The organism is Sulfitobacter aquimarinus (genome assembly GCF_040149565.1).
Classification (GTDB): Bacteria; Pseudomonadota; Alphaproteobacteria; order Rhodobacterales; family Rhodobacteraceae; genus Sulfitobacter; species Sulfitobacter aquimarinus.
Genome location: NZ_JBEFLO010000001.1, coordinates 441106 through 549309, shown reverse-complemented (window position 1 = coordinate 549309; position 108204 = coordinate 441106). Strand labels below are relative to the sequence as shown.

Below are 108204 nucleotides of genomic sequence, written 5' to 3'. Positions count from 1 at the left end.
TGTTGGTGGACGGGGCGCGGGATGGCCAGGGGATTGCCGTGACCGTGCGGCGGTTCGTCGAGCGTGACATCGAGGCAGGCCGCCTGCGGGTCCTGCACGAGGAGAAGGGCGCGGGCGCGGGCTATCACATCGTGACGCGCAGCGGTGTGATGCGCGCCCCGCTCAAGGCGTTTGTGGCGTGGTTGAAACGTGAGGGGCGGACGCCCTAGCGCGCTTAGCCCGGCCCGATCATAAAGCAGCTGACATTGCGTGCTTTCAGGCGACGACAGGCCAGATCAGCGGTTTCGCGAGTCATCCCGAGGAAGTTCGCGTCAAAGCCCTGCGGCTTGCGAATGACCTTGCGCAACGAACCGTCAAGGGTAGCCATTTCCGCCAATGCAGTCTTGATCAACACCTTTTCGGCGGCATAGCGGCTGCCGAAGCGGCCCACGTTCACGCCCCATTGCCGCCCGCCCGAGGTCGAGACACGGGTGACCACCTCTTGCGGCGCTTTGTTGGCCTTTGGCAGGGGCTTTGCACCGATCACCACAAGGCCCTTGGGCCGTAAGGCGGGCCTGACAGAGGCGGTGGCAGCGGCCAGTACAACATTCGCCGCCTTGGCCACGGGTTTCGACGGGGCAGGGGTGGGGGCTGCTTCGACCTTGATCGCTTCGACCACAGCGTCATTGATGGCCGAGCTTAGAACGTCGCTGATCGCGTCAGTTGCAGGGGCCGCGGCAACCAGTACCGGCGCTTCGGCGCCGGGCCTCAACTTTGGGCGCATAGATGTCCTGACTGCGCGGATCAGACGGATCGTCTTGCCCTTTGCGCCAGGGGCGGGTGTCTTGTTGGCGGCGATGACCTGTGGGGCCGCCTCGGGCTGTGGTTTTGCCTCGGCGATATATTCAGGAGCTTCGGGCTTGCGAAGACGCGCACGCGAGGGCGCACGGCGAAATCCGAGGTCCATCAGCTCGGCCACTTTTGCATTCCGCGAGGTGGTGGATTTACCACCAAACACGGTCACGATGATCCGCTCGTTTCCGCGCTCGGCAGAGGCGGTCAGGTTAAAGCCAGCCGCACGGGTGTAGCCCGTCTTGATCCCGTCTGCGCCCTTGTACGAGTTCAGGAAGCGGCGGTTGGTGTGGTTCACTTTGCGCACGCCCGCATCTGCGGTGATGCGTGAAAACAGGTTATAGTACTGCGGAAAATCATACAGCAGGTGCCGCCCCATAACAGTCATGTCGCGGGCGGTGGACTGGTGCCCCGCCTCGGTCAGGCCGTGGGCGTTTTTGAATGTCGTGCGCGTCATCCCCAGCTGTTTCGCAGTGCGGTTCATACGGCGGGCAAATTTCGCCTCCGAACCCGAGATCGCTTCGCCGATTGCAGTTGCGGCATCGTTGGCGGATTTGATCGCTGCGGCACGGATCAGGTAGCGCAAGGCAATACGCTGGCCTGTCTTCAGCCCCAGTTTGCTGGGCGGCTCTGCTGCTGCACGTTTGGACACGCGCACTTTGGTATCCAGCGAGATCTCGCCGCGCTCGATCGCTTGGAATGCGATGTAGAGGGTCATCATCTTGGTCAGGGAGGCAGGGTGCAGCCGTGTCTCGGCGTTGCGGGCGTGCAGCACTTTGCCGGTGCGCGCATCGACCACATAGGCCGCGTAGGGGGCTGCCATTGCGCTCATCGGGACGAGCACGAGCAACCACAAAGCTGCGAGTAAAAATAGCCCGAAACGGGCCGGCTGCATGCGCCGAACCTTCATGATAATCTGCCTTGATCTGCCTCTGGGGTCCCCGATTTTTCGGGTGACCATCTTTTTGATTGAGTAAAATCTAACACAGAAAACTGTTTCTGATAACCCGTATAATCAAAGGCTTCGGCGGTTTTTGTTGGATGTTGCGTGGCACATATGGGGGTCAGTTTTGGCCTAGCCACCACATTGGGCATTGTGTCAGGAATGTGGCAGCACTTGGGCAGGGTTTGCCCCATTTCAAGCGCACCGGTCTGGCCCCAAATTCTGCCCCCGGATTCAGGCCCGCGTTCGCGAGGCGTAGTGTCGCTCCAGAAAGCCCAGCTCGATCCCGAGAATCGAGGGCACGGGGATCATCGGCTCCAACGCATCCGAAAGTACGGCCAGCAGCCCCTGCATGAATGCATCATCACGGTGCGGCTTCTCCAGCATACGCAGCCGCAGCAACACATGATCATGGTGCGTGACAGCCAGCGGATGCGCACGCCCCTTACACTCGCCAGAGGAGGCGTCATAGGCGGTGACGACCTCCTCCACCTTGGCCAGAACGGCGGCGGCGTCGAATTGCAGAGTGGCTGAATAGCTCAGATCAGCTTGGGGCATGGGGCTCTCCTTTAGGGGGGTGGTCATCCGATTGGACATATTGCGGCGCTGGCTCTTTTCTAAATCATGCTTCGCGTTATATAGAGGCGCAACATCCCGATGACCTCACCCTTACCGCAGGAGCAGCAATGCACCTAGATCCCAGACAAATTGCGCAGGCAGATCAAGTGTATTCCATGTCAGATGATGACAATGGCGACGACACCGACCTGTTGACCAAGGTCAAACCAAAGACCAAGCGCCCGCCGTTGTACAAGGTGATGTTGCTGAACGATGATTTCACGCCGATGGAATTCGTAGTGCATGTTTTGGAACGGTTTTTTGGCCTCAACCATGCGCAGGCGTTCGAGATTATGTTGACGGTCCACAAAAAGGGACTGGCCGTGGTTGGTGTGTTCAGCCACGAGATCGCAGAGACGAAAGTGACGCAAGTCATGGATTTTGCGCGCCGTCACCAGCACCCGCTGCAATGCACTATGGAAAAAGAAGAATAAGCGATGCTCGATTCGCGATTGCCACTGGCGCTGAACGGTGGCGGGTTGGAATGGCCGGAGACTGGCACGATTGGCGTTTTCGCCCCTTCGGATGCGCTTGATCTGGACGGGGTGCCGCAGGACCGTGCGCTGATAATCCACGACTCATACCCTGTGAACGCCAATTGGACGGCGCGCGGCTATCAGGTGGCTGTGGCCAGCGACGACCGCTTTGCCGCCGCTTTGGTCTGTCTGCCCCGCGCCAAGGCCGAAGCCCGCGCCATGATCGCCCAAGCCTGCGCCCAAAGCGATGGCATTGTGGTGATTGACGGACAAAAGACCGACGGCATTGACAGCATCCTGAAGGCGATGAAAGCGCGGGTCGACGTGCATGGCCCCGTGACCAAAGCCCACGGCAAGACGTTCTGGATCAATGCGCCCGCCGCCGACTGCTTTGCCGATTGGGCCGCTGGCCCCTCGCGGGGCGACGGCGGGTTCTGGACCGCGCCGGGAGTATTCTCGGCGGATGGTATTGATCTGGCCTCGGCCCTGTTGGTGGATGCCTTGCCGGACAAGCTGGGCAAGCATGTGTGCGATCTGGGCGCTGGCTGGGGGTTTCTGTCGGCGCATATCCTTACCCGCGAAGGGGTCGAGGCCGTGCATCTGGTTGAGGCTGGGCATATGGCGCTGGAATGTGCGCGGCGCAATGTCACCGACCCGCGGGCGCACTTTCACTGGGCCGATGCGACCGATTGGTCGCCTGATCACAAGATTGATACCGTCGTCATGAACCCGCCCTTCCACGCAGGCCGCGCTGCCGAGCCGCAGATCGGGCAGGCGTTCGTCGCGTCCGCCGCTCGGCTGCTGACGCCCCAAGGGCACCTTTGGATGGTCGCGAATCGCCATCTGCCCTATGAAGCAGAGCTAAAGACCCGTTTCGCACAGGTCGAAGAGCTGGGCGGTGATGCGCGGTTCAAATTGTTCCACGCCTCACGGCCCTTGCGCAAACGCCGCTGAAAAGGACGCGCTATGTCATTCTCGATCTCAGGCAAAACCGTGATTGTCACAGGGGCGGCCAACGGCATCGGCCTCGCGATTGCGCGCAACTTTGCCGACAAGGGCGCCAACGTGATGTGCGCCGATATGGACGAAAAGCGCCTCAAGGAAGAGCTGGGCGAGGCGCGGGATGAGGGCAATATCCGCTTTTTCGCGGGCGATCTGCGCCAGCGTCTGACCATCGCCAATCTGGTGTCGGCCACGATCGATGCCTTTGATAAGGTTGATATTCTGGTCAACGCCTCGCGGCAGGTGATGCCGACGCAGGCGCTGGACGTAGAGGATACCTCGGTCGAGGCGCTGCTGGAACAAAACCTCATGACCGCCCTGCGCCTGACCCAGCAAGTCGCCAAGCGTATGATGAAACAGGCCGAGGATCAGGCCGAGGGGCCTGTCGGCTCTATCATCAACCTCAGTTCGGTCGCGGCGCATCATACCCACCCCGAACTGATGGCCTACTCCATTGCCTCAGCCGCCTTGGACCAGATGACCCGCTCGATGGCGCTGGCGCTGGCACCGCACCGCGTGCGTGTGAATGCCGTGTCGTTTGGCTCTGTTATGTCCGCCTCTCTCAAGGCGTCGGTCGCCGAGAACCGCGAATGGCGTGACGACATCCGCAGCCACACCCCGCTGGGGCGGATTGCCTCTCCGACCGAGCTGGTAGAGGCGGTGCAGTTCCTGGCGGCCGAAAGCTCCAGCTTTATGACGGGGGAGGTCATGGTGGTTGATGGTGGCCGTTCCTTGCTGGACGCGGTGAGCGCACCTGCGCATTAGTCCGCACTGTTCATGGCTGGTTTTCTGTGCTGTAAAGCGCCGGATCAACCTGACAGAGAGCCTGACATGACCACCCCATTTGAAACCGAAAAAGCCCGCGCAGCCGCATGGTTCCGCACGTTGCGTGATGATATTGTCGCTTCTTTCGAGGGGCTTGAGGCCAATCACACAAATGGTCCATTCAGCGACATGAAGCCGGGTCTGTTTGAGGTGAGCGAGACAACCCGCACCTCCGACGATGGCTCGGACGCGGGCGGCGGATTGATGAGCGTGATGCGCGGCGGCCGTGTGTTCGAAAAGGTCGGCGTTAATATTTCAACCGTATACGGCACCTTGGGCGAACGTGCGCAAAAAGCGATGGCCGCACGCGGTGTGCCCGGCATGGCCGATGATCCACGGTTTTGGGCCTCTGGCATCAGCCTTGTTGCGCACATGCAAAACCCGCATTCGCCCGCCGTGCATATGAATACCCGCATGTTCTGGACGCCTGGCGCATGGTGGTTCGGCGGCGGTTCGGATCTGAACCCCTGCATCGAATACGACGAAGACACAGCGCATTTTCACGCAACCCAGCAAAAATACCTCGACCCGCACGGGACCGAGATTTACCCAAATCTCAAGGAGTGGGCGGACGAATATTTCTATATTCCCCACCGCAACCGCGCACGCGGCGTGGGCGGCATCTTTATGGATGATCGCAACACAGGCGATTGGGAGGCGGATTTCGCCCTGACCCAAGACATTGGTCGTGCATTTCTGCCCGCTTTTGTGCCGCTGGTGGAAAAACGCAAACCACAGGCGTGGTCTGACGCGGACAAGGACGCGCAACTGGTGCATCGTGGACTTTATGCCGAATATAATCTGGTCTACGACCGCGGCACAAAGTTCGGTCTTGAGACTGGACATGACGCGAATGCGGTGCTGATGAGCCTGCCTCCGATGGCAAAGTGGGTATAGTCGCAGAATTTGCTACTTTGTGCCTTGACGCAGGCAGGCTGCTCCCATAATCCACCCCGCAGTGGCGTTATAGCTCAGTTGGTTAGAGCGAACGACTCATAATCGTTAGGTCCCTGGTTCAAATCCAGGTAACGCCACCACCTATCTCACATTCTTGCCGTGTCCGAAGGCTGTGCCCTTTCATGCAGTTCGGACAAAAAGTTTGGGCATTTCCTGAAACAAACTACGTTTGAGTCATGGGCCGCGTAAGCAACACCCCGGATACGGACGACCCCCGCCACGCTTTGACAAGCCGGCTGGCGCGGCGCGTACGCGAAGTGCGCAAGCAAAAGGGTTTGCCGCGCCGTGTTGTTTCCGAACTGTCGGGGGTCTCTCATCGGTATCTTGCCCAGCTCGAAGCAGGCGAGGGGAATATTTCGGTTGTTTTGCTTGAACGCGTGGCACGGGCGCTGGGTGTTCCGATAGAGGCGCTGATCGCGCAGAAGATTTCCGTGACGGCCGAATCAAACTCCATTGCGGCGCTGTATGACGTCGCCAGCGACGATGTGAAGGCTCAGGTGCGTGCATTGCTGCGAGCTGACAGGCCGACTGCGCAGGCGCGCCGTATGGGCCGCATTTGTTTGCTGGGGCTGCGGGGCGCGGGAAAGTCGACCCTTGGCAATTTGTTGTCAAAGGCGTTGGGCATTCCGATGATCAAGCTGGACACCCTGATCGAAGGTGAATCTGGTATGCCCCTGCGCGAGGTCCGCACGCATTACGGGGCCGACGGGGTCCGCCGTCTGGAGGCTGAGGCGTTGGATCGCGTCATTGCAATGCCCGAACCTGTTATCATCACGGTGTCTGGCGTGTTGGTTGAACAGGACGCCGCCTATGCCCGCTTGCGCGAAAGGTTTAACACGATCTGGCTACGCACCTCTCTGGCGGAACATGTTGCGCGTACGGGCGTACAGGGCGAACAGGAGCCGCCGCTTTCCATGGCGCAGGTGCAGACGCAGATGGAGGCCCTAGGCCCGCTTTATGCCCTTGCGCAGGCGCAGTTGGATACATCGGGCCAGAATGTGCAAAGCTCTTTGCAGTCGTTGCTGACGCTTATCCGCGAGAACAGATTTATTTCCTGAACGGCCGCCGGGTGGCACGCACGGTTGCAAGACCAATCCCATCAAAAAAAGGGCCGCGCAGATCGCGCGACCCTTCAACGTCACCGAAGGACAGGGTGGGTTATGACCACGCCATCCGTGCGGGGTGGTACTCAAAGCTGATGTGGTGCTCGGCACCTGTCAGACCTTCTTTGGTGTGGTTGTAGAGCGAGCGCCAGTACGGCTGCAATGTCACACCTTCGCTTTGCATCAGGGCCTGACCCTTCGCCATGATGGCGCGACGCTTTTCGACGTCGGCAGTCGCCAGCGCTTCTTTGAGCAGTGTGTCGAACTCTTCGTTTGACCAACCTGCCTCGTTCCACGCCTCGCCCGAGCGGTAGGCAAGCGCCCAGATCTGCACGCCAAGGGGGCGGTGGTTCCAGTTGGTGGAGGAGAACGGGTATTTGACCCAGTCATTCCAGAAGGTCGAGCCGGGCAGGATTGTCCGCTTTACCTTGATGCCTGCGTCGCGCAGTTGTGCGGCCACGGCGTCGGTGGTGTCTTTGCGCCATGCATCGTCGATCGAGAACAGCTCGTGCTCGAAATCGCCCATGCCTGCTTCGTCCATAAGCGCCTTGGCTGCGGCTGGATCAACCTTTTGGGCTGGCAGTTCGGCGTATTCGGGGTGCATGGGGCCAACATGGTGGTTTTCTGCGGGGATACCGCGCCCGCCATAACCCAGCTCTAGCAAGACGTTGTTGTCTACAGCCATCGCAAGGGCGCGGCGCACGCGGGCGTCCTCATACGGCTTTTTGCCGTCGACTTCGGCCAACTGGTTGGGGCGGATCACGATGGTCGCCGCTGTGGCGATCTCGTGCTGGTCCCAGCCGCCGAGGCCGTTCATGATGTCGATGAACTCACCTTCCATCGAGTAGAATGCGTCGACTTCTTCGGCTTCGGCTGCTGCAATCCATGCCGCAGGGTCGGTGCCATAGTCGATGTATTCCAGGCGGTCGATGTAGGGGCCGCCGAACACTTCTGTGCCCCACCACGTGTGGTCTTCGTTCTTGACCAGCACGCCTTTGACGCCCACCTCGAGCGATTCTGGCAGGTAAGGGCCGGTGCCGACCGGGTTTTCCAGCATGTTGTCAGCCGAGAACGTGCTGTGCACGATCGCCGCAGGATAGTCGGCCATGCCGGCAATCAGCGTGATGTCGGAAGCAGGCAGGTTCAGTTTGACAGTGTGGCTGTCCACAACTTCAATCGCGCCTTCGATGGCCTTTTCGGTGCCTGCGTCGATCAGCGTGGCGAAACGGCCCGCCATGGAGTTGCCTTCAAGGGCTTTGTCACACCAGCCGGTGATGTTGCGCGCAACGTCTTCGGCGGTAAAGTCGTCGCCGTTGTTCCACTTGACGCCCTTGCGCACGTTCAGGGTGTAGACAGTCGCGTCGTCGTTGATTTCCCAGTTTTCCAGCAGACCGGGTGAGAACGTGCCGTCGTTTTCATAGATGGCAAGATATTCCAGCCAGCCGCGTGAGAAGTTGGCGATCTGCGACCAGTCATAGGTGCGGGGATCTTTCAGCGCGCGGACTTCCATCTGCATGCGCACGGTGCCGCCCATCTTTTTGTTGCCGTGGCCGTCGGCCATTGCAGGCGCTGCCATACCCAGCATGGAGTATGCGGTGGCCGCAGTTGCGCCAAAGGCGCTGGCCAGTGCCAGAAACTCGCGGCGGTTAACCGGATCGGCTTTTGCCTGTTCTGCGCTGTCCAGAATGGCTTGTGGCAGCGGCGTGCCGGTGCGTGTGGTGAATGTCATGGTCTTCCTCTCTGATGTACGTATGGCCTTTGGCCCGGCGGGCCATGTGCCACATAAGACCCGTTTGAACGGGTTCGGTGATACGGGTTATTCCCGCTTTTGGTACCAGTGCCTGTCGGGTCAACGCGACCTGCGCAGGCGGAACGGTTGGATGATCGGGGTCTGGGCAGCATCCGTCAACCCCGCGATGGATCAATCAGCCATTTCAGCCGCGCGGCGCGCTGTATCAGTAGGGGGCTTTTAGCGAGTGTTGCGCGATTGGTTTCAACGGGCGCAGGGGGCTGCGGCCTGCAACCAGGCTCTCGCAATCAGTCGCGTCGCTGATGCGCAGCAGCGACAGCGGCGTGTCTTCGATATAAAGTGCGGGCAGGCCCATCGCGGTGCGGGCATCGGTGGTGATCATGGGCAACCACTGCGCCATCGGCGGATCTAGATGGGCCGTAAGGGCGCAAAGATGCAGGGCCGCCAGCGGATCAAATTGCCCCAGGGGACAAAAGGCATCTGCGACGTTATCCGAGCCTGTCAGAACGGTGACACCCGCCGCCCGCAATTCGCGCAGCCGCGTTATGCCGCGGCGGTCAGGCGTGCCCCTGCGCCTGTCTTGCAGATACAGGTTGGTCGTGGGCAAGGCGCAGACCGCAATGCCTGCGCGGGCTAACTTGTCCGCGATGCGGGCAAAGGCTTCTGTATCGCGGTCCATCAGACTGACGGCATGGCCGCATAGGACTGGCCCGTCAAATCCGGTTGCAAGGGCCATGTCGGCAATGACCTCAAGCCCGTTCAAATCGCCCAACCCTTCGTCGACGTGAAAATCAAGCGGTAGGCCGTATTGCGCCGCCAAAGCAAAGATCTGCTCGATGCCCTGCTGCATGTTGCCATGCCCCTGAACAAAAGCGCCAAGAGCGCCCCCTGACTGCGCGGCTGCCTGTCCCACGGGCTTGGCCCAGTCTGGGTCTGCCATTAATTCGACCCCTATCAGCGGACAAAGCTGCAAGGTGATGTCCGTGCTTTGCTCTGCGATCTCGCGCAGGACATGCCACGCACGCGGCGGGGTCGGGTTGGTCCCCCAATCGACATGGCTGCGCAGTGCGCCCACGCCAGCGCTGCGGGCCTCTGACAGGCCGCGCGTGGCGCGGGTTCGGATGTCATCATCGGTCCAGCGGGCCTTGTCGCGCGACTGGGCCGCTATGGCAGCCGCAAGGTCCCCCGCCACAGGGCCAAGCCGCCCGATGGTGTGGCATTTATCCAGATGGCAATGCGGATCGGTCGGCGCGGGGATAACCACCTGCGGATGTGCGGTCACCACTGCCGTCTCTAGGCCCACGATTCGGTGGTCTGCGATAACAGGCGCGCCGCGCTGGCAATCCCCAATGCGCTGCCCGCCAAAAGCATCCGCACGACGCAACAGGCTGCGGGGAATGGCGATGTCTTGCATGGCTTGATCCTTCTTCTTGTGCCTTCAGATATCACGCATGTGGCACCTGTCGAGGATATGGCGCTTTACGCCGCCTGCAAAACCCGCCACCCCTACGGGGATGCACCGCATCTTAAAGGCGTATTGATTACCGCGCCCGGCGTTCTGTTCGTCGTGCCAGATAGTTTGTTTGTGCGGCTGATCGAGGCGGACGCGCTGGTCATCGCGTTTTGGCGCATGGTGGCTGCGGGCGTGTTGACCGCTGTCGGGCTGTTTGTGTGGCAAGGTATCGCGCCGTTTCGAGCGGTGTTGAAGACGGGGGCCGCTGGGGTCGTCTATGTGATCTGCACAGGGCTCAGCGGGGTGCTGTTCGTGCTGGCTGTGGCCCATACTTCGGTCGCCAATGTGGTGTTTATCGTTGCCTCGATGCCTGTCTTCGCAATGATCTTTAGCCGTGTGTTTCTGGCAGAGCCGATCACGCGACGCATGTTGATGACCATTCTCGCCGCGGCGGCGGGGCTGGGCATTATCGCCTACGGTTCGGGCGAAACCGAAGGCGCATCGTGGAAAGGGGATCTGACGGCGCTGGTGGTCTCCGCCATGTTCGCTGCGGGTTTGGCGGCGGCCCGTCCGGTGCGCCATGTCTCGATGGTGGCGGCGCTGTGGTGATGGGGGCGTTGTTTGCCTCGAACGTGGTCTTGCTGTTTAGGCGCAGACCACTGACCTAAAAGTCCGCGTCAACACCCGGCAGGTTCAGCGCCTTGATCAGGTCGCGCAGTTCCTGCCGCGCGGCGACATTCGAGATATTGAGCTGTTTGACGCCAATATCCTTGAGGTCCAGCAATGTCAGACCACGGGGGAACAGCTCGCGGAAAATCACACGCTCGTTAAAGCCGGGGGCGATGCGAAAGCCGATGCGCTTGCTCAGGTTCTGGATCGCACGCTCCATCTTTTCTTTGTTGACCATGCGCTGCGCGCCCATGCGGTTGCGCACCACGACCCAGTCGATCGGCGGCAGGCCCGCCTGCGCACGCAACTGCCGCGCATTCCACACCATTTCGGAATAGACGGAAGGGCCGGTGATCTTGTCGCCGGATGCGTCGATATGGGCCAGCAAGTCAAAGTCGATGAAGCTGTCGTTCAGCGGCGTGATCAGCGTGTCTGCCAGACTATGCGCAACCTGACTAAGGCGGGTGTGCGATCCGGGGCAGTCGATCAGGATGAAATCGTTGTTCGGCTCAAGCTCGGCCACAGCGGCGGACAGGCGGTGGTCATAGACGTTCTCGCCGGGTTGCAGATCGCTCGCGTTCACTTCGGGCAGTTCATGGCACCGTGGGCTAGGCAGGTCGATGCCCGCCTCGGCCAAAAAGGATTTGCGATTGTCGGAATAGCGCCCGAACGTCCGCTGGCGCAGGTCCAGATCCAGTGCGCTGACCTTGTGGCCCATCCGCGCCAGTGCTGTGGCGACATGCATGGAAACCGTCGATTTCCCCGCGCCGCCTTTTTCATTTCCGACGACGATAATATGCGCCATGCTGGATGCCCTTTTGGTAGATGCCCCGCAGGTACGAGGCTGATTAAACACCACTATATGTAGGGTGTGACGCTTTGAAAAGCGGTGAACGCGTTGATGCCAACGCACCAAGGATTCCTGTTGCTTTTACAGCCCGAAAACGGATCGGTATGCAGAGGCCGGTTCTCGTCCGCACAGGTGACCACTGCGCCTTTCGCCATGCGGTGTGTCGGACATCGGGGCAATGATGCCAAGCTGCCACAAACGAAAAAGGCGCGGGTCCAACTGGACCCACGCCTTTTATCATTTCTACAAAAGCAAAGCTTACAGCGTAAGACCTGCGTATTTGTTTTTGAACTTGGACACGCGGCCGCCGGTGTCCATCAGACGGCTGGTGCCGCCGGTCCATGCAGGGTGCACGGAGGGGTCGATATCAAGCGACAGCTGGTCGCCTTCCTTGCCCCATGTGGACTTCATCTCGACGATGGTGCCGTCGGTCATTTTCACGTTGATCGTGTGGTATTCGGGATGTGTATCGGTTTTCATCTGATTTACCCCTTCGGTGCTTTGTAGTTTGTATTCTCGACGATACGCGCGGATTTACCACGGCGCGAGCGGAGATAGTACAGTTTGGCGCGACGCACACGGCCACGGCGGACCACGGTGATGCTGTCGATGTTGGTGGAGTGCAGCGGGAAGACACGCTCCACACCTTCGCCGAATGAGATTTTGCGAACTGTGAATGCGCCGGCGATGCCTTTGCCGTGCTTGCGGCTGATGCAAACACCTTCATAGTTCTGCACACGGGTACGTGTACCTTCGGTCACTTTAAAGCCGACGCGGATGGTGTCACCGGCGCGGAAATCAGGGATTTCCTTGGCAAGCTCGGCGATGTGCTCCGCTTCGATTTCTGCAATCAGGTTCATCTGACGCTCCTATGATGCTCGTGGTATGCCACGAAGTTTTTACGGTGATCCCAGAGCTTTGGTCTGTCCTGTCGGGTCTGCGCACAGCCCACCAAAGGTAGCATCGTCTTTGCTTTGATTGTGTCCATAGGACACGCGTCCAGAATCGCATACGCGGGCCAGACCTGTGCCGTATAGGCGCGATTGCAATGGTGGGCAAGGGTTCAGTAGAGCTTCATATCCATCAGCACGATCTCGGAATACATATGATCAATCTCGGATGGCAGCAGGCTGTTGCCTTTGTAGAACCGCGCCACCTCGATCGGGGTCGTTTCGTCCGGTGTGGCACCTGCCGCAAGGCGGGTATCGACGCTGAACACCGAAGGGGTGTCGGGCAAAACCGTATCGGCAACGGCCCGCCCGTGACGCGCCAACAGATCGGGCTGGCCGACATAGACGACTTCGTGTGTGACGTATTCATCAACCTTTTGTTTGACCGACAGCACCAGCGTCAGCAGGCCCTCCGCAGTCTCGATCGCAACAGGTTTCAGGTTCAGATCCGCGTGATCGCGCAGGACCTGCGCATCGACGGCGCTCAACGCGGCCTCGGCCAACGGGTCGCGCGTGTGGCTTAACGCGGTCCCGCTGCTTTTCCGCCAGACGTGGCGCGCATCGTCCAGCACCTTAAATCCGATGCGGTCCACCAACGGCAGCGCCGCCTTGGCGCTGGTCAGGTTGGTCGAGGTCACCTGCGGGTCGGCCATCGCCGTGTGCATCAACTTCTCGCCCAAGCCCATCCCGCGGTGGGTCTTTAGCACGTACCAAGACGTGAGGTTGCGGTAGCGTTGCGGCCCGCGCGGGGTGTGCCGGAGGCTGTCGTTCATGCCCATCACACCGACCAGTGTTTTGCCGTCCCATGCGGTCACCGCAAACTCACCCTGCGCCCCGCCCCAGCGATTGGCCAGCAGGCGGGTCCATCCGTCACGTCCCCATTTGGCGCGGGGGAAGGCGGTGTGCATGAACGCTTCGACCTGCGTGCGCTCGGACGTGGTGGCAAATCTGATCTCGACCATAGCTCAGGCGTCCTTTTGCATTTGCGGCACGTCCAACCACATGCCCTGTGTGCGGGCGAACAGGCGGTCGGTGAAGTGCCATATAGCGGCTTCGGTTTGCAGGTGGTGCGTGACGTATCCGACAGGGCGGTGCGGGCCGCTTGTGCGGCGATCGGCCAGATGCTCTATCAACATCGCCAGCATCTTGTCCTCACCGCGAAAAACGCGGTCGTATTTCCAGCGGATCGGGTCCAGATGCGCGTCGATATGGGTCAGGCCCGCGATGGGGGCAGCGTCGCCGCGCCCTTCGTAAGCGCTCAGGAAGGTGTAGCCCCAATCGGGCAGCTGCCTGCGGATGGCACCGCCGATACGGTTCCACGGCGGCACAAAGCCCGCCAGCAGATGAGGCATATCAACCTCTTGCAGCAGCGCCCAGCCGCGTGCCAGATCGGACCGTGCCAGCGTTAGATCACGGGCATTGCCCACCTCGGAGGCCGGATCGCCCTTGGGCGCGTGGTTCACGTGTCGCAGCCCGTGTTGCAAAACCCATACCGTATCCGTATCGCGCAGGCGTTGGGCAAGGTCGCGTTGCACGCCGTCAGGGATCACCGACAGATGCGCGGGCACGCGGTAGCGGTGTGATAGCTCCAGCAGCGTTTCCAGATCAGGCGTGACCGTTTGCGCGTCATCATCACGCCACCACAGGCGTGGGGTTTGGCCAATGGCCTCCCATGCGGCCAGCTCGGCCTCAAGTGCTGCCCAGCTACTCATCCTTGTTCTCGGGGTGCTTGGCCCACAGATCGGGACGGCGTTCAGCGGTCAGTTTATGCGACATCTCACGCCGCCATTCGGCGATCTTTGCGTGGTTGCCCGACATCAGAACAGGCGGGATTTCACGGCCCATCCATTCGGCGGGCTTTGTGTACTGCGGATGCTCCAACAGGCCAGCCGAGTGGCTCTCCTCGACCGTGCTGTCGGCATTGCCAAGCACACCGGGCAGCAGGCGCACGGTGGCGTCGATCATGGCTTGGGCTGCCAGCTCGCCTCCGGTCATCACAAAATCTCCAAGGGAGACTTCGGTGATGCCGTAATGTTCGATCACCCGCTCGTCCACGCCTTCGAAACGGCCGCACAGCATGGTGACGCCTGCGCAGCGGGACAGATCACGCGCCATTGCCTGATCGAACCTGCGCCCGCGCGGCGACATATACAAGATCGGCCAGCGGCCTTGGGCGCGGGTCTGGACATCCTCGATCGCGGGGCCAAGGACGTCAGCACGCAGCACCATGCCCGCGCCACCGCCCGCAGGTGTGTCATCGACGTTGCGGTGTTTGGTCAGCCCGTGCGCCCGCAGATCATGCGCGTGCAGTTGCCATGCGCCTTCCTTCAGGGCGCGGCCCGTCAGGCTGCCGCCCAAAACGCCGGGGAACATCTCGGGGAAGAGGGTGATGACATGGGCTTGCCAGACGCCTGCATAGTCGGGAGTGTCCTGCATCAGCTCGCGGGGCTTGAACGTGGCGGTGACGCGCTGTTTGCCGTGGCTGCGGGTGGGCGTGGTCATTGCTGGTTTCCTTGCGCCAGACGCGCCGCTTTGGCGGCGTTGCGGGCGTCTGCATCTGAGTGGGCTCTGTTGATCTGTCGCAAATCTTCGAGGGTCTGTGCATCCAGTTGTGCGTTCTGCACAGGCTGCGGCACAAGCGCCGTTCGCAGTGCGTCGGGAATATCGCACAAGTCCAGCACGGGGTCCGCAGGACCCAGCGGCAGGCCCGCGCAGTCTTCCAATGCAAACGAATGCACAGGCGCAGGCACACGGCGCGAAATCTCTTGCACTGTCTGCGCCAGTTCAGCGGCGGCAGGGTAGCTGGCGCAATAGGTGTCGAAATCCTGCGTCATGCCCGAGGACTTCACATGCTCGGCCCAGGAGGAGCGCTGCCATGCCGCAGAGTCGCGGGTGGAAAAGCAAAACACCACAGGCGTTTTGGGGAATGCCCGCTGGGCGCGTTGCCAGTACAGATACATCAGCACGGGTGCGGCTGAATAATCGGCTAGCGCACCGCGCCCCGGCATATGGCCCGAAAGCTCCTCGGCACTAATGAGCAAGGTGCGGCGGGGCATGCCAGGCAGGTCGGCCAGCAGCGCGTCAAAGCGGCGGCTTACCTTGTCCAGCGCATCCGCCGTGCCATAGGTCGAATACCCACGCGTCGCGTGCATCAGCTCTTGCATCTGCCCTTTGAGGCGAATGGCAAGCGCGGGCATCAGCGCCTTGCGGTTGGCGCGCAAAACCGCCTGCACCGTAGAAGTGCCTGTCTTGTGAAATCCTGCGTGCAGAACAATCTTGCGGGGCATCAGCCGGCACCTTGGATCAAGGCACGCTTTGCGCGGCGCAGCTCTGGCGTGCCGAGGTCAGAGCGGTTCAGCGCCAGCAACTCGGCCTTGAGCGTTTCTGACTGGGCAGCATTGCGGGTGTCTGACGGGGTGAGGCCTGCACGGCGGGCCGCTTCAAAGCCCAGGCGGTCCAGCACTGCGCCTGCAAGGCCAAGGGGATCGTCGCTGTAATCCTCAAGCGCTGCGATGGTCAGGGTGTGGCCCGCGATTTCGGGGCGGATCAGGTCAAACACCGCGCCGTGGTCGGCGGACGATCTCATGCGTTTGAGGTAATCCTCTTCGTCCCAGACCATGCGGGACGCCCGCAGATGTTGGGCATAGCAACTGCGCAACCAAGGTTCTGCCGTGCGGGTGGTAAAGAAGAATTCGACCGTATCGTCGGGGGAGGCTGCGTTGAAGGCAACAGACAGCGCCCGCATCAGATCGGGTGCGGCGCCATAGCCGTGCAGCCCGTGACGGCCGGGCATATGCCCGCTCAGGTCCTCACTGCTGAGAATGATCGTGGTGGCCTCTTCGGCATCAAGGTGTTCTATCAGTTGGGCGGTTTCGTATTTCACCAACCCCAGATCGTAATCCTCACGCGATTTGCTATAGGCGCGGGCGCTTTCGCACAGGGCCGTCATGCCGGGGCGCAGGACCAGCCGGATGTCGGGGCGCAATGCGGCGCGATTGGCCCGCAGCGTTTGTTGCAAATGGGTGGTGCCCGTCTTGTGAAAACCCGCATGGATCAGGATCCGCCGCATGGTTAGTCCCGCGTGGCGGTTTTGGGTGTCGGCATGACGCCGTCGGGCGGGTCGGCAACCAGACGCCCCGAAGCCAGATCAACAGTCGGCACTGCGGCCTTTGTAAAGGGCAAGAAGGTCGTGGTCGACGACCCGCTGAGCTGTAGCTCCAGCAGATCATCGGCGCCGTGGTTCTGCACGGTCTTCACACGGCCCAGTAATACGCCGCCCGTGTCATAGACCTGCAAACCGATCAGATCGGCGTGGTAGAATTCATCATCCGGCAGGGACGGCAGTTGATCGCGCTGCGCAAACAGCTGCGTGCCGCGCAGGGCGTCTGCGTCTTCCTTGCTTGAGACTTGGGGCAGGCGTGCAGCAAAGCCGTTCTTGATGGGCCGTAAAATCGCGAGCTGGAATTTCTCGTGGCCGCGGGCGTCCGTCAGCGGGCTGTAGTGTTCAATATCTTCGGGGATGGCGCAGAAACTCTTGATCCGCAGTTCTCCTTGCACGCCATAGGCGCCCGAAATGACGCCAACGCAGATGTGTTCGTTGCTCATTGCGATTGCTCCTGTGCGTAGCAGATCGAGTCGTTCCAGTCGCCGCCCGATGCACTGCATTCTGCCTTGGACAGCATCCCGTGTAGTTGAAAGCCCAGAACCGCGCCAAGGCACAGAACGGTGAGGAATTTGAGTAGTTTGAACATCAGCGGTCCTTGATATGCAGGGCGGCGGCACGCGCCTCCCAGCCTTTGGTTTCAAGCTCTGGTGTCAGGGATACATCTTGCGGCCAGCCAAGGCAAAGATAAGCGACAAGGGACCAGCCTTCGGGCGCATCCAGATCGCGTGACAATTGGTGGGGGTCAAGGATCGACACCCAACCAATGCCAAGCCCAAGCGTGCGGGCGTGCAGCCACATCAACGTAATCGCCCCGACCACGGAATAACGGCGCATCTCTGGCATGGTGCCCGCACCCAACCCCGCGCCCTTGGCCGTGTCGTCATCGCAGAAAATGGCGATATGTTCGGGCGCGTCCTGCATGCCCGACAGTTTGAGGCCTGCATAAAGTTCGGCCTTGTCGCCACTATACCCATCAAGGGCCTGCGCGTTTGCGGATTGGAAGTTTTGCAGCGCATTTGCGCGTGCGGTGTCTGAGCGGACGCGGATCACGCGCCAAGGTTCTGACAGGCCCACAGAGGGGGCGAGGGAGAGCGTAGAGAGACACTCGCTCACGAGCGCCTCGTCCACAGGGTCGGTTTTGAAGTGGCGCACGTCGCGGCGCCACTTCATCAGGTTGCCCAGTTCGGCACGGAATTCATCCGAGAATGCATGCATGCCGAGGCAGTCCTGATTATTCTGCCGCTGCTTCTTCTGCTGCGGGTGCTTCTTCGGCTGGTGCTGCTGCGGCTTCTGCTGCTGCGGCGGCCTTGTCGGCTTTCTCTTGTGCGCGCTCTTGGGCTTTCTTGCCCGGCGTGCCTTTGTTGGGGTTGTTACGCTCTTTCTTGGGGCGTGCGCCTGCGGCTTCCAGCATACGCTGAACACGCTCGGTTGGCTGCGCGCCTTCACCCAGCCAGTACTCGACCCGCTCCATGTTCATTTTGACGCGGTCTTCGCTGTCTTTGGGGAGCAGAGGCGCATATGTGCCCAGCTTTTCGATGTAGCGGCCGTCGCGTGGCATGCGGCTGTCCGCTGCAACGATACGATAGAAGGGGCGCTTTTTGGAGCCGCCGCGGGCGAGGCGAATTTTCATGGCCATGGTATTGATTTCCTTTTGGTTTTATCTTGTCACACCAGAGGTGCGCATTTGGTTAGGATTGATGTTGTTGGTGGTGCTGAATGACTTCAGCGATGATGAAGTTAAGAAACTTCTTGGCGAATTCGGGGTCCAGATCGGCCCGTTTCGCCAAATCTTCGAGCCGCGCAATCTGGCCCGCTTCGCGGGTGGGATCGGACGGGGGAAGGTCGTGTTCGGCTTTGAGTTTCCCCACAGCCTGTGTGTGTTTAAACCGCTCGCCCAGCGTGTAGACAAGGATCGCGTCGAGGCGGTCGATGCTGGCGCGGTGCTCGGAGAGCACTTCGGCAGCGCGTTGAACGGCGTCGGTCATGATGTCTCCTTGGGGTGGCGATAGATATGCGCTTCGTGACCCAAAAGGGTGCCAACGCGTTCCAGTGTTGCACCTAAACGCTCTGCCAAAGCGATAGAGCGCAGGTTGTCGGGAGCAATATAGCTGATCACCCCGTCCAGATTGTAATGTGTCGCGGCATAGCTGCGGGCAGCTTCCGCGGCTTCATAGGCCATGCCTTTGCCCTCGAAACCGTCGAATATATGCCAGCCCAGCTCGGGTTCTTCCCAGCCGTCATTATAGATCATGCCGACACGGCCAGCCGTCGCGCCGGTGGTGCGATCTTCCAGCATCCACATCCCATAGCCGCGCAGGGCCCAATGCCCGAAGGTGGCCAGAAATCCGCCCCAGTTGCGGATGCGCGGATAGGGGCCGCCCACCCATCTGGACCGCTCGGACGCGCCAAACGCCGCGAAAGCTTCGAAGTCGCTTTCGCGCGGGCCGCGCAGGATAAGCCGCTCCGTATTTATGACGGGGATCGTGATCACTTCTTCTTTCCGAAGCCTGACAGGCCCGCAGGCAATCCCATGCCGCCCATGCCGGGCAGTTTGCCGCCCATCTGTTTGGCAGCCGCTTCCAGCGCTTTGGGGTCCATGCCTTGGGCCATTGCAGCAGGGTCCATGCCTGCGCCGCCTTTACCCATCATTTGCTTCATCGCGGCTTTCATCATGCCGCCTTTGCCTTTGCCCATCTTCTTCATCACGTCGGACATCTGGCGCTGCATCTTCATCAGCTTGTTGAGGTCGGACACTTCCATGCCCGCACCTTTGGCGATGCGTTTCTTGCGGCTGGCTTGCAGCAGAGCAGGGTTGGCGCGTTCGCGTTTCGTCATCGAGTTAATGAGCGCGATCTGCTGTTGCAGGACTTTATCGTCAAGGCCTGCGTCCTCGACCTGTTTGGCCATTTTGCCCATGCCGGGCATCATGCCCATCATGCCTTGCATCCCGCCCATCTTGATCATCTGTTCCAGCTGCATTTTGAGGTCGTTCATGTTGAACTGACCCTTCGCCATGCGCTTCATCATCTTTTCGGCTTGCTCGGCCTCGATGGTTTCCTGCGCCTTCTCGACCAACGCAACAATGTCGCCCATGCCAAGAATACGGCCCGCGATCCGCTCAGGCTCGAACGTCTCGAGCGCGTCCATCTTTTCGCCAAGGCCGACATATTTGATCGGCTTGCCCGTCACCGCGCGCATCGACAGCGCCGCACCGCCGCGCCCGTCGCCGTCCATCCGCGTCAGCACAACGCCAGTGATGCCGATGCGCTGGTTGAAGTTGTCGGCGGTTTGCACCGCGTCCTGACCTGTCAGGCCGTCAACAACCAACAGCGTCTCGCGGGGCGTGACGACATCGCGCACGGCTTCGACCTGCGCCATCAGCTCTTCGTCGATGGACAGGCGGCCCGCGGTGTCGAGCATATAGACGTCATAGCCGCCAAGGCTTGCCTGGGTCTTGGTCCGTTTGGCGATCTGGACGGGGTTTTCGCCTTTGACGATCGGCAGCGTGTCGACGCCGATCTGCGTGCCAAGGATCGCCAACTGCTCCATCGCGGCGGGGCGGTTCACGTCGAGTGAGGCCATGAGCACGCGCTTGCCGTCTTTTTCCTTCAGACGTTTTGCCAGCTTGGCGGTGGTTGTCGTCTTACCGCCGCCCTGCAAGCCGACCATAAGAAGCGACGCGGGCGGGTTGTCGATCTTCAGCGCGCCCGGCTCTCCTTCACCGCGCAGCGTGTCGATAAGCGCGTCATGCACGATTTTGACGACCTGCTGACCGGGCGTGATGGATTTGGTGACGGCCTGGCCTGTGGCCTTGTCCTGCACGGCCTTCACAAAATCACGCGCAACCGGCAGCGAAACATCAGCCTCAAGCAGCGCAACGCGCACTTCGCGCAGGGCGGTTTTGACGTCTTCCTCTGACAGGGCGCCCTGTTTGGTCAGGCGGTCAAAGACACCAGAGAGGCGTTCGCTGAGATTTTCAAACATGGGCAGATGCCCCTTTCACGTCGGTTGCGGTGCGCCCAATGTAGGCCCCCCGCGAGAATACATCAAACATCGCCGCCCCTTTTCAAAAAGGCGCAAACCCATACGGTGTTGCCCCAGTGGGCGTAAAACGCTGACTGGGGGCGATCCTGAACAGGTCAGGACCGGAAGGCACTGCTTCCGGAGATTGCGTGGGATTTACGCCTGTCGCGGGCGCGAGTCAACCGTGCAGTGACTAACGGTCAGGGCGAGGTGGATTTGAGCCAGCTGTTAATCGCCTCTGCGGTGTTGGCTGCACTTGGGCCGGAAGAATAGACAGAGGTGACAGGATGCGTGGCTTGCGGGAATACCATCACCGCACGGTGGGTCTTTGCCGCGCCATATCGGCGATTACGGCCAGAGCGGCGGCGTTTGCGCCTGCCCGAGTTGTCCATCGTCTCTACGATCGCATGGTCCAGCCTATCCAGCGGCCAAGTCTGCGCGCTATAGCCCAGAAGCGTGCGTTTGCGCAGCTCGATCCGGTTGTTCGGGCGGTCCAGCACCAGCTGTACGCGGCGCACAAATACGATTGTGAAAACCACGCCAAAGAACAGCCCCGCAAAGATAAACACACTCCCCATCCACGCGCCTGCCGCGACTATCACAACGCCGACACTGACAAAGGTGAGAGCAAAGAGGATCACGATGATCGCAAGGGGGAGGGGGTTATTCTCGATGATCAGATGATCGGGGATATTGCGGGTGATTTTCATCGCAGCATTTTGCGGGACGGTAGCAGCGGTGTCAAAGCAGCGGACAAGCAGCGCCTTGCAATTTTGCACAAAGGGGCGAATACACTTGGTATAATGTTCGCAGATGCACAGGGTACGCATGGAGAATTGGGACGAGGTGCGCACCGCCTATCAGGTAGCGCGGATGGGAACGGTCAGCGGTGCGGCGGAAAAGCTGGGCGTGCATCACGCCACGGTCATCCGTCACGTAGATGCGCTTGAACAACGGTTGGGCATAAAGCTGTTCCAGCGCCATGCCCGCGGCTATACCCCGACCGAAGCAGGGGCCGACCTGTTGCGCGTGGCCCAAGCGACCGAAGACCAGTTGGGGCAGTTATATAGCCGGATCAAGGGGCAGGGCACCGAGGTGTCGGGCGATCTGGTCGTGACGTCCCTTGTCGCATTGGCCCCGCGCATCACGCCTGCGCTTACGGCCTTTCAACAGCAATACCCCGATGTGATTGTCCGCTACCTCACGGGCAACAGGCTGTTCCGTCTGGAATACGGCGAGGCCCATGTGGCCGTGCGCGCAGGATCCGCGCCAGAGCAGCCCGACAATGTCGTCCAATCCCTAACGGATATGGCGGTCGGGCTCTATGCCTCAAAAAGCTATGTTGATCTCTACGGCATTCCCAACAGCATCGAGGATTACGCCGCGCACCGTTTTGTCGGGTATGAGGACGCCGAGACGCGGGCCCCCTTCCACCAATGGCTTGCGAGTAAAGTGCCGCGCGACAATATCGTGTTTCGCAGCAACGATACGACAGCCATGTCGCTGGCGGTGATTGCAGGGGCGGGCATCGGGTTTATGCCCCCGCAAGAGGCGGCGGCCCTGCCTGATCTGGTGCAGATCTCGGCGCCACAGCCGGAATGGTCGGCGCCTTTGTGGTTGGTTACCCATGTAGATTTGCACCGCACCAGCAAAGTGCAGGCCCTGCTGCAATTCCTGAAGGCTCGCGTCAAAGAAGGAATGCTATAGGATGACGCCGCAGGCACAGGGGCATCTTGCGATGCTGGTGTTCTCGGCGCTGGTTGCGGGGTCGTTCTCGCTTGGTGGGATGGTCGCGAATGAAATCGCGCCGCTTGCGCTGAATGCAATCCGGTTTGTGATTGCGGGGGGCGTTGTGGGCGCGTTTGCGATGGCGACCACGGGCATCCCGCGCAGCGCCCTGGCCGCGCCTTGGCGGTACGCTTTGCTGGGTGGCTTGTTTGCGATCTATTTTGTGCTGATGTTCGAGGGGCTAAAGACTTCGCCCCCTGTCAGTTCGGCGGCGGTGTTCACATTGGTGCCCGCGATGTCGGGCGTGTTCGGCTGGTTCTTGCTGCGCCAGCGTATGACGCCGCGCATGGCACTGGCGCTGACGATCGGGGGATTGGGCGCGCTTTGGGTAATCTTTCGCGCCGATATGGCTGCGATCCTTGCGTTTGATGTGGGTCGTGGCGAGGTGATCTTTTTCTTCGGCTGCATTGCCCACGCCCTCTATACGCCGCTGGTGCGCAAGCTGAACCGCGGCGAGACGGCAGTGGTGTTCTCGTTCGGGGTGTTGGTTGCGGGGGCGCTTTGGCTGATAATGGTCGGGGCGGGCGATATTGCCGCAACCGATTGGAGCGGGCTGCGGCCGCTGGTCTGGGTCACGATCCTGTATGTGTCGATCTGCGCCAGCTCGATCACCTTTGTCCTCGTGCAATTTGCCACGCTGCGCCTGCCTTCGGCCAAGGTGATGGCCTACACCTACCTCGTGCCCAGTTGGGTCATCGGTTGGGAGGCGGCGCTGGGCAATCCTCTGCCGCCTGTGATGATTGTCGCGGGGATCGCACTGACAGTGCTGGCGCTTCTCATGCTGTTGCGGGACGAGGGCGGTAAATAATAAGTTACCGAGGGCGGAACTATTTTGCGCGGACCGGCGTTACCTTCCCATATCAAATGTGAAGGAAGCAACATGCGTAACATTATTTATCTCGTCGGCCTTGTGGTCATCGTACTGGCAATCGTTCAGTTCGTTCTGTAACTGCCCACCCGCTTAGTTGCGATCAAAGAGGAGCCTTCACGGGCTCCTCTTTTACGTTTGGGGGTCGGTGGTGTCCGACAGCTCGGCCTTCAAGAACCGCTCGAACGCGTCAAGGTTCACAGGCTCGAACTGCCCGAACCCCTGCATCCAGACAGAGGCGGCCCGCATGGCGTCCGGCTCCAGCTTGCACCATTTCACGCGTCCGCGTTTTTCCTGGGTAATCAGACCTGCTGCGGTCAGCACCGTCAGGTGTTTGGAAATCGCGGCCAGCGACACGTCAAACGGCTCTGCCACATCGGTGACGGCCATATCGTCCTCCAGCAGCATCGCAAGGATCGCACGCCGCGTCGGATCGGCCAGTGCTGCAAAGGTTGTATCAAGGGTGGCTACCATAGCCCGTGCATAGCGCCGATCGGGGCAGGGGGGAAGCGTGCGCGTGCGACAATCAACCGAATGGTTGAATAACGATTGAGGGCTTTGAGGGCCGATTTTGGCGCACCCGCGAATCCTGTTCGTAGAAATTACCACGGAATTTCAAGTAATTAACCAGCGCTCGGATCGCGTTGACTCGGGGTTTACCCCGCATTAAGTATGCCGCAACACATCCCAAGCGGGGGCGCAGAAGTGGACGAGCACGATCGCAAGGCAGAGATGGCCGAGATCAAGGCACGGATTGCAGCTGCAAAGGGTTTGCAAGAACCCAAGCCGCGGGTGGATGAGCATTATTCCCAAGCCCAGATGGCATGGCGGATGGTGATAGAGCTGGTGGCCGGTCTTGGGATCGGTTTCGGCATCGGATACGGGCTGGATCTGTTCTTTGGAACGCTGCCCATATTTATGGTGCTGTTTGTTATGTTGGGCCTCGCGGCCGGAGTGAAAACGATGCTCCGTTCCGCGCAGGAAATGCAGGACAAGAAGCTGGCAGACGAAAACGAGACGCCCCAAGGGGCAGATGACACACAACCCGTTTCTTCGGGTGAGCAAAGCTAAGGGGCCGCATCATGGCATCAGATACAGGCGCAGAGACAGGCGGTTTGGTCTTTCACCCGATGGATCAGTTCATCGTATCGCCCCTGACGGGCGATGGCCCTGTGCAGTGGTTCACTTTCACGAACGCCGCGCTTTGGACGATCTTTGCTGTGATCGCGGTGTTCTTGCTGCTGGTGGTGTCCACCTCCAAGCGCTCTGTAATTCCTGGCCGTATGCAGTCGGTTGCCGAACTGGCCTATGGTTTTGTTTACAAGATGGTCGAAGACATCTGCGGTAAAGAAGGGGTCAAGTACTTCCCCTATATCATGACGCTGTTCATGTTTATCGTTTGCGCCAACTTCCTCGGCCTGATCCCGACAGCCTTCACGCCCACCTCCCACTTTGCCGTGACCGTTGTTTTGGCTTTTGCTGTGTTCATCGTTGTTACCGTTCTGGGTTTTGTGAAAAACGGCGCAGGCTTCCTGAGCTTGTTCTGGGTGGCCTCTGCGCCCCTCGCGCTGCGCCCTGTTCTGGCGGTGATCGAGCTTATCTCGTATTTCGTGCGCCCCGTTAGCCACTCCATTCGTTTGGCAGGCAACGTTATGGCGGGCCACGCCGTTATCAAAGTTTTTGCGGGCTTTGCAGCACTGGTTGCTGTGTCGCCTGTCGCGATCCTCGGGATCACGGCGATGTACGGTCTGGAGGTCCTCGTGTCCTTCATTCAGGCGTATGTCTTCACGATCCTGACGTGTGTGTACCTCAAGGACGCACTTCACCCACACCACTAACGACTGGGTGCAGGCGTCTGCCTGTCCCACCTTATCTAACTTCCAACGCATAGGAGAATATCATGGAAGGCGAACTCGCACACATCGGCGCAGGTCTGGCAGCAATCGGTTCCGGCGCAGCCGCAATCGGGGTTGGTAACGTTGCAGGTAACTACCTCGCAGGCGCATTGCGCAACCCATCCGCAGCTGCGTCGCAGACTGCAACACTCTTCATCGGCATCGCCTTTGCAGAAGCTCTGGGGATCTTCGCATTCCTCGTAGCCCTTCTGCTGATGTTCGCTGTTTAAGAACTGACGACACTTCCTATGCTGGGGGCGGCGTGCATGTCGCGCCGCCCTCAAGGCAAAGGGAATTACCACCTCCCCCTCGTGGGAGCAGATGTTTTGACAGGAGGCCGAAATGGCAACTGAAACTGCAACAGGCGCTGCGGAAGCTTCCAGCGGCGGCATGCCACAGCTGGATTTTTCCACTTGGGGTAACCAGATTTTCTGGCTCGTCCTTGCGCTGATCGCTATCTACCTGATCCTGTCACGCATCGCATTGCCCCGTATCGCGGCCATTCTGGCAGAGCGTCAGGGCACAATCAGCAATGACATTGCTGCTGCCGAAGATCTGCAAGCCAAGGCCGTTGACGCCGAAGCCGCATATGACAAAGCGCTGGTTGACGCCCGCGCCGAGGCACAGCGCATCATCGCCGTTGCAAAGGCCGATATGCAGGCCGATCTGGACGCTGCAATCGCAATGGCCGACACGGAAATCGCAGCCAAGTCTGCGGAATCCGAAGCAGCCATCGCTGAAATCCGCGCCGGTGCCGTTGCCAGCGTGAAAGCAGTGGCAAAAGATACAGTCAAAGAAATCGTTTCAGCGATGGGCGGTAAGGCAGACGCCAAGACCATCACCGCCGCTGTAACCGCACGGATGAAAGGATAACGTCATGCGTATCGCACTCACATCCGTATTCGCCCTGACGGGCGCCACACCTGCGCTGGCCGCTGGTGGTGGTATCAGCCTCGAGAACACAGACTTCGTCGTGTTCCTTGGTCTGGTCGTCTTCATCGGCATCCTGTTCTATTTCAAAGTGCCGTCCCTCTTGGGTGGTATGCTGGACGGCCGCGCCGAAGGCATCAAATCCGAGATCGACGAAGCGCGCAAATTGCGCGAAGACGCGCAGACTTTGCTGGCCTCTTACGAGCGTAAGCAAAAAGAAGTGCAAGAACAGGCCGACCGCATTGTCGCCGCAGCCAAAGAAGAAGCCGCAGCTGCAAGCACCCAAGCCCAGGCGGATCTTGCCAAATCGGTCGAACGTCGCCTTGCCGCTGCACAGGAACAAATCGGTTCCGCCGAAGCTGCCGCAATCAAAGAGGTCCGTGACCAAGCCGTACAAATCGCCGTTGCCGCGTCCCGCGACATCATCGGCGCTCAGATGACCGCGAAGGAAGGCAATAGCCTGATCGACGCCGGCATCGCCCAAGTGGATAGCAAACTCCACTAAGCGGCACACAGGCCAAGTTTTAGAACCCCGTCAGAGATGGCGGGGTTTTTTCGTGTCTGGCCTCTTTGCATTTTCGGCCAGCCCGTGTTTCAAGGCAATATGACCCTTCGCCCTGCAACCCTCGCCGACGCGTCCAGCATTGCGGCCCTGTCATTGGAGGTCTGGGTTGGCACCTATCAGAGGGCGGGGATCAGCGGGTTCTTCGCCGATTATGCGCTGGCGGAATTTACAACGGCCAAAACCGCTCAGCTGTTGATGGACTCCGCGCAAATCATTGTCGTTTCCCAAAACGCCGATGGCATCGACGGCGTGATGCGCCTTACGGTGGATCATGGCGGTACGATCACCGGATGTGACGGCCCCGAAATCGCCACGCTCTATGTCCAGCCACGTCACCACGGCAAGGGGATCGGCCAGCGGTTGCTGCAAGCAGCGTGTGAGGAAAGCCGCCAGCGGGGTGCGACATCACTCTGGCTCACCACCAATGCGCAGAACGATCCCGCGATTGCGTTCTACCTGTCGCAGGGGTTTACCCAGATCGGTGAGACGGATTTCCGTATTGGCGACGCACGGTATCTCAACAACATCTACCGGCTTGCACTGGGCTAGCTCTGGTCGCGCTCATGATCGAGCCGTTGACGTGCCACGGCCTCGTGCCGCTCGGCACGTTGGTGATCCAGCAAGGCGCGTTCGACATAGTCCAGATGCCCCTCGACCGCCGCGCGGGCGCCAGGCGCATCGCGTGCCAAAAGCGCGTCATGGATAGCACGGTGTTGGTCCATCAGATCGGCGCGGTTGGTTTGCTGTTTGAACATGATCTGGCGGTTGTAGAACACACCACTACGCAGCAGCTCGTACATTGACCGCATCATATGCAGCATCACGACATTATGGCTCGCCTCGACGATGGCCATGTGGAACTGCGCATCCAGCGCCGCGTCGTCTTCTGGTGTCTGGTTTGCTTTGCCCTGCTGCATCTTGGCGAAAATCTCGCTGATCACCGCCAGATCGGTATCAGAGCCCAACCGCGCTGCACGCTCGGCTGCCAACCCCTCCATGTCACGACGGAAGGCGATATAGTCGATCGCGGCTTCGTCATGGCGGGCAAACAGGGCCGCCAGCGCGGGGGAGAATGCCGAGCTCAATTCATTGGCCACAAAAATACCCGCGCCTGCTTTGGCGCTGAGCAAGCCTCGCTCCTGAAGTTGCACAATTGCGTCTCGCAGAGACGGGCGCGAGACGCCCAAGCGTTCTGCCAATTCGCGCTCCGACGGCAGGCGACTACCGGGTTGCAAGATTCCTCGCAGGATCAGCTCTTCGACCTGTCGCACAACAGCAGAGGAGAGTTTTTCCGGCGTGATCGGGTGAAAGGGCATGAGGTCTCCAATGATTGGTAAAAATATATGACCAATTCATCGGCTCCGCAAGGCCGCGCCTGTTAACCGAACGTTAACCAAGGTGGCGCCATTGTTTGGGTATGTACATGCAAGTTTTCATTGTTGCCTTTATGTTGGCGGGCTGCGCAGCCGCGGGGCCGCAGTTTCGGGGCCTGCCTGCGACAACCGTGACCGTCGATGGGTCCACCTTTGATGTCCGCGTCAGGGATAACAGGGCAGAGGCGATCCGCACCAATGCTGAATACGCGCCCCGCTTTGGCCCCATCCGCGCCCGTGCGGGCAAGGCGATGGCCTTGGTCAGCGGCTGCGAGGTGAAAGAAGTGCGCGGTGATCAGGCGCAAGCCATCGGAATACTGAAATGCGGTAAGCGATCGCGCCATGTCCCGATGCAGCCCCTCGCGCTTGATTGCGTGCCTGTACGCGGGACAGAGGTGGCGCAACTCGGCGGTAGCCGCATTGAAATCTCGTGTGATCCCGCCCTATAGCCGCAATATCTTGGGGATAACTCGCGCATTGCCGCTGTAGGTTGTGGGGCGCTGTTGACAGGTTGGGGGCTGTACCGTCACTTAACGCAGTGGCACGGAATCACTTTGCAGGCGGTATATGCGCTTTTCGAAACTCAGGCTGACAGGCTTCAAAAGCTTTGTTGACCCCACCGACCTGATCATCGCCGATGGTCTTACAGGCGTTGTGGGGCCAAACGGCTGTGGGAAATCGAATTTGCTGGAAGCGCTGCGTTGGGTGATGGGTGAAAACCGCCCCACCGCGATGCGGGGCGGCGGGATGGAAGATGTGATCTTTGCCGGTGCGGCCACGCGGCCCGCCCGTAATTTCGCCGAGGTGTCGCTCCAGATCGACAATTCAGAGCGGCTGGCCCCTGCGGGGTTCAACGACAGTGACACGCTGGATATTGTGCGGCGCATCACCCGTGATGTAGGCAGCGCGTACAAGGCGGCGGACAAGGACGTGCGGGCGCGGGATGTGCAAATGCTGTTTGCCGATGCGTCTACTGGTGCGCATTCGCCCGCCTTGGTGCGGCAGGGCCAGATCAGTGAGTTGATCAATGCCAAGCCCAAGAACCGCCGCCGTATTCTGGAGGAGGCCGCGGGCATCTCGGGTCTCTATGCCCGCCGTCACGAGGCAGAGCTGAAGCTGAACGGGGCCGAGACGAATCTGGCCCGCGTGGATGATGTGATCGAACAGCTCGCGGCGCAGCTGGCCCAACTGGCACGGCAGGCACGGCAGGCCGCGCGGTATCGCGATATCGGTGATCAGCTACGCCGGTCCGAGGGGATGTTGCTATACCGCCGCTGGCGCGAGGCCGACGATGCACGGGCCACCGCCGAGGAAGAACTGCGGGCCCGTGTTGCCGCCGCAGCGCAGGCCGAAGCGCTTGTGCGGACCAGCGCCAAGGCACGGCAGACGGCAGAGGATGCCTTGCCTGCTCTGCGCGAAGAAGATGCGATTGCGGCGGCGGTTGTGCAGCGGCTGGTGGTGCAACGCGACACGCTGAGCGATCAGGAAAGCCGCGCCACTGCGCTTATTGAAACCCTTCAGGGCCGCATCACGCAACTGACCCGCGATATTGAGCGTGAAGGCGGGCTAAACCGCGATGCGGGCGAGACGATTGCGCGGTTGGAGTGGGAGCAGACCGAGCTTGGCAAAGCGGGCAAAGGTCACGGCCCTGCGCTGGAAGCCGCTGCCCAAGCCGCCCGAGATGCTGCTGCAGTTTTGCAGACCCGTGAACAGGAGCTGGGGGAGCGGACCGAGGATGTGGCCCGCCTTGCCGCGCGCTATGGCTCGGCCGAGCGATTGTTGGACGACAGCCGCAAAACCCAAACGAAATCCGAATCCGATGCCGAGCGCGCTCGCGAGGCCGTCGCGACAAGTGAGGCGGCGCTGGCCAAGGCCGCCAGTGATTTTGACGCAGCGACTGTGGCCGAAAATGCAGCGGTTGCGGCGGCGGCGGCTGCGGATGAGGCGCTGAACAAAGCCGAAGAGGCCCGCGCCCAGACCCAATCGCGCGAGGCAGATGCACGCGGCGAGCGGTCCGAGGCCGAGGGAGAAATGAACGCACTGCGGGCCGAGACAACGGCGCTTGCGAAACTGGTAGAGCGTGACACGGCAGAGGGTGGGCAGATCCTTGACCGTTTGCAGGTTGAGCACGGGTTTGAAAAAGCGCTGGGTGCGGCGTTGGCAGATGACCTGCGCGCACCCGAGGTGGAGGCCGATGGCCCCTCTGGCTGGTCCACGCTGGCCGCTTATGCGCAGGTCCAACAGCTGCCTGACGGGGTCACGGCGCTGACCAATCATGTCTCTTGCCCCGATGTTCTGGGGCGCCGCATGGGGCAGATCGGTCTGGTCGATGCGGATGATGGCCCGCGCTTGCAGGCAGCCCTGCAACCGGGTCAGCGCCTTGTCTCGCTTGAGGGGGATTTGTGGCGCTGGGACGGGTTTCGCGCGTGGGCCGAGGATGCACCATCCGCCGCTGCGCTGCGTCTGCAACAGCTCAACCGTTTGGAAGTCCTGAAGCAATCGCTGGAACAAGCCAGCCAGCGGGCCGAAGGGGCGCGTGCAGCGCATGAGAGCCTGACAGCGCAATTGGCCGCGCAGACCGAAGACGACAAACGCGCCCGCGAGGCGCGCCGTGATGCCGACAGGATGGTCGCCGACGCGGGCCGTGCGCTGAGCCGTGTAGAGGCCGACCGCAATCTCGCCGCAGGGCGTCTGGAAAGCCTTGGCCTTGCCGTGACCCGCCACGAAGAAGAGGCGATGGGCGCACGGGCGCGGGTGCTGGAGGCCGAGCGGGCCTTGGCTGATCTGGGTGATCTGGGTGAGGCGCGTGCCTCGGTTGAGGATGTTCGCATGACCGTCGAAGCGGCCCGCATCACGATGATGTCGCGCCGTTCCCACCATGACGAGCTGCGCCGTGAGGGTGAGGCGCGGCTGAAGCGCTCTCAGGAAGTGACCAAGGAGCTGAGCGGCTGGCGGCACCGGTTGGAGACCGCCGAAAAACGCAGTGCCGAATTGGTGGAGCGCAAGGAAACCTCCGAGGCGGAGCTGAAAGAGGCAAGCGCCGCGCCGCTTGAGATTGCTGCAAAGCGCGATGAATTGGGCTTGGAAATCACAAAGTCCGAGGCACGGCGTGCGGAAGCAACGACCAAGCTGAGCACAGCAGAGGATGTCCTGCGCGACACCACTTTGGCCGAGCGCGAAGCGGAGCGTGCGGCATCAGAGGCGCGTGAGGCGCGGGCTCGCTCTGAGGCGCGTAGCGATGCCGCGAAAGAGACAGTCGCCGCCGCAGCCGAGCGGATTGCCGAAGACCAGCAGCTAACCCCGAACCAGTTGCTGACGCAGTTAGAGGTAAACCCCGATCAGATGCCCGGCGCCGATACGTTAGAGGCGGATGTGAACCGTCTCAAGCGCCAGCGCGATGCCTTGGGTGCCGTGAACCTGCGTGCCGAGGAAGACGCCAAGGAAGTGCAGGAAGAGCACGACAATCTGGTCACCGAGAAGGCCGACCTTGAGGAAGCGATCAAGACGCTGCGCTCGGGCATTGCCAGCCTGAACCGTGAGGGCCGCGAGCGTTTGCTGACCGCGTTCGAGCAGGTGAACTCCAACTTCTCTTTGCTGTTCACCCATCTGTTCGGCGGTGGCGAGGCCAATCTGGTGATGGTCGAATCCGACGATCCGTTGGAAGCGGGCCTTGAGATCATGTGCCAACCGCCCGGCAAGAAGCTTAGCACGCTGAGCCTGTTGTCGGGGGGGGAGCAGACGCTGACCGCGATGGCGCTGATCTTTGCCGTGTTCCTTGCTAACCCTGCGCCGATCTGTGTGCTGGACGAGGTCGACGCGCCGTTGGATGACGCCAACGTCACGCGGTTCTGTGACCTGCTGGACGAGATGTGCCGCCAGACCGATACGCGCTTCCTGATCATCACGCACCATGCCGTCACGATGGCGCGGATGGACCGTTTGTTCGGCGTGACAATGGCGGAGCAGGGCGTAAGCCAGCTTGTCTCGGTTGATCTTAAAAAGGCGGAAACGCTGGTGGCGTGATCAGGTGCGGGCGGCTTGGGCCAGCATGTCTGACGCCGCCTCCAGATCACGGCGCAGCCTGCCGCGCATCGCCTCCGTATCGCCACGCAAAATGGCCGAGGGGTGAACGGTGATAAGAACTGGCAAGCCTTCAAGGCTTTGCTCGATCTGCCCGCAGCGGGGCATTAGCGGCGCGTCATTTCCCGTAAGCGCCCGCGCCGCAGTCGCCCCCAGTGCGATGATCAGGACGGGTTGAACCTGTGTGATTTCGCGGCTGAGCCAAAAGCGGCAGGCGTCAACCTCGGTCTTGTTCGGGCTTTGATGGATGCGCCGTTTGCCGCGTGGCGTGAATTTGAAATGCTTCACGGCGTTGGTGACGTAAGCGGTGTTTCGGTCCAGCCCCGCGTCCGCCGCCACGCGGTCAAACATCTGCCCTGCGGGGCCTTCAAAGGGCCGCCCGCTCAGGTCTTCGGTGTCGCCGGGTTGTTCGCCTACGATCATCAGGCGGGCATCTGTGGGGCCCGCGCCCAACACCGCTTGGGTCGCGGTTTTGGCCAAGGGGCAGCGGGTGCAGCCTTGGATGTCGTCGGGTTCGGCGCGTTCGGGCAGGCGGTTCAGGATACGCTGCGCTTGCGGTGAGGGCAGGGTTGGTGCCTCGCGTTGCATCTGCTCTACACGGGCCTGCGCACCCGCGATCAGGCCGGGGATCAGATCGGCCTCTGGCAGGTTCTTCCAGTATTTCTTGGGCATCTCCGATTGCATCGCCTTGATCTTGAGGCGTGCAGGATTGAAGATATTGGCGTAATAGGTGCGCCACAGCTCCTCTGTCTCGTCGCTGAGGTCCAGCCGGCTGTTGGTGCCGACCTCGTGGGACAGGGTGCCCCCCTCAAACCGCGTTGTCATCTCGGGCGTGACGATGACCCAATCCATATCGCCAAAGCGGCGGTTGAAGAAGCTGGCGATGAGTTCCTCTATGCGGTGATCCGGCTCGAACCAGCTGATGAACTGGCGGCGGTTGGCGCCTTGGGGCGTGACATCGCGGAAGCGGACGAAAGCTTTCATCTTGTGCATGTCGCGGCGAATGTTCTTGGCCCACACCTCCAGCTGTTGGACCTGTGGATCGGCGCGGTTGCTCAGCAGGCGCGGCGTGTCGCGACACCGCAGCAGCACACGATAAAGCAGGTCATGCACCCCCGCCGTGCGGTTGGCGCAAACCAGTTTGGCCAGTTGAGGAAAGGTGGCAGGCACCGTCATTTCGCCCGCAGGGGGCAAGGGGGTGTCCGCGTCAAAGAGGCCCTGCGCCTCCCCCTCCATCCGCCATGTGACGGCATCGGCGGGGACGCCATTGCTACACAGCGCCCGCGCCGCATCGCGCCACGCGGCATAGGTGCCAAGGCGGGGCAGGGTGACGGAGTACACTAAAGCAGGCTCAGCTGTTCGGGCGGCGGCGCAAAACGTGCGCGCAGGTTGGCCGCATCCGTCAGCCCGCCCGGAGACCAGTCACGGGTCGTGATGAAGGGCTTGGCCTTTTGCACCAGCGCGCCGATCCGTTTGAGATCGCCAAACCCCAACGACCCGCTGCGCCGTGCCGACAGGATGCGGGCGACGGATTTGGTGCCGAACCCCGGCACCCGCAACAGCATATCGCGCGACGCGGTATTCACATCCACCGGAAAGACCTGACGGTTGGCCAGCGCCCATGCCAGTTTTGGATCAATCTCAAGGTCCAGCATCCCGTCCGTCGCAGCGGAGGCGATTTCATCGGCTTGGTAGCCGTAAAACCGCAGCAGCCAATCGGCCTGATACAGGCGATGTTCCCGCGCCAGCGGTGGCTTGATCAGGGGCAGGGCGGCCGCGCTGTCGGGGATGGGCGAGAAGGCGGAATAATAGACCCGCTTGAGCTTGTAAGAGCTATAAAGCCGCGTGGAGCTGTCGAGGATCGTCGCGTCATTGGCCCCGTCTGCCCCCACAATCAATTGCGTGCTTTGCCCGGCGGGCGCGAATTTCGCAGCGCGGCGGCCCGTGTGCGTACGTTCCTTGGCCGCTTGTTTGCGCAGCTCGACCCGCCCCATGGCGCGGCGGATTTCCGAGGGGTTCTTTTCGGGCGCGTAGGCTTTGATGCCCTGATCGGTTGGCAGTTCGATGTTCATCGACAGACGGTCCGCCAGCAGGCCCGCCTCTTCGATCAACTCTGGGCTCGCGTCGGGGATGGTTTTTAGGTGGATGTAGCCGCGAAAGTGGTGGTCATTGCGCAGGCTGCGGGCGATGCGGACCATGTCGGCCATCGTGTCGTCAGGGCTTTTGATGATGCCTGACGACAGGAACAACCCTTCGATATAGTTGCGGCGGTAGAACTCCGTTGTCAGATGCACGACCTCTTCCACGCTGAACCGTGCGCGGGGCACCTGAGACGAGACGCGGTTGATGCAATAGGCGCAATCGTAGATGCAGAAATTCGTCATCAGGATTTTCAGCAAGCTGATGCAGCGCCCGTCGGGCGCATAGGCATGGCAGATGCCCGAGCCTTCGGTGCTGCCCAATCCCGTTCCATCCGCGCTGTTGCGTTTGGATGTGCCCGAGGACGCGCAGCTTGCATCATATTTCGCCGCATCGCTAAGCAGGGCGAGTTTTTCTTTAAGAGTCAATTTTGCCATAATGTTCTTGTAACGTTCTCATCGTAATGATGGCAAGGAATTTGGGGGCGGAAAATTTCTTTTCACTGCGACGGAACAGCGCGGGCAGAAGTGTGTTAGAGTTTTATGATGAAACACATACTCACCGCTCTCACCATTGCATTGCCCACAACTGTTGCCGCCGAAGAAGTTGGCAATGTCGACGTGGACTGGCTTGGCAATGACCTGATCATCGAGGCGCTGGCCGACCCTGATGTCGAAGGCGTTACCTGTCACGTCACGTATTTTGAACGCGGCCTTATCGACCGTCTGCAAAAGGGAGATTGGTTCGAGGATCCGTCGAACTCCTCAATCTCGTGCCGTCAGACGGGGCCGATCACGATCGGCGATATTGAGCGGGACGAGGAGGGCGAGGATGTGTTCACGAAAAGCCGTTCGATCATTTTTAAATCCATCAAGATCAAGCGCATATTTGACGAAAAGAACCAGACGTTGATCTATATCAGTCACGCGCGTGATGTGCAGAACGGTTCGGCCAAGATGTCGATGTCGACTGTGCCGCTGTACCAGCCAGAGTAAATCCGCCTGTCCCATCGCACTTTGCGGATCGGATATTGCGACTTTGACCTAATGCGTTAGCATACGAAAAAACCCACAGAATAAACGGGGCAGCAGTATGCAACTTTCACGACGAACTTTTGGTTTGGGCCTTGGCGCTCTGACGCTTTCAGGATGCGGTGGCGGTGCGACGTCTACGCGCAGCGCGGCATCAGCGGGCGGTTTGCCTGCTGATCTGCGGCCCACACCCAACGCAGGCTACGACGCGTGGGTGGCCAGCTTTCGCAGCCGTGCATCGACGCGGGGGATAACGTCCTCTACGCTGAACGCAGCATTCCGCGGAACAGGCTATTTGCCCGGATGTGTCAAACGCGACCGCAACCAGACAGAATTCAAACGCAGCCTCGAAGACTATCTGTCCATAGCCACCTCGGACGAGCGTATATCAAAGGGCCGTGCGGCGTTCTCGCGCCATCGCAGTACGCTTCAAACCCTTGAGGGGCGCTACGGTGTCGACGCCGAGATTATCTGCGCGATCTGGGGTCTTGAGAGCTTTTTCGGAGAGCGGCGCGGCAATGTGCCTGTCATCTCGGCGACTTCGACGCTGGCCTATGACGGACGGCGCGGAGCGTTCTTCGAAAAGCAGCTGATGGCGGCACTGAAGATTGTGCAAAACGGAGATATACCGGCCAGCCGCATGACGGGATCATGGGCGGGTGCGATGGGGCATACGCAATTCATCCCCACCTCTTATCAGGCGTTTGCCGTTGATTTCACCGGCGACGGACGCCGCGACATCTGGTCCGAGGATCCAACAGATTCGTTAGCCTCGACCGCGGCATACCTCAAGCGGAACGGCTGGCAGCGTGGCACCCGCTGGGGCGGCGAAGTCGGCAATGGCGCACCGCAAGGCAGCATTATCCAGCCCCAACGCGGCGGGCCGCGCTTTGCCGTGACACGCAATTTCCGTGCGATCAAACGCTACAACAACTCGGATGCATACGCGATTGGGGTGGGGCATCTGGCCGACCGGATCGGTGGCGCGGGACCGCTGCGCGGCAGTTTCCCGCCTGACGCAAACGGGCTGACGAAGGACGACCGCATCGCGGTGCAAAAACGTCTGACCGCCAAGGGTTTCGATACAGGTGGGGCTGATGGTGTGATCGGGCCGAACAGCGAAAAGGCCATCTCTGCCTATCAGCAGCGTAACGGTCTGTCTGTGACGGGCAAGCCTTCGCAAGCCTTGCTGCGGCACTTGGGCTGATCCAAATTTCCCCAGCGCGGTTGCCTGTCGCGCTGGGGATTGTTTCCGCAATTGGTGCGATGCAGGCCGTTTTGCACTGCGCGGCAAGTTCCCTTATCGCGTGTATGTCCCTAATTTTAATGGTTCTTTCGTCTGCGGCCACAGTTCCGCCCCTTTTCCCGATTATCGCCGATTTGAATACAATGGCGATCGGGCTCGAAATGCGTAAAACTGTTCCTCTTCTTTTGGCGGCCACTTTTCTGACAGTAGCGGCGTGTGGGCACACACCTGCCTCCCACTCCAGCAGGTCGGCAAGCGCGCCTTTGGCTTTTGTCGAAAGTGGTAACCGGATGGACGCACAGGCCCAATCGCTCAGCGATATGTCACGGCGGATCGTTGTGCAGACCACGTTGAAGGGGGCGGGCATTGGCGCTGCCGTGGGCTGCGGTCTTGTTGTTGTCTCGGCGGGGAATGCAAAGAACTGCGTGGCCGCTGCGGCGGCGGGGGCGGCAGGGGGTGCTTTGATCGGTCGTGCGGCCGGCAAGAAAAAGGTCGCACGCGAGATGTCGTCGATCTCTCCCAGTGCGGTTGTGCGGACGCTGCGCAAGACAAACGACCAAATGGCATTGATAGAGACTTCGCTGCCCGCGCGCCTTGCCGCCCAAGACGAGGCCTTGTCCCGACTGGACATGCAACGCGCTACCGGACAGGTAGACAATGCCGCATATGCAAAGGCGCACGCCAGCATCGCAGCAGAGCGCCAAGCGATTGCAAGCGCCCTGATTGAAACGCAACGCCATGCGCAACAGGCTGCCTCAAACCTGCGGGCAGCGAAAAGCAAAGGCCAGTCCGGTCTTGATTGGCACATTGGCGCTTCTGACCGTTTGGCGCGGCAGGCCAGCTCTGCGCGGTCCGGCATTTCGCTTTTGTAGGCGGGGTCGGATAAAAACCGGGCAAAGAGGTGTGGCGGCACGTAAACTAGGGAAATCTGTTTCAATCATGCCTGTGGTGCGGGGCGGCGGTCCGATTTTTTCCTGAAATCGGAACGTATTTCTGAATTTGCAGGCTGAAACGCCTTTTTATACCTTGGCTTGTCGTTGACAATTGGTCTGCCACGCACGACCTCCCCTATAACAGAAAAGGGGACTGCTATGTTGCTCGAACAATTTGACTGGGGCCTTGATGCCCGCGTGCTGCAAATCCTGTTTGCGCTGGGCCTTGGGCTGGTGTTGGGCGTTGCGGCGCAGATCACGCGGTTTTGCTTGCGCCGTGTCGTCAGCCCTGATGCGGCGGACCGTGGTCAGGCGGGCGCTGTCTGGCTGACCGCGCTGGCCGCTGCGATTGCGGGCTTTATGGTGGCGAATGCCACAGGCCTGGTTGCGCTGGAGGGGCACCGCTACCTTAGCTCTTCTGTCCCTGTTGCCGCGATTGTGCTGGGTGGTTTGATGTTCGGGGCGGGCATGATGCTGACACGGGGGTGCGCGTCGCGCCTGACTGTATTGGCGGGTACGGGCAACCTGCGGGCTGTGGCGGTATTGGCCGTGTTTGCCATCGTCGCACATGCCACACTGAAGGGTGTGTTGTCGCCTCTGCGCACCGCAATCGGCGGCCTGACGGTCGAGATGCCGTTTGGCACGCTGTATGATGTCCCCGCAGTTCCTGTTTTGCTGAGCGCGGCTTTGGCGCTGGTTGCGGCCTTTGTCATTATGAGTACGCGCCCCAAGGCGCTGCACGTCGTCTTGGGGGTTGTGATCGGGCTGGTCCCTGTCGTTGGCTGGTCGGTGACCAGTGTGCTGCTGTTTGATGAATTTGACCCGCTGGCCGTGCAGTCGGCAGCCTTCACCCTGCCGTGGTCCGATACGCTGTTCTGGACGATCGCCTCTACGGCGGTTCCCGCGGGCTTTGGGACGGGGTTGATCGGTGGTGTGCTGCTGGGAAGTTTCCTGAGCGCATCTGTCCGTGGCGAGCTGTCGTGGCAAGGCTTTGACGCGCCGTCGCAGATGCTGCGTTATGCGGGTGGTGGTGTGATGATGGGCTTTGGCGGCGTGCTGGCAGGGGGCTGCACAATTGGTGCGGGCCTAAGCGGGACCGCGACCCTGAGCATTGCGGCGTTTCTGGCGCTGGGCAGCATTATCATCGGTGGTGTTGTCGCGGGCCGTTTGCCCGCAGTAAGCGCACGCGGCGTTGCTGCCCGCTAGATGGTTAGCCGCTGATTGGCGGCGAAAAGTCAGGGTGTGCCCTGACTTTTTATGAAAGCAGGAGACTTCGGCGGAGGCGGATCAACTTTCGATTGGGCCGCCTGCTTTTTGCCAGCCGCCAAAGCCTTCTTTGATGTGGGCGGCGTCAAACCCCATGTCCTGCAAGGTTGCTACTGATATGGCGGAGCGCCAGCCTGACGCGCAGTGGAAGACGAACTTTTTATCCTGCGCAAACACGTCTTTGAAATAGGGGCTGTCGGGGTCCACCCAGAACTCCAACATGCCGCGCGGGCAATGAAAGCTGCCTGGGATAAATCCTGTACGCTCGCGCTCTCGCGGGTCGCGCAGGTCGACGATCTGCACGTTCGGATCGTCTACCATGGCGATGGCATCCGCTGTCTCGATCTCTTCGATCCGCGCACGCGCTTGCTCTACCATTTGGGCGGCTGAGATTCTCAGGGTCATGCGTCTACCTCTTTTCGACTTTTGCCAGCAGGTTTGGCGTGGGCCATGCGTCGGCAGGCATGCCAAGGCGGCTTTGCTCTTTTTGCACGGCGACACGGGTGTTGGCCCCCAGAATGCCGTCGACCTTGCCCACGTTATAGCCGCGCTGTTTGAGCGCGCGTTGCAAGCGCTTCATCTGGTTCCCGCTGAGCCCTTTTTGCGGGCGTCCCGCGTTATAGACATCCGAGCCGTTCAGCCGTGTGGCGAAATAGGCGGCGGTCAGGACGTAGGTAAAGCTCTGGTTCCACTCGAAATAGACGTCAAAGTTGGGGTAGGTCAAAAAGGCCGGACCAAACCGCCCTTGCGGCAGGATGAGCGAGGCAGGCAGGTTGTTCGCCAGCCGACCGTCACGCGGGCGCACCCCCATTTTGGCCCATTCGGAGGCCCGCTTTTTGGTGTTCAGACCTGTCAGCGCCCAGTTAAAGTCTTGGGGCACAACAACTTCGTCGATCCACGGCTGCCCTTTGCGCCACCCAAGCGAGGCCAGCATTTTGCCGCCCGACATCAGTGCATCGGCGGCAGAAGTTTTGAGAGACACTTTGCCATCGCCGTCGCCGTCCACACCGTTGCGGATGATGTCTTCGGGCAGCATCTGCACCATGCCGATTTCACCGGCCCATGCACCTGTGGTGCGGGCGGGGTCGAATTGACCGCGGGCATAAAGCTTCATCGCCGCGAAAATCTGCGGGCGGAACAATTGCGGGCGGCGGCAGTCGTGGGCCAGCGTCACCAGCGCGTTGGCGGTGTTGAACTTGCCCTGAATATTGCCGAAATCCGTCTCGAACGCCCAAAAAGCCAGCAGCACGCCGCGGTCCACGCCATACCGCTTTTCGATGGTGTTAAAGACGCGGGCGTATTTCTTGCCATTTGACCGCCCGCGATTGATCCGGTCATTCGAGATCAGCCTGCGCGAGAAATCAACGAAGGGGCGCTGGAACACGCCTTGCGAGCGGTCGGCGCGCAGCACGGCAGGGTCCTGGCGCACGCCTTGCAGGAATTTTTGTGCGGTCGCTTTGTCGACGCGATGTTTGGGGGCTTCGGAAATCAGGCCGTTTTTGAAGTTGGAAAAATTACCACCGCAGGACGCCGCAAAGGCGGACACGGGCGCAAGAGCCAAAAGAGCAGCAAGAATATATGAGCGCATAAAGCACCTTTTAATTTGTCGTTATCAAAACAGACCAAGCACAATGACCAGTCCCACCATCATACCCCACGCGAGCCAAAGCTGGCGTATGGCTGCATCAATCTGGACGGGTCCAATATCACGCGCACCTGCGCCGCCGACCCATGCAAACTCCTGCATTTTTCCATCATAGCTGCGCGGCCCTGCAAGCGCCACACCTATGGCGTGGGCCATCGCCGCTTCGGGCCAGCCTGCGTTGGGGGAGCGGTGCTGCCTCGCGTCGCGTGCGATATCGCGCCAGTTGAACACGCCCGCAGGCACCGCGATCAGGGCGCAGGTGATGCGGGCGGGGATGAAGTTCAGGATGTCATCGGCATAGGCGGTGGCCTTGCCGAAATATTCATATTTCGGCGTGCGGTAGGCGATCATACTGTCCGCAGTGTTGACGACTTTATAAACAAGAAGCGCAGGCAGGCCGCCCACCAGAAACCAGAACACAGGGGCGACAACCCCGTCCGACATGTTCTCGGCGGCACTCTCGATAGACGAGCGGGCAACGCCCGACTGGTCCATCTGCGCGGTGTCGCGGCTGACAATCATGGAAACCGCCCGCCTGCCATCCCCCAGCGAGACACGCAAACCATCCGCCACGGCGGCAACGTGCTGTACAAGCGAGCGTTGTGCCACGAGGATCGCCACGACGATGATCTCTACCACAGGCCCCAACAGGTCCAACCCCCAGCCCATCGCATAGGCACCCGTCATCAATATCGCCAATGCTCCTGCACCTGCCATAATGCCTCCGCCTTGGGAATTCATTGTGCGGTCCAGCCACCCCACGGCGCGGCCCATCAGCACGGCGGGATGCGGTGCACGATCCCACAGCCATTTCGGTTCTCCCATCACCGCGTCGAGCGTCAGGGCGAGGATCAAAACGGCAACCGTGCTCATGCCAGCGCTGCCGTGATGCGGGGCCAGCCGTCGGGCGCAGGCAGACCAAGACGGAGCCATCTTGAATTGTAAGGAAACACGCGGCTCCAGATGTGATGCTGGGCCAAGCGGTGTTGCCATGCGGCGGCGTCATCGACCTCGAACAGGCGAAACAGGGTGGTGCCGCCCAAGGGCGTCGCACCTGCGGTCTCAAGAATGTGATCAAGCCGGTCCGCATCGGCGCGCAGCCGCTCGCGGGTTTGGTCAGCCCACTGCATATCAGTCAACGCACGTGTGCCGATCTCAAGCGCAGGACCAGTCACAGGCCACGGGCCCATCATCTGTTCCAGCGCCGCAACCAGATCAGGATCGCCGATCACGAATCCCAACCGTATCCCCGCCAAGCCCCAGAATTTGCCAAAACTCTTGAGAACAAGCGTGCCGGGTTCAGCCGCCTGCGCGATCAGAGATGCGTCAGGGGACACGTCGCAAAAACTCTCGTCAATGATCCGCAGGGGGGATTGCAAATCATCGGGGGTAAAGAGGCGTCCGTCGGGGTTGTTCGGGTGCACGATGACTTGGGCATCGGTATGTGCGGCGTTGTCTTGGATGCGCCAGCCCGCCGCCTCAAAGGACGAGGCGTGTTCGTTATAGGTCGGTTTCGCAATGTGAGCAGTGCCCGCGGCGCGCAGGCGCGGGATCAGCGCGATGGGGGCGGAGGCGCCATTCGTGGCAAGCACCGCCACCTTTGCAGGAATGTTCCAAAAGCGCCGCGCGGCGTTGATCAGCCCCTCGCCGGCTGCGGTGTCAGGCAGGTCGCACCAGCTGGCCGTTGCGATCTGCCCTGTAGGATAGGGCACCGGATTGATTCCGGTAGACAAATCAACCCAGTCGGAACGCTCACCGCCGTAGCGCAAAACAGCGGCATCAACGCCGCCGCCGTGGTCGTTTTTTGTACGTATTGGAAAAACAGTCATCTTACGCTCGGGTGTCTGGCCGGATTTGGCCTATTTTCCCCGTTCGTCAAAGCGGAGTTTGGCGTAATTTACAAGTCGTGCTTATAGTGCGTTTAATTGAACACTCATTTTGATAAACATTTTTCTTACGACAAACGGCTGGGGAGCCTTTAGATGACAACCACCGCCCGCGCAAAGACACGCGTTCTGATCGTCGAAAGCGTTACGGAACTGGCGCAGCTGTGGCAGCGGCATCTGGAACGGCAAGGGATGGTCGTCAGCCGTGCGGCAGGGCAAATTGGCGCTATTGAGCATCTGTCGTCCATCGATACGGACATTATCATTCAGGATCTTGTGATCGAAGAAGGCTCGGCGCTCGCGATTGCGGATTATGCGAATTACAAACAGCCCGATGCGCGGGTGATTTTTGTGACAAACACGACGTTCTTCTCGGACGGGTCAATCTTTGCCCATTCCGCAAATGCCCGCGCCTTTGTGCAAAGCAACACCCCGCCAGAGGACCTGGCGGCGATGGTTGCGCATTATGGCTCGGAAGAGCGGCCGAACTAGCCGCGGTTATGCGGCGCGTCCCAGTCGATGACAGGATTCACCGGGATGATCCGGTTGGGGTTTATCGTGTCGTGGCTAAAGTGGTAGTGCCGCACGATGTGGTCAAAGTTGACCGTCTGCGCCACGCCGTCGCGTTGGTATAGCTCGCGGGTGTAAGCCCATAGGTTGGGATAATCCACAATCCGCGCACGGTTGCATTTGAAATGTTGGTGATAGACGCAATCGAACCGCACAAGCGTTGTGAACAGCCGCCAGTCGGCCTCGGTCAGGCGGTCGCCTGTCAGGTATCGTTGTGTAGACAGGGTTTGTTCGATCCAGTCGAGGGTTTCGAACAAGGGCATGATCGCCGCGTCGTATGCCTTTTGCGTGGTGGCAAAGCCGGCTTTGTAGACACCGTTGTTGAGCGTGCTGTAAATGCGCGTATTGGCCGCCTCGATTGCGGGGTGCAGATCGGCGGGCCAATAATCATCGGTGTTACCTGTCAGGCCGTCGAAGGCAGAGTTGAACATGCGAATAATCTCGGACGATTCGTTCGAGACAATTGTCCCACGCTCTTTGTCCCACAGGATCGGCACGGTAACGCGGCCCGTGAAATCGGGCACGGCGCGGGTGTAGATGTCACGGGCGAAGGGCAGGCCGAACTGGCGGTCGCCCGTTGCACCAGCAAAGTCTGTCTGGAATGTCCAACCGTCGCCCAACATGTCGGGATGCACAACCGAGACATCGATCACCGATTCCAGCTCTTTTAGAGTCCGAAAGATCATGGCGCGGTGCGCCCAGGGACAGGCGTGACTGATATAGAGGTGATAGCGCCCCGCTTTGGCCTTGAACCCCGCCTCACCGCTGGGGCCTGCGCTGCCGTCGGCGGTGACCCAGTTGCGAAACCCTGCCTCTTGGCGTTTGAACGCGCCGCCGCTTTCTTTGGTGTCGTACCATGTGTCATGCCATTGGCCGTCGATCAGCAATCCCATCGCCCGTCTCCTTTTTTGTGCCTTTAATACAGAGGTAAGCCTTGGCGCTTAGGAAGCGAAGAGCGAGGGGCGCGCAGACTGCGTGCAAAATTGCACAGTGCGAAAGAAAGTTTCAGAAGTTGGTTGATCTGGGAAACTTTTGAAACAACTCTGGTTTGTGACGGGGAGGGGAGAATCATGGATATATTTTTGCCAGAGGGTTTTGAGCCAGGGCGCGCGCGCCAGCCGAAGAAGGGGCCAAACCGCGCTGCAAACCTGTGTGTGGAGGCGGCGGGTGTCTATTACCCCGTGCTGCGCAACTGGACGACAGGCTTTTCTGTTGCTGCCGTAGATGTGCCCAGATTAAGCGGGATCGTGAACCTGTATGACGGGGCACAGCACCTGCACCAGTGTTTGATCACAGACACCAAGGTGGCAAACGACGAGATCGTTTTCGCGGTAAAACGCTCAAGCGCATTTGACTATGCCGCAACGGAAGAAACCGCTGGGGGTGTGCAGGTCAATACCTGACCCGCACGCATCGTTTTTGGTATCAAAGGGCGCTGGGCATCACAGCGCCCTTTTGCGTTATTGCAGGTCTTTGAACGCTTCGGCCAACCTGTCACATGCCTCTTGCACGCGGGCGCGGGGGGTGGCGATGTTAAAGCGTAAAAAGCTGTCACCGCCCGCGCCGAATGTCGGGCCGTGGTTGGCGGCGATGCCTGCGCCTTGCTCGACCCGATTAGTGAATTCCTCACGGCTCATGCCGGTGTCGGTGAAATCAACCCACGCCAGATACGTCGCCTCAAGCGGCATGGACCGCAGGCCGGGGATCGCGTTGACAGCGGCGTCAAACAGCTTTCGGTTGCCATCCAGATAGGTGATCAGGTCATCGACCCACGCGGCCCCTTCGGGCGAGTAGGCCGCCGTGGCCATGAACAAGCCAAAGCTGTTGGGCGACATGCCAAGTGCCGCCATCCGCGCGCCGAATTTTTCGCGCAGCACGGGGGCTGCGATGATCACATTGCCCGAATGGCTGCCCGCGATGTTAAACGTCTTGGTGGTGGCGGTCATCATCACCAGACGGTCTGCGATCCCGTCGATCAGCGCCATTGCGGTGTGCTTCTGGTCGGGCATCACTAGATCGTGGTGGATTTCGTCCGACACCAGCACCAGATCGTGACGCTTTGCAAACTCGGCCGCCTGTTGCAGTTCTTCCACGCTCCAGACACAGCCGCCGGGGTTATGGGGTGAGCACAGGATCACCATCTTTTCGGAACCCGTCATTTGCGCGTCATAAGCGTCGAAATCCATGCGGTAGCGGCCGTTTTCCTGCACCATTTCGCATTCGACCACGTTGCGGCCCGCGGCGTTTATCACCTTTGCAAAGGCGTGGTAGACGGGGGTGAACAGCACCACGCCGTCGCCCGCATCGGTAAAGGCATCGACGCACATGGCGGTGCCGTTGACCAACCCGTGCGTGGTGAAGATATGCGCGGGGTCCAGATCCCAGTTGTGGCGGGTTTTCATCCACCACTGGATCGCTCCGCGGTATTTGCTGTCATCGCCAAAGTAGCCGTAAACGCCGTGATCGACCATCGCTTGCACCGCATCCTGCACCACGGGTGCGGTGGCGAAGTCCATATCGGCCACCCACATGGAAATGCCGGTGTCTGCGGGCACACCGTAAATGCTCTCCATGCCGTCCCATTTCACGCAATGGGTGCCGCGCCGCTCGATCGGGGTGTCAAAGCTCATGTTGTTCTCCTGAATAAGTCGCGCCAAGGGTACCGCGCCTTCGCATATGTGCAAGCCCTGCTTGCGGCAGGCGGGGGCATGCCCTACATCAACTTGCATGAAACGCCCTATTCTTTATCACCCCGATCCGCGTCTGAAAAAGACATGCGCCGAAGTCACCGATTTGACGGATGATTTGCGCGCACTTGCCGACGATATGTTGGCCACCATGTATGACGCCCCCGGTGTGGGGCTGGCTGCGCCGCAGGTCGGTGTGTTGCAGCGCCTTGTTGTGCTGGACTGCGTGAAGGAAGAAGGCGAGAAGCCGCGCCCGCTGATTATGTTCAACCCGCAGGTCGTGGCTGCCTCGGACGAGCTGAACACCTATGAGGAAGGCTGTTTGAGCCTGCCCGAGTTGTTCGCCGATGTCACCCGCCCCGCAGAGGTGGAGGTGACGTGGATCGACCGCGACGGAAACGAGCAGCGCGAGGGGATGGACGGGCTGTGGGCGACCTGCGTGCAGCACGAAATTGACCACCTTGAGGGCAAGCTGTTCATCGACTACCTCAAACCGCTGCGTCGTCAGATGATGACCCGCAAGATGGTGAAATACAAACGCGAGCTGGCCCGAGGATGAGCGCGCGGCCCATCCTGCAATGGCCCGACAAACGCTTGCGCACGCCTTGTGCGGATGTGCCCGAGATCACGGACGAGGTCCGCAAAATCTGGGATGACATGATCGAGACGATGGATGCGATGCCGGGCGTCGGCCTTGGCGCACCGCAGATCGGCGTGATGCAGCGTTTGGCCGTGGTTGACACCTCCGAGGCGCGCAATACGCGGATCAGGCTGGCCAACCCCGAGGTGATTGACGCCTCGGCCATCATGAACGATCACGAGGAAGCCTCGCCCTGTTTGCCGGGTGTATACGCCAAGATCAGCCGCCCCCGCGGTGTGCGCGTGCGGTTTATGGATGAGACCGGCGCGGTGGTCGAGCGTGACTTTGTCGGGCTGGATGCCACATCGGTGCAGCACCAGATCGACCATCTGGCGGGCAAGATGTATTTTGACCGCCTCAGCAAGATGAAGCGCGACATGCTGCTCAAGCGTGCGCGCAAGGTGAGGGACTGACCGATGCGAATTGTGTTCATGGGCACGCCCGATTTTTCGGTGCCGGTGCTGGACGCGCTGGTTGAGGCGGGTCACGAGGTTGTCGCCGTCTATTCGCAACCGCCCCGCCCCGCAGGGCGCGGCAAGAAGGACCGCCCCGGCCCCGTGCATACGCGGGCCGAGGCTTTGGGTCTGGAGGTGCGCACGCCAGTGTCGTTGCGCGATCCCAGCGAGCAGGCGGCATTTGCCGCACTTGGCGCGGATGTGGCAGTGGTTGTGGCCTACGGTTTGATCCTGCCGCAGGAGATTTTGGATGCGCCTGCGCAGGGGTGTTTGAATATCCACGCAAGCCTGTTGCCGCGCTGGCGGGGGGCGGCGCCCATTCACCGCGCGATCATGGCGGGCGATGCGCAGACGGGTGTGTGCATCATGCAGATGGAGGCGGGGCTGGACACTGGCCCTGTGCTGCTGCGCGAAGCGATGCCGATCGGCGCAGAGCAGACCACCGCGCAATTGCATGACGAACTGAGCGCGCTGGGCGCGCGGCTGATCGTGCAGGCGTTGGCGCGATTGGAAGAATTGACGCCGCAGGTCCAGCCCGAGGATGGCGTGACCTATGCCGCCAAGATCGCCAAGGCCGAGGCGCGAATTGATTGGAGCCTTCCCGCAGCGGAGGTGGACCGCCAAATTCGCGGGCTATCGCCGTTCCCGGGGACGTGGTTTGAGTATGAGGGCGTGCGGATCAAGGTTCTTGGCTCACGGTTGGGTGATGGGAGCGGACCTGCGGGTGTTGTTCTGGACCGTGACCTGACTGTGGCTTGTGGCTCGGGGGCTGTGATGCTGACACGCTTGCAAAAGGCGGGTAAGGCGGCACAGGATGTGGATGTGTTCCAGCGCGGTGTGGCTATCGCGGTTGGCGCGGATTTGAGCGAAGGGTAGCGCTATGTTTCCAACAATGATCGGAACGGTTGTGATTGCGGGGATCGTCGGCTATCTGGCCGAGCGGTCCGGCTTTACCCACAACGGGTTTTTGCAGTCGATCATCATCTGTGTGGGCGGGGCGTTTGTGTTCTATTTCGTGCGGTTGATGTTCGGGTTCGGGTTTTCCTCGGCGGGGGTGAATGCAATTGTTTCTTCCATCGGGGCGCTTGTGATTGTGCCGTTTCACTGGCGCAAGTAATGCGCTTTTCGGGGGCCAGCCCCCATTGGCCTGAAGGCCAATCCCCCCGGAGGATTTAGGGCCGGAAAAACTAGTTACTTCGACTTTGGCGGGGTGCTTTTGTAGACGGGCAGATGCCATCCAAACTGGATTGATCCCGCCCGAAGCGTCCACGTGGCGGCCGCGCCGATGAGCAGGCTATACGGGATGTCGGGCATGAACGTGTTAAGTGCTACTGTGGTCGCGGCGCCTGCGAAGGCTGCGGTCACGTAAAGCTCGCCCTGTTTGAGGACGACGGGGACGTCGCCAACGACCACGTCGCGCATAAGCCCGCCCATGCAACTGGTGATGACCCCCATCAGGATGATGATTGCGGGGGATTGGTTCAAGCTGATCGCGACGCCTGCCCCCGCTGCCACGGCGACGGCTAGGGCGATGCTGTCGAGCCAGATGATGGCGCGCAGGCGGCTTTCGAGCAGGTGGGCGGTGAAGAAGATCAGCACGGCGGCGAGGCCTGCCGCGGCGAGATAAGAGGGCTGGGAAATCCAGAAGATCGGGTTTCGGTCCAGCAACAGATCGCGCAGGGTGCCGCCGCCTACTGCTGTCAGGCAAGCAATAAAGGCAAATCCCACCAGATCAAGCTGGGCGCGGCTGGCCACCAGCGCACCTGTCACGGCAAAGACAATGACCGAGGCGTAATCGAGGAAGATGAGCAATGTCATAGGGTTTTGCGGATCCACGCGAGGGCTGCATGGCATACTTCATTTGTGTCATCGGGGAGTGGTGCGTCAAGCGGGTGCCAGTGGAAGCGCAGGAGCTGGCCGCCGTCCTCTTTGCAGAAGTGTTGCCATTTCTCGCGGATGGGCGGGGCGATGCGGCACAGGGTGAAGTGCCACTGGGCCTGCGCCTGAATATCCGCGTTGTCGCCGATGTAGAGGGTGGCGCGAGTCTCTAGCCCGCTTACGTTGTACAGAGCGCGGGCGGCTGCGGCTTCGGGGTGTTCGTCCGGCTTCAGGACGCCGTCGACCAGTTGGTATCCGGCAGTCGGGTGATCAAAAAGCGGTATGCGGGCAGGGGCGCCATCGGGGTGTAGGGCGATGGGGCAGGCGACCTGCTTCATTTTGGTTTGAAGGGGGCCATGCCCGCACGGGCAAGCGCATCTGCACGCTCGTTCTGAGGGTGGCCTGCGTGGCCTTTGACCCATTCCCATGTGACGCGATGACGGGCGTTTGCGGCATCAAGCCGCTGCCAAAGCTCGACATTCTTCACAGGTTTTTTGGCGGCGTTCTTCCAGCCGTTTTTCTTCCAGCCGAATATCCAGCCTGTGATGCCATTTTTGACGTAGTTACTGTCGGTGACGACGGTGATCTCTGTCTCACGCTCCAGCGTTTCCAGCGCGTGGATCGCGGCCAGCAATTCCATACGGTTATTGGTCGTGTTGGCCTCGCCGCCTTTCAGCTCACGTTCCTTCACGACGGTATCTCCGTCCATCGCCTGCATCACGGCACCCCAGCCGCCCGGGCCGGGGTTTCCTGAACAGGCACCATCTGTATATGCATAAAGTCTAGCCATCTGCGCCGAGTGCTATCCAATCCGCATAGGTGCCGTCCAGCCCTTTGTCGCGTCCTGTCTGTTTTTTGGTGACGGTAAACCCTGCCGCGCCGAGAAGGCCGCGCAATTCATCCTCGGTGACATAGGTGTATTTGCGGCCAAGTCTGTCGCGGGCCGAGTCTGTGCCGGTTTTCATTGCGATATGCAGGCGGCCATTGGCGCGCAGCGCGGTGTGCAGCGCGCTGAGTATGTCAGGCAGGTCCGCACGCGCGGCATGGAGGAGGGAGTAGTTGGCCCAGATGCCGTCGTAGATGTCGGTGCCCGTGATCTGATCGAAGGTCGCAAGCTGCGCGGCGACGCCTTTGTGGCGGGCGGCAAGGGCGATCATCTCAGGCACGGCATCAACGGCGTGGACGCGCAGGCCCGCCGCCGCCATGGCGGCCGCGCTGTCGCCGGGGCCGCAGCCAAGGTCAAGGACGTGGGCCTTTGGGGGCAGGGACGCGATGAACGCGGCCAGAATGGGATCGGTCTTGTTGTGATCGCCTGTTATCGCGGCGTATTCCTCCGCCTTTGCGGCATAAACTGCAAGGGTTTCAGGATCGCTCATGCAAGGGCTCCGATGCCGAGGCAGGCCAACACGATCGTGGTGAGTAGGATGCGCAACCTCATCCACCAAACGGGGGTGAGGTTCTGACGGAAAAAGTAATAGTCCAACGCGAGCAGCCCGAGGAATCCGATGATGAGGAACTGCAATGTTTCATGGTCCGATCCGCCGCGCATAAACAGTGTCCATAGTGCGGGCAGGACCGACAGGATATATCCCGTGGTTGCCTGTGCACCCTCTGCTTTGGTCGCAAAGCCCCACAGCACGCCCGACATGAACGATAAGATGATTGTGCCATAAAGGCTAAGTAGGGAGACACCGTCGCGGGGGGCGATCAAGGCAAAGCCGCCGTCTTGGGGGTCACCTTTGTTCGCCCAGAAAAGGCCTGTTGCGATGACGGCCCCTGCGATGAAGGGCAGCAGTCCGGCAAGGCCCAGCAGTAAGGGGGCGCGGGGGATGGTGAACATCAGGCACGCTCCAGCGCGAGGCGGCCCGCAAGGGCGGCAAAGATCGCGGCGAAACTGCGCGAGAGCCGCGCCATGAAAAGCGCGCCTGCACCGGGAATGTAGACAACGACCAAAGCGGTGAAGAGGAGTTGAAGGGTAATCATGGTGTGCGGCCTTTGGGGTTGGACTAGGTGAAGGCTACGACGAGGGGTGGTCCAATGTGAAGTGTGGAAACGGAGGAAGCCGGTGCTGTTGCCCTAGTTGTCGGCTGTGCGGGCTTTCGCAGCGGCTACGTTGATGGCTGCTTTTCAGGCCTCGCAAATGGGTCTGATTTCATGGGGGCGGTCAACGCGAGGGCATTTTTCCTTCGGGCAGCCCGTCCTCATCCGCGAACCTGCAATATTTCCGTAGAAGCACAAAAGGCTATTCGGCCCCCTCGTTCAGCGGACTGGGGTTTTCGGCGGGGGCGACGTCAAGGATGTTCAGCGTATCGAAACCGCCAAGGATAGCGTCGACGGCGATAGTCGCGAGGATGATGCCCATGACCCGTGAAATTACCGACGCGCCGGTATCGCCAATCAGCCGATGGACGAAGGTCGCGGCCAGAAGCAGAGCAAGGGTAAGCGCAAGAACAAGGACCAGCAGCGCCGCTGTGGTTGCTTGCTCGGCCAAAGTGTTCGAGCTGTTTTCGGTCAGTATCACTATGGCTAACATCGCGCCGGGGGATGCAATGGAGGGCATCGCCAGCGGGAAGACTGCGCCAGATAGGTGATCGCGTTCGGCTTCCGAGATTTCGGTTTGAGGCTTTGAGTCGCCGAAGATCATGGAGAGCGCGAACAGAAATAGAATGACCCCTCCGGCAATCTGGAAAGAGCCGAGGCGCAGACCAAGTGTTTCAAGAACCACCTGCCCCCCCACAAGAAAGGCGAGCAGAACCAATGTTGCAATGGCAACCGCACGAAGGGCGAAACGACGATGTAGATGCGCAGGCACGCTTGCGACAGCAAAGAGATAAACCGGAATTGTCCCTACGGGGTCAATTACAACCAAAAGCGTAATGAACTCGCGCAATAGCGGCAACCAGTCGATCGTGAACAGTGTCATGGCAGACTTTCATGGTGTTTAGAATGGCAAGGAAACCGAGTGCTAAAGCGTGCGGAGGGGACGCTTGTGGATTTCAAACCATCACGCGGACTCTACCTTAAGTCGACATTCATTGGCAACGCAGCATCTGTCACTCTGGCACCACGGCTGCTGTGCGCTGCGGATGAAATTCAAGCCGTTTGTCGCAAAACTCTCGGCACTTTGAATTCCACGTTTTCCACGGCTGTTTCCACCAGTTCCTCGGTCACGTCATAGCGTGATTTGAACGCGTCGATGACCTCGTTGATCAGCACCTCTGGCGCGCTTGCGCCTGCGGTGATGCCAATGCTGGTGATGCCGTCCAAGGCGCGCCAGTCGATGTCATCGGCGCGCTGCACCAGTTGCGCATAGGCGCAGCCCGCCCGCGAGCCTACTTCGACCAACCGTTTCGAGTTGGACGAGTTGGGCGCGCCCACGACAAGCATGGCGTCGCATTTGGGGGCCATTGCCTTGACCGCTTCCTGACGGTTTGTGGTGGCATAGCAGATGTCTTCCTTGTGCGGCCCGACAATCTGCGGGAACCGCGCCTGAAGTGCGGCGACGATGTCGGCGGTGTCATCAATGCTCAGCGTGGTTTGTGTGACATAAGCGAGCTTTGTCTCATCGCGCACCTGCACTGTGGCAACGTCTTCGGGGACTTCGACCAAAAGAACCTCGCCCTGCGGCAACTGGCCCATTGTGCCCACAGTTTCGGGATGGCCCTCGTGGCCGATCATGATCATTTGCAGGCCCGCATCGGCGTGGCGCTGGGCCTCGATGTGGACTTTGCTTACAAGGGGGCAGGTGGCGTCAACATAAACCATGTTGCGGGCCTGTGCCGCGTTCGGCACGGATTTTGGCACGCCGTGGGCGGAAAAGATCACGGGGCGGTCATCGGGGCATTCGGACAGTTCTTCCACAAACACAGCGCCCTTGTCGCGCAGGCCATCGACCACGAATTTGTTGTGCACAATTTCGTGACGGACATAGACAGGCGCGCCCCATTTTTCGATCGCCATCTCGACGATCTTGATTGCGCGGTCAACGCCTGCGCAAAACCCGCGCGGCGCGGCCAGATAGAGGGTGAGGGGTGATTTGTTCATCGGCTTCTCCTGCTTGGCCTCAAACTAGGGGTTCGGGCGGCGCAGGTCCAGTTGATGCCCTGCAAAAGCAACGGTTATGTGATGCGTTCAATTTGTGGCGGTCATAAATGCAAAAAGCCGCGCAGGGTGATGCGCGGCTTTTGGTCTGTCGGGAGTGCGTGTCAGTCGTCTTTGGGCTCTGCCCCTGCCATCGCCGGCTCGCGGGGTTCACGCGGCTCACGAGGGGGGCGGCCGATGACATCGCGCAGGTCGTCCAGCTCGATGAAGTTATCGGCCTGACGGCGCAGATCGTCGGAAATCATCGGCGGTTGGCTGCGGATGGTGGATACAACCGACACGCGCACACCTTGGCGCTGCACGCTTTCTACCAATGGGCGAAAGTCGCCATCGCCCGAGAAAATCACGATGTGATCGACGTGTGGCGCCAGCTCCATCGCATTCACGGCCAGTTCGATGTCCATGTTGCCCTTCACCTTACGGCGGCCCATGCTGTCGGTGTACTCCTTCGCGGGCTTCGTCACCATCGAGAAGCCGTTGTAATGCAGCCAATCCACCAGCGGGCGGATCGGCGAATATTCGTCATTCTCCAGAAGCGCGGTATAGTAGAAGGCGCGCAGCAGCTTGCCGCGGCGCATGAATTCTGATCGCAAGAGCTTGTAATCAATGTCAAAGCCGAGGGTCTTTGCCGCGGCATAAAGGTTTGACCCGTCTATGAAGAGGGCCAGCCGTTCATCTTTGTAAAACATTTCATTTCCCCAAATGAATTTCGCTGTTCGCAGCTATTAAAATCAAAGCACCAGACAAAATACTTCTGGACTTAATCCTGTTTGGACGCCGTTGTAACCAATATGTAAAATCAAGCAAGGCACCGTCATGGGGAAAAGTAGCGTGAAGTCGCCCACGATAAAAAAAGTTTGCTATATTTCTTACGGCTCCAACCTTGGATTGGAGCAACTTACGTCAATCCAACTTGTGGTTGAAGCCCTTAATGCGCTGGATGCGCGGGGTCTCGTGATTCGCGCCCGCAGCCGCGCCTATGCCACGCCTGCGTTTCCTGCGGGTGCGGGGCCTGATTTTGTGAATGGCGTAATCTGCGCCGAGACACCCTTTGATCCAGAAGAAACGCTGGCCGTACTACATACTGTAGAGGCGCGTTTTGGTCGTGAGCGGGCGGTCAGGTGGGGCGCCCGCACGCTGGATCTGGATTTGATCGCCATCGGTCAAGAGGTAGCGCCTGATGCGCAAACCCAGCAATACTGGCGCGAATTGCCCCCGCAAGAGCATACAAAAGCGACGCCTGCGCAGTTGATCGTGCCGCACCCGCGCCTGGCCGAGCGTGCCTTTGTGCTGGTTCCTTTGATGGATATTGCACCCGATTGGCGCCATCCGCTGACCGGATTGACCGTCCGCGACATGCACGACGCGCTGCCCGATGCTGCGCGGGCCGAGGTTGTGGCCCTGTAATTGGCGCTTGTAAATCAAGGGAAACGGGCCTAAGTACCCCCTTCTAGCAGATATATTTATTGGAGCGTCCAATGGCCCGCGTCACCGTTGAAGATTGTGTTGATAAAGTCCCGAACCGGTTCGATCTGGTTATGTTGGCCGCGCACCGCGCCCGCGAAATCTCGGCGGGGTCCGCGCCTACAGTGGACCGCGACAACGATAAGAACCCTGTCGTTTCCCTGCGTGAAATCGCGGATGAAACACAGTCGGCGGATGATCTGCGCGAGCGCCTGATCGAAAGCAACCAGCACCAGATCGAGGTGGACGAGCCCGAAGAGGACGCCATGGCGATCCTTATGGGTGCCGAGCAGGACAAGCCCGAAGAGGACAGCATGTCCGAAGAAATGCTTTTGCGTCAGTTGATGGCGGCGCAAGGCCAAGGGTGACACGCGGCGGGACGCATCGTCCTGCCTGAAGGCTGAGGCAGAGAATGACAACGACTGCCGATGACCTCGTCACATTGGTTCGCGGGTTTAACCCCAAAACAAACGAAGAACTGATTCGCGACGCCTTCTCCTATGGCGCGCGGATGCATGAGGGGCAGTTCCGCCACTCGGGTGAGCCGTATTTCACCCACCCCGTCGCCGTTGCCGCCATTCTGGCGGAGCAACAGCTGGACGATAAAAGCATCATCACCGCCCTGCTGCACGACACGATCGAGGACACGCCCGCCTCGTATTCCGAGGTGCAGGAATTGTTCGGTCATGAGGTGGCCGAGCTGGTAGACGGGGTGACCAAGCTCACGAATCTGCAACTCAACTCGACCGAGACAAAACAGGCCGAGAATTTCCGCAAGCTGTTCATGGCGATGTCCAAGGACCTGCGCGTCATTCTGGTAAAGCTATCGGACCGTCTGCACAACATGCGCACGATCAAGGCGATGCGCCCCGAAAAGCAGGCGCAAAAAGCGCGTGAGACGATGGATATTTTTGCGCCGCTTGCGGGCCGCATGGGTATGCAGTGGATGCGCGAAGAGCTTGAGGACTTGGCGTTTCGCGTTCTCAACCCCGACGCGCGGTCCTCCATCATGCGCCGCTTTATCACGTTGCAAAAGGAAGCGGGTGATGTGATCGCACGGATCACCACCGATATGCGGTCCGAACTGGAAGCCGCAGGCGTGCAGGCCGATGTGTTCGGGCGCGCCAAAAAGCCCTATTCGATCTGGCGCAAAATGGAGGAGAAAGAGCAATCCTTCTCACGGCTGTCGGACATCTACGGTTTTCGCATCATCACCCAAAGCGAGGAAGACTGCTATCGTGCGCTGGGCGTGATCCACCGCCGTTGGCGCGCTGTGCCGGGCCGGTTCAAAGATTACATCAGCCAGCCCAAAACCAACGGCTACCGATCGATTCATGCGACTGTATCGGGGCGTGACGGCAAGCGGGTCGAGGTGCAGATACGCACCCAGCAAATGCATGATGTGGCCGAAACAGGCGTCGCCGCGCATTGGTCCTATCGTGACGGGGTGCGCACGCAAAACCCCTTTGCCGTGGATCCGACCAAATGGATCGCGCAGCTGACCGAACAATTCGACGGCGAAGACGATCACGGTGCCTTTCTTGAGGCTGTCAAACTGGAGATGTACGCCGACAAGGTGTTTTGCTTTACCCCCAAGGGGGAGGTCATCAAACTGCCGCGGGGCGCCACGCCGATCGACTTTGCCTATGCGATCCACACGCGCATCGGGTCGGCCTGTGTGGGCGCCAAAGTGGACGGCATTCGCGTGCCTCTGTGGACGCGGATCAAGAACGGCCAATCGGTAGAGGTGATCACTGCCGAAGCGCAAACACCGCAGGTGACGTGGCTGGATATCGCCACGACAGGCAAGGCAAAAACCGCCATCCGCCGTGCCCTGCGCGAAGAAGATCGCGGCCGCTTTATCAAGCTGGGCCAAGAGCTGGCGCGCTCTGCCTTCGAGATGGTGGGCAAGAAGCCGACGGACAAGGCGCTGGCCACGGCGGCGCGTACGCTGCGGCTGAATGATGTGGACGAACTGCTGGAACAATTGGGCAGCGCCGAGCGGACCAGCCGCGAAGTTCTCAACGCGGTCTACCCCGAGCTGGCCGAAATTGACGGCGACGAGGTAGACCGCAAACGCGCTGTTGTGGGCCTGCAACCCGGCCAGTCGTTTGACCGCGCCACCTGCTGTGAGCCGCTTCCCGGAGAGCGGATCGTGGGCATTACCTTCCGCGGCAAGGGCGTGACGCTGCACGCCATCGATTGCGACAGGCTCAGCGTGTATGAGGAGCAGCCCGAGCGTTGGCTTGACCTGCGCTGGCATGATGGCAGCCATCCTGCGGTTTATGGCGCTACGCTTGACCTTACTGTCGCGAACGACCGTGGTGTGCTGGGCCGCATCTGCACCCTGATCGGGGAGGCGGGGGCCAATATTGCGGACTTGAATTTCGTCGACCGCAAACCAGATTTCTTCCGTGTGCTGGTGCGGGCGGAATTCCGTGATCTCGCGCAGATGCATTCTTTGATGTTGACGCTTGAGGCCGAGAGCAACGTGGCCGCGCTCAGCAGGTATCGGGATTCAGGGCGGCAGGCGGATGCCATCGCCGCGGTGGAGCAGACTTTGTGATTTTTAAACGCCGCGATCCAAAGCCGTTTCTGCGCAAGATGGCAGAGCTGCTGTGGCCGCGCGGTGGTTGGACGCGGGCGTTCCATTATGTCAAACACCGGATGCGCCGTTTGCCCGACAGCCCCGAGCGCATCGCCCGTGGCATCTGGGCTGGTGTGTTCATCACCTTCACGCCGCTGTTCGGGATGCATTTCTTCTTTGCGGTGCTGATCTCGAAACTGATGAAGGGCAACATCCTTGCATCGCTTATGGCGACCTTTGTCGGCAACCCGTTCACCTTTGTGTTCATCACGCTGGCCTCTCTCAAAACCGGACACTGGATCACAGGCACCGAGCTGCAAGAGGGCGAGCTGCGCGCGCTGAGCCGCAAGTTCGCGGATGCGGGCAGCGATCTTTGGCACAATTTCATTGCAATCTTCACGCCTGACCGGATGGATTGGTCGGGCCTCGCGATCTTCTCGCGGGAGGTGTTCTACCCCTATTTGATGGGCGGCGTGCTGGCCGGCGTGTTTTTCGCGACTATCTCTTACTATCTGGCGGTGCCGGTGTTGCGGGCGTATCAAAAACGCAGGCGCGGGCTGATCAAGCAAAAGTTCGAAGTGCTGAAGGCCAAGACAGCGGCCAAAGCCGAAGAGAAAAAGCGCGCTTCGGAACAGAAGAAGAAGGAAAAAGCGAATGGCTGAGCAAGGCAAACTGCGTTTGGGTGTGAACATCGACCACGTGGCGACTGTGCGCAATGCACGCGGCGGCGACACGCCCGATCCTTTGCGCGCTGCCCGTATCGCCCAAGAGGCAGGCGCCGATGGCATCACCGCGCATCTGCGCGAAGACCGCCGCCATATCTCTGACGCCGATATCGAAGGGCTGATGGATATGCTGACTGTGCCGCTCAACTTCGAGATGGCAGCCACGGACGAGATGCAGCAGATCGCCCTGCGCCACAAACCCCACGCCGTTTGCATTGTCCCCGAAAAGCGTGAGGAACGGACCACCGAAGGCGGTCTGGAGGTCGCGCGTGAGGAAAACAAGCTGGCGCATTTCATCGCCCCTTTGCGCGAGGCAGGCTGCCGCGTGTCGATCTTTATCGCCGCCGATATGCGTCAGGTCGAAGCCGCGCACCGCATTGGCGCACAAGTGGTCGAGCTGCACTCGGGCGCATATTGCGATGCCTACCACGAAGGGCGGTTTGACGTGGCGGATGCCGAGCTGGCAAAGCTGCGTGAGATGGCCACATACGGCCACAGCCTCGGCCTTGAAATGCACGTGGGCCACGGGCTCACCTATGATACTGTCAGCCCCGTTGCGGCTTTTCCCGAAGTGGTAGAGCTGAACATCGGGCACTTCCTGATCGGCGAGGCGATCTTTCTGGGTCTCGCCCCTGCGATGGCCGAGATGCGCCGCCTGATGGACGCGGCGCGGGCCTGAACGGATGATCCTTGGTATCGGGACCGATCTGGCGAATATCGAGCGTATTCAAGGCACGCTTGACCGTTTTGGCGACAGGTTCCGCAACCGCGTTTTCACCGAGGTTGAGCAGGCCAAGGCCGAGCGCCGCAAAGATGTGGCAGGCACCTATGCCAAACGCTGGGCCGCGAAAGAGGCGTGTTCAAAGGCGTTGGGAACGGGGCTGCGCATGGGGATCAGCTGGCGTGATATGGCGGTCAGCAATTTGCGCACGGGACAGCCCGTGATGGAAGTAACGGGCTGGGCCGCCGAGCGTTTGGCATCCATGACCCCCGCAGGCCACGAGGCGATCATTCATGTTACCCTGACCGATGATCACCCGTGGGCGCAGGCTTTTGTCGTGATTGAGGCACGGCCCGTTGCGGCCACCGCACCTTGACACTGCGCGTTGCCCTGCGCATGTACCCATAGGAAATGTAGATAGGAGCGCCGCATGGCCGAGACCGAAAAGACAGGCAATGCTATTGTCGAAACAATTAAAACGGTCGTCTATGCGCTGCTGATCGCGGGTGTTTTCCGCACGCTGTTTTTCCAACCTTTCTGGATCCCGTCAGGCTCGATGAAGCAGACGTTGCTGATTGGTGATTTTCTGTTCGTGAACAAGTTCGCCTACGGCTATTCCTATGCGTCCTGTCCCAGCATCGTGATCCCGCGTTTTGGCATCAACCTCGATGCGAAAAAGCTGTGCGGCGCGGTTGATGGTGACAACACCCGCCTGTGGGGCAGCGATCCCGAGCGCGGCGATGTGGTTGTCTTCCGTCATCCTGTATCGGGCCGTGACTATATCAAACGTCTGATCGGGATGCCCGGTGACAAGATCCAGATCACGGGCGGCGTTATTCAAATCAACGGGGAGCCTGCGACGCAGGTTGCCGACGGTCAATTCGACGAACTGATGGAACTGCAAGGTCCACAAGGTCTGCGTCCGCGTTGCGCCAATGGTGCGGTGGGACAGGGCGGCGTCTGCTCGAAAGAGCGCGCAATCGAGACGTTGCCAAACGGCGTCAGCTATCCTGTCCTGAACATCGGGCCGCAGGCGTCTGACCGCACGGGCATCTATTCGGTTCCCGAAGGGCATTATTTCTTCATGGGCGACAACCGCGATAACTCTGCCGACAGCCGTTTGGCACAGACGGCGGGCGGCGTGGGGTTTGTTCCTTACGAGAACCTGATTGGCCGCGCAGACCGCATTGTCTTCAGCTCGGCGGGTCGGTCGATGCTGTTCTTCTGGACGTGGCGCGGCGACCGTTTCTTCAAAGGGGTCCAGTGAAGCTGTCGGCGGAACTGAAGGCGTTCCAGCAACGCTTGGGCTATGAATTCCAGACGCCCAAACTGCTGAGCGAGGCGGTGACGCATGCGTCAATGTCCACGCCCAACCGCGATGACAACCAGCGGTTGGAGTTTCTGGGCGACCGTGTGCTGGGGCTGGTGATGGCCGAGGCGCTTTTGAACCTTGATACCCAAGCCTCTGAGGGGCAGTTGGCCCCGCGGTTCAACGCATTGGTCCGCAAGGAAGCTTGTGCGGATGTGGCCCGTGAGATTGATATTGGCGCCGTGCTGCGGCTTGGCCGCTCCGAGATGTTGTCGGGCGGGCGGCGCAAGCAGGCGTTGCTGGGCGATGCGATGGAGGCGGTGATTGCGGCGGTTTACGTTGACGGCGGGTTTGATGCCGCACGGGCGCTGATCCTGCGGCTGTGGGGGGCGCGCACAACCTCTGTGAAGGAAGATGCACGCGACGCCAAGACATCGCTGCAAGAATGGGCGCAGGCACGCGGGCTAGAGCCGCCGGCCTATGTTTTGACGAACCGTAGCGGGCCGGACCATGCGCCGATATTTACCATCGCGGCGAAACTCTCGACCGGTGAAACAGCAAGCGCCACAGCAGGTGCCAAACGCGCCGCAGAACAAGACGCCGCAACCAAGTTGCTGGCGCAATTGGAGCAAGATAAATGAGCGATGATACCAACACAGCCGGCAGACGCGCAGGGTTCGTCGCGCTCATCGGAGAGCCGAACGCGGGCAAGTCCACGTTGTTGAACCGCATGGTCGGGGCCAAAGTCTCGATTGTGACGCATAAGGTGCAGACCACCCGCGCACGTATCCGCGGGGTCGCGATGGAAGGGGGCAGCCAGATCGTGTTTGTCGACACGCCCGGCCTGTTCCAGCCGCGCCGCCGTCTGGACCGCGCCATGGTTGCCGCTGCGTGGGGTGGGGCGTCTGATGCGGATGTCGTCGTGTTGCTGGTCGAAGCGCAGCGCGGTGTGACAGAAGGCGTCGAGCGTATTCTGGAGCGTTTGGGCGAGATCGGTGAAGGCGCCCGCGTGGCGCTGGCTATCAACAAGATTGACCGCGTCGAAGCGCCTGTTCTGCTGGGGCTGAGCGCCAAGCTGAACGAGGCCTATCCGTTTATCGAGACCTTCATGATCTCGGCCGAGAAGGGGCACGGCGTGGGCGTGCTGCGTGAGTGGCTGGCGGGCGAAGTGCCCGAAGGCCCGTGGCTCTATCCCGAAGACCAGATTGCGGATTTGCCCATGCGGATGATCGCCGCCGAAATGACCCGCGAAAAGCTGACGCTGCGTTTGCATCAGGAACTGCCCTATCAGCTGACCGTCGAGACGGAGAATTGGGAAGAGCGCAAGGATGGCTCGGCCAAGATTGACCAGCTGATCTATGTGATGCGCGACGGGCATAAGGGGATCGTGCTGGGCAACAAGGGCGAGACGATCAAAGCCGTGAGTAAAGCGGCCCGCGAAGAGCTGGAAGAGTTCCTTGGGCGGAAGATCCATCTGTTTTTGCAGGTTAAAGTACGGCCTAACTGGTTGGAGGATGCCGAGCGGTATTCTGAAATGGGGCTTGAGTTCAAGGACGGTAACCAGTGACCGGCGGGAACGCTTGGGGCTTTTGCGGAATTGAGTTTAAAGGCAAAATAAAGAAGCCGGGCCTGTGGCACGTCTGACAGCGCGGTTTTGGGTGGATGCGTATTTGGCGCGTTTGCGGGTGTTTGATATTCCTGCCTTTGTTGTTGCGCATGGGGATGACACGGGCGGGGCTGTGCTGGTCAAACTGGCGACGCTGGATGGGCGGGCAGCTTTGTATCAGCGGTCATTTGACATGATGAGCGGGGCGCGGGTTTGGGCTGAATTGGCGGCGGGACCTGAGCGCGAGATGGACGAGGCTGTGGCGCGGCAGCGCGGGTTTGACCCTGATCTTTGGGTGATTGAAGTCGAGGACCGCGCAGGTCGGCATTTGTTGGACCAAGAGGGATTGGCCTGATGGACTGGCGCGATCAGGGGATATTGCTGAGCGCGCGCAGGCATGGTGAGACGTCAGCTATTATTGAAGTGTTTACGCCGTCGCATGGGCGCCATGCAGGGGTTGTGCGTGGCGGGACCAGTCGCAAGATCGCGCCGATTCTGCAACCTGGTGCGCAGCTTGATGTCACTTGGCGGGCGCGTTTGGAAGATCATATCGGTGCATTCACAGTTGAACCTGTGCGCAGCCGTGCCGCCGTGGCGATGGGGGATCGGTTGGCGTTGGCGGGTTTGAACGCTGTGACTGGGCTGGTCAGCTTTTGCCTGCCCGAGCGCGAGGTGCATCTGCCGCTTTATGCCCGCACGGAAAGCCTGTTGGATCTGTTGGGGGAGGCGGATTTGTGGCCGCTTGCCTATCTACGGTGGGAGTTGGCGCTGTTGGAGGAGATGGGCTTTGGCTTGGACCTGAGCAGCTGTGCTGTGACCGGCGCGACCGAGGGGTTGGTCTATGTCTCGCCCAAGTCGGGGCGGGCGGTGTCGCGGGAGGGCGCGGGGGAGTGGGCCGAGCGGTTGTTGCCTTTGCCTGATATTCTGCGCGGTGAAGGCGCGGGGGATGATGCCGAGATCGCGCAAGCTTTCCAGACAACAGGGTATTTCCTGTCCGAGCGCTTAGCGGCGGATTTGGGAAGCAAGCCCTTGCCCGCAGCGCGTGCGCGTTTTGTCGAAGCGTTCAGCCGTCGTTTGTAAATACCATTTCCAACCCGCTGCCATTCGTCAGGGTAAGGGTGTTGTTGGAAACTGTTGCTGTTGTCGCGGATCCGAGCGCGTCCAGATAGGCGTTTTCGGCGCGCATGTTCGGGCAGGCCATTTTTGTGCTGCCGATGGGGCCTGCGTTGAATGCAGGGTAGGTGCCTGTCAGCGCGCCGAAGTAGCGGTTGCATGGCGCGCGTCCGTTGATTTCGCCTGTTTTGGGGATGGTGAGGGTTGCCGTTGCGGGGAATACCTGTCCGTTCAGTGTTTTGAGGGTCCAGATTTGATCGGACCCGCCGAAGACGCTTGCGGGGGTATCACCGCGACACGCGCCAAGGGCCAGCAGGCACGATGCGCAAAGCAAAAGCACTTTCATGCGAGCGCCACAATCGTGTCGACCAGCGCATCAAAGGCGGCGTGGGGGTCTTGGGCCGCTTCGGTCTGGGGCAGGCCAATGAGTACGGAAAGAACCGCCTGAGCGAAGGCGGGATTGCGCAGGCCGAACTGTTTCAACAGGTGGGAGAGGTAGGTGAGCCTCTCGGCATCTACCTCGCGCAGGCTGGCGGCGACGATAGGGTCGCTTTGGGCCCAAAGGCGTAGGGCGGCTTCGACAGGGTTATCCAGAACGGTGCGGCCAAATTTCCGCAGGCGGGTGTCGGTCGGGGTGTCATCAGAAAGTTGCGCCATCACCTGCGACAGCGCCTTTGTATGCCAATCGCGCACCAGTGCGGCATGGTAGGCAGGCACGTCTTTGAAATGCCAGTAGAACGACCCCTTGGTCGTGCCAAGAGAGCGGGCCAGCGGTTCTGCGGCAAGGGACGCAGGGCCGCGTGCAATCAGCGCGGCAAAGCCTGCGTCGATCCATTTTTCGGGCGAAAGGCGTGTTGTGTTCATACACTTCAAGTATGACGCGAAAAGGCGCGCCACAATAGCGCGCCTTTAATTTGGTCGGCGGAGTTTAGCGCAAAGCGCCTAGCCCATGATGCGACGGGCAATGACCTGTGCCTGAATTTCGGCCGCCCCCTCAAAGATGTTGAGGATACGCGCATCACACAGCACGCGGGAGATTTTATACTCTAGCGCGAAGCCGTTGCCGCCGTGGATCTGCAGCCCGTTGTCCGCAGCCGCCCATGCCACACGTGCGCCGAGCAGTTTGGCCATGCCGGCCTCGACGTCACAGCGGCGGCCCTCGTCCTTTTCGAAGGCCGAGAAATACGTCAGCTGACGGGCGACCATGATTTCGACCGCCATCATCGCCAGTTTGGACGACACACGGGGGAAGTTGATCAAGGATTTGCCGAATTGCTTGCGGTCGATCGCGTATTGCATCGAGATGTCGAGCGCGGATTGCGCCACGCCGATGGCGCGGGCGGCGGTCTGTATGCGCGCGCTTTCGAAGGTTTCCATCAGCTGTTTAAAGCCTTTGCCTTCTTCACCGCCCAAAAGATTCTCGCCTTTGACAGCGAAGCCGTCAAACGCCAATTCATATTCTTTCATGCCGCGGTAGCCCAGTACCTCGATCTCGCCACCGGTCATGCCGTCGGTGGGAAAGGGGTCTTCCTCGGTGCCGGGGGTTTTCTCGGCAAGGAACATGGACAGGCCTTTGTAGTTGTCTGTCTCGGGGTCCGTGCGGGCCAGCAAGGTCATCACCTGGGTCCGCGTGGCGTGGGTGATCCACGTCTTGTTGCCGGTGATCGTGTAATTGCCGTCGGCGTCCTTGACCGCACGCGTGCGAAGCGAGCCGAGGTCGGAGCCTGTGTTCGGCTCGGTGAATACTGCTGTCGGCAGCGTCTCGGCCGAGGCGAGTTTTGGCAGCCATTTCTGCTTTTGCTCTTCGGTGCCGCCTGCGATGATCAGTTCTGCCGCGATCTCGGAGCGGGTGCCGAGTGAGCCTACGCCGATGTACCCGCGAGAGAGTTCTTCGGAGACGACGCACATGGATGCTTTTGAGAGGCCGAAGCCGCCGTATTCTTCGGGGATGGTCAGGCCGAAAACGCCCATTTCGGCCAGCTCGTCGATGACCTCCATCGGGATCAGCTCATCCTTGAGGTGCCATTCGTGCGCGAAGGGCTCGACCTTTTCGACGGCATAGCGGCGGAACTGTTCGCGGATCATCTCCAACTCTTCGTCAAGGCCGGATGCACCAACGGTGACATTGGCCGAGTGTTCCTGCATCAGTTCAACCAGTCGGGTACGTGCCGCTTGGGTATTGCCGCCTTGGGTGAGCGTCTGGATCGCTGGCTGCATCAGGCCGCGCTGGTCGTCTTGGGACAGGCCCAGATCCTGAAGGCGCACGATCTCGCCCTGGTTCATCTGGATGCCGCCGTAAATCTGCAAAAGGTATTCGCCAAAGGCGATCTGGTGGATCAGGGCCTCTGTCTCGCCGAATTTACCTTCGGTGCTCATCCGCTCTGCCCAGGATTGCATCTGGCGCAGCGATTGCGCGTAGGTTGCAAGCCACGCAAGGCCGTGGGCCGCCGTCTGGTGCTGTTCGACCAGCGCGTTCGAGACGCGGCCGCCGTCGCTGACCAAATCGCGCACAGTATCTGTTGCCCGTGCCAAGATAGCTTCGACCGGCTCTACCGCCGCTGCGGTGAGTGTCAGCAGATCCTCGAGGAGGATCGGCGCCTCTACATTCAACTGTCCGTCATGTGCCATTGTCATATCCTTTTTCCGCTTAGCGAACGCATAATCTCTTTGCAGGTGCAGCGCAACAAACATACGTTTCGCTGCGGCAATTTGGTCGATAGTTTCGCAGTCAATTCCGGCTCGCCTTGCCACGTTGGTTTGGTATGTAGTGCTATGGAAACGTTTTTCCCACTTATGTCTTTGTCGGAATTAGCGCTGGCTGCGGCTGTCGGCATTCTAGCAGGTTTTATAAAGGGAGTGGTGGGTTTTGGCATGCCGCTTATCTTTATCTCGGGGCTTACGGTTTTTATGCCGCCAGAGCTTGCCTTGGCGGGGTTGATCGTTCCGACGTTGGCCACCAATGCGCAACAAGCGTTGCGGCAGGGGGTGCGTGCCGCGCTCGAATCAGTTCGCGCCTTCAGGGTGTTTTTGATGGTGGGGGGCGTCGCGATGGTCCTGTGCGCGCAGCTGGTGCCGCTGTTGCCCGATCGGCTGATGCTGGCGGTGATTGGCGTGCCGGTGACCTTCTTTGCGGTTCTGCAACTGAGCGGATACAGCTTCCGCCTGAGCCGCCGCACCCCGCGCTCCGAGGCGGCTGCAGGCATTGTCGCAGGAAGTATGGGCGGGCTGTCAGGGAATTGGGGGGCGCCTACGGTGGCCTACCTGACGGCGCTGGACACACAAAAGCACGATCAGATGCGCATTCAGGGCGTGATCTATGGCCTTGGCGCGGTGGTGTTGGTGCTGGCCCACACCACATCGGGGGTGCTGCGGGCCGAGACCATAGGCTTTTCGGTTGCCATGGTGCCCACGGCCTTTATGGGCATGTGGGTGGGCATGGCGGTGATGGACCGCATTGATCAGGCCGCCTTTCGTCGCGCAACACTGTTTGTGTTGATCGCGGTGGGGCTGAACCTGATCAGGCGGGCAGTAGTGGGCTAGGTTACGCCTGCCGCGCCACTGTCATGCCAGAGACGTCTTCGATAAATGTGACAATCCGTGTTTTCAGCGTTTCGTCGCTGATGGACGCCAGCGCGGCAACGATCTCCATCCCTGAGTCGCGCTGCGTTGTTTCCTCTTCGTCGAGACCTTCGAAGAAATACGCGGGCGAAATCTCAAAAATCTTCGCAAGTTCGAACAAACGGCTTGCCGCAATTCTGTTTGAGCCGATCTCGTATTTCTGAATTTGTTGGAACGACAGACCAAGACGTGTGGCGACGTCTGTCTGGGAGAACCGGCGCAAGGTGCGAACCTGTTTAAGTTTGCGTCCTACGTGAATATCAACTGGATGTGCCATTTAGTTAACCTCTGGTTGTGCCTTTCATCGTTTTTCCGAAAATTCCCGAATTTGATCAATTGGATAGATTTAAAAAGTTTCCGATCATTTTTGTGAAGTTTATGTACTTTTTATCACTCCATAATGGGTGATTTATGTTGCATTGATGGGTGATTTGGTTACATACGTTCGCTATGAACGAGAATCGCAAGATCGAAAAAGTAGAGTCTCAGTTGCGCAGCACGCCCGCGCTGTTGCATGAGATGATGCGTTCGTTCACAGCACTTGCGCGCACCCTGAACCTGTCGCAAGCGGTCGAGGAGTTGGGCAGTACACGCCAGACGGTGCGCCGCCACATTACCCAGCTTGAGGACGCGATGGAGGGCAAGCTGTTTGACGTGCAGCAGCGCCGCTATTCGCTGACGGATATGGGCGCACGCGCGGTCGCGCCCGCGCAGCTTTTGCTGGATCAGGGCGGCGTTTGGTATCAGGGAAAATTTCAGGATGTCGGGGGTATGCTGCGGTTTTCTTTTGGCGGAACAGGCGGTTGGACCTATGACCAGCAACAGCAACCGATCAGCGCTATCTGGTCCGGCAAGTCCGATCTGCTGCGTGCTGCGGTAAAGGCGTGGACGATGAGCGAGGGCAAAATTGAAAGCCCCCACATGGCGCAGGTGCGCCCCTATGTGCTGGCATATCGGGAGATCGCTGAAGGCTGGATCTGCGTCGAAGTCGGAGAAAGATCGTTCTACTCGAACTGGTTTGGCTGGGCCGAAGCGCGCAGTAGCGTGGGCCGTAACCTCAACCAGTTTCCCGGTGGCGAGGAGTTTGCCAGCCTTGCAAATGCGCCCTTCACGGATGTGAACAGCGGCCATGGGATGCGGTTGGACCAGATCGTCACCAGAATGCGGTTGTATGGCGACGGCCCGCTGCAACTGATCGCGTTTGATCGCCTCCTTCTCGGGGCGCAGATGCCGGACGGCTCCCACGCGATTGTGTCCGTGGTCGACCGGGCCTGCGAAGTTCGCATTACAGACCTTGAACCGACGTTATTGGAGGATGTGCCGAAGAAGGCGTCAGTAGATTTTATTCCATAAGCGGTAATTGCGGGTGTTCTCGTCAATAGTTCGGTAACCTATGGGTGTACCGAACCAAGAGGCGATTCCAAATGACACTTTTAACGATGCAGACCGGCGACCGATTCGTGGCTAATAGCGCTGAGATTTTTCAGCGGTATGGCGTCACGCTAGAGGTCGGATATGATTTTGAACACTATCGGACGCTCCTGAAAGAAGCCCGTCCAGACCACCAGTTGGGCGCGCCCTATGATCCGCAAGTGCATGATATGTCGCGGAATAACGCATTCTGGATTGTTGGTCGCAACATCGAGGGCGAGATTGTCCACACCCAGGCGGTGCGGCTGTTGGACATGAACGGCATGACAGTCGGCGACTATTTTACCAAGCGGTTCCGCGAATTCCCGCCCTCTATTCCGGGGCTTGATTTGGGCCGCTCGCGATTCCGTGCGGGCCCCAATGCCAAGCGCATGCGCGGATCGGTCGCATACCATGGCGAGTTCTGGATTGCGCCGGGGGCCGACAGTTTGCGAGGCCAAGGCATGTCTTGCGTATTGGGCCGCTACGGCTTTTTTGAAGCGATCCAGCATTGGGATCCCGACCATATGATTGCTTTCATGGCCAAAGGAATTGCCTTTAAAGGCTTGGCCGAGCGGACAGGATGGATGCACACACAACCTGGCGCATTACGCTGGTTTCTCAAGGACGTAGCGGACCCGATCGAGGGCTTCATGGCCTATATGGACCGCGAAGATTTGCACTATGTTCTGGAACTGCCGCTTAACGATCTTGTGGCGATGGCAGCATAAATCGTTAAAATTTTATGAATATTGAATAAAAAAAGGCCGCAGCACGGAATGCTGCGGCCTTTTTGGTACATGTGGCGTGCTCAGCGGATAACGGCCGCTTTCACTTCATCGTCGATGTGCGGCATGTATTGCTCAAAGTTTTCGGCGAACATGGCGACCAGCTTGGTCACCTGACGGTCATAGGCTTCGGCGTTATCCCATGTCCGGCGCGGGTCCAGCAGGATGTCGGCCACACCAGGGACGGATACAGGCACGTCAAAGCCAAAATTCTCGTCCTTGCGGAATTGGCCTGCGACCAATGTGCCGTCGAGTGCCGCCGTCAGCAGCGCACGCGTGGCGCGGATCGGCATCCGTGAACCTGTGCCATAGGCGCCACCGGTCCAGCCGGTGTTGACCAGCCAGCAGGTCGCGCCGTGCTGGGCAATCTTTTCGCGCAGCATGTTGCCATACACTTCGGGGCGGCGCGGCATGAAGGGCGCGCCAAAGCAGGTCGAGAATGTCGGCTCAGGCTCGGTCACGCCGCGCTCTGTGCCAGCGACTTTGGAGGTAAAGCCCGACAGGAAGTGGTACATCGCCTGCGCAGGGGTCAGGCGCGCGATGGGGGGCAGGGTGCCGAAAGCGTCACATGTCAGCATGATGATGTTCTTGGGATGCCCGCCCACGGCCTTCTTCGACGCGTTCGAGATATAGTGCAGCGGGTAGGCGCAGCGCATGTTGGCGGTCAGGCTGTCATCGTCGAAATCAAGGTCTTTGGTTTCGTCGTCATAGACCATGTTCTCGATCACGGTGCCGAATTTCTCGGTCGTGGCGTAAATCTCGGGCTCTGCTTCGGCGCTGAGGTTGATGGTCTTGGCATAGCAGCCACCCTCGAAGTTGAAGGTGCCCGTGTCGGACCAGCCGTGTTCGTCATCACCGATCAGCGTGCGGGCAGGATCAGCTGACAGCGTCGTCTTGCCGGTGCCCGACAGGCCAAAGAAGATCGCTGTATCAACGGGGTTGCCCACCGCGTGGTTGGCCGAGCAGTGCATCGGCATAACACCTTGATCGGGCAGCAGATAGTTGAGCAGCGAGAAAACGGATTTCTTGTTCTCGCCCGCATACTCCGTGCCGCCGATCAGGATCAGCTTGCGGTCAAAGTTCATCGCGATCACCGTCTCGGAGCGGCAGTCGTGTTTGGCAGGGTCCGCAGAGAAGCTGGGGCAGTTCAGGACGGTGAAATCCGCGAGGAAGTCATCCAGCTGGTCGCGGTCGGGGCGACGCATCATGTGACGGATGAACAGGTTGTGCCACGCAAGCTCGGTCACGAAGCGCACGTTGATTGCGTGTTTGGGGTCTGCCCCGCCTACGAGGTCTTGGACGAAGTAATCGCCGCCCTCCATATGGGCCAGCATGTCATTATAAAGCGCGTCAAAACCCGCCTCGGACATCTCGGCGTTGTTCTCCCACCAGATCGTGTCTTTTACGCTGTCGGACATGACCACGTGTTTGTCTTTGGGCGAGCGGCCTGTGAATTTTCCGGTGGTGACCAGAAACGCGCCGCCTTTACCCAATGTGCCCTCGTCGCGCTTGAGAGCGGTTTCGATCAGCGCAGGCTCCATCAGGTTGTAATAGACATTGCCGAGCCCCTTGATCCCTTGATCGTCGAGGCTGAAGTTCGGGTTGACCCGTCCGGTTTGCATGCAATGTCTCCTTTGATCGCCGTGCGTTTTGCGCAGCTTTGAAAAGCATTTGCCCGCAAATGAGGGAGCAGCGGGCAAGGGGTACGCGGGCCTCTTAACACGATGATTTGCGCGTTGAACAGGCGCGTTTCTACAGTTAGCGCCACCACTTAGGCAATTGATCGCAGGCTTGCCCGAATTGCCGCACATCGGGAGGGGAGGGCAGCGATACAGGCCATGAACCCCCGCAAAGTGAGGCAATTTAGCCATTCCTAAACAAATTATGGCTGAAATAAGGCCGTAGCGCCTGCCGATTCGCACTTTGGGATTGATTCGCCAGCAAAAGGAGTGATCAATGTTTGAAAAAATAAGAATATATTGAGCAGCACAAGGAAACAGGCAATGTCAAAAATTGCATTGGTGGACGACGACAGGAATATCCTGACGTCTGTCTCGATGACTCTTGAAGCCGAAGGTTTTGAGGTGGAAACATATAACGATGGTCAGGCCGCATTGGACGCGTTTAACAAACGTATGCCCGATATGGCGGTGCTGGACATCAAGATGCCGCGCATGGACGGCATGGATTTGCTTCAACGGCTGCGCCAGAAAACGGCAATGCCTGTGATCTTCCTCACCTCCAAAGATGACGAGATCGACGAAGTTCTGGGCCTGCGCATGGGCGCCGACGACTATGTGAAAAAACCGTTTTCGCAGCGTCTGTTGGTTGAGCGTATTCGCGCCCTTCTGCGCCGTCAGGACGCGGTTGCCACTGATGAAGTTGGCGATACCGAAGAGACAAAAGTGATGGAGCGTGGCGACCTGCGCATGGATCCGCTGCGCCATGCGGTTGCGTGGAAAGGCAAGGACGTATCGCTGACCGTGACGGAATTCCTGCTGCTGCAAGCCTTGGCCCAACGCCCCGGTTTCGTGAAGTCACGCGATCAGCTGATGGATGTCGCCTATGATGACCAAGTCTACGTTGATGATCGCACAATCGACAGCCACATCAAACGTCTGCGCAAGAAAATGCGCACTGCCGACGGTGAATTCTCGGCGATTGAGACGCTCTATGGTATCGGTTACAGATATAACGAAGAGTAATCTGCCAGTATGGCGATTGTTGAGAGGAACTTCGTGCGCGATCTGACCCCCGCAAAAGGCAACGGTGATGTTGTATTGGGTGACGACTGGGTCACACCAGAAAGTGCTGCTCCGAATGAGTTGAGGGCGCGCCGTGAACGGCGTGGCCTGTTCTCGCTCAGGGCGTCGCCGCTGACGCGGAAGATCATCACCTTCAACCTGATCGCGCTCAACGTGCTGGTTGCGGGTATCTTGTACCTCAATTCATCCCGCGAAAGCCTTGCCGTGCAGCGTGCCGCCTCATTGGTGAGCGAGGCAGAGCTGATCGCCGATGTGATCGAAGCGCAGTTGCCCGAAGGGCAGACGGTCGACCTGTCTGTCGGTGAGGGCGTCGATATCGCCAAAACGCTGTCGGGTCTTGACCTGCGCAGCGGTATTCAGGTCTTAGTCTTCGACCCTGACGGCGCGCTGATTTCCCAGTTTGAAGGGGCCAGTGATGCGCAGGTGCGGGGGCAAGAAAATAAGACAATCCTCACAGACGGGCTGAACTGGTTGTGGACGGCGGTGTCGTCGCCCTTCCGTTCGGACGCCGAGGCTTTGACCATTCAGGAACGTCTAAAGCCCGTGATCGAGGCAACGTTGGCCAACGGCTCCCAGATTAAAGAAGAACGCGACGAGGTCGGTGCGACCCTGCTGGCCGTTGCAACGCCGATCGAACATGTCGGTGCGCCGGTTGGTGCCGTCGCCATCGCCAGCGCCAGTGGTGAGATCGACCGCCTTGTGCGCGGTGAGCGTGAGCGTGTGTTGCAGATGTTTATCATCGCGACGCTTGTTTCTATCGGCCTCAGCCTTGTTCTGGCCTCGACCATTGCCAACCCTCTGGCCGATCTGGCCGCAGCCGCCGAATTGGGCCGCGACAAAGACGCCCGCAAGATGAATCCCGGCCGCATCCGTATCCCTGATCTGACCGCCCGCCCGGACGAGATTGGCCGCTTGTCTGGCGCGTTGCGCGGCATGATTTCAGCGCTTTATAACCGCATTGAAGGGAACGAACAGTTCGCCGCCGATGTGGCGCATGAGATCAAGAACCCGCTCGCCTCCCTCCGCTCGGCCGTGGGCACGCTGCGCATGATCAAGCGTGAGGACCAGCGCAACAAGCTGCTCGACGTGATCGACCATGATGTGCGCCGCCTCGACCGTTTGGTTAGCGACATCTCCAACGCCTCAAGGCTCGATAGTGAGCTGGTGAAGGAAGAAGAAGAGCCGTTCGACCTGATGAAAATGCTGGGCAATCTGGGCCAGTATCTGGGTGAGGATGCAAAGGGCAAGGGCATCGACTTTATCGTCGACCTGCCAAAAGACCCGATTGTGGTGCAGGGGCTTGAGGCCCGATTGGCGCAGGTCTTTGTTAACCTGATTACCAATGGCATTTCCTTCTGCGAAGACGGCGATGCGATCCGCGTCTGGGCGCGAAAACGCGACAACCGCGTGTTGGTCGTGGTTGAAGACACCGGCCCCGGCATTCCGGATCAGGCTTTGGCGAAAATCTTCAAGCGCTTCTATTCTGAACGCCCGCCAGAGCATTTCGGCAATAACTCGGGCCTTGGCCTTGCGATCTCCAAGCAGATCGTCGAAGCGCACGGCGGCGTCATCTGGGCCGAAAACATCCGCCCGACCGAAGCGGATATTACGTCCGAACCATTGGGCGCGCGGTTTGTTGTGGGTCTGCCGATCTAGGGTATGACGTCTGCGTTGATCCTTCACGCGTCTTGTGTTGCGGTGGCGGGCAAGGGCGTGCTGATCACGGGGCCATCGGGCAGCGGAAAGTCCGCGCTGGCGTTGCAGCTTATGGCCTATGGTGCAACGCTGGTGGCCGACGACCGTACCGCGGTGCATTTGCGCCAAGGCCAGATTATCGCTATGCCGCCCGCCACGATTCAGGGCATGATCGAAGCGCGATTTGTCGGCCTGTTGCATGTTCCCAACGCACAAGAGGCGCCCGTGACCCTCGTCGTGGATATGGAACAGGTAGAGACGCAGAGATTACCCGAACCCCATAGCACGACAGTGCTGGACATACCATTGCCGTGCCTTCAAAAGGTTAACGCACCCTATTTCCCTGCTGCGATCCTTGCCTACCTGCAAGGCGACAGAAAAGAGGTCAGATGACATCCGCGCAGACCCCGCAACGGCGTATCGTTTTTGTGACTGGCCCTTCAGGTGCCGGGCGCTCCTCTGCGCTGAATGTGCTTGAGGATGCGGGGTTTGAGGTGATCGACAATCTGCCCATGCGCCTGATGCCGATGCTCTTTGATGAGGCAGAGCAAGCCCGCCCGCTGGCCTTGGGAATTGATGCGCGTAATCGCGATTTCTCGACCAACGGGGTGATCGATCTGCTGGGGCGGCTGGCCACCCGTGCAGGCGTTGTGGCTGAGCTGCTGTTCTTGGATTGCAGCACAGACGTGTTGCTGCGCCGTTTCTCCGAGACACGCCGCCGTCACCCCATGGCGCCCGAAGACCGCCCCGCCGAAGGTATTCAGGCGGAACAGGACCTGCTGGCCCCGCTGCGCGCCCGCGCCGATGTGTTGATCGACACCTCCGACATGAATGTGCACGAACTGCGGGCCGAGGTCGAACACTGGTTTGCACCAGGTGGAAAACGCCACCTCACAGTCACGGTGCAATCCTTCTCGTATAAGCGCGGCCTGCCGCGTTCGGTCGATATGGTCTATGACTGCAGGTTTCTGAAGAACCCGTATTGGGAACCCTCCTTGCGGGCAATGAATGGCACCGACCCAGCGGTGGCGGCCCATGTGGCCACGGACCCACGCTATGATGATTTTGCGCAAAAGGTGCTGGACCTCAGCCTGCTGATCCTGCCAGCCTGCCGCGACGAAGGCAAAAGCCATTTTTCCATCGCGTTTGGTTGTACAGGTGGTCAGCACCGCTCGGTTACGCTGGCGGAAAGCCATGCTTTGCGCCTTGCGCAAGAGGGCTGGCAAGTGTCAATTAGACACCGTGAACTGAATGCGCGGCAGCAACAAGGAACGCAGAAAACGTGATCGGTATTGTGATTGTCGCACATGGTGGATTGGCACGCGAATATCTCGCGGCCATTGAGCATGTAGTCGGGTCGCAAAACGGCATCCGTGCAATCGAAATCCGCGTCAATGACGACCGCACCGCGAAACAATCCGAAATTTGTCAGGCCGCAGATGCCGTAGACAAAGGACAAGGCGTGGTTGTGGTCACCGATCTTTTTGGCGGATCACCGTCGAACCTTAGCCTGATGGCCTGCCAACCTGCAGGCCGCAGGATCTTGTACGGCGCGAACCTGCCGATGCTGATCAAACTGGCCAAAAGCCGCGACAAGCCCGTGCCGGACGCCGTACGCGCCGCACTTGAGGCTGGTAAGAAGTACATCGACGCACAGAACGTCAGCAGCGAATAACAAGGCTATGCCATGACCCAAATCACCCTGGAAATCGTGAACGAAAAAGGTCTGCATGCGCGGGCCTCGGCCAAATTGGTCGAAGTCGTTGAAGGCTTTGATGCCACCGCAGAGGTGCGCAAGGACGGGCTGAGCGCCTCTGGCGACAGTATCATGGGGCTTTTGATGTTGGCAGCGGCCAAGGGAAGCTTTATTGACGTGGAAACGACCGGCCCAGATGAACAGGCGCTTGCGGATGCCCTGACTGCACTGGTCGCCGATATGTTCGGCGAAGGCATGTAAACGCACTGCCGTATGCGAGATTTCAGTGAGGGTGTCCAAGTGACAGATAAAACCCAGTCTATCGGTTCTCACGGCCAGATTGGTGGCGGCGACGAACATATTGATCTGACCAAATATGACCGTAGCAGCCTCTCCTACGCATCGACCTTCGATAACCCGTGGAAGTCGCGTTTTATCTCGCTGATGGAGCTGTTTACCGGCAAGCTGCAAATCCTGCGCATGGTCCGCAAGTTTGAGCGCAGCGGTGCGCCCACTGGGCAGGCGTTCTGGCGTGCTGCTCTTGATACGATGGGCATCGACCTTACCACCCCGCAATCCCAACTTGACCTGATCCCCAAAGAGGGGCCGGTCATCGTTGTTGCGAACCACCCGCACGGCATGGTGGATGGTATGATCTTTGCCGATCTGATTGGCCGCGCACGCCCCGATTACAGGATCCTGACCCGCTCGTTGCTGACGTCAATTGACGAAGTCGCAGGCAGCTTCATGATTCCCGTGCCTTTCCCCCACGACCCCGACGCACAGCGCAAAGGCGTCGAGATGCGGGCAAAAGCCATGCGCCACCTCAAGGAGGGCGGCGTTGTCGCTCTTTTCCCGTCGGGCGCTGTCGCCGCGTCTGAAACATGGTGGGGCCCCGCCGTTGAGGCAGAGTGGAACGTTTTTACCGCTAAAATGATCCGCCGCTCGGGGGCCACGGTCGTTCCTATTAAATTCCCTGGCCAAAACAGCCGCGCCTACCAGATCGCGAATCAAGTGTCGCCCATGCTTCGCCAAGGGCTCTTGCTCCATGAAGTCGTGCACAGCTGCAACAAGCCCCAAGCACCCGTTGTGGGTGCGCCTATTGATCAGGCCGAAATCGATTCACGGGCCGACGATCCACGGGCGTTTATGGCATGGCTGCGGGCACACACGCTGTCGCTCGATAAATAGCGTCTAATCTTTCTGGCCCCAAACCCCGTCACAGCTCAGCGCGTCGGAACAGGGACATCCCCACGGTAGTCATAGAATCCGCGCTGGCTTTTGCGTCCCAACCAACCCGCTTCGACGTATTTTGTAAGCAATGGGCAGGGGCGGTATTTTGTATCCGCCAATCCGTCATGCAATACGTTCATAATGGCCAGACAGGTATCCAGCCCGATGAAATCGGCCAGCTCCAGTGGCCCCATCGGGTGGTTGGCGCCCAACTTCATGGAGCTGTCGATCGACTGCACGTTTCCGACCCCTTCGTACAGGGTATAGACCGCCTCGTTGATCATCGGCATCAGGATGCGGTTCACGATGAAGGCGGGGAAATCCTCCGCCGAGGCAGAGGTCTTGTTCAACCGGTCCACCACTTGTTTACAAGCGGCAAACGTCGGCTCGTCCGTCGCAATCCCGCGGATCAACTCAACCAGTTTCATCACCGGCACGGGGTTCATAAAGTGGAACCCCATGAACTTCTCGGGCCGGTCCGTCCGGCTGGCCAGCCGCGTGATTGAAATCGACGACGTGTTCGAGGTGAGAATGGTGTGCGGCTTGATATGCGGCAGCAGGTCCTCGAAAATCGCCTGCTTCACGGTCTCCCGTTCGGTCGCGGCCTCGATGATAAGGTCCGATGGGCCCAGATCGGTCAGCGCGGTTGTGGTGGTGATCCGCGCAAGGGCTGCCTCCATATCGGCTTCGGCGATCTTGCCGCGCCCGACCTGACGGGCCATGTTGCCCCGCATCACTTCCATCGCGGCCTTCAGCGCCTCGGCGCTGATGTCGTTGAGCATGACATCATATCCCGCAAGGGACATGACATGCGCGATGCCATTGCCCATTTGCCCCGCACCCACGATACCGACTGACTGGATTTCCATAGCGCTGCCTCTTGTTGATTTGGCCGCAGCTTACGGCGGAGCCGTACAGCGCCGCAAGGGCGGGCGACGTGTAAAATCCACCTCAAACTCCGCCTTTAAACGTTTTGCAATATCCGCCGCGCCATACTGCGGTTGGGTGAGTTAAAAAGGTGGGCAATATGACCTATGATATACTGGGGCCGGGGGCCCTTGATTATCTGCCGTGCCAGTATGGCACGTCGCAGTTGACGTTTCGTGGACCAAAGCGCGTGCTGGAGGCACCATATGTGGCCTTCATTGGCGGCACGCAGACCTTTGGAAAATTCATCGAACAGCCCTTTCCCCTGCGGGTAGAGCATTTGACGGGGGTGACGTCGGTGAACTTTGGTCAGGTGGGGGCAGGGCTGGATGTTTTTGCCCGCGACGCTGTGGTGCAGGGGGCCGCCCATGGTGCCCGCGTCACGGTGGTCGAGGTGCTGGGCGCCGCGAATATGAACAATCCACTTTATAAGGTGCATCACCGCCGAAATGATCGCTTTGTCTGGGCGGCCAAGGATTTGCGCGATCTGTATCCGGAAGTGGATTTCGCGCAGTTCAATTTCACGCATCACATGCTACGCGATCTGTTTCGTTTGGACAGTGTGCGGTTCGAGCAGGTTCTCCAGCGGTTGCAGCGGGTGTGGGTGCGCCGGATGAACCGTTTCCTCAGCCATCTGAAATCGCCCGTCGTTCTGGTGTGGTTTAGAGGACCAGAAGAAAACGTCGAACCTGCTGATGAATGGTCTGCAAAGATCGGACGCGGCCCTGCATTTATCACGCAAAGCATGGTGGACGCGCTGGACGAAGGCGTGGGCGGTTTGGTCGAAGTCCTCCCCGAGGTCGAGCGGGGCGAGGCAGGCAGCAAACAGGGGCTCGTCTTTAACCCGCTGGAGGAAGCCGCGGCCAGGGCGGTTGCCAGCCCTGCGCAGCATCAGGCCGCCGCAGATGCCCTGCGGCCAATTCTGGATGCGTTGATGTAGAACGAAAAAGGCCCGCCTGAAACAGCGGGCCTTTGTCTTGTCTTGAAAAGCTGTGAATTACAGCTTTTCGATCATCTCTGGTACGGCTTCGAACAGGTCTGCAACAAGGCCAAAGTCGGCGACCTGAAAGATCGGTGCTTCTTCGTCTTTGTTGATCGCTACGATGATCTTGCTGTCTTTCATACCGGCCAAGTGCTGGATCGCACCCGAGATGCCAACGGCAACATACAGGTCGGGCGCGACAACTTTGCCGGTTTGGCCAACTTGCCAGTCGTTCGGCGCATAGCCGGAATCGACCGCAGCGCGGGAGGCGCCAACAGCGGCACCCAGCTTGTCTGCGAGGGTTTCGATCAGTTTGAAGTCATCTTCGGAGCCGACACCGCGGCCACCCGACACAACCACACCAGCCGAGGTCAGCTCGGGGCGGTCGCTTTCGGCGACTTTGTCTTCTACCCATTCGGACAGACCGGGGTCTGCCGCTGCGGAGGCTGTCTCGACCGAGGCGGAGCCGCCTTCGCCTGCCGCATCGAATGTCGATGTGCGGAAGGTGATGACCTTTTTCGCGTCGGAGGATTTGACCGTCTGCACGGCGTTGCCGGCATAGATCGGGCGCTCGAACGTGTCGGCGTCGATCACGGCTGTCGCGTCAGAGATGATCATCACGTCGAGCAGGGCCGCAACGCGGGGCATGACGTTTTTCGCATCTGTGGTCGAAGGCGCTGCGATGTGATCGTAATCACCCGCAAGCGACACGATCAACGCGGCCGTGGATTCCGCAAGGCGGTGGCCCAGTGATGCGTCTTCGGCAACCAGTACCTTGGACACGCCAGCGATTTTGGCGGCGGCTTCACCAGCTGCGGCGGCGGAACCGCCTGCGGCCAGAATTGTCACATCGCCAAGGGCTTGCGCGGCTGTCACAGCTTTTGCTGTGGCGTCCATCGCCAGTTCGCCGTCGTTAACTTCTGCAAGGAGTAGAACAGCCATTACACAGCCCCCGCTTCTTTGAGTTTCGCTACCAGCTCGTCTACCGAGCCGACCTTGATGCCTGCGGCGCGTGCGGCGGGCTCTTCGGTCTTGATGATTTCCAGACGGTTCGAGATCTCTACGCCGTAGTCGGCAGGGGTCTTTTCATCCAGTGGCTTTTTCTTTGCCTTCATGATGTTGGGCAGGGAAGCATAGCGCGGCTCGTTGAGGCGCAGGTCGACTGTCACAACTGTTGGCATGTTGACCTTGATGGTCTGCAAGCCGCCGTCGACTTCGCGGGTTACAACCGCTTTGTCGCCTTCAATCGCCACTTCTGAGGCGAATGTCGCCTGTGACCAACCCATCAGCGCGCTGAGCATCTGGCCCGTTGCGTTCATGTCGTTGTCAATGGCTTGCTTGCCTGCAAGGACAAGTCCGGGCTGCTCTTCGTCGACGATGCCTTTGAGGATTTTGGCGACGGTCAGCGGCTCGATGTCGTTGTGGACGTCGTCGGTGGCAACAACGAGGATGGCGCGGTCTGCGCCCATGGCCAGTGCCGTGCGCAGGGTTTCTTGCGCTTGCTTGACGCCGATGGAGACGACGACGACTTCGTCGGCTTGGCCTGCCTCTTTTAGGCGGATGGCCTGTTCGACGGAAATCTCGTCGAACGGGTTCATGGACATTTTGACGTTGGCAAGATCGACACCGGAACCGTCCGCTTTGACGCGCACTTTTACGTTATAGTCGATCACGCGTTTGACAGGTACGAGCACCTTCATGAGCGTTTCTCCTTGGTTGCGACTCAGACCCAGAGCGGGCCGGTCAATAAATCTGGCCTATGTCTAACGAAGGGTTTAGCCGCGTTACAGAGTAAAATCGCCGCATGGGGTGCCTTGCACGTCACGTTACAACCGTGTGGTGCGCTCCTCGCTGCCCTTCGGGCGCTCCTCGCTGGGGCTATCGGTTGGCGCCGGGGATCCAGAGCACGTCGTCTTTGCCACCGTTGTTGGCCACGCGGGCTGCGACAAAGAACCAGTCGCTGAGGCGATTGAGGTAGCGCACGGCGGCTTCGTTCACTGTCTCTTGGGTTGCCAGCTCTGTTGCCAGACGTTCGGCGCGGCGCGCCACGGTGCGGCAGACATGCAGATGGGCGGCCAACGCCGAGCCGCCGGGCAAGATAAAGCTGCGCAGCGGCTCAAGGTTGGCGTTCATCACGTCAATCTCGGCCTCAAGCCGGTCGACCTGAGCGGCGGCCATGCGCAGGGGCGGGTATTCGGCCTCTGCATCTTTTTCCATATCGGGACGGCACAGGTCCGCGCCCAGATCGAACAGATCATTCTGGATGCGCGACAGGGCTGCGTCTGTTTCGTCCACAGCGTTCAGGCGCGCCACCCCGACAAAGCAGTTCAGCTCGTCCGAGGTGCCGTAGGCTTCTACCCGCACATCATGCTTGGCCACGCGGGTCCCGTTGCCCAATGCGGTATCGCCTTTGTCACCGGTGCGCGTGTAAATTTTATTGAGTACGACCATCCGGACTATCCTCTGATGAAATAGACGTAGATCACGATCAGCACGACCGCGATGAACTGGGTAATGATACGCCAGCGCATCAGCTTGTTCGAGTTCGCCTTGTTAAACGCGCCGCCGCTGGCGAAACCGCCAAGGCCCATTACAAGCACAACCACCACCGCGACGACCGCGATGACGATAAGAATGAAAAACGGATCTGCCATCTGGATCTCCTCAACCCTTGTCGCTGCGCGATGTAGCGGGCAGCACGCATGAAACAACCCCTAGCGGGCCAGTATCCGGTCCAAAAGCCGTGTGGACAGGATGCGACGCAAGAAACCCGCCAGATATGTTGGCGTTGTGACGTAATACCGCGCCCGCGGTCGGGATGATTCGAGCGCATGAACCAGCTTTTTGACTACAGCCTCGGGCGGGAGTTCGTATTTGTCGGGGCCGCTTTCGCCGTACAGGCGCTGCGCCAACACGGTTTCATAGTCGCCTGCCTGCGCGGCGTTTTCCCAATCAATCCACCGCTCGAAATGCGGGATCGAGTTGGCGCGAATTTTGGAGGTCACGGGACCCGGCTCAATCAGGATGGGTAGGACATCGGTGCCGCGCATCTCGAGCCGCAGGGTATCTGTCAGCCCTTCGAGCGCGAATTTGGTGGCGTTATAGGCGCCGCGCCACGGCTGTGCGACCAACCCCAGAACGGATGAGCATTGCACAATGCGCCCGTGCCCTTGGGCGCGCATCACGGGAATCACCGCGCGGGTGAGCGTGTGCCAACCAAAGAAATTCGCCTCGAAAATCTCGCGCAGGGCTTCGGTGGGCAGGTCCTCGACACGGCCGGGCGTGGCGTGGGCGCCGTTGTTAAATACCGCATCCAACGTGCCGCCGGTATCTTCCAGCACATCGGCAAGTGCTGTGATGATGCTGTCGGGGTCGGTATAATCCAGACGCGGGCTGTCAAAGCCTTCATCGCGCATGCGGGCGCAATCCAGCTCTTGGCGGCAGGAGGCATAGACGTGCCAGCCGCGGGCGCGCAGCCCGTGGGCCGCCGCATATCCGATGCCAGAAGAGCAGCCGGTGATCAGAATGGTTCGTTGTGTCATAAACAAAAGGCCCCGTCGGTGAACGAGGCCTCAAATGCTTTGTTTTTGCGGGGTTTGCAATTGCTGGCAGGGTTATCAGCCCGATGTCAGCAGGAAATCGGCCATCCAGCCGGATTCGCCACCATCGACGGGCTGCATACGCACCCACCCGTTGCCGTTGTCTTCGAGGATGCGCACGGCCGCGCCGCGTGTCAGTTTGTTCACAACGCCAAAGTTGGTCGAGGGGCCGCCGCGTACATTGACTCGGTTGCCCGATACTTTGCGAATGTCGCCGTCTGCTTGCGCAGCTGCGCCAGAGGTTGTGGCGATCAGGCTTGGCAGAATGATCTGTGGCGTTTCGGCGCTGTCGATGATTGTCGCTTGCTGCACTGTCTCGGCTTCTGCGGCGCTGGCCACATCCGTGAGGTTCAAAGACACGCGGGTCACGTCGGGTGTGCTGTCGATTTTGGTGATGGATGCGGTGCTTACTGCGGCGGCGGGTTCGACAACTGCGTCGGCTTGCGGTGCTTGTGCAACCTGTTGCGGGGCCACTTCGGTGGGGGCCTGGCGCGCCATCTTCGCGCTCATGGGTTCAAATTCCGACCCGCCACTCATTTCATAGAATGCAAACCCCAGGAAGCCAAAGGTCAGAAGGATAAAGGTTTTCATTGGGCAGCTCCTTAGGGGGGCAGGACGGCGACCAAACAGCTGGTCAGGTTGGATTGGTACTAACAACAATATCGATTCTATTGGAGGGGAAAAATTAAGAAAACGGGCACGTCACACGTTTGCAACGGTTTGTAATATTGCGGTCGATTCGACGATTGGAGGTGCTTGTGGGCGGTTGGTGACATGGCTACACAACATCTATGTCAGACAATAAAACACCCGCGCCGCCGCGCCATGAGGAAACGTCAGAGCCGCTGCGCCGTGCGCTGGGGGATCGCTATCTTACCTATGCGCTCAGCACGATCATGCACCGTGCTTTGCCCGATGCGCGCGACGGCCTGAAGCCCGTTCACCGCCGCATCCTGTATGCGATGAACCGCTTGCGGTTGGGATCAACGGGCGGGTTCCTGAAATCCGCCAAGATCAGCGGCGACACGATGGGGGATTTCCACCCCCACGGCGATGCCGCGATCTATGACGCGATGGCGCGTTTGGCGCAGGACTTTAACGTGCGCTATCCGCTGGTGGACGGGCAGGGTAACTTTGGCAATATCGACGGCGATAACCCCGCCGCCAGCCGTTATACCGAAGCCCGCATGACCGCCGTCGCCGAGGCGATGCTGGAAGGGCTGTCAGAAAACGTTGTCGACTTCCGCGACAACTATGATGGCCGCCTGACGGAACCATCAGTGCTGCCTGCGCAATTTCCCAACCTGCTGGCCAACGGCAGCAGCGGGATTGCGGTCGGCATGGCCACAAACATCCCGCCGCACAATATATCCGAGCTGTGCGATGCGTGTATCCACCTCATTAAAACGCCCGATGCACGGGATGACACGCTTCTGAACTATGTCCCCGGTCCCGATTTCCCGACAGGCGGCGTCATTGTCGAGCCCCCCGAGAACATCGCGACAGCCTACCGCACCGGCAAGGGCGGGTTCCGCCTGCGTGCGCGTTGGGAGGTCGAGGACCTTGGTCGTGGCCAGTGGCAGATTGTCATCACCGAAATTCCCTATCAGGTGCAAAAGTCCAAGCTGATCGAAAAAATCGCCGAGGCGATCCAGACCAAAAAAATTCCCATCCTTGCGGATGTCCGCGACGAGAGCGCCGAAGACATCCGCATGGTGTTGGAGCCGCGCTCCAAGAACGTCGATCCCGAAGTTCTGATGGGCATGATGTTCCGCTCCTCAGACCTTGAAGTGCGGTTCTCGCTCAACATGAACGTGTTGATTGACGGGGTGACGCCGAAAGTATGTTCCATGAAGGAAGTGCTGCGCGCCTTCCTTGATCACCGCCGCGAAGTGCTGGAGCGCCGCTCGCGTCACCGGATGGAGAAGATCGACCACCGTCTGGAGGTCTTGGAAGGCTTTATCGTCGCCTTCCTGAACCTTGACCGTGTGATCGACATCATCCGCTATGATGATGAGCCGAAGGACGCGTTGATGCGTGAGGACTGGGGGAAGACCCACGTCCGCGCAATGGATGAAAAGGACTACGCCTCGCCCGCCGCGGGTGATGGTGAGCTGTCCGAGGTGCAGGCCGAGGCGATCCTGAACATGCGCCTGCGCAGCTTGCGCCGGCTTGAAGAGCTGGAGTTGCTGCGCGAGCAGTCGGAACTGATGGAAGAGCGTGCGGGTCTTGAGGATCTGCTGGAAAACGAAAACCTGCAATGGGACAGCATCGTCGACCAGTTGCGCGAGACGAAAAAGCAATTCGGCAAAGCCTATGACGGTGGGGCGCGACGCAGCACCTTCGCCGAAGCGGGCGAGATCGAGGACGTGCCGATCGAGGCCATGATCGACCGTGAGCCGATCACGGTTGTCTGCTCGGAAATGGGCTGGATCCGCGCCATGACGGGCCACATTGATCTGGCGCGGGAATTGAAGTTCAAAGACGGGGATGGCCCCCGCTTTACCTTCCACGCCGAGACGACGGACCGTTTGCTGGCCTTCGGCAGCAATGGCCGCTTCTACACGGTATCTGCCGCCAACCTGCCCGGCGGGCGCGGTATGGGGGAGCCGCTGCGCCTGATGGTGGATCTGCCGAACGAGGTGCAGCTGGTAGACCTGTTCATTCACAAACCCGATGGCAAGTTGCTGGTCGCGTCCAGCGCCGGTGACGGGTTTATTGTGCCGGAGGCCGATGTCGTGGCGCAGACCCGTTCGGGCAAACAGGTGCTGAACGTGCGCGGCGATGTGCAGGCGCTGATCTGTAAACCCGTCAGCGGCGACAGCATTGCCACCGTGGGTGAAAACCGCAAAGTGCTGGTGTTCGATCTGGAAGAACTGCCCGAGATGGGCCGCGGCAAAGGCGTGCGCTTGCAAAAATACAAAGACGGCGGCCTGTCCGATGCGACAACCTTTACCCGCGCTGACGGCCTCAGCTGGCTTGACCCTGCGGGCCGCACGCGGACCGAGCCCGAGTTGACCGAATGGACCGGTAAACGCGCAAGCGCGGGCCGCATGGCGCCGCGTGGCTTCCCCCGTGATAACAAGTTCACCTGATCCCGGCGCACCGCCCCCCGTGCCCGTCTACGGGATGGGGGTGGATTTTGCGGGCAACCGCTCGGCTTTGTTCTGGCTCGCGCTCAAGTCGGGGTTCTGGACCGTCCTCACGCTTGGGTTCTACCGCTTCTGGATGAAGACACGGTTGCGGCGCTGGTATTGGTCGTCGATCCGGCCGGGCGGGCATCCGATGGAATATGTGGGCGATCCTTGGGAAAAGCTGCTTGGGTTTTTTATCGCCGTGGTGATCCTCACCTTCTATATCGGGGTCGTTAACCTGGCGCTGATGTTCATCAGCTTTTCGGTCTTCCAAAGCTCGGTCATGGGGTATTCGGCCAGCTTTATCGGCGTGATCCCGATCTGGTTTTATGCGCAATACCGCGCACGGCGTTATGTGCTGGCGCGCACCCGTTGGCGCGGCGTGCGGTTCGGATTGGAGAAAGGCGCGTGGGGATACGCGTGGCGTGCGTTGGTGCATTGGCTGATCACGATCTGCTCGGCAGGATTGCTCTGGCCGCGCATGACCTTCTGGCTCGAGAAGTACAAAACCGATCGCACCTATTTCGGCTCTGCTAAATTGGAGCAGGGTGGGCATTGGTGGATGCTCTACCGTGCGGCGATCCCGTTCGGGGCGGCTGTGGTCGGTTTGGTGCTTTGGGCGATGTGGATCATCGGGATTGATCCGCTGCTGACGGGGATGGAGGGGGTCATTGACGATCTTGTCGAGAACCCAAATGACGACATGCGGTTCGAGCAAGCCTTTTTCAATTTTGCACATCCAGAGCGTTTGCTATTGGTGTTTCCGTTGCTCATGCTGCTGATCTATGGCGCTGTTCACTACCGTTTCGCCAGTAAACGTATTCTGGCGGACCATAAACGCAGTGGCGCGATCCGGATGCGCTCGGGGCTGAACAGTTTGCGCGTCTCGGTGATCTATGTGGTGGGCACGACCATCGCCTATACGCTGTTGTTCGTTGGTCTTCTGGCCATCGTCGGTCTGGCTTTTGGCCTGCTGGATATGGACATGCTCTTTGACATCGGCGCGGGGGAGTTCAACCCGCTGGGTGCTGTGCCGCGCTGGCTTGCGACAGGCCTGTTGGCGATGCTTTATCTCGGCGTGTTTCTGTTCTGGAGCGTGCTGCACCACGTTTTTGTCACCTATCCGCTGATGCGTCATATGGCGATCACGCTTAGCCTTGTGGATGTGGCCGGGTTCAGCACCGTCAGCCAACGCGCACGCGATGAATTTGCCGAGGCCGAAGGCTTTGCAGAGGCGCTGGATCTAGGGGCTGCGATATGACGATGCCACCCCCCGTGCCACCGCAAAACGAGGGCGATACCCGCGAGGATACCGCCTATCAAAGCGTCTATTTTGACGGAGATACTCCGCTGCCCCGTGATGTGACGTTGAACGTGGACCGCGTGCAGGGCGTCTTGGAGATCAGCAGCCCTGCGCTGGGCGTATCACCGCTGCGCTGGCCTTTGGATGAGATCAGGCAGTTGGACGATACCGCTGGTCGATCAAACGTCATTCTGCGCTGGATGCACGACCCGCTGGCGCGGCTGCATCTGGGTGACATGCGCCTGTTGCGCGACATGCCCCGCCTGCAACGCCGCGCGCCGCCCAAGGGGCGCGGACGGTTGGCGGCTTGGGCCGTGACCGCTGTGGCGGCTGTGGCGCTGCAAATCGGCGTCTTGGTTCCGCTGCTGGCAGACAGGCTTGCCACCTTTGTCCCCCCCGCAGGAGAGCGGGCGCTGGGCGAGGCGACTTTCGGGCAGATACGCTCGGCTCTGGCGGGGGCGGGGCTGCCACCGCTGGACACCTGCGATGATCCCGCTGGACTGGCCGCGCTTGAGACGATGTTGGTGGGCTTGGGCGTTGAGCGCGGGACCGAGGATGCGATCAAGGTCTTTGTGCTGGATCACGAGATGGTCAACGCCTTTGCGCTGCCTGGTGGCTATGTTGTGTTCTTTCGCGGCATGATCGACGCGGCGCTTAGCCCGAATGAAATCGCCGCCGTGATGGCCCATGAGGTGGGCCATGTGGTGAACCGCGACCCGACGCGCCACGCGCTACGCTCGGCCGGATCGATTGGTATTCTGGGCCTGCTGTTTGGTGATTTTGCGGGCGGCGCTGCGGTGTTGTTCCTGACCGAAAAACTGATCGCCGCGAATTATGCGCAAGGGGCCGAAAGCGGGGCCGACTTTTATGCCTACGGCGCGTTGGAGGATGCGGGTGTCTCGCCCGCCGCACTGGGCGATATGTTCGAGCGGCTGCGCGACAAGTACGGCGATACCGAAGGTGTTGTCTCTCACTTCGTGAGCCACCCGACGCTGAGCAGTCGGATCGAACGCGCCCGCAGCGCAGCGCGGCCTGACTTTCGCTATCTGGACATTCTGTCAGACAGCGATTGGGCTGATTTGAAAGCGGTCTGCGACTAAACGTGTAGATGGTTCGCGGCCCTGCTCAACGCACAGAAAGGCGCGGTCAAGGTTTCGTCACCTAGTCCGCACATCAACGGACCATGCAGGGGCATAGCCGTTCCTGCGTCAGGCAAATTGCCACAGGTTAGGCACGCGGGTGCCCATCCAAAATGCTGAACATTGCGCCCGCGGGGTGGTTGCGGTATCGCAGCGGGGCAATAAGGGAGAGACGTCTGATGGGTCGGATCAAGATGATGCGCAGTGTTGCTGCGATGCTTTTGGTGGCGGTGGTTGCCGCCTGTAACGGGGCCTCTGATCTGGCAAAGCCTGCCGTGCCGCTGGGCAATTTCAAGCTGAGCCATAATGTCGTCGTCGCGCCCAAGGTCCAGAAAGTGCCGCTCAGCCGTACGCTTGAGACCGAGGTTATGACCAAGATGCTGAAGGACGCCGTGGCCGAGCGATTCGATCGCTACGATGGGGACCGTCTTTATCATTTCGGCATCTCGATCGAGAGCTATTTCCTCGCACCTCCGGGTATTCCTGTAGTCGCCGCACCGAAATCGGCCATGGTGATCCGTCTGACAGTCTGGGATGATGCAAAGCAGGAAAAACTGACTGCCAAAGCGCACCAAATGACCGTGATCGAATCCCTTGATCAAGGGCCGCTTGTCGGGTCGGGCTATACAAAAACCGCCGAAGAACAGTTCAAAAATCTTAGCCAGAATGCCGTCAAGCAGATCCAGAATTATCTGGTGCGCCAGAACAAGGCCGAGGGATGGTTTGCAGGCGATAGCACCGCGGCAGACGCTGCCGCCGATGTCGCCAGTGATGCGGTCGAGGACGAATAGGCTTTGGACACAGTGGCGGTGCGCAGGAAACTGCGCGGGCAGTGCAAGACGTGCTTGATTTTACCGCCCAGACCACATATGTGCCGCGCCATATGCAATTGAGGCCCGATGCGGGCCTTTTGACTTTGGAAGGGCGCCCACCATGGCAAAGGAAAAGTTTGAACGTAACAAGCCGCACGTCAACATCGGCACGATTGGCCACGTTGACCACGGCAAGACGACGCTGACGGCTGCGATCACCAAGTATTTTGGTGACTTCAAAGCGTATGACCAGATTGATGGCGCGCCCGAAGAAAAAGCACGCGGGATCACGATCTCTACCGCGCACGTTGAGTATGAAACCGAAGCGCGCCACTACGCGCACGTCGACTGCCCGGGCCACGCTGACTATGTGAAGAACATGATCACCGGTGCGGCGCAGATGGACGGCGCGATCCTGGTTGTGAACGCGGCCGACGGCCCAATGCCCCAGACGCGTGAGCACATCCTGCTCGGCCGTCAGGTTGGCATCCCGTACATGGTTGTTTACATGAACAAAGTTGACCAGGTAGACGACGAAGAGCTGCTGGAACTGGTTGAAATGGAAATCCGTGAGCTGCTGTCCTCGTACGAGTACCCTGGCGACGATATTCCAATCATCCCCGGCTCCGCGCTGGCGGCGATGGAAGAGCGTGACGACAACATCGGCAAAGACTCGATCGTTAAGCTGATGGAAGCGGTTGACGAATACATCCCGACACCTGCACGCGCTGTTGACCAGCCGTTCCTGATGCCAGTGGAAGACGTGTTCTCGATCTCTGGTCGTGGTACTGTTGTGACAGGCCGTGTCGAGCGTGGCGTGATCAACGTTGGCGACGAGATCGAAATCGTTGGTATCCGCGACACCAAGAAAACGACCTGCACAGGCGTTGAAATGTTCCGCAAGCTGCTGGACCGTGGTGAAGCAGGCGACAACATCGGCGCATTGCTGCGCGGTGTGGACCGTGAAGGTGTTGAGCGTGGGCAGGTTCTTTGTAAGCCAGCGTCCGTGAACCCGCACACAAAGTTCACAGCCGAAGCCTACATCCTGACCAAAGAAGAGGGTGGCCGTCACACGCCGTTCTTCGCGAACTACCGTCCACAGTTCTACTTCCGTACAACGGATGTGACCGGCACCGTTCAGCTGCCCGAAGGTACTGAGATGGTAATGCCAGGTGACAACCTGCAGTTCGACGTAGAGCTGATCGCGCCTATCGCGATGGAAGACGGCCTGCGCTTTGCGATCCGCGAAGGCGGCCGCACTGTTGGCGCGGGTGTTGTGTCCAAGATCACAGCGTGATCGACTGACGCACCTTGTTAGGGGCTGCGCCCGAGATCACGATGTGATCGTCTGGCGCAGCCTCTAACAGATGCGTGAAGGAACACCAGCCAAGCGTAGCGGTCCGCAGGACCGATAGCTGGCATCGAATGTACAAAGGCCGCCCTGAGAGGGGCGGCCTTTGTCGTGGGGGGCAAATCTTCGTAGAAGATTTGGGCACAAAGTATCTGAGATACTTTGCTTGCGAGCCGAACTGACGAAGAAGCCTCAAAAATGTGACCGTCAATTTGTTGCGCCTGACGGCCGCCTTGACGTAATTTAACCGCGCCCAAATTTCCTGTTTTAGGGGTATCTATGTGATTTCACGGCATCGCGGAAATATGGTGCCTTCGTCAGCAAGCTGTAGCGAATATCAAAAGTTTCCGCGCAAACAACCTGATTTCTGCGACATTGGACTAATCTGTCTTGTGCAGGTTCACCATACGGAGCGCACGTCATTCCCGCCAACACACCAAAACGGTTTTTGCCGATGTCGTCGGCGTGGGCGGCGCAGAGAGGGGCGCCCTGTTCGCCGAAGGCTTTGTGCGAAGCCCGATGTTGCCCGCAGTAAAACCGCCGCGGAAGCGCCTATCTGGCACCTGGCGCCAGAATTTCCTCGTCAACGGGTGTGATGCCCCTTGATCAATTCTGAAAACCCGACTACCCAACCGTCAGGCATAGGGGTTTAGCTCAGTTGGTAGAGCATCGGTCTCCAAAACCGAGGGTCGTGGGTTCGAGTCCCTCAGCCCCTGCCAATTTTCCCGCAGCGATATTGTTTCGTCCGCTTGCGCAGTGGCCGCACATGCGCGGATTGCTTGCGTGGTCGGACACATTGCCACAGTCATGCCACATTTGCTCCATCGTCGCGCCGTAAGAAGCTGGTTAACTCGGCCTTCGAACGCATAGTGTGATGGTAGGACAAATGACTTCAGCGCCCAAAACCACTTCTTCCGATGCCGCCGTTGGCGGGCCTGACCTTGACGCCGAATCGCTGAGTGCAATCAGGTCGATTCTGACCGAGCAAGAAGCACCTGCGCCGCGCAAGTCGTTTCGCCGCGCGGCCGATCCTGCGCCAGAGGTGCGGCAGCCGGCCGAAGTACCTGCCCGCAAAGCGCAGGCTCTTCCACGGCTGCGCCCCGCTGATTCTCATACGGCAACACCTGCGCCCAAACCTGCCAAGCGTGGCCTGTCACTGCGCCGGAAAGCGCCAGCCGCCGCGAAACCTGCGCCAGCAGCGCAACCGCGTCCTGTGGCCCAACGCGACGAAGGCAGCCTGATCGGGCGCATACAATCCTATCGCCCAACGCCTGCGCATATTGCGCTCGGAGTTTTTGCCTTGCTGGTCTTGTTACGCCCATGGCTGGTGATTGGGCTTTTGGTTCTGTCCGTGATCATTATGGTCGGTGTCTTCCTGATTGTCGGCTATGACGGCTTTTGGAAAGGCGTGATGAAGCTTGGCCGTTGGTACAGCGCACGCCGTCCCGAACGGGCGGCCATTTTTACCGCACGGCTGGACAGATTCGCGATGAAGTGGGACGCGATCCTTGACCGCTTTCCCGAAGGTTCTGTTGACGGGCTGTATCTGCCTGATTTCGGCGAACTGGCGATGGCAGATACGCGCCACGCAGAGGCGATGGAGCGCCGACTGTCCGACCTTGGCGAAAAGGCGTCTTGAGGCGCTGATTTATTTGCAGTCTTGAATCACTGCGATACAGCCGTTAGATGGCACTAAGACACCAGTTCAGGATGACATTCATGGCCACCACCAATCCGCTTCAGTTTATTCAGCAGGTTCGCGCCGAAGTGGCCAAGGTTGTTTGGCCCACACGTCGCGAAGTAATGCTGACGACTGTTATGGTCTTTATCCTTGCTGCATTGACGGCTGTGTTTTTCGCGCTGGTGGATATCATCATCCGTGGCGGTCTTCAGTACGTACTGAATATGTTTGGCTAAGCGACCGCTTGCGGCGATTGCCACGCAAATTTCTTCGCAAACACTTGAATCCCCACTGCGCGTGGGCTACCCCGCAGACCTGTCTTGCGGACCCCGTGCAATGATTCGACTTGCACGCCGAGGGGATGTTGGACGGGCAGGGCGCAGGCCCTGATGTGATTTAGAAACGGCTGCGCGCTTTGATGCGCTTTTGGAACAAGGACAAAGATCAAATGGCAAAACGGTGGTATTCGGTCAGTGTCCTCTCCAACTTCGAGAAGAAGATCGCCGAACAAATTCGCACAACTGTGGCCGAGCAGGAGCTTGAGGACCAGATCGACGAAGTGATGGTTCCGACCGAGGAAGTCATAGAGATCCGTCGCGGCAAGAAGGTCACGACCGAGCGTCGCTTTATGCCCGGCTATGTGCTGGTCCACATGGAAATGTCCGACCGTGGCTATCACCTGATCAACTCGATCAACCGCGTCACAGGTTTCTTGGGCCCGCAAGGCCGCCCGATGCCGATGCGCGATGCCGAAGTTGTCGCGATCCTTGGCCGTGTGCAAGAGGGTGAAGAAGCGCCTCGCACGCTCATCCACTTCGAGATTGGCGAGAAAGTCAAAGTGGCCGATGGCCCGTTCGAAGATTTCGACGGCATGGTCGAGCAAGTGGACGAAGACAACCAGAAGCTCAAGGTTATGGTGTCGATCTTTGGTCGCGAAACCCCGGTCGAGCTGGACTTTACGCAGGTCAACAAACAGGTCTGAGGGTCACCGCACCTTCCCTGACTGACAAAGCCGCGCCCTTTTCATAGGGCGCGGCTTTTCTTTTTGGTGTGATCGCTTTTAGCGGAAGATCAGCAAATAACGCAGCGACGCGAGGTTCGCACGGTAAGAGGCGATGGCCTGCTCCGAAGGGATGCCCAGTTTCTCCGCCTCTTGCGCCCAGACGGCCAATTTCGCCTGTGCTGCCTCTTCCAACTCCCGCAGCAGCGGCCCGTCGGGGTATGAGACATCCAGCCCGCCATCCAGCATGATCTGGCGGTGCCCGTTATCAAACGCGTCCCACGCGGCCGAGCGTTGCGACAAAGCAAGGCCAGCAAGCGCCGTGATGATCTGTTGATCCGTCGACGAGATCCGCGCCCATGCTTCGTTCGAGATAATGACCGAGAAGGTCGGGGTGTAGATCCCGTTTTCGACCTCGGTCACGCCGCGCTCGGGTGTCCAGATGGCCCCGGCCCGTGCCGCGCCGTGCGCCATCATAAAGGTAAGCTTGCCGTCGACATCTTCATTGTGATTGCCGAATTTCTCTTTGTTGCGGTCTTGCACGCGTTTTGGCCCGATCGTGTCGAGGCCGTCAAAATAGGGCACAGGGTAGTCGTTGCGCGCGATCCTGCCGTCACCTGCGACGATGGGGTCAACCTGACGGTGCCAGATATGCGAGGTCGGCGCGGCGACGAATCCGACCAGATGCGCGTCAGAGAAGTAATCGCTTTTTGACAGGTATCGGTCATGCAGGTTCCAAAGAGACACCGCCGTTTGTTCGGCAGAGCCGCCCATCAGGGGGATCATGGGCAGTTGCAGCAGCGGGTGCGATTCCGTGAGGTATCCGTTAAAGACATAGGCCGCGTCGACTTGACCCGATGTGACCAGATCGAACTGCGCCTGCGGGTCGCGGTTCATCATTGGCGGATCAACAAAGCGCACGCGGCCTTCGGTCGCCATCTCTAGTCGTTGCAAGAACGGTTCAATGATGCCGGTGTTGATGACAAACCGCGGGTCAGAGGCTTTGTTAAAGGTGAGCAATACGGGGCCGTCGTTGGGCGCGGCAACCACTGGTTCCGGAGCCGTAGCGGCGGCCTCAGCCACAACAGGTGCGGCGCCGCGGCAGGGGATCATCAGCTTTTGGCCGACAAACAGAAGGTTAGGATTATCGCCAAGCGCCTTCTTGTTCGCCTCGACCAATACGCCAAAGGCACTTACGCCGTAGGCCCGTGTGCTGATCTTTGTCAGGGTATCGCCCGGGGCAACTGTATAGCTTTGGCCGCAATTAAGGGTGGCCTGTGCAAATGCGACTGCGGGCGACAATGCGAGAGCGGCGGAAAGAAAAGCGCCTTTGAGGGTGAACATGTCCTGTCCCTTTCTCTTGAATTTCTGAATAAATTTCTGATCGCGGTACTCGCTAAACTGCTCACCAAATGACCGAATAAGTTACTGATAAAAAAACTTATAAAAAACCTTTTAAAATTGGATCAGATAGGCCCGCATGGTGGCAATGATTCTTCAGGCCTTGCCTTGGAAAAAACGGCGCTGAAACCGCGACACGTCTCTTGCTAAAACGCGGTTTTGCGTCTATGGGCTGCGCTGTTGCATCTGCAATTTACAACGTGGGAGGCGGCGCGCACGCGTGCGGGCACCGGACCACGAAGCAATCTGACCTTGGGAACGCGTCCCGAGGCGCTTTAAAAGGAGAAGGCCAATGGCCAAGAAACTCGTCGGTACGATGAAGTTGCAAGTTAAAGCGGGTCAAGCAAACCCGTCCCCGCCCGTAGGTCCAGCATTGGGTCAGCGCGGCATCAACATCATGGAGTTCTGTAAGGCGTTCAACGCCAAGACAGCAGACATGGAGCCCGGTGCGCCGTGCCCGACCGTGATCAGCTACTATCAGGACAAGTCCTTTACGATGGACATCAAGACGCCGCCTGCGTCCTACTACCTGAAAAAAGCGGCCAAGGTGAACTCTGGCGCGAAAACGCCCAGCCGTGAAACCGTTGGTACCGTGACCTCCAAGCAGCTGCGCGAAATCGCAGAAGCCAAAATGGCCGATCTGTCCGCAAACGACGTGGAACAGGCAATGAAAATCATTCTGGGCTCAGCAAAGTCCATGGGCATCGAGGTTAAGTAAGATGGCTAAACTTGGAAAACGCACCACCGCCGCCCGCGAAGCATTTGCCGGCAAAGAGAACATGACCGTTGAAGAAGCCGTGGCGCTGATCAAAGGGAACGCAAACGCAAAGTTTGACGAGACCATCGAGATCGCCATGAACCTCGGCATTGACCCGCGCCACGCAGACCAGATGGTCCGCGGTGTGGTTGGCCTGCCAAACGGCACAGGCAAAGACGTGCGCGTCGCTGTCTTCGCCCGTGGCCCCAAAGCCGACGAAGCAACAGCCGCTGGTGCGGACGTTGTCGGTGCCGAAGACCTGATGGAAATCGTGCAAGGCGGCAAGATCGACTTTGATCGCTGCATCGCGACACCTGACATGATGCCCGTCGTTGGTCGTCTGGGTAAAGTGCTTGGCCCCCGTAACCTGATGCCGAACCCCAAAGTCGGTACAGTGACAATGGACGTTGCTGCAGCCGTGAAAGCGGCCAAAGGCGGCGAAGTGCAGTTCAAAGCTGAAAAGGGCGGTGTCGTCCATGCAGGCGTTGGCAAAGCATCCTTTGACGAAGCCAAGCTGGTCGAAAACATCCGTGCCTTTGTCGGTGCCGTTGCAAAAGCCAAACCAGCGGGCGCCAAAGGCGCTTACATGACGAAAATCGCGCTCAGCTCGACCATGGGGCCAGGCGTGACTGTTGCAGTGGACAACGCTGTTACCGAATAATTTTCGGACATTGATTAGAGAAAGGGCGCTCCGTTCGGGGCGCCCTTTTTCGTTTCTATACCGCGATGCGGGTGGCGCGCCTCGCCTGTGGTCAAAAGCGCGCCTTGGCCGTCTTATACTTTCAGCGGGGTGTCGCTGCGTTCCCACTTGAGGGGGTGAAAGACTTCGTCGACAGGTGTCACAGCGACGTGGTTGACGTAGTTGGACATCGTCTTTTGCGCGATCCCCAAAATCACATCCAATACGGCGCGGTGGCTGTAACCTGCGGCAAAGAATGCCTCCAGCTGGGCGTCTGTCGCGTTGCCGCGTTCGCGCACCATCTGGACCGCGAATGTCCGCAGTGCTTCCAGCTTGGGCGTAGGCAGGGGCGTCTCGTTGCGCAGCGCTTCGGTGATCTCGTCCGAGACTTTCATCATTTTGGCGATCCCCGTGTGTGCGGGAACACAGTAGTGGCACGCGTTCTCTACGTTGATGGCCTGCCAAACGACGGTCAGCTCATCCGCGTCAAAATCTGTTTCTGTGAACAGCTTGTGCAGCACTTGATACGCCTCATAGGCCTGCGGGCTTTCCGCCAGAACTTTGTGCAAGCCGGGCAGGCGGCCAAACGCTTTTTGCGAGTTTTCGAGCAAAGGCTTGGAGCCTTCTGGTGCGGAGTCGAGGTCGTGGGATGGGAAAGTCATGTGGTCGTGTCCTTGGAAAGTTGCGATAGATTCACATTTAGGCTTTCTTGAGTGATCGCTCAAGTATATAATTGAGCAATCATTCAACAATTGGTGATCAATGCCCCGCAAGCCGAGTTATGACCGAGACGAGCTGATCGAACGCGCCCGCGATTTGTTCTGGCAGCGCGGCTGGGCGGGGACGTCTTTGAAGGACCTCGAAGCCGTCTTGCAGATGAAGCCCGGCAGCTTTTATGCAGCGTTCGGGTCCAAAGAAGCGCTATTTGCGCTGGCGATGGAAAGATACGCTGCTGACGGGCGCGAGCGTCTAAAGGCATTGGTGCAAGCGCATGGCCCGATCAGAGCGTTGCAGCGGTTTCCCAAGATGGTCGTAGAGAATGATGCAGCCCCGGCCAAGGCCTGCATGTTGTCCAAGACACTTCTGGAACTGCACGCCCACCGCCATCCTTTGGCGCAGGTTGCGAACCAGCATCTGCTGAGCATGGAGGCGCAATTCGCCGAGCTGTTTCAGCAGGCGCAATCCTCAGGCAGTATCGGTGGTGCGCACGATCCGCAGGCGCTTGCGCGGCGGTATCAATCCGACCTGTTGGGGTTGAGGGTCTCGGCCGAGCGTGAGGGCGTCGACGCCGCCGCGATCGCAGATGAAATTGCGGGTGGCCTAAGCGCACTGTGATCTGGTGGGGGGCGCTACGGTGTGCGCCGGTCCAAAACGGCCGGCTCGGGCGGGCCTGTTTTCACCCTTGGCATTTGAGCGCATTCGGATTAGGTCATCCCTTGCATTGCCGCGCACGATTCGTCGTGCGCTTTTTTGCACTTCGTCCGAGATGGTGGGTGAGGGGGTCAAAGCCTTCATAATTCCTGCCTGAGATGGGGAATGACTTTAGAGATTTCGCGGGCCACGCTCTCGGATGATCTTGGGAAGGACCCGTAAGGACCCGATGCCGGACATGTTGTCCGGTTGAATGAGCCTCGGAGGGTCACACCCCTCCGATAATATTGGAGAGAAACTGTGGATAGAGCACAAAAAGAACAGCTCGTCGATGAACTCGGCGAAATCTTTGAAAGCTCTGGCGTTGTAGTGGTAAGCCACTATGTCGGTCTGACAGTTGCTGAAATGCAGGACCTTCGTGCGCGCGCTCGCGCTGCGGGCGGGTCTGTGCGTGTTGCCAAAAACCGGCTCGCCAAGATCGCCCTTGAGGGCAAGCCATGCGCAAGCATTGCTGACCTTCTGACGGGTATGACCGTTCTGACCTATTCTGAGGATCCTGTGGCCGCGGCCAAGGTTGCTCAGGAGTTCGCCAAAGAGAATAGCAAGCTTGTTATCCTCGGTGGTGCCATGGGTGAGAACGCGTTGGACGCCGCCGGTGTCGAAGCCGTGTCCAAAATGCCTTCGCGCGAGGAGCTTATCTCCACAATCGCGGGCATGTTGGGTGCACCAGCATCGAACATCGCGGGGGCCATTGGCGCACCTGCAAGCAACATCGCATCCATCTTGTCTACGATCGAAGACAAGGCTGCGTAAGCAACTACTCATATCGGCGTAGCGGTCCTGTACTGCACGCTAGAAAACACACATCGTTAACGGAAAGAGCTAAAACATGGCTGATCTGAAAAAACTGGCAGAAGACATCGTTGGTCTGACACTGCTTGAAGCACAAGAACTGAAAACAATCCTCAAAGACGAGTACGGCATCGAGCCTGCAGCCGGTGGCGCAGTCATGATGGCGGGCCCAGCGGACGCCGGTGGCGACGCAGCCGAGCAAACTGAATTCGACGTTGTTCTGAAGAACGCCGGCGCATCCAAAATCAACGTGATCAAAGAAGTTCGCGGCATCACAGGCCTGGGCCTGAAAGAAGCCAAAGACCTCGTTGAAGCCGGTGGCAAAATCAAAGAAGGCGTCGACAAAGCCGAAGCCGAAGACATCAAGGGCAAGCTGGAAGCAGCTGGCGCAGAAGTCGAACTGGCGTAAGCTGGTTGGAGGTGGGGTAACTCACTTCTTGGAAATGAGAGCGGCGGTCCTGAGAGGGGCCGCCGTTTTTTTGTGGAGTGTCTGTTGTGCGGGACGAAGTTGCCGTTGATCCATCCTGCGCCAATGACGGCTCCCAGATCGGAGCGGACATTCATGCCAAGAACAGCGTAAGTTGCCCTCTTCTCGCTAAAGGCTGCGCCTATGGCCAGCCATCGACCCAAATATGCTGAGGGGGAATGGTCGCATTGGCAATCATGTCTGGCTGAATAACGACTTGACCGTCACAAATCATAACGGCTGGTCCCACGCAGCGATGCTGAAAACGTGGGGCAATTTCGTCACCCAGAGACATCAGCTTCTTGGATATTTTTTTAGCAGATGTGCTTGGAGGGTGTAGTTTCTGCGCTGAGGGCAGCAGCACAATGTGGTCGTAGATTGCAGCAATCGGAAAATAATCTTGATCAAACCTCATAAGCCCGATGCTCGGCTCTCTGATTTCACGAGCTGGGATTTCAATGAGAAAGTTCCAATCCATAATGTTCTTAGCAGGGTTCAGAATCTGCCTTCTGACAGTGTCCAAGCTTGACTGAAGGACAAAGGAATAACCGAAATTCTTGAACCAAAGACCATAGGCGGCAGTAAGATAGCCCACCCGTAAAGATTCTTCGTTAGAAAGTACTGGCATCGAAAATTCAATCTTGATTTCCGAGGGTTTCGGTTCGCTCCAATGCGCATCGAAATCTACTGGGTTGGAACGTTCTCGGTCCGAGTAAAATTCAAGCGATCCATCCTCACCGAGATGCATTGAACCATTCAATTTGCTGCCGTTGGCACTAATCCTAGCCTTCTGCTTCTTCGGATCTATCGGAAATGGTGCGCCTCCCTCGATTAGCTCAATCCACTCGACGAGCCATTTTGTCTGCTTGTGCCCGAATGTGCTATTGCACTTCTTGCACAAATAGGTGGTTTGTTTTCCCCCGACTGAGGCCGGTATTATGTGCTCTTCGTTGATCGCATTGTCTGCGTCGGGGCTTCCAAAGTTGCCGACCGGCAGGTCTCGAAGACATACTGGACATCTAAACAAACCCAAGAGCTTGGCGTCGAAGCGGGCAAGTTCTTGGGATACCTCGTACAAGAATGTATTTTTTTGCATGGATGTAGCTCGTAGAGTTAGAAACCAACTTCAAGCTCATCGCCTCGTAGATGGAAAGCCCAACATGTTGTGTTGTTTGAAGCGAAGACTTTGCAAAGCTAGCTCCCTGCGCAAAGCCGCCATCGGTTCATCACGCAGCGTCGATCGCATAGGCTCCAGAGCAGACATAGGCGCATCTATTATCGCGCTGTTCACCGCGTATGACCCCACCACCCCCCTTGCCTTCCCCGCGCCATCACCCTATTTGAACCTTTCACACGGGCTTCGATGATTCGAGACCCGTTTTTTCTGTCGCACCATCAGGAGACCTTGCCCCCCTTTGACACAATGACGTCACGCAGGAGGGGAGGGGAGAGATGTTGCGATAAACCTGTCTTAACAGGCGCTTTTCGAACCGAAGCGTCTTTTTGGAGAGGTCCATAGGTCGGAAGGGGTGCGGTGGGACGCGCTCCAGCATAGACCGGACTTAGCCGCTCTTATGGCTGTGCATCACGTCCCCGGTGATGGCGCAGTCGGCAAGAGACACGAAAGGTGACACGACATATGGCACAATCCTTCCTTGGCCAGAAGCGTCTACGTAAATATTATGGCAAAATCCGCGAAGTGCTGGAGATGCCGAACCTCATCGAGGTTCAAAAATCCTCCTATGATCTTTTCCTGAATTCCGGCGATGCCGAGACGCCCACCGATGGTGACGGCATCCAAGGTGTGTTCCAGTCGGTCTTCCCGATCAAGGATTTCAACGAGACTTCGATCCTCGAGTACGTGAAGTACGAGCTGGAAAAGCCGAAGTACGACGTTGAGGAATGCCAGCAGCGCGACATGACCTATGCCGCGCCGCTTAAGGTAACGCTCCGTCTGATCGTGTTTGATATTGATGAGGACACAGGCGCGAAGTCCGTCAAGGACATTAAGGAACAAGACGTGTTCATGGGCGACATGCCCCTGATGACGCCCAACGGTACGTTTGTTGTAAACGGTACCGAGCGTGTGATCGTAAGCCAGATGCACCGCTCACCCGGTGTTTTCTTTGACCACGACAAGGGCAAGACGCACTCCTCGGGCAAGCTTTTGTTCGCCTGCCGCATCATTCCTTACCGTGGCTCGTGGCTCGACTTTGAGTTCGACGCAAAAGACATCGTCTTTGCGCGTATTGACCGCCGTCGTAAGCTGCCTGTTACAACGCTGTTGTACTCTCTCGGCCTTGATCAAGAAGCGATCATGGACGCGTACTACGACACCGTGACCTACAAGCTGGACGCGGGCAAAGGTTGGATTGCACCGTTCTTCCCCGAGCGCGTGCGCGGCACCCGCCCGACCTATGACATCGTAGATGCGGACAGCGGCGAGATTCTGTTTGAAGCAGGCAAGAAAGTCACCCCGCGCGCGGTCAAGAAACTGATCGACGACGGTTCCGTGACATCGCTGCTGCTGCCTTACGACCACATCGCGGGCAAGTTCGTCTCCAAGGACATCATCAACGAAGAAACCGGTGCGATCTACGTCGAAGCCGGTGACGAGATGACGCTGGAGTATGACAAAGACGGCACGCTCATCGGGGGCACCGCCAAAGAGCTGATTGACGCAGGTATCACCGAGATCCCACTCTTGGACATCGATAACGTCAATGTTGGCCCTTACATGCGCAACACGATGGCGGCAGACAAGAACATGAACCGCGACACCGCGCTCATGGATATCTACCGCGTGATGCGCCCTGGCGAGCCGCCCACAGTTGAGGCCGCGAGCAACCTGTTCGACACGCTCTTCTTTGATGGCGAGCGTTATGATCTGTCCGCTGTTGGCCGCGTGAAGATGAACATGCGCCTCGCACTCGACAAAGAAGACACGCAGCGTACGCTGGACCGTGACGATATCGTGCAGTGTATCAAAGCATTGGTCGATCTGCGTGATGGCCGCGGCGACATCGACGACATTGACCACCTCGGCAACCGCCGTGTGCGTTCCGTTGGTGAGCTGATGGAAAACCAGTACCGTGTGGGCCTGCTGCGCATGGAGCGTGCGATCAAAGAGCGTATGTCTTCTGTCGAGATCGACACCGTCATGCCGCAAGACCTGATTAACGCCAAGCCAGCGGCTGCTGCGGTGCGTGAATTCTTTGGTTCCTCGCAGCTGTCGCAGTTCATGGACCAAACCAACCCGCTGTCCGAGGTTACGCACAAGCGTCGCCTCTCCGCGCTTGGGCCAGGTGGTCTGACGCGTGAGCGTGCCGGTTTTGAGGTGCGTGACGTTCACCCGACCCACTATGGTCGGATGTGCCCGATTGAAACGCCTGAAGGTCCGAACATTGGTCTGATCAACAGCTTGGCAACTTTTGCCCGCGTCAACAAATACGGCTTCATCGAAACGCCTTACCGCAAGGTAACAGACGGCGTCGTCTCGGACGAAGTGCAGTATATGTCTGCGACCGAAGAAATGCGTCACACTGTGGCGCAGGCCAACGCGAACCTTGATGAGAACATGAAGTTCGTGAACGAGCTGGTCTCGACCCGTAAATCAGGTGACTACACGCTGTCGCCTTCCACAAACGTGGACCTGATTGACGTGTCGCCCAAACAGTTGGTCTCGGTCGCGGCGTCCTTGATCCCGTTCCTTGAAAATGACGATGCGAACCGCGCCTTGATGGGCTCGAACATGCAACGTCAGGCTGTGCCGCTGCTTCAGGCCGAAGCGCCTTTGGTCGGTACAGGCATCGAAGAAGTTGTGGCACGCGATTCCGGTGCGGCCTACATGGCGAAGCGCGCAGGCGTGATCGACCAAGTGGACGCAACACGAATTGTTATTCGCGCCACCGAAGACCTTGAGCTGGGCGATGCAGGCGTAGACATCTACCGCATGCGCAAGTTCCAGCGCAGCAACCAGAACACTTGCATCAACCAGCGTCCGCTGGTGAAGGTCGGTGACACTGTGACCAAAGGTCAGGTGATTGCGGATGGTCCGTCAACAGACATGGGTGAGCTGGCCCTTGGTAAAAACGTAGTTGTCGCGTTTATGCCTTGGAACGGTTACAACTATGAGGACTCCATCCTGATCTCAGAGCGCGTTTCGCGTGATGACGTCTTTACCTCGATCCACATCGAGGAATTCGAAGTCGCCGCCCGTGACACCAAGCTTGGGCCAGAGGAAATCACACGCGATATTCCAAACGTCGGTGAAGAAGCGCTGCGCAACCTCGATGAGGCGGGCATCGTCTACATCGGTGCAGACGTGGAGCCCGGTGACATTCTGGTCGGCAAGATCACACCAAAAGGCGAAAGCCCGATGACGCCGGAGGAGAAACTCCTGCGCGCCATCTTTGGTGAGAAGGCGTCGGACGTGCGTGATACATCGCTGCGCGTAAAGCCGGGTGATTTCGGGACCGTTGTCGAAGTACGTGTGTTCAACCGCCACGGCGTTGAAAAAGACGAACGTGCCCTTCAGATCGAGCGGGAAGAGGTCGAGCGCCTTGCCCGTGACCGTGACGACGAGATGGCGATCCTTGATCGCAACATCTTTGCCCGTCTGCGTCAGATGATCCTCGGCAAAGTGGCCGTGAAAGGCCCCAAAGGCGTCAAGCCGAACAGCCAGATTACCGAGGAAGTGTTGGACGATGTCCTGACACGCGGTCAGTGGTGGCAGTTGGCCCTCGAAGACGAGGATGACGCCAAGATCGTTGAGGCCCTGAACGAGCAGTACGAGATCCAGAAACGGACCTTGGACGCGCGTTTCGAGGACAAAGTCGAGAAAGTGCGCCGTGGCGATGATCTGCCCCCTGGTGTGATGAAGATGGTCAAAGTATTCGTCGCGGTGAAGCGCAAGCTTCAGCCCGGTGATAAAATGGCCGGTCGTCACGGGAACAAGGGTGTTATCTCCAAAGTGGTCCCGATGGAGGACATGCCGTTCCTCGCAGACGGTACACCGGTTGATTTCTGTCTGAACCCGCTGGGCGTGCCATCGCGTATGAACGTTGGTCAGATCCTTGAGACACACATGGGTTGGGCCGCACGCGGTCTGGGCATCAATGTGGACGAGGCGCTGCAAGAGTATAAGCGTTCCGGCGACATGACCCCTGTGCGCGAAGCGATGAAGCTGGCCTACGGCGATGACGTTTATGACGAAGGTCTGAGCGGCTTGGGTGAGGATGATCTGCTGGAAGCAGCAGGCAACGTCACCCGCGGTGTGCCGATTGCAACGCCCGTCTTTGACGGCGCGAAGGAAGCGGATGTGAACGACAGCCTCGCACGCGCAGGCTTTGACACATCTGGCCAGTCGGTCTTGTTTGATGGTCGCACGGGCGAGCAGTTCAGCCGCAAGGTGACTGTTGGCGTTAAGTACCTGCTGAAACTGCACCACCTCGTGGACGACAAAATCCACGCGCGTTCTACCGGTCCATACTCGCTGGTCACCCAGCAGCCATTGGGCGGTAAAGCACAGTTCGGTGGCCAGCGCTTTGGTGAGATGGAGGTCTGGGCACTCGAAGCCTACGGCGCTGCATACACCTTGCAGGAAATGCTGACCGTGAAATCGGATGACGTTGCAGGCCGTACCAAGGTCTATGAAAGCATCGTCAAAGGCGAGGACAACTTCGAAGCAGGTATTCCTGAATCGTTCAACGTTCTGGTCAAAGAAGTCCGCGGCCTCGGCCTCAACATGGAACTCCTGGATGCGGAGGAAGATGAGTAGGGCGCAATCGGAATTTTTGAAAATTCCGGTCCGATTTTTTCGAAAAAATCGGGTCCCCTCTCCACCGCTTTCGAGAATAAATCTAAGGATTGAAAATGAACCAGGAACTGACAAACAACCCGTTTAATCCGGTTGCACCGATGAAGACCTTTGACGAGATCAAGGTATCTTTGGCCTCGCCAGAGCGTATCCTGTCGTGGTCCTTCGGTGAGATCAAAAAGCCCGAAACCATCAACTACCGCACGTTCAAGCCAGAGCGTGACGGCCTGTTCTGCGCGCGTATCTTTGGCCCGATCAAAGACTACGAATGCCTGTGCGGCAAATACAAGCGCATGAAATACCGCGGCGTTGTCTGCGAAAAATGCGGTGTGGAAGTCACGCTGCAAAAGGTTCGCCGTGAGCGGATGGGTCACATCGAGCTGGCCTCGCCCGTTGCGCACATTTGGTTCCTGAAATCGCTGCCATCGCGCATCGGCCTGATGCTGGACATGACCCTGCGCGATCTGGAACGCGTTCTGTACTTCGAGAACTATGTCGTGATTGAGCCGGGCCTGACGGACCTCACCTACGGTCAGATGATGACCGAAGAAGAGTACATGGACGCGCAAGACGCCTACGGCATGGACGCCTTCACCGCCAACATCGGCGCCGAAGCGATCCGCGAAATGCTGGCTGCGATTGACCTCGAAGCGGAAGCCGACCAGCTGCGCGAAGAGCTGAAAGAAGCCACAGGCGAACTGAAGCCCAAGAAGATTATCAAACGCCTCAAGGTGGTTGAGTCCTTCCTTGAATCCGGCAACCGCCCCGAGTGGATGGTTCTGACCGTGATCCCCGTGATCCCGCCAGAGCTGCGCCCGCTGGTGCCGCTGGACGGTGGCCGCTTTGCGACCTCCGACCTTAACGATCTGTATCGCCGCGTGATCAACCGCAACAACCGTCTGAAGCGTCTGATCGAGCTGCGTGCGCCCGATATCATCGTGCGGAACGAAAAGCGGATGTTGCAGGAATCTGTGGATGCGCTGTTCGACAACGGCCGTCGTGGCCGCGTGATTACAGGCGCCAACAAGCGTCCGTTGAAATCGCTGTCCGACATGCTGAAGGGTAAGCAGGGTCGCTTCCGTCAAAACCTTTTGGGTAAGCGCGTCGACTTCTCCGGCCGTTCGGTCATTGTGACTGGCCCCGAGCTGAAGCTGCACCAGTGTGGCCTGCCCAAGAAGATGGCGCTCGAGCTATTCAAGCCGTTCATCTACTCGCGTCTGGAAGCCAAAGGCCTGTCTTCGACAGTCAAGCAAGCCAAGAAGCTGGTGGAAAAAGAGCGCCCCGAAGTTTGGGACATCTTGGATGAAGTCATCCGCGAACACCCCGTCATGCTGAACCGTGCGCCTACGCTGCACCGTCTTGGCATTCAGGCGTTCGAGCCTGTCCTGATCGAAGGCAAAGCCATCCAGCTGCACCCGCTGGTCTGTTCCGCCTTTAACGCTGACTTTGACGGCGACCAAATGGCTGTTCACGTGCCGCTCTCGCTGGAAGCCCAGCTGGAAGCCCGCGTGTTGATGATGTCCACGAACAACGTTCTGTCGCCTGCAAACGGCGCGCCGATCATTGTTCCTTCGCAGGATATGATCCTTGGCCTCTATTACGTGACGCTTGAGCGGGACGGCATGGTCGGTGAAGGCAAAGTCTTTGGTAACGTAGACGAAGTGCAGCACGCGCTCGACTCCGGTGAAGTGCATCTGCACGCCAAGATCAAAGCGCGGATCAAACAGATTGATGCCGAAGGCAATGAGGTCGACGTTCGTTTCGACACCACGCCGGGTCGTGTTCTGTTGGGCGCTCTGCTGCCGCTGAATGCAAAAGCACCCTTTGATCTGGTCAATCGTCTGCTGCGTAAGAAAGAAGTGCAGCAGGTGATCGATACGGTCTACCGCTACTGTGGCCAGAAAGAATCCGTCATCTTCTGTGACCAGATCATGACCATGGGTTTCCGTCAGGCGTTCAAGGCCGGCATCTCGTTCGGTAAGGACGACATGCTGATCCCTGACAGCAAATGGCCGCTGGTTGAAGAGACCCGCGAGCAGGTGAAAGACTTTGAACAGCAGTACATGGACGGCCTGATCACTCAGGGCGAGAAGTACAACAAAGTTGTCGATGCATGGTCAAAGTGTAACGACAAAGTCACCGATGCGATGATGGGCTCGATTTCCGACACCACCTACGCCGAGAACGGCTCCGAGAACGAGCCGAACTCGGTCTACATGATGGCCCACTCCGGTGCGCGTGGTTCTGTTACGCAGATGAAACAGTTGGGCGGTATGCGCGGCCTGATGGCCAAGCCGAACGGCGACATCATCGAAACGCCGATCATCTCGAACTTTAAGGAAGGTCTGACCGTTCTTGAGTACTTCAACTCCACCCACGGTGCCCGTAAGGGTCTGTCGGATACGGCTTTGAAGACTGCGAACTCCGGCTACCTCACACGTCGTCTGGTGGACGTGGCGCAGGACTGTATCGTGCGTATGCATGATTGCGGGACTGACGTTGCAATCACCGCAACTGCGGCTGTGAACGACGGTGAAGTCGTAAGCTCGTTGGCCGAGCGTTTGCTGGGTCGCGTTGTGGCAGAAGACATCATGCGTCCGGGCACCGATGAAGTGCTGGCAGCCGCCGGTACCATCGTGGACGAGCGCATGTCGGACCTGATCGACGAAGCTGCCGTGCCATCCGCACGCATCCGCTCGCCGCTGACCTGTGACGCGGAAGAGGGCGTATGCGCCATGTGCTACGGTCGTGACCTTGCACGCGGTACGCTGGTGAACCAGGGTGAGGCCGTCGGCATCATCGCGGCGCAATCCATCGGTGAGCCGGGCACACAGTTGACGATGCGGACATTCCACATCGGCGGCGTTGCCCAAGGTGGCCAGCAGTCGTTCCAGGAAGCGGGTCAAGAGGGTAAGATTGCCTTCGAGAACACCAACACCCTGCAAAACGCTGCGGACGAGACGATGGTTATGGGCCGCAACATGAAGATGCTCATCATCGACGAAAACGGTGAAGAGCGCGCGAGCCACAAGGTCGGCTACGGTACCAAGCTATTTGTCAAAGAGGGCCAGACAGTTGCCCGCGGCGACAAGCTGTTTGAATGGGATCCCTACACGCTTCCCATCATCGCCGAGGCGGCTGCTACGGCCAAACACGTCGACTTGATTTCCGGCATCTCGGTAAAAGACGAGACGGACGATGCGACCGGTATGACACAGAAGATCGTGATCGACTGGCGCTCGGCTGCCAAAGGCAACGAGCTGAAGCCAGAGATCATTCTGGTTGGCGCCGACGGGGAGCCTGTGCGCAACGCAGCAGGCAACCCGATCACCTATCCGATGTCTGTGGATGCGGTCATGAGCGTCGAAGACGGCGCGGAAGTGTCCGCTGGTGACGTCATCGCGCGTATCCCGCGTGAAGGCGCCAAGACCAAGGACATTACCGGTGGTCTGCCACGGGTTGCGGAATTGTTCGAAGCACGTCGTCCAAAAGACCACGCAATCATCGCCGAAATCGACGGCTATGTGCGCTACGGCAAGGACTACAAGAACAAGCGCCGCATCGCGATCGAGAGCTCGGAAGATCCGGATCACAAGGTCGAATACATGGTGCCAAAGGGGAAACACATCCCCGTGGCCGAAGGCGACTTTGTCCAGAAGGGCGACTACATCATGGACGGCAACCCTGCGCCGCATGACATCCTTGCCATTATGGGTGTCGAAGCGCTTGCGGATTACATGATCGACGAAGTGCAGGACGTCTATCGCCTGCAAGGTGTGAAGATTAACGACAAACACATCGAAGTCATCGTGCGTCAGATGTTGCAGAAGTGGGAAATCCAGGAAAGCGGCGACACCACGCTGCTGAAAGGTGAACACGTCGACAAGCTCGAGTTCGATACAGCCAACGAAAAGGCGCTGTCCAAAGGCGGTCGTCCCGCCAAGGGCGAGCCGATCTTGCTGGGCATCACCAAGGCGTCGCTGCAAACGCGCAGCTTCATCTCGGCCGCGTCCTTCCAGGAAACAACGCGCGTGCTGACCGAGGCTTCGGTTCAGGGCAAGCGTGACAAGCTGGTCGGTCTCAAAGAAAACGTCATCGTGGGTCGTCTGATCCCGGCGGGCACAGGTGGGGCAACCCAGCAGATGCGCCGTGTGGCCAGCGACCGCGATAACGTGGTGGTCGAAGCACGCCGCCTGGAAGCAGAAGCTGCAGCACGTCTTGCCGCACCCGAAGCACCAGCGGATGACATCGTCGGTGGCGACGTCTTCGACCAAGCGCCAAGCTTTGACGAGGAAAGCCGCGATTAATACCGCAGTTTAACTGAACTGATCTCAAAGCCCCCGTGACCTATTCGGTCGCGGGGGCTTTTTGCTGGGCGCAACCAGACTTTCAAAGAAAGTCTGTGCCCAAGAAATTTCCAATTTCTTGCCCGCGCTTGCGGCATATGCATTGCCTGTCTGCCCGTGGTGGGACAGGGTGCGGCCAAGAATAGGAAACCACATGTCCCCCAACTTCACTGGTGCATTGCTTATGACGGCCTCTATGGCGTCATTTGTGTTCAACGATACATTCCTCAAGCTTACGGGCGGTGTGATCCCCCTGTTCCAGTTGATCTTTGTGCGCGGCATCCTTGCCACTGTTCTGATCGTATTCCTTGCCCGCATGCTGGGCGCGCTGCGGTTCGACCTTTTGCGGCGGGACAAGATTATTATCGCTCTGCGCGGGCTGGCCGAGATCGCGACGTCCTATTTCTTTCTGAATGCCTTGTTCAACATGCCGCTCGGCAACCTGAACGCGATCATGCAGGTGGTTCCATTGACGGTCACCCTCGGTACCGCGCTGATCTTTCGCGAGGCGGTCGGTTGGCGCCGTATGCTGGCGATCCTCATCGGGCTGTTCGGTGTGATGCTGATCATTCGGCCAGGAGCAGAGGGGTTCAACCTGTGGTCCCTGTATGCTTTGGGCGCGGTGTTCTGTGTCACGCTGCGCGATCTGGTCACCCGCCGCCTGTCGCCTGACGTGCCCGGGATGACGGTCACCGCAGGTTCGACCGTGGCGTTGATGGTTGCTGCGGGGCTCGCTTCGACGACCGAAAACTGGGTCGCAATTTCAGCCACAAATGCCACGTATATCTGTGGATCGGCTGTGGTGATCCTGTTTGGGTATTATTTCAGTATTCAGGCGATGCGGGTTGGCGATGTCTCGTTCAACGCGCCGTTCCGGTACACGGGCCTGATTGGCGCGATGATCATCGGGTATCTGGTGTTCGATGAGGTGCCAAGAAGCCTGACGGTGCTGGGGGCTGCCATTGTCGTCGGAACGGGCATCTTCACCCTCTACCGCGAGCGTATGCTGTTACGGGCGTGAGAACACCGCGCGCACGTGGTCATCGTCGATCCCGAAGGTGGTCCGGATATGCGCGGCTTTCCCCGCATCCATCGGTTGATAATCAAAGACGTTCTTTTTGCCCTTCAACCTGCTGTCGTTGAAGTCATTATGCCCGCGCATCATCATATCCTCACCCGTCAGTGTAAGGGTTGGCATCGTCTTCCAGAGGTTCTGATGACCGTGGTTCATGATCGTGTCATCACTGCCCGCCTGTACTATCATCC

121 protein-coding genes and 2 tRNA genes (2 of these 123 cut by a window edge) are annotated in these 108204 nt (G+C 59.3%); 68 read left to right on the top strand and 55 right to left on the bottom strand.

Features of this window, described 5'->3' with window-relative positions:
• On the top strand, positions 1-209 hold the 3' portion of the coding sequence (locus tag ABMC88_RS02915; RefSeq protein ID WP_349575323.1) for a LysR substrate-binding domain-containing protein. It extends 667 nt beyond the left edge of the window; 209 of the gene's 876 nt are visible here — the last part of the coding sequence; its start codon lies off the left edge, out of view; the stop codon is at positions 207-209.
• Positions 210-214: 5 nt separating this feature from the next.
• On the opposite strand, the gene ABMC88_RS02910 is transcribed toward ABMC88_RS02915, so the two are convergent.
• Complete coding sequence (locus ABMC88_RS02910; protein WP_349575322.1) at positions 215-1741, bottom strand: D-alanyl-D-alanine carboxypeptidase family protein; 1527 nt, start codon at positions 1739-1741, stop codon at positions 215-217.
• A gap of 267 nt (positions 1742-2008) precedes the next feature.
• Positions 2009-2332 carry a hypothetical protein gene (locus ABMC88_RS02905; RefSeq protein WP_349575321.1) on the bottom strand — a complete coding sequence of 108 codons (324 nt, stop codon included), beginning with the start codon at positions 2330-2332 and terminating at the stop codon, positions 2009-2011.
• A 176-nt stretch (positions 2333-2508) separates the two neighbouring features.
• Here ABMC88_RS02905 and clpS point away from each other — a divergent pair, with 176 nt between their 5' ends.
• From clpS to ABMC88_RS02875, 6 genes are all read left to right on the top strand, one after another.
• On the top strand, positions 2509-2826 hold the full coding sequence (clpS, locus tag ABMC88_RS02900; RefSeq protein WP_349575320.1) for an ATP-dependent Clp protease adapter ClpS: 318 nt from the start codon (positions 2509-2511) through the stop codon (positions 2824-2826).
• A 3-nt stretch (positions 2827-2829) separates the two neighbouring features.
• Positions 2830-3822 (top strand): class I SAM-dependent methyltransferase, encoded by a 993-nt coding sequence (locus tag ABMC88_RS02895; protein ID WP_349575319.1) that lies wholly within the window; start codon positions 2830-2832, stop codon positions 3820-3822.
• 12 nt (positions 3823-3834) lie between these two features.
• Positions 3835-4635, top strand: coding sequence for an SDR family NAD(P)-dependent oxidoreductase (locus ABMC88_RS02890; protein WP_349575318.1), 801 nt, complete (start codon positions 3835-3837; stop codon positions 4633-4635).
• 66 nt (positions 4636-4701) lie between these two features.
• Positions 4702-5592 (top strand): oxygen-dependent coproporphyrinogen oxidase, encoded by an 891-nt coding sequence (hemF, locus tag ABMC88_RS02885; protein WP_349575317.1) that lies wholly within the window; start codon positions 4702-4704, stop codon positions 5590-5592.
• A 63-nt stretch (positions 5593-5655) separates the two neighbouring features.
• A tRNA-Met gene (locus ABMC88_RS02880) sits at positions 5656-5732 on the top strand.
• Positions 5733-5828: 96 nt separating this feature from the next.
• A complete protein-coding gene (locus tag ABMC88_RS02875) occupies positions 5829-6710 on the top strand; it encodes a shikimate kinase (RefSeq protein WP_349575316.1) in 882 nt (293 codons plus the stop codon).
• Positions 6711-6810: 100 nt separating this feature from the next.
• Here ABMC88_RS02875 and ABMC88_RS02870 read toward each other — a convergent pair whose 3' ends face one another.
• Positions 6811-8484: an ABC transporter substrate-binding protein gene (locus tag ABMC88_RS02870; RefSeq protein WP_349575315.1), complete on the bottom strand. Its 1674-nt coding sequence runs from the start codon at positions 8482-8484 to the stop codon at positions 6811-6813.
• On the opposite strand from ABMC88_RS02870, the gene ABMC88_RS02865 reads away from it, so the two are divergent.
• Positions 8483-8728, top strand: a complete 246-nt coding sequence (locus ABMC88_RS02865) for a hypothetical protein (protein ID WP_349575314.1) — start codon at positions 8483-8485, stop codon at positions 8726-8728. The genes ABMC88_RS02870 and ABMC88_RS02865 overlap by 2 nt on opposite strands.
• Here ABMC88_RS02865 and ABMC88_RS02860 read toward each other — a convergent pair.
• Positions 8711-9919: an amidohydrolase family protein gene (locus ABMC88_RS02860; protein ID WP_349575313.1), complete on the bottom strand. Its 1209-nt coding sequence runs from the start codon at positions 9917-9919 to the stop codon at positions 8711-8713. The genes ABMC88_RS02865 and ABMC88_RS02860 overlap by 18 nt on opposite strands.
• Before the next feature lie 3 nt (positions 9920-9922).
• Here ABMC88_RS02860 and ABMC88_RS02855 point away from each other — a divergent pair, with 3 nt between their 5' ends.
• Entirely contained in the window at positions 9923-10567 is a 645-nt protein-coding gene (locus tag ABMC88_RS02855; RefSeq protein ID WP_349575312.1) for an EamA family transporter, read from the top strand.
• Positions 10568-10622: 55 nt separating this feature from the next.
• Here the strand turns inward: ABMC88_RS02855 and ABMC88_RS02850 are convergent, their stop codons facing one another.
• The 16 genes from ABMC88_RS02850 to ABMC88_RS02775 form a co-directional block, all read right to left on the bottom strand.
• Positions 10623-11432 carry a division plane positioning ATPase MipZ gene (locus ABMC88_RS02850; RefSeq protein ID WP_349575311.1) on the bottom strand — a complete coding sequence of 270 codons (810 nt, stop codon included), beginning with the start codon at positions 11430-11432 and terminating at the stop codon, positions 10623-10625.
• 303 nt (positions 11433-11735) lie between these two features.
• The gene (gene rpmE / locus ABMC88_RS02845) at positions 11736-11957 is read right to left on the bottom strand and encodes a 50S ribosomal protein L31 (protein WP_348418456.1); all 222 of its coding nucleotides are present in this window, start codon (positions 11955-11957) and stop codon (positions 11736-11738) included.
• Between the two features lie 5 nt (positions 11958-11962).
• Entirely contained in the window at positions 11963-12337 is a 375-nt protein-coding gene (rplS, locus tag ABMC88_RS02840; RefSeq protein ID WP_349575310.1) for a 50S ribosomal protein L19, read from the bottom strand.
• A gap of 203 nt (positions 12338-12540) precedes the next feature.
• The gene (locus tag ABMC88_RS02835) at positions 12541-13389 is read right to left on the bottom strand and encodes a GNAT family N-acetyltransferase (RefSeq protein ID WP_349575309.1); all 849 of its coding nucleotides are present in this window, start codon (positions 13387-13389) and stop codon (positions 12541-12543) included.
• Between the two features lie 3 nt (positions 13390-13392).
• Positions 13393-14139 (bottom strand): polysaccharide deacetylase family protein, encoded by a 747-nt coding sequence (locus tag ABMC88_RS02830; protein WP_349575308.1) that lies wholly within the window; start codon positions 14137-14139, stop codon positions 13393-13395.
• Entirely contained in the window at positions 14132-14929 is a 798-nt protein-coding gene (trmD, locus tag ABMC88_RS02825) for a tRNA (guanosine(37)-N1)-methyltransferase TrmD (RefSeq protein ID WP_349575307.1), read from the bottom strand. Before trmD ends, ABMC88_RS02830 begins: the two co-directional genes overlap by 8 nt.
• The gene (locus ABMC88_RS02820; RefSeq protein ID WP_349575306.1) at positions 14926-15714 is read right to left on the bottom strand and encodes a hypothetical protein; all 789 of its coding nucleotides are present in this window, start codon (positions 15712-15714) and stop codon (positions 14926-14928) included. The genes trmD and ABMC88_RS02820 overlap by 4 nt, the downstream gene beginning before the upstream one ends.
• Positions 15714-16496, bottom strand: a complete 783-nt coding sequence (locus ABMC88_RS02815) for a hypothetical protein (protein WP_349575305.1) — start codon at positions 16494-16496, stop codon at positions 15714-15716. The genes ABMC88_RS02820 and ABMC88_RS02815 overlap by 1 nt, the downstream gene beginning before the upstream one ends.
• Before the next feature lie 2 nt (positions 16497-16498).
• Positions 16499-17032 (bottom strand): ribosome maturation factor RimM, encoded by a 534-nt coding sequence (gene rimM, locus ABMC88_RS02810; RefSeq protein ID WP_349575304.1) that lies wholly within the window; start codon positions 17030-17032, stop codon positions 16499-16501.
• A complete protein-coding gene (locus ABMC88_RS02805; protein ID WP_349575303.1) occupies positions 17029-17178 on the bottom strand; it encodes a hypothetical protein in 150 nt (49 codons plus the stop codon). The genes rimM and ABMC88_RS02805 overlap by 4 nt, the downstream gene beginning before the upstream one ends.
• On the bottom strand, positions 17178-17807 hold the full coding sequence (gene bluB, locus ABMC88_RS02800; protein WP_349575302.1) for a 5,6-dimethylbenzimidazole synthase: 630 nt from the start codon (positions 17805-17807) through the stop codon (positions 17178-17180). The genes ABMC88_RS02805 and bluB overlap by 1 nt, the downstream gene beginning before the upstream one ends.
• A gap of 16 nt (positions 17808-17823) precedes the next feature.
• Positions 17824-18228: a 30S ribosomal protein S16 gene (rpsP, locus tag ABMC88_RS02795; RefSeq protein WP_349575301.1), complete on the bottom strand. Its 405-nt coding sequence runs from the start codon at positions 18226-18228 to the stop codon at positions 17824-17826.
• Positions 18229-18280: 52 nt separating this feature from the next.
• Entirely contained in the window at positions 18281-18577 is a 297-nt protein-coding gene (locus ABMC88_RS02790; protein WP_349575300.1) for a chorismate mutase, read from the bottom strand.
• Complete coding sequence (locus ABMC88_RS02785) at positions 18574-19083, bottom strand: GNAT family N-acetyltransferase (RefSeq protein ID WP_349575299.1); 510 nt, start codon at positions 19081-19083, stop codon at positions 18574-18576. Before ABMC88_RS02785 ends, ABMC88_RS02790 begins: the two co-directional genes overlap by 4 nt.
• A complete protein-coding gene (gene ffh / locus ABMC88_RS02780) occupies positions 19080-20576 on the bottom strand; it encodes a signal recognition particle protein (protein WP_349575298.1) in 1497 nt (498 codons plus the stop codon). Before ffh ends, ABMC88_RS02785 begins: the two co-directional genes overlap by 4 nt.
• 239 nt (positions 20577-20815) lie before the next feature.
• Complete coding sequence (locus ABMC88_RS02775; RefSeq protein ID WP_349575297.1) at positions 20816-21325, bottom strand: hypothetical protein; 510 nt, start codon at positions 21323-21325, stop codon at positions 20816-20818.
• Between the two features lie 118 nt (positions 21326-21443).
• Between ABMC88_RS02775 and ABMC88_RS02770 the strand changes: the two genes are divergently transcribed.
• Both ABMC88_RS02770 and ABMC88_RS02765 read left to right on the top strand, forming a co-directional pair.
• Positions 21444-22322 carry a LysR family transcriptional regulator gene (locus ABMC88_RS02770; protein WP_349575561.1) on the top strand — a complete coding sequence of 293 codons (879 nt, stop codon included), beginning with the start codon at positions 21444-21446 and terminating at the stop codon, positions 22320-22322.
• Between the two features lies 1 nt (position 22323).
• Complete coding sequence (locus ABMC88_RS02765) at positions 22324-23211, top strand: DMT family transporter (protein ID WP_349575296.1); 888 nt, start codon at positions 22324-22326, stop codon at positions 23209-23211.
• 192 nt (positions 23212-23403) lie between these two features.
• On the opposite strand, the gene ABMC88_RS02760 is transcribed toward ABMC88_RS02765, so the two are convergent.
• Positions 23404-23745, bottom strand: a complete 342-nt coding sequence (locus ABMC88_RS02760; protein WP_349575295.1) for an ArsR/SmtB family transcription factor — start codon at positions 23743-23745, stop codon at positions 23404-23406.
• Positions 23746-24003: 258 nt separating this feature from the next.
• On the opposite strand from ABMC88_RS02760, the gene ABMC88_RS02755 reads away from it, so the two are divergent.
• The 6 genes from ABMC88_RS02755 to ABMC88_RS02730 all read left to right on the top strand — a co-directional run bounded on the left by ABMC88_RS02755 (position 24004) and on the right by ABMC88_RS02730 (position 27210).
• On the top strand, positions 24004-24342 hold the full coding sequence (locus ABMC88_RS02755; protein ID WP_439655568.1) for an AtpZ/AtpI family protein: 339 nt from the start codon (positions 24004-24006) through the stop codon (positions 24340-24342).
• Between the two features lie 11 nt (positions 24343-24353).
• Positions 24354-25109 (top strand): F0F1 ATP synthase subunit A, encoded by a 756-nt coding sequence (locus tag ABMC88_RS02750; RefSeq protein WP_349575293.1) that lies wholly within the window; start codon positions 24354-24356, stop codon positions 25107-25109.
• Positions 25110-25171: 62 nt separating this feature from the next.
• The gene (locus ABMC88_RS02745; RefSeq protein ID WP_011567586.1) at positions 25172-25396 is read left to right on the top strand and encodes a F0F1 ATP synthase subunit C; all 225 of its coding nucleotides are present in this window, start codon (positions 25172-25174) and stop codon (positions 25394-25396) included.
• 112 nt (positions 25397-25508) lie between these two features.
• Positions 25509-26039: a F0F1 ATP synthase subunit B' gene (locus tag ABMC88_RS02740; protein ID WP_349575292.1), complete on the top strand. Its 531-nt coding sequence runs from the start codon at positions 25509-25511 to the stop codon at positions 26037-26039.
• Positions 26040-26043: 4 nt separating this feature from the next.
• Complete coding sequence (locus ABMC88_RS02735) at positions 26044-26601, top strand: F0F1 ATP synthase subunit B (protein WP_349575291.1); 558 nt, start codon at positions 26044-26046, stop codon at positions 26599-26601.
• Positions 26602-26700: 99 nt separating this feature from the next.
• On the top strand, positions 26701-27210 hold the full coding sequence (locus tag ABMC88_RS02730) for a GNAT family N-acetyltransferase (RefSeq protein WP_349575290.1): 510 nt from the start codon (positions 26701-26703) through the stop codon (positions 27208-27210).
• On the opposite strand, the gene ABMC88_RS02725 is transcribed toward ABMC88_RS02730, so the two are convergent.
• On the bottom strand, positions 27207-27977 hold the full coding sequence (locus ABMC88_RS02725) for a FadR/GntR family transcriptional regulator (RefSeq protein WP_349575289.1): 771 nt from the start codon (positions 27975-27977) through the stop codon (positions 27207-27209). The genes ABMC88_RS02730 and ABMC88_RS02725 overlap by 4 nt on opposite strands.
• 107 nt (positions 27978-28084) lie before the next feature.
• Here ABMC88_RS02725 and ABMC88_RS02720 point away from each other — a divergent pair, with 107 nt between their 5' ends.
• The gene (locus tag ABMC88_RS02720; RefSeq protein ID WP_349575288.1) at positions 28085-28483 is read left to right on the top strand and encodes a hypothetical protein; all 399 of its coding nucleotides are present in this window, start codon (positions 28085-28087) and stop codon (positions 28481-28483) included.
• Positions 28484-28601: 118 nt separating this feature from the next.
• Positions 28602-32057 (top strand): chromosome segregation protein SMC, encoded by a 3456-nt coding sequence (gene smc / locus ABMC88_RS02715; RefSeq protein ID WP_349575287.1) that lies wholly within the window; start codon positions 28602-28604, stop codon positions 32055-32057.
• On the opposite strand, the gene ABMC88_RS02710 is transcribed toward smc, so the two are convergent.
• Together ABMC88_RS02710 and ABMC88_RS02705 are read right to left on the bottom strand one after the other, a co-directional pair.
• A complete protein-coding gene (locus ABMC88_RS02710; protein ID WP_349575286.1) occupies positions 32058-33455 on the bottom strand; it encodes a UdgX family uracil-DNA binding protein in 1398 nt (465 codons plus the stop codon).
• Complete coding sequence (locus ABMC88_RS02705; protein WP_349575285.1) at positions 33455-34690, bottom strand: putative DNA modification/repair radical SAM protein; 1236 nt, start codon at positions 34688-34690, stop codon at positions 33455-33457. The genes ABMC88_RS02710 and ABMC88_RS02705 overlap by 1 nt, the downstream gene beginning before the upstream one ends.
• A gap of 108 nt (positions 34691-34798) precedes the next feature.
• Between ABMC88_RS02705 and ABMC88_RS02700 the strand changes: the two genes are divergently transcribed.
• From ABMC88_RS02700 to ABMC88_RS02685, 4 genes are all read left to right on the top strand, one after another.
• Positions 34799-35248 (top strand): CreA family protein, encoded by a 450-nt coding sequence (locus ABMC88_RS02700; protein WP_439655561.1) that lies wholly within the window; start codon positions 34799-34801, stop codon positions 35246-35248.
• Between the two features lie 97 nt (positions 35249-35345).
• Positions 35346-36491: a lytic murein transglycosylase gene (locus ABMC88_RS02695; RefSeq protein ID WP_349575283.1), complete on the top strand. Its 1146-nt coding sequence runs from the start codon at positions 35346-35348 to the stop codon at positions 36489-36491.
• Positions 36492-36820: 329 nt separating this feature from the next.
• Complete coding sequence (locus ABMC88_RS02690; RefSeq protein ID WP_349575282.1) at positions 36821-37402, top strand: hypothetical protein; 582 nt, start codon at positions 36821-36823, stop codon at positions 37400-37402.
• Between the two features lie 219 nt (positions 37403-37621).
• Positions 37622-38668 carry a YeeE/YedE family protein gene (locus ABMC88_RS02685; protein WP_349575281.1) on the top strand — a complete coding sequence of 349 codons (1047 nt, stop codon included), beginning with the start codon at positions 37622-37624 and terminating at the stop codon, positions 38666-38668.
• 81 nt (positions 38669-38749) lie between these two features.
• Here ABMC88_RS02685 and ABMC88_RS02680 read toward each other — a convergent pair whose 3' ends face one another.
• Genes ABMC88_RS02680 through cobD form a run of 4 tightly spaced genes read right to left on the bottom strand, consistent with a single transcriptional unit; the run spans position 38750 to position 42202 of the window.
• Positions 38750-39133, bottom strand: coding sequence for a rhodanese-like domain-containing protein (locus ABMC88_RS02680; protein ID WP_349575280.1), 384 nt, complete (start codon positions 39131-39133; stop codon positions 38750-38752).
• Positions 39134-39137: 4 nt separating this feature from the next.
• Positions 39138-40316, bottom strand: a complete 1179-nt coding sequence (locus tag ABMC88_RS02675) for a lytic murein transglycosylase (protein ID WP_349575279.1) — start codon at positions 40314-40316, stop codon at positions 39138-39140.
• A 24-nt stretch (positions 40317-40340) separates the two neighbouring features.
• On the bottom strand, positions 40341-41246 hold the full coding sequence (gene cbiB, locus ABMC88_RS02670; RefSeq protein ID WP_349575278.1) for an adenosylcobinamide-phosphate synthase CbiB: 906 nt from the start codon (positions 41244-41246) through the stop codon (positions 40341-40343).
• A complete protein-coding gene (gene cobD, locus ABMC88_RS02665; protein ID WP_349575277.1) occupies positions 41243-42202 on the bottom strand; it encodes a threonine-phosphate decarboxylase CobD in 960 nt (319 codons plus the stop codon). Before cobD ends, cbiB begins: the two co-directional genes overlap by 4 nt.
• A gap of 153 nt (positions 42203-42355) precedes the next feature.
• Here cobD and ABMC88_RS02660 point away from each other — a divergent pair, with 153 nt between their 5' ends.
• Positions 42356-42751 carry a response regulator gene (locus ABMC88_RS02660; RefSeq protein WP_349575276.1) on the top strand — a complete coding sequence of 132 codons (396 nt, stop codon included), beginning with the start codon at positions 42356-42358 and terminating at the stop codon, positions 42749-42751.
• Here ABMC88_RS02660 and ABMC88_RS02655 read toward each other — a convergent pair.
• On the bottom strand, positions 42748-43722 hold the full coding sequence (locus tag ABMC88_RS02655) for a glutathione S-transferase family protein (RefSeq protein WP_349575275.1): 975 nt from the start codon (positions 43720-43722) through the stop codon (positions 42748-42750). The genes ABMC88_RS02660 and ABMC88_RS02655 overlap by 4 nt on opposite strands.
• 177 nt (positions 43723-43899) lie before the next feature.
• On the opposite strand from ABMC88_RS02655, the gene ABMC88_RS02650 reads away from it, so the two are divergent.
• Positions 43900-44232 (top strand): hypothetical protein, encoded by a 333-nt coding sequence (locus ABMC88_RS02650; RefSeq protein WP_349575274.1) that lies wholly within the window; start codon positions 43900-43902, stop codon positions 44230-44232.
• A 57-nt stretch (positions 44233-44289) separates the two neighbouring features.
• Here ABMC88_RS02650 and ABMC88_RS02645 read toward each other — a convergent pair whose 3' ends face one another.
• On the bottom strand, positions 44290-45459 hold the full coding sequence (locus ABMC88_RS02645) for a MalY/PatB family protein (protein WP_349575273.1): 1170 nt from the start codon (positions 45457-45459) through the stop codon (positions 44290-44292).
• A 97-nt stretch (positions 45460-45556) separates the two neighbouring features.
• Between ABMC88_RS02645 and def (ABMC88_RS02640) the strand changes: the two genes are divergently transcribed.
• The 4 genes from def (ABMC88_RS02640) to ABMC88_RS02625 are packed head-to-tail and all read left to right on the top strand — an operon-like array spanning position 45557 to position 47728.
• Positions 45557-46075: a peptide deformylase gene (def, locus tag ABMC88_RS02640; RefSeq protein WP_349575272.1), complete on the top strand. Its 519-nt coding sequence runs from the start codon at positions 45557-45559 to the stop codon at positions 46073-46075.
• Positions 46072-46569, top strand: a complete 498-nt coding sequence (gene def, locus ABMC88_RS02635; RefSeq protein ID WP_349575271.1) for a peptide deformylase — start codon at positions 46072-46074, stop codon at positions 46567-46569. The genes def (ABMC88_RS02640) and def (ABMC88_RS02635) overlap by 4 nt, the downstream gene beginning before the upstream one ends.
• Before the next feature lie 3 nt (positions 46570-46572).
• Positions 46573-47487 (top strand): methionyl-tRNA formyltransferase, encoded by a 915-nt coding sequence (fmt, locus tag ABMC88_RS02630; protein ID WP_349575270.1) that lies wholly within the window; start codon positions 46573-46575, stop codon positions 47485-47487.
• A gap of 4 nt (positions 47488-47491) precedes the next feature.
• On the top strand, positions 47492-47728 hold the full coding sequence (locus ABMC88_RS02625; protein ID WP_349575269.1) for a hypothetical protein: 237 nt from the start codon (positions 47492-47494) through the stop codon (positions 47726-47728).
• Positions 47729-47802: 74 nt separating this feature from the next.
• Here ABMC88_RS02625 and ABMC88_RS02620 read toward each other — a convergent pair whose 3' ends face one another.
• From ABMC88_RS02620 to ABMC88_RS02580, 9 genes are all read right to left on the bottom strand, one after another.
• The gene (locus ABMC88_RS02620) at positions 47803-48429 is read right to left on the bottom strand and encodes a trimeric intracellular cation channel family protein (RefSeq protein WP_349575268.1); all 627 of its coding nucleotides are present in this window, start codon (positions 48427-48429) and stop codon (positions 47803-47805) included.
• Complete coding sequence (locus ABMC88_RS02615; RefSeq protein ID WP_349575267.1) at positions 48426-48827, bottom strand: NUDIX hydrolase; 402 nt, start codon at positions 48825-48827, stop codon at positions 48426-48428. Before ABMC88_RS02615 ends, ABMC88_RS02620 begins: the two co-directional genes overlap by 4 nt.
• Positions 48824-49279 (bottom strand): ribonuclease HI, encoded by a 456-nt coding sequence (rnhA, locus tag ABMC88_RS02610; RefSeq protein WP_349575266.1) that lies wholly within the window; start codon positions 49277-49279, stop codon positions 48824-48826. The genes ABMC88_RS02615 and rnhA overlap by 4 nt, the downstream gene beginning before the upstream one ends.
• Positions 49272-49865 carry a class I SAM-dependent DNA methyltransferase gene (locus ABMC88_RS02605; RefSeq protein ID WP_349575265.1) on the bottom strand — a complete coding sequence of 198 codons (594 nt, stop codon included), beginning with the start codon at positions 49863-49865 and terminating at the stop codon, positions 49272-49274. Before ABMC88_RS02605 ends, rnhA begins: the two co-directional genes overlap by 8 nt.
• Complete coding sequence (locus tag ABMC88_RS02600) at positions 49862-50329, bottom strand: DUF3429 domain-containing protein (RefSeq protein WP_349575264.1); 468 nt, start codon at positions 50327-50329, stop codon at positions 49862-49864. Before ABMC88_RS02600 ends, ABMC88_RS02605 begins: the two co-directional genes overlap by 4 nt.
• Positions 50329-50472 carry a hypothetical protein gene (locus tag ABMC88_RS02595; RefSeq protein ID WP_349575263.1) on the bottom strand — a complete coding sequence of 48 codons (144 nt, stop codon included), beginning with the start codon at positions 50470-50472 and terminating at the stop codon, positions 50329-50331. Before ABMC88_RS02595 ends, ABMC88_RS02600 begins: the two co-directional genes overlap by 1 nt.
• Positions 50473-50731: 259 nt before the next feature.
• Positions 50732-51412, bottom strand: coding sequence for a MarC family protein (locus ABMC88_RS02590; RefSeq protein ID WP_349575262.1), 681 nt, complete (start codon positions 51410-51412; stop codon positions 50732-50734).
• 170 nt (positions 51413-51582) lie between these two features.
• Positions 51583-52533, bottom strand: coding sequence for a 4-hydroxy-3-methylbut-2-enyl diphosphate reductase (ispH, locus tag ABMC88_RS02585; protein ID WP_349575261.1), 951 nt, complete (start codon positions 52531-52533; stop codon positions 51583-51585).
• Between the two features lie 161 nt (positions 52534-52694).
• Positions 52695-53279 (bottom strand): LabA-like NYN domain-containing protein, encoded by a 585-nt coding sequence (locus ABMC88_RS02580; RefSeq protein ID WP_349575260.1) that lies wholly within the window; start codon positions 53277-53279, stop codon positions 52695-52697.
• A 127-nt stretch (positions 53280-53406) separates the two neighbouring features.
• On the opposite strand from ABMC88_RS02580, the gene folK reads away from it, so the two are divergent.
• The 11 genes from folK to recO all read left to right on the top strand — a co-directional run bounded on the left by folK (position 53407) and on the right by recO (position 62082).
• Positions 53407-53997, top strand: coding sequence for a 2-amino-4-hydroxy-6-hydroxymethyldihydropteridine diphosphokinase (gene folK / locus ABMC88_RS02575; RefSeq protein WP_349575259.1), 591 nt, complete (start codon positions 53407-53409; stop codon positions 53995-53997).
• 71 nt (positions 53998-54068) lie between these two features.
• On the top strand, positions 54069-54422 hold the full coding sequence (gene rpoZ / locus ABMC88_RS02570) for a DNA-directed RNA polymerase subunit omega (RefSeq protein WP_349575258.1): 354 nt from the start codon (positions 54069-54071) through the stop codon (positions 54420-54422).
• A gap of 44 nt (positions 54423-54466) precedes the next feature.
• Positions 54467-56620 (top strand): RelA/SpoT family protein, encoded by a 2154-nt coding sequence (locus ABMC88_RS02565; RefSeq protein WP_349575257.1) that lies wholly within the window; start codon positions 54467-54469, stop codon positions 56618-56620.
• Positions 56617-57303, top strand: coding sequence for a DUF2062 domain-containing protein (locus ABMC88_RS02560; RefSeq protein WP_349575256.1), 687 nt, complete (start codon positions 56617-56619; stop codon positions 57301-57303). Before ABMC88_RS02565 ends, ABMC88_RS02560 begins: the two co-directional genes overlap by 4 nt.
• Entirely contained in the window at positions 57296-58045 is a 750-nt protein-coding gene (locus ABMC88_RS02555; protein ID WP_349575255.1) for a pyridoxine 5'-phosphate synthase, read from the top strand. Before ABMC88_RS02560 ends, ABMC88_RS02555 begins: the two co-directional genes overlap by 8 nt.
• A gap of 4 nt (positions 58046-58049) precedes the next feature.
• Entirely contained in the window at positions 58050-58463 is a 414-nt protein-coding gene (gene acpS, locus ABMC88_RS02550) for a holo-ACP synthase (protein ID WP_349575254.1), read from the top strand.
• Positions 58464-58517: 54 nt separating this feature from the next.
• Positions 58518-59354, top strand: coding sequence for a signal peptidase I (gene lepB / locus ABMC88_RS02545; RefSeq protein WP_349575253.1), 837 nt, complete (start codon positions 58518-58520; stop codon positions 59352-59354).
• Entirely contained in the window at positions 59351-60037 is a 687-nt protein-coding gene (gene rnc, locus ABMC88_RS02540) for a ribonuclease III (protein WP_349575252.1), read from the top strand. The genes lepB and rnc overlap by 4 nt, the downstream gene beginning before the upstream one ends.
• A complete protein-coding gene (gene era / locus ABMC88_RS02535; RefSeq protein ID WP_349575251.1) occupies positions 60034-60963 on the top strand; it encodes a GTPase Era in 930 nt (309 codons plus the stop codon). Before rnc ends, era begins: the two co-directional genes overlap by 4 nt.
• 64 nt (positions 60964-61027) lie before the next feature.
• Positions 61028-61357, top strand: a complete 330-nt coding sequence (locus ABMC88_RS02530) for a DUF1491 family protein (RefSeq protein WP_349575250.1) — start codon at positions 61028-61030, stop codon at positions 61355-61357.
• Complete coding sequence (gene recO, locus ABMC88_RS02525) at positions 61357-62082, top strand: DNA repair protein RecO (RefSeq protein WP_349575249.1); 726 nt, start codon at positions 61357-61359, stop codon at positions 62080-62082. Before ABMC88_RS02530 ends, recO begins: the two co-directional genes overlap by 1 nt.
• On the opposite strand, the gene ABMC88_RS02520 is transcribed toward recO, so the two are convergent.
• From ABMC88_RS02520 to ABMC88_RS02510, 3 genes are all read right to left on the bottom strand, one after another.
• Positions 62066-62461, bottom strand: a complete 396-nt coding sequence (locus ABMC88_RS02520; protein ID WP_349575248.1) for an META domain-containing protein — start codon at positions 62459-62461, stop codon at positions 62066-62068. The genes recO and ABMC88_RS02520 overlap by 17 nt on opposite strands.
• Positions 62458-62979, bottom strand: coding sequence for a TetR/AcrR family transcriptional regulator (locus ABMC88_RS02515; RefSeq protein WP_349575247.1), 522 nt, complete (start codon positions 62977-62979; stop codon positions 62458-62460). Before ABMC88_RS02515 ends, ABMC88_RS02520 begins: the two co-directional genes overlap by 4 nt.
• Positions 62980-63057: 78 nt before the next feature.
• Positions 63058-64743 (bottom strand): acyl-CoA dehydrogenase family protein, encoded by a 1686-nt coding sequence (locus ABMC88_RS02510; RefSeq protein WP_349575246.1) that lies wholly within the window; start codon positions 64741-64743, stop codon positions 63058-63060.
• 144 nt (positions 64744-64887) lie between these two features.
• Between ABMC88_RS02510 and ABMC88_RS02505 the strand changes: the two genes are divergently transcribed.
• Positions 64888-65655, top strand: coding sequence for a sulfite exporter TauE/SafE family protein (locus ABMC88_RS02505; RefSeq protein ID WP_349575245.1), 768 nt, complete (start codon positions 64888-64890; stop codon positions 65653-65655).
• Position 65656: 1 nt separating this feature from the next.
• Here the strand turns inward: ABMC88_RS02505 and ABMC88_RS02500 are convergent, their stop codons facing one another.
• The gene (locus tag ABMC88_RS02500) at positions 65657-66010 is read right to left on the bottom strand and encodes a helix-turn-helix domain-containing protein (RefSeq protein ID WP_349575244.1); all 354 of its coding nucleotides are present in this window, start codon (positions 66008-66010) and stop codon (positions 65657-65659) included.
• A 173-nt stretch (positions 66011-66183) separates the two neighbouring features.
• On the opposite strand from ABMC88_RS02500, the gene ABMC88_RS02495 reads away from it, so the two are divergent.
• Positions 66184-67086: a LysR family transcriptional regulator gene (locus ABMC88_RS02495; protein WP_349575243.1), complete on the top strand. Its 903-nt coding sequence runs from the start codon at positions 66184-66186 to the stop codon at positions 67084-67086.
• Positions 67087-67157: 71 nt separating this feature from the next.
• Positions 67158-67874 (top strand): hypothetical protein, encoded by a 717-nt coding sequence (locus tag ABMC88_RS02490; RefSeq protein WP_349575242.1) that lies wholly within the window; start codon positions 67158-67160, stop codon positions 67872-67874.
• An 80-nt stretch (positions 67875-67954) separates the two neighbouring features.
• Here ABMC88_RS02490 and ABMC88_RS02485 read toward each other — a convergent pair whose 3' ends face one another.
• The gene (locus ABMC88_RS02485; RefSeq protein ID WP_349575241.1) at positions 67955-69553 is read right to left on the bottom strand and encodes a phosphoenolpyruvate carboxykinase; all 1599 of its coding nucleotides are present in this window, start codon (positions 69551-69553) and stop codon (positions 67955-67957) included.
• 381 nt (positions 69554-69934) lie between these two features.
• Here ABMC88_RS02485 and ABMC88_RS02480 point away from each other — a divergent pair, with 381 nt between their 5' ends.
• The 7 genes from ABMC88_RS02480 to ABMC88_RS02450 are packed head-to-tail and all read left to right on the top strand — an operon-like array spanning position 69935 to position 75278.
• Complete coding sequence (locus ABMC88_RS02480; RefSeq protein WP_349575240.1) at positions 69935-70636, top strand: response regulator transcription factor; 702 nt, start codon at positions 69935-69937, stop codon at positions 70634-70636.
• 9 nt (positions 70637-70645) lie between these two features.
• Positions 70646-72352, top strand: coding sequence for a sensor histidine kinase (locus ABMC88_RS02475; protein WP_349575239.1), 1707 nt, complete (start codon positions 70646-70648; stop codon positions 72350-72352).
• Between the two features lie 3 nt (positions 72353-72355).
• Positions 72356-72784 (top strand): HPr kinase/phosphorylase, encoded by a 429-nt coding sequence (locus ABMC88_RS02470; protein ID WP_349575238.1) that lies wholly within the window; start codon positions 72356-72358, stop codon positions 72782-72784.
• Positions 72781-73677, top strand: a complete 897-nt coding sequence (gene rapZ / locus ABMC88_RS02465) for an RNase adapter RapZ (protein WP_349575237.1) — start codon at positions 72781-72783, stop codon at positions 73675-73677. Before ABMC88_RS02470 ends, rapZ begins: the two co-directional genes overlap by 4 nt.
• On the top strand, positions 73674-74066 hold the full coding sequence (locus tag ABMC88_RS02460) for a PTS sugar transporter subunit IIA (RefSeq protein WP_349575236.1): 393 nt from the start codon (positions 73674-73676) through the stop codon (positions 74064-74066). The genes rapZ and ABMC88_RS02460 overlap by 4 nt, the downstream gene beginning before the upstream one ends.
• 12 nt (positions 74067-74078) lie before the next feature.
• Positions 74079-74348, top strand: coding sequence for an HPr family phosphocarrier protein (locus ABMC88_RS02455; RefSeq protein WP_349575235.1), 270 nt, complete (start codon positions 74079-74081; stop codon positions 74346-74348).
• A gap of 39 nt (positions 74349-74387) precedes the next feature.
• Positions 74388-75278, top strand: a complete 891-nt coding sequence (locus ABMC88_RS02450) for a lysophospholipid acyltransferase family protein (RefSeq protein WP_439655560.1) — start codon at positions 74388-74390, stop codon at positions 75276-75278.
• A 35-nt stretch (positions 75279-75313) separates the two neighbouring features.
• On the opposite strand, the gene ABMC88_RS02445 is transcribed toward ABMC88_RS02450, so the two are convergent.
• Complete coding sequence (locus ABMC88_RS02445; protein ID WP_349575234.1) at positions 75314-76189, bottom strand: 3-hydroxybutyryl-CoA dehydrogenase; 876 nt, start codon at positions 76187-76189, stop codon at positions 75314-75316.
• A gap of 158 nt (positions 76190-76347) precedes the next feature.
• Here ABMC88_RS02445 and ABMC88_RS02440 point away from each other — a divergent pair, with 158 nt between their 5' ends.
• On the top strand, positions 76348-77187 hold the full coding sequence (locus tag ABMC88_RS02440) for a DUF6473 family protein (protein WP_349575233.1): 840 nt from the start codon (positions 76348-76350) through the stop codon (positions 77185-77187).
• Between the two features lie 57 nt (positions 77188-77244).
• Here the strand turns inward: ABMC88_RS02440 and ABMC88_RS02435 are convergent, their stop codons facing one another.
• The 6 genes from ABMC88_RS02435 to ABMC88_RS02410 all read right to left on the bottom strand — a co-directional run bounded on the left by ABMC88_RS02435 (position 77245) and on the right by ABMC88_RS02410 (position 81419).
• The gene (locus tag ABMC88_RS02435) at positions 77245-78171 is read right to left on the bottom strand and encodes an electron transfer flavoprotein subunit alpha/FixB family protein (protein ID WP_349575232.1); all 927 of its coding nucleotides are present in this window, start codon (positions 78169-78171) and stop codon (positions 77245-77247) included.
• Positions 78171-78929, bottom strand: coding sequence for an electron transfer flavoprotein subunit beta/FixA family protein (locus tag ABMC88_RS02430; RefSeq protein WP_349575231.1), 759 nt, complete (start codon positions 78927-78929; stop codon positions 78171-78173). The genes ABMC88_RS02435 and ABMC88_RS02430 overlap by 1 nt, the downstream gene beginning before the upstream one ends.
• 178 nt (positions 78930-79107) lie before the next feature.
• Positions 79108-79680 (bottom strand): cob(I)yrinic acid a,c-diamide adenosyltransferase, encoded by a 573-nt coding sequence (locus ABMC88_RS02425; protein WP_349575230.1) that lies wholly within the window; start codon positions 79678-79680, stop codon positions 79108-79110.
• Positions 79681-79685: 5 nt separating this feature from the next.
• Positions 79686-79883 (bottom strand): twin transmembrane helix small protein, encoded by a 198-nt coding sequence (locus tag ABMC88_RS02420; protein ID WP_349575229.1) that lies wholly within the window; start codon positions 79881-79883, stop codon positions 79686-79688.
• A gap of 60 nt (positions 79884-79943) precedes the next feature.
• Positions 79944-80771 carry an SDR family NAD(P)-dependent oxidoreductase gene (locus ABMC88_RS02415; protein ID WP_349575228.1) on the bottom strand — a complete coding sequence of 276 codons (828 nt, stop codon included), beginning with the start codon at positions 80769-80771 and terminating at the stop codon, positions 79944-79946.
• A gap of 75 nt (positions 80772-80846) precedes the next feature.
• A complete protein-coding gene (locus tag ABMC88_RS02410) occupies positions 80847-81419 on the bottom strand; it encodes an SH3 domain-containing protein (protein WP_349575227.1) in 573 nt (190 codons plus the stop codon).
• Between the two features lie 200 nt (positions 81420-81619).
• Here ABMC88_RS02410 and parC point away from each other — a divergent pair, with 200 nt between their 5' ends.
• The 9 genes from parC to nusG all read left to right on the top strand — a co-directional run bounded on the left by parC (position 81620) and on the right by nusG (position 91230).
• Positions 81620-83923: a DNA topoisomerase IV subunit A gene (gene parC, locus ABMC88_RS02405; protein WP_349575226.1), complete on the top strand. Its 2304-nt coding sequence runs from the start codon at positions 81620-81622 to the stop codon at positions 83921-83923.
• Positions 83924-83957: 34 nt separating this feature from the next.
• The gene (locus ABMC88_RS02400; RefSeq protein WP_439655567.1) at positions 83958-85223 is read left to right on the top strand and encodes a DUF898 family protein; all 1266 of its coding nucleotides are present in this window, start codon (positions 83958-83960) and stop codon (positions 85221-85223) included.
• Entirely contained in the window at positions 85220-86365 is a 1146-nt protein-coding gene (locus ABMC88_RS02395; RefSeq protein WP_349575224.1) for a M48 family metallopeptidase, read from the top strand. The genes ABMC88_RS02400 and ABMC88_RS02395 overlap by 4 nt, the downstream gene beginning before the upstream one ends.
• A gap of 218 nt (positions 86366-86583) precedes the next feature.
• Entirely contained in the window at positions 86584-87195 is a 612-nt protein-coding gene (locus ABMC88_RS02390) for a hypothetical protein (protein ID WP_349575223.1), read from the top strand.
• A gap of 142 nt (positions 87196-87337) precedes the next feature.
• A complete protein-coding gene (tuf, locus tag ABMC88_RS02385; RefSeq protein WP_349575205.1) occupies positions 87338-88513 on the top strand; it encodes an elongation factor Tu in 1176 nt (391 codons plus the stop codon).
• Between the two features lie 697 nt (positions 88514-89210).
• Positions 89211-89286 (top strand) — tRNA-Trp (locus ABMC88_RS02380).
• Between the two features lie 167 nt (positions 89287-89453).
• Positions 89454-90206 carry a hypothetical protein gene (locus ABMC88_RS02375; RefSeq protein WP_349575222.1) on the top strand — a complete coding sequence of 251 codons (753 nt, stop codon included), beginning with the start codon at positions 89454-89456 and terminating at the stop codon, positions 90204-90206.
• Between the two features lie 80 nt (positions 90207-90286).
• Entirely contained in the window at positions 90287-90484 is a 198-nt protein-coding gene (gene secE / locus ABMC88_RS02370) for a preprotein translocase subunit SecE (protein WP_184562905.1), read from the top strand.
• Positions 90485-90696: 212 nt separating this feature from the next.
• Positions 90697-91230, top strand: coding sequence for a transcription termination/antitermination protein NusG (gene nusG, locus ABMC88_RS02365; RefSeq protein ID WP_349575221.1), 534 nt, complete (start codon positions 90697-90699; stop codon positions 91228-91230).
• A 78-nt stretch (positions 91231-91308) separates the two neighbouring features.
• On the opposite strand, the gene ABMC88_RS02360 is transcribed toward nusG, so the two are convergent.
• Entirely contained in the window at positions 91309-92592 is a 1284-nt protein-coding gene (locus tag ABMC88_RS02360) for a LysM peptidoglycan-binding domain-containing protein (protein WP_349575220.1), read from the bottom strand.
• A 349-nt stretch (positions 92593-92941) separates the two neighbouring features.
• On the opposite strand from ABMC88_RS02360, the gene rplK reads away from it, so the two are divergent.
• Positions 92942-93367, top strand: a complete 426-nt coding sequence (gene rplK, locus ABMC88_RS02355; RefSeq protein WP_349575219.1) for a 50S ribosomal protein L11 — start codon at positions 92942-92944, stop codon at positions 93365-93367.
• A gap of 1 nt (position 93368) precedes the next feature.
• Positions 93369-94067 carry a 50S ribosomal protein L1 gene (gene rplA / locus ABMC88_RS02350; protein WP_349575218.1) on the top strand — a complete coding sequence of 233 codons (699 nt, stop codon included), beginning with the start codon at positions 93369-93371 and terminating at the stop codon, positions 94065-94067.
• A 113-nt stretch (positions 94068-94180) separates the two neighbouring features.
• Here rplA and ABMC88_RS02345 read toward each other — a convergent pair whose 3' ends face one another.
• Complete coding sequence (locus tag ABMC88_RS02345; protein ID WP_349575217.1) at positions 94181-94747, bottom strand: carboxymuconolactone decarboxylase family protein; 567 nt, start codon at positions 94745-94747, stop codon at positions 94181-94183.
• 100 nt (positions 94748-94847) lie between these two features.
• Between ABMC88_RS02345 and ABMC88_RS02340 the strand changes: the two genes are divergently transcribed.
• From ABMC88_RS02340 to rplL, 3 genes are all read left to right on the top strand, one after another.
• Positions 94848-95420 (top strand): TetR/AcrR family transcriptional regulator, encoded by a 573-nt coding sequence (locus ABMC88_RS02340; RefSeq protein ID WP_349575216.1) that lies wholly within the window; start codon positions 94848-94850, stop codon positions 95418-95420.
• A 336-nt stretch (positions 95421-95756) separates the two neighbouring features.
• Complete coding sequence (gene rplJ / locus ABMC88_RS02335; RefSeq protein ID WP_349575215.1) at positions 95757-96269, top strand: 50S ribosomal protein L10; 513 nt, start codon at positions 95757-95759, stop codon at positions 96267-96269.
• Positions 96270-96345: 76 nt separating this feature from the next.
• On the top strand, positions 96346-96717 hold the full coding sequence (rplL, locus tag ABMC88_RS02330; protein WP_349575214.1) for a 50S ribosomal protein L7/L12: 372 nt from the start codon (positions 96346-96348) through the stop codon (positions 96715-96717).
• A 199-nt stretch (positions 96718-96916) separates the two neighbouring features.
• On the opposite strand, the gene ABMC88_RS02325 is transcribed toward rplL, so the two are convergent.
• Complete coding sequence (locus ABMC88_RS02325; RefSeq protein ID WP_349575213.1) at positions 96917-97870, bottom strand: HNH endonuclease; 954 nt, start codon at positions 97868-97870, stop codon at positions 96917-96919.
• Positions 97871-98413: 543 nt separating this feature from the next.
• Here ABMC88_RS02325 and rpoB point away from each other — a divergent pair.
• The 3 genes from rpoB to ABMC88_RS02310 all read left to right on the top strand — a co-directional run bounded on the left by rpoB (position 98414) and on the right by ABMC88_RS02310 (position 107959).
• On the top strand, positions 98414-102553 hold the full coding sequence (gene rpoB, locus ABMC88_RS02320; RefSeq protein WP_349575212.1) for a DNA-directed RNA polymerase subunit beta: 4140 nt from the start codon (positions 98414-98416) through the stop codon (positions 102551-102553).
• Between the two features lie 95 nt (positions 102554-102648).
• Positions 102649-106899, top strand: coding sequence for a DNA-directed RNA polymerase subunit beta' (rpoC, locus tag ABMC88_RS02315; RefSeq protein ID WP_349575211.1), 4251 nt, complete (start codon positions 102649-102651; stop codon positions 106897-106899).
• 193 nt (positions 106900-107092) lie between these two features.
• On the top strand, positions 107093-107959 hold the full coding sequence (locus ABMC88_RS02310) for a DMT family transporter (RefSeq protein WP_349575210.1): 867 nt from the start codon (positions 107093-107095) through the stop codon (positions 107957-107959).
• Here the strand turns inward: ABMC88_RS02310 and ABMC88_RS02305 are convergent.
• A protein-coding gene (locus ABMC88_RS02305) for a putative rhamnosyl transferase (RefSeq protein ID WP_349575209.1) crosses the window boundary here: on the bottom strand, positions 107948-108204 show its 3' portion. The gene runs 553 nt beyond the window's last position; only the last 257 of its 810 coding nucleotides appear in the window; its start codon lies off the right edge, out of view; the stop codon is at positions 107948-107950. The genes ABMC88_RS02310 and ABMC88_RS02305 overlap by 12 nt on opposite strands.

What these genes read in the sequence shown, in the direction of transcription:
- ABMC88_RS02910 (WP_349575322.1), bottom strand. Translation starts at nt 1,741, where the DNA reads ATGAAGGTTCGGCGCATGCAGCCGGCCCGTTTCGGGCTATTTTTACTC.
- ABMC88_RS02905 (WP_349575321.1), bottom strand. Translation starts at nt 2,332, where the DNA reads ATGCCCCAAGCTGATCTGAGCTATTCAGCCACTCTGCAATTCGACGCC.
- clpS (WP_349575320.1), top strand. Translation starts at nt 2,509, where the DNA reads ATGTCAGATGATGACAATGGCGACGACACCGACCTGTTGACCAAGGTC.
- ABMC88_RS02895 (WP_349575319.1), top strand. Translation starts at nt 2,830, where the DNA reads ATGCTCGATTCGCGATTGCCACTGGCGCTGAACGGTGGCGGGTTGGAA.
- ABMC88_RS02890 (WP_349575318.1), top strand. Translation starts at nt 3,835, where the DNA reads ATGTCATTCTCGATCTCAGGCAAAACCGTGATTGTCACAGGGGCGGCC.
- hemF (WP_349575317.1), top strand. Translation starts at nt 4,702, where the DNA reads ATGACCACCCCATTTGAAACCGAAAAAGCCCGCGCAGCCGCATGGTTC.
- ABMC88_RS02875 (WP_349575316.1), top strand. Translation starts at nt 5,829, where the DNA reads ATGGGCCGCGTAAGCAACACCCCGGATACGGACGACCCCCGCCACGCT.
- ABMC88_RS02865 (WP_349575314.1), top strand. Translation starts at nt 8,483, where the DNA reads ATGGTCTTCCTCTCTGATGTACGTATGGCCTTTGGCCCGGCGGGCCAT.
- ABMC88_RS02870 (WP_349575315.1), bottom strand. Translation starts at nt 8,484, where the DNA reads ATGACATTCACCACACGCACCGGCACGCCGCTGCCACAAGCCATTCTG.
- ABMC88_RS02860 (WP_349575313.1), bottom strand. Translation starts at nt 9,919, where the DNA reads ATGCAAGACATCGCCATTCCCCGCAGCCTGTTGCGTCGTGCGGATGCT.
- ABMC88_RS02850 (WP_349575311.1), bottom strand. Translation starts at nt 11,432, where the DNA reads ATGGCGCATATTATCGTCGTCGGAAATGAAAAAGGCGGCGCGGGGAAA.
- rpmE (WP_348418456.1), bottom strand. Translation starts at nt 11,957, where the DNA reads ATGAAAACCGATACACATCCCGAATACCACACGATCAACGTGAAAATG.
- rplS (WP_349575310.1), bottom strand. Translation starts at nt 12,337, where the DNA reads ATGAACCTGATTGCAGAAATCGAAGCGGAGCACATCGCCGAGCTTGCC.
- ABMC88_RS02835 (WP_349575309.1), bottom strand. Translation starts at nt 13,389, where the DNA reads ATGGTCGAGATCAGATTTGCCACCACGTCCGAGCGCACGCAGGTCGAA.
- ABMC88_RS02830 (WP_349575308.1), bottom strand. Translation starts at nt 14,139, where the DNA reads ATGAGTAGCTGGGCAGCACTTGAGGCCGAGCTGGCCGCATGGGAGGCC.
- trmD (WP_349575307.1), bottom strand. Translation starts at nt 14,929, where the DNA reads ATGACCACGCCCACCCGCAGCCACGGCAAACAGCGCGTCACCGCCACG.
- ABMC88_RS02820 (WP_349575306.1), bottom strand. Translation starts at nt 15,714, where the DNA reads ATGCCCCGCAAGATTGTTCTGCACGCAGGATTTCACAAGACAGGCACT.
- ABMC88_RS02815 (WP_349575305.1), bottom strand. Translation starts at nt 16,496, where the DNA reads ATGCGGCGGATCCTGATCCATGCGGGTTTTCACAAGACGGGCACCACC.
- rimM (WP_349575304.1), bottom strand. Translation starts at nt 17,032, where the DNA reads ATGAGCAACGAACACATCTGCGTTGGCGTCATTTCGGGCGCCTATGGC.
- ABMC88_RS02805 (WP_349575303.1), bottom strand. Translation starts at nt 17,178, where the DNA reads ATGTTCAAACTACTCAAATTCCTCACCGTTCTGTGCCTTGGCGCGGTT.
- bluB (WP_349575302.1), bottom strand. Translation starts at nt 17,807, where the DNA reads ATGCATGCATTCTCGGATGAATTCCGTGCCGAACTGGGCAACCTGATG.
- rpsP (WP_349575301.1), bottom strand. Translation starts at nt 18,228, where the DNA reads ATGGCCATGAAAATTCGCCTCGCCCGCGGCGGCTCCAAAAAGCGCCCC.
- ABMC88_RS02790 (WP_349575300.1), bottom strand. Translation starts at nt 18,577, where the DNA reads ATGACCGACGCCGTTCAACGCGCTGCCGAAGTGCTCTCCGAGCACCGC.
- ffh (WP_349575298.1), bottom strand. Translation starts at nt 20,576, where the DNA reads ATGTTTGAAAATCTCAGCGAACGCCTCTCTGGTGTCTTTGACCGCCTG.
- ABMC88_RS02775 (WP_349575297.1), bottom strand. Translation starts at nt 21,325, where the DNA reads ATGAAAATCACCCGCAATATCCCCGATCATCTGATCATCGAGAATAAC.
- ABMC88_RS02770 (WP_349575561.1), top strand. Translation starts at nt 21,444, where the DNA reads ATGGAGAATTGGGACGAGGTGCGCACCGCCTATCAGGTAGCGCGGATG.
- ABMC88_RS02765 (WP_349575296.1), top strand. Translation starts at nt 22,324, where the DNA reads ATGACGCCGCAGGCACAGGGGCATCTTGCGATGCTGGTGTTCTCGGCG.
- ABMC88_RS02760 (WP_349575295.1), bottom strand. Translation starts at nt 23,745, where the DNA reads ATGGTAGCCACCCTTGATACAACCTTTGCAGCACTGGCCGATCCGACG.
- ABMC88_RS02755 (WP_439655568.1), top strand. Translation starts at nt 24,004, where the DNA reads ATGGCCGAGATCAAGGCACGGATTGCAGCTGCAAAGGGTTTGCAAGAA.
- ABMC88_RS02750 (WP_349575293.1), top strand. Translation starts at nt 24,354, where the DNA reads ATGGCATCAGATACAGGCGCAGAGACAGGCGGTTTGGTCTTTCACCCG.
- ABMC88_RS02745 (WP_011567586.1), top strand. Translation starts at nt 25,172, where the DNA reads ATGGAAGGCGAACTCGCACACATCGGCGCAGGTCTGGCAGCAATCGGT.
- ABMC88_RS02740 (WP_349575292.1), top strand. Translation starts at nt 25,509, where the DNA reads ATGGCAACTGAAACTGCAACAGGCGCTGCGGAAGCTTCCAGCGGCGGC.
- ABMC88_RS02735 (WP_349575291.1), top strand. Translation starts at nt 26,044, where the DNA reads ATGCGTATCGCACTCACATCCGTATTCGCCCTGACGGGCGCCACACCT.
- ABMC88_RS02730 (WP_349575290.1), top strand. Translation starts at nt 26,701, where the DNA reads ATGACCCTTCGCCCTGCAACCCTCGCCGACGCGTCCAGCATTGCGGCC.
- ABMC88_RS02725 (WP_349575289.1), bottom strand. Translation starts at nt 27,977, where the DNA reads ATGCCCTTTCACCCGATCACGCCGGAAAAACTCTCCTCTGCTGTTGTG.
- ABMC88_RS02720 (WP_349575288.1), top strand. Translation starts at nt 28,085, where the DNA reads ATGCAAGTTTTCATTGTTGCCTTTATGTTGGCGGGCTGCGCAGCCGCG.
- smc (WP_349575287.1), top strand. Translation starts at nt 28,602, where the DNA reads ATGCGCTTTTCGAAACTCAGGCTGACAGGCTTCAAAAGCTTTGTTGAC.
- ABMC88_RS02705 (WP_349575285.1), bottom strand. Translation starts at nt 34,690, where the DNA reads ATGGCAAAATTGACTCTTAAAGAAAAACTCGCCCTGCTTAGCGATGCG.
- ABMC88_RS02700 (WP_439655561.1), top strand. Translation starts at nt 34,799, where the DNA reads ATGAAACACATACTCACCGCTCTCACCATTGCATTGCCCACAACTGTT.
- ABMC88_RS02695 (WP_349575283.1), top strand. Translation starts at nt 35,346, where the DNA reads ATGCAACTTTCACGACGAACTTTTGGTTTGGGCCTTGGCGCTCTGACG.
- ABMC88_RS02690 (WP_349575282.1), top strand. Translation starts at nt 36,821, where the DNA reads ATGGACGCACAGGCCCAATCGCTCAGCGATATGTCACGGCGGATCGTT.
- ABMC88_RS02685 (WP_349575281.1), top strand. Translation starts at nt 37,622, where the DNA reads ATGTTGCTCGAACAATTTGACTGGGGCCTTGATGCCCGCGTGCTGCAA.
- ABMC88_RS02680 (WP_349575280.1), bottom strand. Translation starts at nt 39,133, where the DNA reads ATGACCCTGAGAATCTCAGCCGCCCAAATGGTAGAGCAAGCGCGTGCG.
- ABMC88_RS02675 (WP_349575279.1), bottom strand. Translation starts at nt 40,316, where the DNA reads ATGCGCTCATATATTCTTGCTGCTCTTTTGGCTCTTGCGCCCGTGTCC.
- cbiB (WP_349575278.1), bottom strand. Translation starts at nt 41,246, where the DNA reads ATGAGCACGGTTGCCGTTTTGATCCTCGCCCTGACGCTCGACGCGGTG.
- cobD (WP_349575277.1), bottom strand. Translation starts at nt 42,202, where the DNA reads ATGACTGTTTTTCCAATACGTACAAAAAACGACCACGGCGGCGGCGTT.
- ABMC88_RS02660 (WP_349575276.1), top strand. Translation starts at nt 42,356, where the DNA reads ATGACAACCACCGCCCGCGCAAAGACACGCGTTCTGATCGTCGAAAGC.
- ABMC88_RS02655 (WP_349575275.1), bottom strand. Translation starts at nt 43,722, where the DNA reads ATGGGATTGCTGATCGACGGCCAATGGCATGACACATGGTACGACACC.
- ABMC88_RS02650 (WP_349575274.1), top strand. Translation starts at nt 43,900, where the DNA reads ATGGATATATTTTTGCCAGAGGGTTTTGAGCCAGGGCGCGCGCGCCAG.
- ABMC88_RS02645 (WP_349575273.1), bottom strand. Translation starts at nt 45,459, where the DNA reads ATGAGCTTTGACACCCCGATCGAGCGGCGCGGCACCCATTGCGTGAAA.
- def (WP_349575272.1), top strand. Translation starts at nt 45,557, where the DNA reads ATGAAACGCCCTATTCTTTATCACCCCGATCCGCGTCTGAAAAAGACA.
- def (WP_349575271.1), top strand. Translation starts at nt 46,072, where the DNA reads ATGAGCGCGCGGCCCATCCTGCAATGGCCCGACAAACGCTTGCGCACG.
- fmt (WP_349575270.1), top strand. Translation starts at nt 46,573, where the DNA reads ATGCGAATTGTGTTCATGGGCACGCCCGATTTTTCGGTGCCGGTGCTG.
- ABMC88_RS02625 (WP_349575269.1), top strand. Translation starts at nt 47,492, where the DNA reads ATGTTTCCAACAATGATCGGAACGGTTGTGATTGCGGGGATCGTCGGC.
- ABMC88_RS02620 (WP_349575268.1), bottom strand. Translation starts at nt 48,429, where the DNA reads ATGACATTGCTCATCTTCCTCGATTACGCCTCGGTCATTGTCTTTGCC.
- ABMC88_RS02615 (WP_349575267.1), bottom strand. Translation starts at nt 48,827, where the DNA reads ATGAAGCAGGTCGCCTGCCCCATCGCCCTACACCCCGATGGCGCCCCT.
- rnhA (WP_349575266.1), bottom strand. Translation starts at nt 49,279, where the DNA reads ATGGCTAGACTTTATGCATATACAGATGGTGCCTGTTCAGGAAACCCC.
- ABMC88_RS02605 (WP_349575265.1), bottom strand. Translation starts at nt 49,865, where the DNA reads ATGAGCGATCCTGAAACCCTTGCAGTTTATGCCGCAAAGGCGGAGGAA.
- ABMC88_RS02600 (WP_349575264.1), bottom strand. Translation starts at nt 50,329, where the DNA reads ATGTTCACCATCCCCCGCGCCCCCTTACTGCTGGGCCTTGCCGGACTG.
- ABMC88_RS02595 (WP_349575263.1), bottom strand. Translation starts at nt 50,472, where the DNA reads ATGATTACCCTTCAACTCCTCTTCACCGCTTTGGTCGTTGTCTACATT.
- ABMC88_RS02590 (WP_349575262.1), bottom strand. Translation starts at nt 51,412, where the DNA reads ATGACACTGTTCACGATCGACTGGTTGCCGCTATTGCGCGAGTTCATT.
- ispH (WP_349575261.1), bottom strand. Translation starts at nt 52,533, where the DNA reads ATGAACAAATCACCCCTCACCCTCTATCTGGCCGCGCCGCGCGGGTTT.
- ABMC88_RS02580 (WP_349575260.1), bottom strand. Translation starts at nt 53,279, where the DNA reads ATGTTTTACAAAGATGAACGGCTGGCCCTCTTCATAGACGGGTCAAAC.
- folK (WP_349575259.1), top strand. Translation starts at nt 53,407, where the DNA reads ATGGGGAAAAGTAGCGTGAAGTCGCCCACGATAAAAAAAGTTTGCTAT.
- rpoZ (WP_349575258.1), top strand. Translation starts at nt 54,069, where the DNA reads ATGGCCCGCGTCACCGTTGAAGATTGTGTTGATAAAGTCCCGAACCGG.
- ABMC88_RS02565 (WP_349575257.1), top strand. Translation starts at nt 54,467, where the DNA reads ATGACAACGACTGCCGATGACCTCGTCACATTGGTTCGCGGGTTTAAC.
- ABMC88_RS02555 (WP_349575255.1), top strand. Translation starts at nt 57,296, where the DNA reads ATGGCTGAGCAAGGCAAACTGCGTTTGGGTGTGAACATCGACCACGTG.
- acpS (WP_349575254.1), top strand. Translation starts at nt 58,050, where the DNA reads ATGATCCTTGGTATCGGGACCGATCTGGCGAATATCGAGCGTATTCAA.
- lepB (WP_349575253.1), top strand. Translation starts at nt 58,518, where the DNA reads ATGGCCGAGACCGAAAAGACAGGCAATGCTATTGTCGAAACAATTAAA.
- era (WP_349575251.1), top strand. Translation starts at nt 60,034, where the DNA reads ATGAGCGATGATACCAACACAGCCGGCAGACGCGCAGGGTTCGTCGCG.
- recO (WP_349575249.1), top strand. Translation starts at nt 61,357, where the DNA reads ATGGACTGGCGCGATCAGGGGATATTGCTGAGCGCGCGCAGGCATGGT.
- ABMC88_RS02520 (WP_349575248.1), bottom strand. Translation starts at nt 62,461, where the DNA reads ATGAAAGTGCTTTTGCTTTGCGCATCGTGCCTGCTGGCCCTTGGCGCG.
- ABMC88_RS02515 (WP_349575247.1), bottom strand. Translation starts at nt 62,979, where the DNA reads ATGAACACAACACGCCTTTCGCCCGAAAAATGGATCGACGCAGGCTTT.
- ABMC88_RS02510 (WP_349575246.1), bottom strand. Translation starts at nt 64,743, where the DNA reads ATGGCACATGACGGACAGTTGAATGTAGAGGCGCCGATCCTCCTCGAG.
- ABMC88_RS02505 (WP_349575245.1), top strand. Translation starts at nt 64,888, where the DNA reads ATGGAAACGTTTTTCCCACTTATGTCTTTGTCGGAATTAGCGCTGGCT.
- ABMC88_RS02500 (WP_349575244.1), bottom strand. Translation starts at nt 66,010, where the DNA reads ATGGCACATCCAGTTGATATTCACGTAGGACGCAAACTTAAACAGGTT.
- ABMC88_RS02495 (WP_349575243.1), top strand. Translation starts at nt 66,184, where the DNA reads ATGAACGAGAATCGCAAGATCGAAAAAGTAGAGTCTCAGTTGCGCAGC.
- ABMC88_RS02490 (WP_349575242.1), top strand. Translation starts at nt 67,158, where the DNA reads ATGACACTTTTAACGATGCAGACCGGCGACCGATTCGTGGCTAATAGC.
- ABMC88_RS02485 (WP_349575241.1), bottom strand. Translation starts at nt 69,553, where the DNA reads ATGCAAACCGGACGGGTCAACCCGAACTTCAGCCTCGACGATCAAGGG.
- ABMC88_RS02480 (WP_349575240.1), top strand. Translation starts at nt 69,935, where the DNA reads ATGTCAAAAATTGCATTGGTGGACGACGACAGGAATATCCTGACGTCT.
- ABMC88_RS02475 (WP_349575239.1), top strand. Translation starts at nt 70,646, where the DNA reads ATGGCGATTGTTGAGAGGAACTTCGTGCGCGATCTGACCCCCGCAAAA.
- ABMC88_RS02470 (WP_349575238.1), top strand. Translation starts at nt 72,356, where the DNA reads ATGACGTCTGCGTTGATCCTTCACGCGTCTTGTGTTGCGGTGGCGGGC.
- rapZ (WP_349575237.1), top strand. Translation starts at nt 72,781, where the DNA reads ATGACATCCGCGCAGACCCCGCAACGGCGTATCGTTTTTGTGACTGGC.
- ABMC88_RS02455 (WP_349575235.1), top strand. Translation starts at nt 74,079, where the DNA reads ATGACCCAAATCACCCTGGAAATCGTGAACGAAAAAGGTCTGCATGCG.
- ABMC88_RS02445 (WP_349575234.1), bottom strand. Translation starts at nt 76,189, where the DNA reads ATGGAAATCCAGTCAGTCGGTATCGTGGGTGCGGGGCAAATGGGCAAT.
- ABMC88_RS02440 (WP_349575233.1), top strand. Translation starts at nt 76,348, where the DNA reads ATGACCTATGATATACTGGGGCCGGGGGCCCTTGATTATCTGCCGTGC.
- ABMC88_RS02435 (WP_349575232.1), bottom strand. Translation starts at nt 78,171, where the DNA reads ATGGCTGTTCTACTCCTTGCAGAAGTTAACGACGGCGAACTGGCGATG.
- ABMC88_RS02430 (WP_349575231.1), bottom strand. Translation starts at nt 78,929, where the DNA reads ATGAAGGTGCTCGTACCTGTCAAACGCGTGATCGACTATAACGTAAAA.
- ABMC88_RS02425 (WP_349575230.1), bottom strand. Translation starts at nt 79,680, where the DNA reads ATGGTCGTACTCAATAAAATTTACACGCGCACCGGTGACAAAGGCGAT.
- ABMC88_RS02420 (WP_349575229.1), bottom strand. Translation starts at nt 79,883, where the DNA reads ATGGCAGATCCGTTTTTCATTCTTATCGTCATCGCGGTCGTCGCGGTG.
- ABMC88_RS02415 (WP_349575228.1), bottom strand. Translation starts at nt 80,771, where the DNA reads ATGACACAACGAACCATTCTGATCACCGGCTGCTCTTCTGGCATCGGA.
- ABMC88_RS02410 (WP_349575227.1), bottom strand. Translation starts at nt 81,419, where the DNA reads ATGAAAACCTTTATCCTTCTGACCTTTGGCTTCCTGGGGTTTGCATTC.
- parC (WP_349575226.1), top strand. Translation starts at nt 81,620, where the DNA reads ATGTCAGACAATAAAACACCCGCGCCGCCGCGCCATGAGGAAACGTCA.
- ABMC88_RS02400 (WP_439655567.1), top strand. Translation starts at nt 83,958, where the DNA reads ATGGGGGTGGATTTTGCGGGCAACCGCTCGGCTTTGTTCTGGCTCGCG.
- ABMC88_RS02395 (WP_349575224.1), top strand. Translation starts at nt 85,220, where the DNA reads ATGACGATGCCACCCCCCGTGCCACCGCAAAACGAGGGCGATACCCGC.
- ABMC88_RS02390 (WP_349575223.1), top strand. Translation starts at nt 86,584, where the DNA reads ATGGGTCGGATCAAGATGATGCGCAGTGTTGCTGCGATGCTTTTGGTG.
- tuf (WP_349575205.1), top strand. Translation starts at nt 87,338, where the DNA reads ATGGCAAAGGAAAAGTTTGAACGTAACAAGCCGCACGTCAACATCGGC.
- ABMC88_RS02375 (WP_349575222.1), top strand. Translation starts at nt 89,454, where the DNA reads ATGACTTCAGCGCCCAAAACCACTTCTTCCGATGCCGCCGTTGGCGGG.
- secE (WP_184562905.1), top strand. Translation starts at nt 90,287, where the DNA reads ATGGCCACCACCAATCCGCTTCAGTTTATTCAGCAGGTTCGCGCCGAA.
- nusG (WP_349575221.1), top strand. Translation starts at nt 90,697, where the DNA reads ATGGCAAAACGGTGGTATTCGGTCAGTGTCCTCTCCAACTTCGAGAAG.
- ABMC88_RS02360 (WP_349575220.1), bottom strand. Translation starts at nt 92,592, where the DNA reads ATGTTCACCCTCAAAGGCGCTTTTCTTTCCGCCGCTCTCGCATTGTCG.
- rplK (WP_349575219.1), top strand. Translation starts at nt 92,942, where the DNA reads ATGGCCAAGAAACTCGTCGGTACGATGAAGTTGCAAGTTAAAGCGGGT.
- rplA (WP_349575218.1), top strand. Translation starts at nt 93,369, where the DNA reads ATGGCTAAACTTGGAAAACGCACCACCGCCGCCCGCGAAGCATTTGCC.
- ABMC88_RS02345 (WP_349575217.1), bottom strand. Translation starts at nt 94,747, where the DNA reads ATGACTTTCCCATCCCACGACCTCGACTCCGCACCAGAAGGCTCCAAG.
- ABMC88_RS02340 (WP_349575216.1), top strand. Translation starts at nt 94,848, where the DNA reads ATGCCCCGCAAGCCGAGTTATGACCGAGACGAGCTGATCGAACGCGCC.
- rplL (WP_349575214.1), top strand. Translation starts at nt 96,346, where the DNA reads ATGGCTGATCTGAAAAAACTGGCAGAAGACATCGTTGGTCTGACACTG.
- ABMC88_RS02325 (WP_349575213.1), bottom strand. Translation starts at nt 97,870, where the DNA reads ATGCAAAAAAATACATTCTTGTACGAGGTATCCCAAGAACTTGCCCGC.
- rpoB (WP_349575212.1), top strand. Translation starts at nt 98,414, where the DNA reads ATGGCACAATCCTTCCTTGGCCAGAAGCGTCTACGTAAATATTATGGC.
- rpoC (WP_349575211.1), top strand. Translation starts at nt 102,649, where the DNA reads ATGAACCAGGAACTGACAAACAACCCGTTTAATCCGGTTGCACCGATG.
- ABMC88_RS02310 (WP_349575210.1), top strand. Translation starts at nt 107,093, where the DNA reads ATGTCCCCCAACTTCACTGGTGCATTGCTTATGACGGCCTCTATGGCG.